The sequence below is a fragment of the Nonomuraea sp. CA-143628 genome, assembly GCF_050942315.1.
GTDB lineage: Bacteria > Actinomycetota > Actinomycetes > Streptosporangiales > Streptosporangiaceae > Nonomuraea.
The window spans coordinates 57407-166419 of sequence record NZ_CP192072.1; the positions used below are offsets into that span (position 1 = coordinate 57407).

The 109013-nt window shown below is 68.4% G+C and carries 119 protein-coding genes, 2 tRNA genes, 1 pseudogene and 1 riboswitch (2 of these 123 running past the window's edge); of the genes and pseudogenes, 60 read left to right on the forward strand and 62 right to left on the reverse strand.

Annotated elements, in window-relative coordinates; genetic code table 11:
* Positions 1-285 carry the 3' end of a hypothetical protein gene (locus tag ACQP2T_RS00260; protein ID WP_433514182.1) on the forward strand. Its footprint begins 444 nt before the window's first position, so the window shows 285 of its 729 coding nt (coding positions 445-729); its start codon lies beyond the left edge, outside the window; its stop codon occupies positions 283-285.
* A 90-nt stretch (positions 286-375) separates the two neighbouring features.
* Here the strand turns inward: ACQP2T_RS00260 and ACQP2T_RS00265 are convergent, their stop codons facing one another.
* The 3 genes from ACQP2T_RS00265 to ACQP2T_RS00275 are packed head-to-tail and all read right to left on the reverse strand — an operon-like array spanning position 376 to position 6517.
* Positions 376-2967 carry a LuxR C-terminal-related transcriptional regulator gene (locus ACQP2T_RS00265; protein ID WP_433514183.1) on the reverse strand — a complete coding sequence of 864 codons (2592 nt, stop codon included), beginning with the start codon at positions 2965-2967 and terminating at the stop codon, positions 376-378.
* 48 nt (positions 2968-3015) lie between these two features.
* The gene (locus ACQP2T_RS00270) at positions 3016-3177 is read right to left on the reverse strand and encodes a hypothetical protein (RefSeq protein ID WP_358430534.1); all 162 of its coding nucleotides are present in this window, start codon (positions 3175-3177) and stop codon (positions 3016-3018) included.
* Positions 3178-3223: 46 nt separating this feature from the next.
* A complete protein-coding gene (locus tag ACQP2T_RS00275) occupies positions 3224-6517 on the reverse strand; it encodes a BTAD domain-containing putative transcriptional regulator (protein ID WP_433514184.1) in 3294 nt (1097 codons plus the stop codon).
* Positions 6518-6630: 113 nt separating this feature from the next.
* Between ACQP2T_RS00275 and ACQP2T_RS00280 the strand changes: the two genes are divergently transcribed.
* Entirely contained in the window at positions 6631-7149 is a 519-nt protein-coding gene (locus ACQP2T_RS00280; RefSeq protein WP_358534255.1) for a universal stress protein, read from the forward strand.
* A 303-nt stretch (positions 7150-7452) separates the two neighbouring features.
* Here ACQP2T_RS00280 and ACQP2T_RS00285 read toward each other — a convergent pair whose 3' ends face one another.
* Positions 7453-8823: a PLP-dependent aminotransferase family protein gene (locus ACQP2T_RS00285; protein ID WP_433514185.1), complete on the reverse strand. Its 1371-nt coding sequence runs from the start codon at positions 8821-8823 to the stop codon at positions 7453-7455.
* Positions 8824-8890: 67 nt separating this feature from the next.
* Here ACQP2T_RS00285 and ACQP2T_RS00290 point away from each other — a divergent pair, with 67 nt between their 5' ends.
* From ACQP2T_RS00290 to ACQP2T_RS00310, 5 genes are all read left to right on the forward strand, one after another.
* Entirely contained in the window at positions 8891-9340 is a 450-nt protein-coding gene (locus tag ACQP2T_RS00290; RefSeq protein ID WP_433514186.1) for a carboxymuconolactone decarboxylase family protein, read from the forward strand.
* Positions 9341-9378: 38 nt separating this feature from the next.
* The gene (locus tag ACQP2T_RS00295) at positions 9379-10632 is read left to right on the forward strand and encodes an MFS transporter (protein ID WP_433514187.1); all 1254 of its coding nucleotides are present in this window, start codon (positions 9379-9381) and stop codon (positions 10630-10632) included.
* Positions 10633-10818: 186 nt separating this feature from the next.
* Positions 10819-10938: a DLW-39 family protein gene (locus ACQP2T_RS00300; RefSeq protein WP_214635294.1), complete on the forward strand. Its 120-nt coding sequence runs from the start codon at positions 10819-10821 to the stop codon at positions 10936-10938.
* Between the two features lie 16 nt (positions 10939-10954).
* Positions 10955-11683, forward strand: coding sequence for an HAD-IA family hydrolase (locus ACQP2T_RS00305; RefSeq protein ID WP_433514188.1), 729 nt, complete (start codon positions 10955-10957; stop codon positions 11681-11683).
* A 19-nt stretch (positions 11684-11702) separates the two neighbouring features.
* Positions 11703-11778, forward strand: a tRNA-Ala gene (locus ACQP2T_RS00310).
* A 423-nt stretch (positions 11779-12201) separates the two neighbouring features.
* Here ACQP2T_RS00310 and ACQP2T_RS00315 read toward each other — a convergent pair.
* The 5 genes from ACQP2T_RS00315 to ACQP2T_RS00335 form a co-directional block, all read right to left on the reverse strand.
* Positions 12202-12465, reverse strand: coding sequence for a hypothetical protein (locus ACQP2T_RS00315; protein WP_433514189.1), 264 nt, complete (start codon positions 12463-12465; stop codon positions 12202-12204).
* Positions 12458-12811: a DUF6247 family protein gene (locus ACQP2T_RS00320; RefSeq protein ID WP_433514190.1), complete on the reverse strand. Its 354-nt coding sequence runs from the start codon at positions 12809-12811 to the stop codon at positions 12458-12460. The genes ACQP2T_RS00315 and ACQP2T_RS00320 overlap by 8 nt, the downstream gene beginning before the upstream one ends.
* 426 nt (positions 12812-13237) lie before the next feature.
* Positions 13238-13423, reverse strand: coding sequence for a hypothetical protein (locus ACQP2T_RS00325; protein ID WP_433514191.1), 186 nt, complete (start codon positions 13421-13423; stop codon positions 13238-13240).
* A 52-nt stretch (positions 13424-13475) separates the two neighbouring features.
* Positions 13476-13931 (reverse strand): hypothetical protein, encoded by a 456-nt coding sequence (locus ACQP2T_RS00330; protein ID WP_433514192.1) that lies wholly within the window; start codon positions 13929-13931, stop codon positions 13476-13478.
* Between the two features lie 616 nt (positions 13932-14547).
* A complete protein-coding gene (locus ACQP2T_RS00335) occupies positions 14548-15387 on the reverse strand; it encodes a S1 RNA-binding domain-containing protein (protein WP_433514193.1) in 840 nt (279 codons plus the stop codon).
* A gap of 62 nt (positions 15388-15449) precedes the next feature.
* On the opposite strand from ACQP2T_RS00335, the gene ACQP2T_RS00340 reads away from it, so the two are divergent.
* Positions 15450-15755, forward strand: coding sequence for a hypothetical protein (locus ACQP2T_RS00340; RefSeq protein WP_433514194.1), 306 nt, complete (start codon positions 15450-15452; stop codon positions 15753-15755).
* A gap of 73 nt (positions 15756-15828) precedes the next feature.
* Positions 15829-16125 carry a nucleotidyltransferase family protein gene (locus tag ACQP2T_RS00345; protein ID WP_093889710.1) on the forward strand — a complete coding sequence of 99 codons (297 nt, stop codon included), beginning with the start codon at positions 15829-15831 and terminating at the stop codon, positions 16123-16125.
* A 59-nt stretch (positions 16126-16184) separates the two neighbouring features.
* Here the strand turns inward: ACQP2T_RS00345 and ACQP2T_RS00350 are convergent, their stop codons facing one another.
* The 9 genes from ACQP2T_RS00350 to ACQP2T_RS00390 all read right to left on the reverse strand — a co-directional run bounded on the left by ACQP2T_RS00350 (position 16185) and on the right by ACQP2T_RS00390 (position 24232).
* A complete protein-coding gene (locus tag ACQP2T_RS00350; protein ID WP_433514195.1) occupies positions 16185-17024 on the reverse strand; it encodes a sigma factor-like helix-turn-helix DNA-binding protein in 840 nt (279 codons plus the stop codon).
* Between the two features lie 146 nt (positions 17025-17170).
* The gene (locus ACQP2T_RS00355) at positions 17171-17407 is read right to left on the reverse strand and encodes a hypothetical protein (RefSeq protein WP_433514196.1); all 237 of its coding nucleotides are present in this window, start codon (positions 17405-17407) and stop codon (positions 17171-17173) included.
* Positions 17408-17454: 47 nt separating this feature from the next.
* Positions 17455-17664: a hypothetical protein gene (locus ACQP2T_RS00360; protein ID WP_433514197.1), complete on the reverse strand. Its 210-nt coding sequence runs from the start codon at positions 17662-17664 to the stop codon at positions 17455-17457.
* 152 nt (positions 17665-17816) lie between these two features.
* The gene (locus ACQP2T_RS00365) at positions 17817-19640 is read right to left on the reverse strand and encodes a reverse transcriptase domain-containing protein (RefSeq protein ID WP_433508695.1); all 1824 of its coding nucleotides are present in this window, start codon (positions 19638-19640) and stop codon (positions 17817-17819) included.
* A gap of 765 nt (positions 19641-20405) precedes the next feature.
* Positions 20406-21218, reverse strand: a complete 813-nt coding sequence (locus ACQP2T_RS00370) for a helix-turn-helix domain-containing protein (RefSeq protein WP_433514198.1) — start codon at positions 21216-21218, stop codon at positions 20406-20408.
* 87 nt (positions 21219-21305) lie between these two features.
* Positions 21306-21554 (reverse strand): hypothetical protein, encoded by a 249-nt coding sequence (locus tag ACQP2T_RS00375; RefSeq protein ID WP_433514199.1) that lies wholly within the window; start codon positions 21552-21554, stop codon positions 21306-21308.
* A 153-nt stretch (positions 21555-21707) separates the two neighbouring features.
* Positions 21708-22301, reverse strand: coding sequence for a hypothetical protein (locus ACQP2T_RS00380; protein ID WP_433514200.1), 594 nt, complete (start codon positions 22299-22301; stop codon positions 21708-21710).
* Between the two features lie 278 nt (positions 22302-22579).
* The gene (locus tag ACQP2T_RS00385) at positions 22580-22831 is read right to left on the reverse strand and encodes a hypothetical protein (RefSeq protein ID WP_433514201.1); all 252 of its coding nucleotides are present in this window, start codon (positions 22829-22831) and stop codon (positions 22580-22582) included.
* Between the two features lie 627 nt (positions 22832-23458).
* Positions 23459-24232: a GntR family transcriptional regulator gene (locus ACQP2T_RS00390; RefSeq protein ID WP_433514202.1), complete on the reverse strand. Its 774-nt coding sequence runs from the start codon at positions 24230-24232 to the stop codon at positions 23459-23461.
* A gap of 124 nt (positions 24233-24356) precedes the next feature.
* Between ACQP2T_RS00390 and deoC the strand changes: the two genes are divergently transcribed.
* On the forward strand, positions 24357-25115 hold the full coding sequence (gene deoC, locus ACQP2T_RS00395; protein WP_433514203.1) for a deoxyribose-phosphate aldolase: 759 nt from the start codon (positions 24357-24359) through the stop codon (positions 25113-25115).
* A gap of 134 nt (positions 25116-25249) precedes the next feature.
* Positions 25250-25771: a hypothetical protein gene (locus tag ACQP2T_RS00400; protein WP_433514204.1), complete on the forward strand. Its 522-nt coding sequence runs from the start codon at positions 25250-25252 to the stop codon at positions 25769-25771.
* Positions 25772-25865: 94 nt separating this feature from the next.
* Here ACQP2T_RS00400 and ACQP2T_RS00405 read toward each other — a convergent pair whose 3' ends face one another.
* Together ACQP2T_RS00405 and ACQP2T_RS00410 are read right to left on the reverse strand one after the other, a co-directional pair.
* Positions 25866-26180: a type II toxin-antitoxin system Phd/YefM family antitoxin gene (locus ACQP2T_RS00405; RefSeq protein WP_433514205.1), complete on the reverse strand. Its 315-nt coding sequence runs from the start codon at positions 26178-26180 to the stop codon at positions 25866-25868.
* A gap of 190 nt (positions 26181-26370) precedes the next feature.
* On the reverse strand, positions 26371-26550 hold the full coding sequence (locus tag ACQP2T_RS00410; protein ID WP_433514206.1) for a hypothetical protein: 180 nt from the start codon (positions 26548-26550) through the stop codon (positions 26371-26373).
* A gap of 179 nt (positions 26551-26729) precedes the next feature.
* Here ACQP2T_RS00410 and ACQP2T_RS00415 point away from each other — a divergent pair, with 179 nt between their 5' ends.
* Positions 26730-27704 carry a DUF6924 domain-containing protein gene (locus ACQP2T_RS00415; protein WP_433514207.1) on the forward strand — a complete coding sequence of 325 codons (975 nt, stop codon included), beginning with the start codon at positions 26730-26732 and terminating at the stop codon, positions 27702-27704.
* A 337-nt stretch (positions 27705-28041) separates the two neighbouring features.
* A pseudogene (locus tag ACQP2T_RS00420) lies at positions 28042-29262 on the forward strand (ATP-binding protein); the annotation flags it as partial.
* Positions 29263-30999: 1737 nt separating this feature from the next.
* Here the strand turns inward: ACQP2T_RS00420 and ACQP2T_RS00425 are convergent.
* Both ACQP2T_RS00425 and ACQP2T_RS00430 read right to left on the reverse strand, forming a co-directional pair.
* A complete protein-coding gene (locus ACQP2T_RS00425) occupies positions 31000-31836 on the reverse strand; it encodes an ABC transporter permease (RefSeq protein WP_433514208.1) in 837 nt (278 codons plus the stop codon).
* On the reverse strand, positions 31833-32888 hold the full coding sequence (locus tag ACQP2T_RS00430; protein ID WP_433514209.1) for an ATP-binding cassette domain-containing protein: 1056 nt from the start codon (positions 32886-32888) through the stop codon (positions 31833-31835). The genes ACQP2T_RS00425 and ACQP2T_RS00430 overlap by 4 nt, the downstream gene beginning before the upstream one ends.
* A gap of 413 nt (positions 32889-33301) precedes the next feature.
* Between ACQP2T_RS00430 and ACQP2T_RS00435 the strand changes: the two genes are divergently transcribed.
* Positions 33302-33640 carry a MiAMP1 family antimicrobial peptide gene (locus ACQP2T_RS00435; protein ID WP_433514210.1) on the forward strand — a complete coding sequence of 113 codons (339 nt, stop codon included), beginning with the start codon at positions 33302-33304 and terminating at the stop codon, positions 33638-33640.
* 81 nt (positions 33641-33721) lie between these two features.
* Here ACQP2T_RS00435 and ACQP2T_RS00440 read toward each other — a convergent pair whose 3' ends face one another.
* Positions 33722-34255, reverse strand: a complete 534-nt coding sequence (locus ACQP2T_RS00440; RefSeq protein WP_433514211.1) for an RICIN domain-containing protein — start codon at positions 34253-34255, stop codon at positions 33722-33724.
* Between the two features lie 146 nt (positions 34256-34401).
* Positions 34402-35097, reverse strand: a complete 696-nt coding sequence (locus ACQP2T_RS00445; RefSeq protein ID WP_433514212.1) for a helix-turn-helix transcriptional regulator — start codon at positions 35095-35097, stop codon at positions 34402-34404.
* A 49-nt stretch (positions 35098-35146) separates the two neighbouring features.
* On the opposite strand from ACQP2T_RS00445, the gene ACQP2T_RS00450 reads away from it, so the two are divergent.
* The gene (locus ACQP2T_RS00450; RefSeq protein ID WP_433514213.1) at positions 35147-35839 is read left to right on the forward strand and encodes an alpha/beta fold hydrolase; all 693 of its coding nucleotides are present in this window, start codon (positions 35147-35149) and stop codon (positions 35837-35839) included.
* Between the two features lie 95 nt (positions 35840-35934).
* Here the strand turns inward: ACQP2T_RS00450 and ACQP2T_RS00455 are convergent, their stop codons facing one another.
* Positions 35935-36432: a hypothetical protein gene (locus ACQP2T_RS00455; protein WP_433514214.1), complete on the reverse strand. Its 498-nt coding sequence runs from the start codon at positions 36430-36432 to the stop codon at positions 35935-35937.
* A 274-nt stretch (positions 36433-36706) separates the two neighbouring features.
* Positions 36707-37690, reverse strand: coding sequence for a prolipoprotein diacylglyceryl transferase (gene lgt / locus ACQP2T_RS00460; RefSeq protein WP_433514215.1), 984 nt, complete (start codon positions 37688-37690; stop codon positions 36707-36709).
* Positions 37691-37926: 236 nt separating this feature from the next.
* On the opposite strand from lgt, the gene ACQP2T_RS00465 reads away from it, so the two are divergent.
* Positions 37927-38754, forward strand: coding sequence for a hypothetical protein (locus ACQP2T_RS00465; RefSeq protein WP_433514216.1), 828 nt, complete (start codon positions 37927-37929; stop codon positions 38752-38754).
* 13 nt (positions 38755-38767) lie between these two features.
* Here ACQP2T_RS00465 and ACQP2T_RS00470 read toward each other — a convergent pair whose 3' ends face one another.
* The 4 genes from ACQP2T_RS00470 to ACQP2T_RS00485 form a co-directional block, all read right to left on the reverse strand.
* A complete protein-coding gene (locus tag ACQP2T_RS00470) occupies positions 38768-39526 on the reverse strand; it encodes a class I SAM-dependent methyltransferase (protein ID WP_433514217.1) in 759 nt (252 codons plus the stop codon).
* A gap of 141 nt (positions 39527-39667) precedes the next feature.
* Positions 39668-40855 carry an RNA polymerase sigma factor gene (locus ACQP2T_RS00475; RefSeq protein ID WP_433514218.1) on the reverse strand — a complete coding sequence of 396 codons (1188 nt, stop codon included), beginning with the start codon at positions 40853-40855 and terminating at the stop codon, positions 39668-39670.
* 37 nt (positions 40856-40892) lie between these two features.
* Entirely contained in the window at positions 40893-41255 is a 363-nt protein-coding gene (locus tag ACQP2T_RS00480; RefSeq protein WP_433514219.1) for a YciI family protein, read from the reverse strand.
* Between the two features lie 97 nt (positions 41256-41352).
* Positions 41353-42297 carry an NmrA family NAD(P)-binding protein gene (locus tag ACQP2T_RS00485; RefSeq protein WP_433514220.1) on the reverse strand — a complete coding sequence of 315 codons (945 nt, stop codon included), beginning with the start codon at positions 42295-42297 and terminating at the stop codon, positions 41353-41355.
* A 50-nt stretch (positions 42298-42347) separates the two neighbouring features.
* On the opposite strand from ACQP2T_RS00485, the gene ACQP2T_RS00490 reads away from it, so the two are divergent.
* A complete protein-coding gene (locus tag ACQP2T_RS00490) occupies positions 42348-43148 on the forward strand; it encodes a TetR/AcrR family transcriptional regulator (protein WP_433514221.1) in 801 nt (266 codons plus the stop codon).
* A 6-nt stretch (positions 43149-43154) separates the two neighbouring features.
* On the opposite strand, the gene ACQP2T_RS00495 is transcribed toward ACQP2T_RS00490, so the two are convergent.
* On the reverse strand, positions 43155-44003 hold the full coding sequence (locus ACQP2T_RS00495) for an isocitrate lyase/PEP mutase family protein (RefSeq protein WP_433514222.1): 849 nt from the start codon (positions 44001-44003) through the stop codon (positions 43155-43157).
* Positions 44004-44125: 122 nt separating this feature from the next.
* Between ACQP2T_RS00495 and ACQP2T_RS00500 the strand changes: the two genes are divergently transcribed.
* Positions 44126-45115: a DUF5937 family protein gene (locus ACQP2T_RS00500; RefSeq protein WP_433514223.1), complete on the forward strand. Its 990-nt coding sequence runs from the start codon at positions 44126-44128 to the stop codon at positions 45113-45115.
* A 22-nt stretch (positions 45116-45137) separates the two neighbouring features.
* Here ACQP2T_RS00500 and ACQP2T_RS00505 read toward each other — a convergent pair whose 3' ends face one another.
* Positions 45138-45773, reverse strand: a complete 636-nt coding sequence (locus ACQP2T_RS00505; RefSeq protein ID WP_433514224.1) for a TetR/AcrR family transcriptional regulator — start codon at positions 45771-45773, stop codon at positions 45138-45140.
* A 114-nt stretch (positions 45774-45887) separates the two neighbouring features.
* Here ACQP2T_RS00505 and ACQP2T_RS00510 point away from each other — a divergent pair, with 114 nt between their 5' ends.
* The 4 genes from ACQP2T_RS00510 (at position 45888) to ACQP2T_RS00525 (ending at position 48553) form a co-directional block, all read left to right on the forward strand.
* A complete protein-coding gene (locus ACQP2T_RS00510) occupies positions 45888-46691 on the forward strand; it encodes an alpha/beta fold hydrolase (RefSeq protein ID WP_433514225.1) in 804 nt (267 codons plus the stop codon).
* Positions 46692-46824: 133 nt separating this feature from the next.
* Positions 46825-47085: a hypothetical protein gene (locus ACQP2T_RS00515; RefSeq protein ID WP_433514226.1), complete on the forward strand. Its 261-nt coding sequence runs from the start codon at positions 46825-46827 to the stop codon at positions 47083-47085.
* A gap of 29 nt (positions 47086-47114) precedes the next feature.
* Positions 47115-47654 carry a hypothetical protein gene (locus ACQP2T_RS00520; RefSeq protein ID WP_433514227.1) on the forward strand — a complete coding sequence of 180 codons (540 nt, stop codon included), beginning with the start codon at positions 47115-47117 and terminating at the stop codon, positions 47652-47654.
* Positions 47655-47701: 47 nt separating this feature from the next.
* Positions 47702-48553 carry an oxidoreductase gene (locus ACQP2T_RS00525; protein ID WP_433520009.1) on the forward strand — a complete coding sequence of 284 codons (852 nt, stop codon included), beginning with the start codon at positions 47702-47704 and terminating at the stop codon, positions 48551-48553.
* Between the two features lie 26 nt (positions 48554-48579).
* Here the strand turns inward: ACQP2T_RS00525 and ACQP2T_RS00530 are convergent, their stop codons facing one another.
* The 4 genes from ACQP2T_RS00530 to ACQP2T_RS00545 all read right to left on the reverse strand — a co-directional run bounded on the left by ACQP2T_RS00530 (position 48580) and on the right by ACQP2T_RS00545 (position 52110).
* Positions 48580-49401 carry an integrase gene (locus tag ACQP2T_RS00530; protein ID WP_433514228.1) on the reverse strand — a complete coding sequence of 274 codons (822 nt, stop codon included), beginning with the start codon at positions 49399-49401 and terminating at the stop codon, positions 48580-48582.
* A 177-nt stretch (positions 49402-49578) separates the two neighbouring features.
* Positions 49579-50439, reverse strand: a complete 861-nt coding sequence (locus tag ACQP2T_RS00535) for a hypothetical protein (RefSeq protein ID WP_433514229.1) — start codon at positions 50437-50439, stop codon at positions 49579-49581.
* Positions 50440-50516: 77 nt separating this feature from the next.
* The gene (locus ACQP2T_RS00540; RefSeq protein WP_433514230.1) at positions 50517-51551 is read right to left on the reverse strand and encodes a CU044_5270 family protein; all 1035 of its coding nucleotides are present in this window, start codon (positions 51549-51551) and stop codon (positions 50517-50519) included.
* On the reverse strand, positions 51544-52110 hold the full coding sequence (locus ACQP2T_RS00545; RefSeq protein ID WP_433514231.1) for an RNA polymerase sigma factor: 567 nt from the start codon (positions 52108-52110) through the stop codon (positions 51544-51546). The genes ACQP2T_RS00540 and ACQP2T_RS00545 overlap by 8 nt, the downstream gene beginning before the upstream one ends.
* Positions 52111-52421: 311 nt before the next feature.
* On the opposite strand from ACQP2T_RS00545, the gene ACQP2T_RS00550 reads away from it, so the two are divergent.
* A complete protein-coding gene (locus tag ACQP2T_RS00550) occupies positions 52422-52742 on the forward strand; it encodes a hypothetical protein (protein WP_433514232.1) in 321 nt (106 codons plus the stop codon).
* 165 nt (positions 52743-52907) lie between these two features.
* Here the strand turns inward: ACQP2T_RS00550 and ACQP2T_RS00555 are convergent, their stop codons facing one another.
* The gene (locus ACQP2T_RS00555) at positions 52908-54104 is read right to left on the reverse strand and encodes a beta-propeller fold lactonase family protein (protein ID WP_433514233.1); all 1197 of its coding nucleotides are present in this window, start codon (positions 54102-54104) and stop codon (positions 52908-52910) included.
* A gap of 766 nt (positions 54105-54870) precedes the next feature.
* Here ACQP2T_RS00555 and ACQP2T_RS00560 point away from each other — a divergent pair.
* Entirely contained in the window at positions 54871-55602 is a 732-nt protein-coding gene (locus ACQP2T_RS00560) for a dienelactone hydrolase family protein (protein WP_433514234.1), read from the forward strand.
* A gap of 278 nt (positions 55603-55880) precedes the next feature.
* On the opposite strand, the gene ACQP2T_RS00565 is transcribed toward ACQP2T_RS00560, so the two are convergent.
* Positions 55881-56786 carry a M23 family metallopeptidase gene (locus ACQP2T_RS00565; protein WP_433514235.1) on the reverse strand — a complete coding sequence of 302 codons (906 nt, stop codon included), beginning with the start codon at positions 56784-56786 and terminating at the stop codon, positions 55881-55883.
* Positions 56787-57007: 221 nt separating this feature from the next.
* On the opposite strand from ACQP2T_RS00565, the gene ACQP2T_RS00570 reads away from it, so the two are divergent.
* Together ACQP2T_RS00570 and ACQP2T_RS00575 are read left to right on the forward strand one after the other, a co-directional pair.
* The gene (locus ACQP2T_RS00570) at positions 57008-57865 is read left to right on the forward strand and encodes a DUF72 domain-containing protein (protein ID WP_433514236.1); all 858 of its coding nucleotides are present in this window, start codon (positions 57008-57010) and stop codon (positions 57863-57865) included.
* A gap of 96 nt (positions 57866-57961) precedes the next feature.
* On the forward strand, positions 57962-58648 hold the full coding sequence (locus ACQP2T_RS00575; protein WP_433514237.1) for a C39 family peptidase: 687 nt from the start codon (positions 57962-57964) through the stop codon (positions 58646-58648).
* Between the two features lie 33 nt (positions 58649-58681).
* Here ACQP2T_RS00575 and ACQP2T_RS00580 read toward each other — a convergent pair whose 3' ends face one another.
* Positions 58682-58936, reverse strand: a complete 255-nt coding sequence (locus ACQP2T_RS00580; RefSeq protein WP_357938325.1) for a hypothetical protein — start codon at positions 58934-58936, stop codon at positions 58682-58684.
* 272 nt (positions 58937-59208) lie between these two features.
* On the opposite strand from ACQP2T_RS00580, the gene ACQP2T_RS00585 reads away from it, so the two are divergent.
* Positions 59209-59937, forward strand: a complete 729-nt coding sequence (locus ACQP2T_RS00585) for a GNAT family N-acetyltransferase (protein ID WP_433514238.1) — start codon at positions 59209-59211, stop codon at positions 59935-59937.
* Positions 59934-60926, forward strand: a complete 993-nt coding sequence (locus ACQP2T_RS00590; RefSeq protein ID WP_433514239.1) for a lysophospholipid acyltransferase family protein — start codon at positions 59934-59936, stop codon at positions 60924-60926. The genes ACQP2T_RS00585 and ACQP2T_RS00590 overlap by 4 nt, the downstream gene beginning before the upstream one ends.
* An 81-nt stretch (positions 60927-61007) precedes the next feature.
* Here ACQP2T_RS00590 and ACQP2T_RS00595 read toward each other — a convergent pair whose 3' ends face one another.
* Positions 61008-61859 (reverse strand): glycerophosphodiester phosphodiesterase, encoded by an 852-nt coding sequence (locus ACQP2T_RS00595; RefSeq protein WP_433514240.1) that lies wholly within the window; start codon positions 61857-61859, stop codon positions 61008-61010.
* Between the two features lie 359 nt (positions 61860-62218).
* Between ACQP2T_RS00595 and ACQP2T_RS00600 the strand changes: the two genes are divergently transcribed.
* The 4 genes from ACQP2T_RS00600 to ACQP2T_RS00615 all read left to right on the forward strand — a co-directional run bounded on the left by ACQP2T_RS00600 (position 62219) and on the right by ACQP2T_RS00615 (position 64575).
* The gene (locus ACQP2T_RS00600) at positions 62219-63025 is read left to right on the forward strand and encodes an MBL fold metallo-hydrolase (RefSeq protein WP_433514241.1); all 807 of its coding nucleotides are present in this window, start codon (positions 62219-62221) and stop codon (positions 63023-63025) included.
* Positions 63026-63097: 72 nt separating this feature from the next.
* A complete protein-coding gene (locus ACQP2T_RS00605; RefSeq protein ID WP_433514242.1) occupies positions 63098-63697 on the forward strand; it encodes a PadR family transcriptional regulator in 600 nt (199 codons plus the stop codon).
* A 111-nt stretch (positions 63698-63808) separates the two neighbouring features.
* Entirely contained in the window at positions 63809-64186 is a 378-nt protein-coding gene (locus tag ACQP2T_RS00610) for an SgcJ/EcaC family oxidoreductase (RefSeq protein ID WP_433514243.1), read from the forward strand.
* Positions 64183-64575, forward strand: a complete 393-nt coding sequence (locus ACQP2T_RS00615; protein ID WP_433514244.1) for a hypothetical protein — start codon at positions 64183-64185, stop codon at positions 64573-64575. Before ACQP2T_RS00610 ends, ACQP2T_RS00615 begins: the two co-directional genes overlap by 4 nt.
* A 111-nt stretch (positions 64576-64686) precedes the next feature.
* Here ACQP2T_RS00615 and ACQP2T_RS00620 read toward each other — a convergent pair whose 3' ends face one another.
* Genes ACQP2T_RS00620 through ACQP2T_RS00630 form a run of 3 tightly spaced genes read right to left on the reverse strand, consistent with a single transcriptional unit; the run spans position 64687 to position 67290 of the window.
* Positions 64687-65076, reverse strand: a complete 390-nt coding sequence (locus ACQP2T_RS00620) for a Rieske (2Fe-2S) protein (RefSeq protein ID WP_433514245.1) — start codon at positions 65074-65076, stop codon at positions 64687-64689.
* 37 nt (positions 65077-65113) lie between these two features.
* Positions 65114-66622, reverse strand: coding sequence for a sensor histidine kinase (locus ACQP2T_RS00625; RefSeq protein ID WP_433514246.1), 1509 nt, complete (start codon positions 66620-66622; stop codon positions 65114-65116).
* A complete protein-coding gene (locus ACQP2T_RS00630; protein WP_357938343.1) occupies positions 66619-67290 on the reverse strand; it encodes a response regulator transcription factor in 672 nt (223 codons plus the stop codon). The genes ACQP2T_RS00625 and ACQP2T_RS00630 overlap by 4 nt, the downstream gene beginning before the upstream one ends.
* A gap of 123 nt (positions 67291-67413) precedes the next feature.
* Here ACQP2T_RS00630 and ACQP2T_RS00635 point away from each other — a divergent pair, with 123 nt between their 5' ends.
* The gene (locus ACQP2T_RS00635; RefSeq protein ID WP_433514247.1) at positions 67414-67869 is read left to right on the forward strand and encodes a hypothetical protein; all 456 of its coding nucleotides are present in this window, start codon (positions 67414-67416) and stop codon (positions 67867-67869) included.
* A gap of 86 nt (positions 67870-67955) precedes the next feature.
* On the opposite strand, the gene ACQP2T_RS00640 is transcribed toward ACQP2T_RS00635, so the two are convergent.
* Both ACQP2T_RS00640 and ACQP2T_RS00645 read right to left on the reverse strand, forming a co-directional pair.
* Positions 67956-69032 carry a hypothetical protein gene (locus ACQP2T_RS00640; protein WP_433514248.1) on the reverse strand — a complete coding sequence of 359 codons (1077 nt, stop codon included), beginning with the start codon at positions 69030-69032 and terminating at the stop codon, positions 67956-67958.
* A 201-nt stretch (positions 69033-69233) separates the two neighbouring features.
* Positions 69234-69650 (reverse strand): YtxH domain-containing protein, encoded by a 417-nt coding sequence (locus ACQP2T_RS00645; RefSeq protein ID WP_433514249.1) that lies wholly within the window; start codon positions 69648-69650, stop codon positions 69234-69236.
* A 263-nt stretch (positions 69651-69913) separates the two neighbouring features.
* Here ACQP2T_RS00645 and ACQP2T_RS00650 point away from each other — a divergent pair, with 263 nt between their 5' ends.
* Both ACQP2T_RS00650 and ACQP2T_RS00655 read left to right on the forward strand, forming a co-directional pair.
* A complete protein-coding gene (locus tag ACQP2T_RS00650) occupies positions 69914-70450 on the forward strand; it encodes a peptidylprolyl isomerase (RefSeq protein WP_433514250.1) in 537 nt (178 codons plus the stop codon).
* A gap of 150 nt (positions 70451-70600) precedes the next feature.
* Positions 70601-71470: a rhomboid family intramembrane serine protease gene (locus ACQP2T_RS00655; RefSeq protein ID WP_433514251.1), complete on the forward strand. Its 870-nt coding sequence runs from the start codon at positions 70601-70603 to the stop codon at positions 71468-71470.
* Between the two features lie 33 nt (positions 71471-71503).
* On the opposite strand, the gene ACQP2T_RS00660 is transcribed toward ACQP2T_RS00655, so the two are convergent.
* Positions 71504-71749 (reverse strand): cell division protein CrgA, encoded by a 246-nt coding sequence (locus ACQP2T_RS00660; RefSeq protein WP_357938355.1) that lies wholly within the window; start codon positions 71747-71749, stop codon positions 71504-71506.
* A 175-nt stretch (positions 71750-71924) separates the two neighbouring features.
* Here ACQP2T_RS00660 and ACQP2T_RS00665 point away from each other — a divergent pair, with 175 nt between their 5' ends.
* Genes ACQP2T_RS00665 through ACQP2T_RS00675 form a run of 3 tightly spaced genes read left to right on the forward strand, consistent with a single transcriptional unit; the run spans position 71925 to position 73277 of the window.
* Positions 71925-72548 (forward strand): class E sortase, encoded by a 624-nt coding sequence (locus ACQP2T_RS00665; protein ID WP_433514252.1) that lies wholly within the window; start codon positions 71925-71927, stop codon positions 72546-72548.
* Position 72549: 1 nt separating this feature from the next.
* On the forward strand, positions 72550-72708 hold the full coding sequence (locus tag ACQP2T_RS00670) for a hypothetical protein (RefSeq protein WP_358176611.1): 159 nt from the start codon (positions 72550-72552) through the stop codon (positions 72706-72708).
* On the forward strand, positions 72705-73277 hold the full coding sequence (locus ACQP2T_RS00675) for an anthranilate synthase component II (RefSeq protein ID WP_358534086.1): 573 nt from the start codon (positions 72705-72707) through the stop codon (positions 73275-73277). The genes ACQP2T_RS00670 and ACQP2T_RS00675 overlap by 4 nt, the downstream gene beginning before the upstream one ends.
* A gap of 190 nt (positions 73278-73467) precedes the next feature.
* On the opposite strand, the gene pknB is transcribed toward ACQP2T_RS00675, so the two are convergent.
* The 7 genes from pknB to ACQP2T_RS00710 form a co-directional block, all read right to left on the reverse strand.
* Positions 73468-75327 (reverse strand): Stk1 family PASTA domain-containing Ser/Thr kinase, encoded by a 1860-nt coding sequence (pknB, locus tag ACQP2T_RS00680; protein ID WP_433514253.1) that lies wholly within the window; start codon positions 75325-75327, stop codon positions 73468-73470.
* Between the two features lie 82 nt (positions 75328-75409).
* Entirely contained in the window at positions 75410-76882 is a 1473-nt protein-coding gene (locus tag ACQP2T_RS00685; RefSeq protein WP_433514254.1) for a serine/threonine-protein kinase, read from the reverse strand.
* Between the two features lie 21 nt (positions 76883-76903).
* A complete protein-coding gene (locus ACQP2T_RS00690; protein ID WP_433514255.1) occupies positions 76904-78367 on the reverse strand; it encodes a peptidoglycan D,D-transpeptidase FtsI family protein in 1464 nt (487 codons plus the stop codon).
* Positions 78364-79752, reverse strand: a complete 1389-nt coding sequence (locus tag ACQP2T_RS00695) for an FtsW/RodA/SpoVE family cell cycle protein (RefSeq protein WP_433514256.1) — start codon at positions 79750-79752, stop codon at positions 78364-78366. The genes ACQP2T_RS00690 and ACQP2T_RS00695 overlap by 4 nt, the downstream gene beginning before the upstream one ends.
* The gene (locus ACQP2T_RS00700; protein ID WP_433514257.1) at positions 79753-81051 is read right to left on the reverse strand and encodes a Stp1/IreP family PP2C-type Ser/Thr phosphatase; all 1299 of its coding nucleotides are present in this window, start codon (positions 81049-81051) and stop codon (positions 79753-79755) included.
* Positions 81048-81518 (reverse strand): FHA domain-containing protein FhaB/FipA, encoded by a 471-nt coding sequence (locus ACQP2T_RS00705; RefSeq protein WP_214635377.1) that lies wholly within the window; start codon positions 81516-81518, stop codon positions 81048-81050. Before ACQP2T_RS00705 ends, ACQP2T_RS00700 begins: the two co-directional genes overlap by 4 nt.
* A 17-nt stretch (positions 81519-81535) precedes the next feature.
* The gene (locus ACQP2T_RS00710; protein WP_433514258.1) at positions 81536-82276 is read right to left on the reverse strand and encodes an FhaA domain-containing protein; all 741 of its coding nucleotides are present in this window, start codon (positions 82274-82276) and stop codon (positions 81536-81538) included.
* A gap of 201 nt (positions 82277-82477) precedes the next feature.
* Between ACQP2T_RS00710 and ACQP2T_RS00715 the strand changes: the two genes are divergently transcribed.
* Positions 82478-82560, forward strand: a tRNA-Leu gene (locus tag ACQP2T_RS00715).
* Positions 82561-83056: 496 nt separating this feature from the next.
* Here the strand turns inward: ACQP2T_RS00715 and ACQP2T_RS00720 are convergent.
* Together ACQP2T_RS00720 and ACQP2T_RS00725 are read right to left on the reverse strand one after the other, a co-directional pair.
* Positions 83057-84073 (reverse strand): hemolysin family protein, encoded by a 1017-nt coding sequence (locus tag ACQP2T_RS00720; RefSeq protein WP_433514259.1) that lies wholly within the window; start codon positions 84071-84073, stop codon positions 83057-83059.
* Complete coding sequence (locus tag ACQP2T_RS00725; protein WP_433514260.1) at positions 84070-85416, reverse strand: hemolysin family protein; 1347 nt, start codon at positions 85414-85416, stop codon at positions 84070-84072. Before ACQP2T_RS00725 ends, ACQP2T_RS00720 begins: the two co-directional genes overlap by 4 nt.
* A gap of 260 nt (positions 85417-85676) precedes the next feature.
* On the opposite strand from ACQP2T_RS00725, the gene ACQP2T_RS00730 reads away from it, so the two are divergent.
* Positions 85677-86927: an LCP family protein gene (locus ACQP2T_RS00730; RefSeq protein WP_433514261.1), complete on the forward strand. Its 1251-nt coding sequence runs from the start codon at positions 85677-85679 to the stop codon at positions 86925-86927.
* A 30-nt stretch (positions 86928-86957) separates the two neighbouring features.
* Here ACQP2T_RS00730 and ACQP2T_RS00735 read toward each other — a convergent pair whose 3' ends face one another.
* Entirely contained in the window at positions 86958-87620 is a 663-nt protein-coding gene (locus ACQP2T_RS00735) for a GOLPH3/VPS74 family protein (protein ID WP_433514262.1), read from the reverse strand.
* 374 nt (positions 87621-87994) lie between these two features.
* Here ACQP2T_RS00735 and ACQP2T_RS00740 point away from each other — a divergent pair, with 374 nt between their 5' ends.
* The gene (locus tag ACQP2T_RS00740) at positions 87995-88594 is read left to right on the forward strand and encodes a TenA family protein (RefSeq protein WP_433514263.1); all 600 of its coding nucleotides are present in this window, start codon (positions 87995-87997) and stop codon (positions 88592-88594) included.
* 43 nt (positions 88595-88637) lie between these two features.
* The gene (locus ACQP2T_RS00745) at positions 88638-89516 is read left to right on the forward strand and encodes an Fpg/Nei family DNA glycosylase (RefSeq protein WP_358176594.1); all 879 of its coding nucleotides are present in this window, start codon (positions 88638-88640) and stop codon (positions 89514-89516) included.
* A 17-nt stretch (positions 89517-89533) separates the two neighbouring features.
* Here ACQP2T_RS00745 and ACQP2T_RS00750 read toward each other — a convergent pair whose 3' ends face one another.
* The gene (locus ACQP2T_RS00750; RefSeq protein ID WP_433514264.1) at positions 89534-90955 is read right to left on the reverse strand and encodes an MFS transporter; all 1422 of its coding nucleotides are present in this window, start codon (positions 90953-90955) and stop codon (positions 89534-89536) included.
* A 75-nt stretch (positions 90956-91030) separates the two neighbouring features.
* On the opposite strand from ACQP2T_RS00750, the gene ACQP2T_RS00755 reads away from it, so the two are divergent.
* The 3 genes from ACQP2T_RS00755 (at position 91031) to ACQP2T_RS00765 (ending at position 93257) form a co-directional block, all read left to right on the forward strand.
* A complete protein-coding gene (locus ACQP2T_RS00755; protein WP_433514265.1) occupies positions 91031-91465 on the forward strand; it encodes a winged helix-turn-helix transcriptional regulator in 435 nt (144 codons plus the stop codon).
* Complete coding sequence (locus ACQP2T_RS00760; RefSeq protein ID WP_433514266.1) at positions 91462-91785, forward strand: rhodanese-like domain-containing protein; 324 nt, start codon at positions 91462-91464, stop codon at positions 91783-91785. Before ACQP2T_RS00755 ends, ACQP2T_RS00760 begins: the two co-directional genes overlap by 4 nt.
* A 25-nt stretch (positions 91786-91810) precedes the next feature.
* Positions 91811-91923: riboswitch (TPP riboswitch) on the forward strand.
* Positions 91914-93257 carry a purine-cytosine permease family protein gene (locus ACQP2T_RS00765; RefSeq protein ID WP_433514267.1) on the forward strand — a complete coding sequence of 448 codons (1344 nt, stop codon included), beginning with the start codon at positions 91914-91916 and terminating at the stop codon, positions 93255-93257. (Overlaps the previous riboswitch by 10 nt.)
* Before the next feature lie 9 nt (positions 93258-93266).
* On the opposite strand, the gene ACQP2T_RS00770 is transcribed toward ACQP2T_RS00765, so the two are convergent.
* Entirely contained in the window at positions 93267-93833 is a 567-nt protein-coding gene (locus ACQP2T_RS00770) for a methylated-DNA--[protein]-cysteine S-methyltransferase (protein ID WP_433514268.1), read from the reverse strand.
* 96 nt (positions 93834-93929) lie between these two features.
* Here ACQP2T_RS00770 and ACQP2T_RS00775 point away from each other — a divergent pair, with 96 nt between their 5' ends.
* Together ACQP2T_RS00775 and ACQP2T_RS00780 are read left to right on the forward strand one after the other, a co-directional pair.
* On the forward strand, positions 93930-95798 hold the full coding sequence (locus tag ACQP2T_RS00775) for a PAS domain S-box protein (protein WP_433514269.1): 1869 nt from the start codon (positions 93930-93932) through the stop codon (positions 95796-95798).
* A gap of 142 nt (positions 95799-95940) precedes the next feature.
* Positions 95941-96372 carry an ATP-binding protein gene (locus tag ACQP2T_RS00780; RefSeq protein ID WP_357938397.1) on the forward strand — a complete coding sequence of 144 codons (432 nt, stop codon included), beginning with the start codon at positions 95941-95943 and terminating at the stop codon, positions 96370-96372.
* A 3-nt stretch (positions 96373-96375) separates the two neighbouring features.
* Here ACQP2T_RS00780 and ACQP2T_RS00785 read toward each other — a convergent pair whose 3' ends face one another.
* The 3 genes from ACQP2T_RS00785 to ACQP2T_RS00795 are packed head-to-tail and all read right to left on the reverse strand — an operon-like array spanning position 96376 to position 97473.
* Positions 96376-97029 (reverse strand): YidC/Oxa1 family membrane protein insertase, encoded by a 654-nt coding sequence (locus ACQP2T_RS00785; protein WP_433514270.1) that lies wholly within the window; start codon positions 97027-97029, stop codon positions 96376-96378.
* Positions 97030-97081: 52 nt separating this feature from the next.
* Entirely contained in the window at positions 97082-97303 is a 222-nt protein-coding gene (locus ACQP2T_RS00790; RefSeq protein ID WP_357938401.1) for a DUF6412 domain-containing protein, read from the reverse strand.
* On the reverse strand, positions 97300-97473 hold the full coding sequence (locus tag ACQP2T_RS00795) for a hypothetical protein (protein ID WP_358430709.1): 174 nt from the start codon (positions 97471-97473) through the stop codon (positions 97300-97302). Before ACQP2T_RS00795 ends, ACQP2T_RS00790 begins: the two co-directional genes overlap by 4 nt.
* A 94-nt stretch (positions 97474-97567) precedes the next feature.
* On the opposite strand from ACQP2T_RS00795, the gene ACQP2T_RS00800 reads away from it, so the two are divergent.
* Both ACQP2T_RS00800 and ACQP2T_RS00805 read left to right on the forward strand, forming a co-directional pair.
* Positions 97568-98278, forward strand: a complete 711-nt coding sequence (locus ACQP2T_RS00800; protein WP_433514271.1) for a response regulator transcription factor — start codon at positions 97568-97570, stop codon at positions 98276-98278.
* A complete protein-coding gene (locus tag ACQP2T_RS00805; protein ID WP_433514272.1) occupies positions 98275-99387 on the forward strand; it encodes a sensor histidine kinase in 1113 nt (370 codons plus the stop codon). Before ACQP2T_RS00800 ends, ACQP2T_RS00805 begins: the two co-directional genes overlap by 4 nt.
* 22 nt (positions 99388-99409) lie before the next feature.
* Here the strand turns inward: ACQP2T_RS00805 and ACQP2T_RS00810 are convergent, their stop codons facing one another.
* The gene (locus ACQP2T_RS00810) at positions 99410-99811 is read right to left on the reverse strand and encodes a hypothetical protein (RefSeq protein WP_357938409.1); all 402 of its coding nucleotides are present in this window, start codon (positions 99809-99811) and stop codon (positions 99410-99412) included.
* Between the two features lie 223 nt (positions 99812-100034).
* Between ACQP2T_RS00810 and ACQP2T_RS00815 the strand changes: the two genes are divergently transcribed.
* The 11 genes from ACQP2T_RS00815 to ACQP2T_RS00865 all read left to right on the forward strand — a co-directional run.
* The gene (locus ACQP2T_RS00815; protein ID WP_214635395.1) at positions 100035-100382 is read left to right on the forward strand and encodes an STAS domain-containing protein; all 348 of its coding nucleotides are present in this window, start codon (positions 100035-100037) and stop codon (positions 100380-100382) included.
* Positions 100379-101116, forward strand: a complete 738-nt coding sequence (locus ACQP2T_RS00820; RefSeq protein WP_433514273.1) for a glycosyltransferase family 2 protein — start codon at positions 100379-100381, stop codon at positions 101114-101116. Before ACQP2T_RS00815 ends, ACQP2T_RS00820 begins: the two co-directional genes overlap by 4 nt.
* Before the next feature lie 374 nt (positions 101117-101490).
* Positions 101491-101931 (forward strand): PaaI family thioesterase, encoded by a 441-nt coding sequence (locus tag ACQP2T_RS00825; protein WP_433514274.1) that lies wholly within the window; start codon positions 101491-101493, stop codon positions 101929-101931.
* 422 nt (positions 101932-102353) lie between these two features.
* Positions 102354-103169, forward strand: a complete 816-nt coding sequence (locus ACQP2T_RS00830; protein ID WP_433514275.1) for an SAM-dependent methyltransferase — start codon at positions 102354-102356, stop codon at positions 103167-103169.
* A 78-nt stretch (positions 103170-103247) separates the two neighbouring features.
* Positions 103248-103970, forward strand: a complete 723-nt coding sequence (sigK, locus tag ACQP2T_RS00835) for an ECF RNA polymerase sigma factor SigK (RefSeq protein ID WP_433514276.1) — start codon at positions 103248-103250, stop codon at positions 103968-103970.
* A complete protein-coding gene (locus tag ACQP2T_RS00840) occupies positions 103967-104791 on the forward strand; it encodes an anti-sigma factor (RefSeq protein WP_433514277.1) in 825 nt (274 codons plus the stop codon). Before sigK ends, ACQP2T_RS00840 begins: the two co-directional genes overlap by 4 nt.
* A gap of 175 nt (positions 104792-104966) precedes the next feature.
* Complete coding sequence (locus ACQP2T_RS00845) at positions 104967-105488, forward strand: DUF305 domain-containing protein (RefSeq protein ID WP_433514278.1); 522 nt, start codon at positions 104967-104969, stop codon at positions 105486-105488.
* 2 nt (positions 105489-105490) lie between these two features.
* Positions 105491-106069, forward strand: coding sequence for an MFS transporter (locus ACQP2T_RS00850; RefSeq protein ID WP_433514279.1), 579 nt, complete (start codon positions 105491-105493; stop codon positions 106067-106069).
* Between the two features lie 67 nt (positions 106070-106136).
* Positions 106137-106871, forward strand: a complete 735-nt coding sequence (locus ACQP2T_RS00855; protein ID WP_433514280.1) for a YcnI family copper-binding membrane protein — start codon at positions 106137-106139, stop codon at positions 106869-106871.
* Positions 106872-107008: 137 nt separating this feature from the next.
* Positions 107009-108106, forward strand: a complete 1098-nt coding sequence (locus tag ACQP2T_RS00860; RefSeq protein WP_433514281.1) for a serine hydrolase domain-containing protein — start codon at positions 107009-107011, stop codon at positions 108104-108106.
* A 7-nt stretch (positions 108107-108113) separates the two neighbouring features.
* Positions 108114-109013, forward strand: partial view of a polysaccharide lyase 8 family protein gene (locus ACQP2T_RS00865; protein WP_433514282.1) — the 5' portion only. It continues 1341 nt past the right edge of the window; the window shows 900 of its 2241 coding nt (coding positions 1-900); it begins with the start codon at positions 108114-108116; the stop codon falls past the right edge of the window.

Below are 109013 nucleotides of genomic sequence, written 5' to 3' on the forward strand. Positions count from 1 at the left end.
CCGGGCGCCTTCGCCGCGATGGCACCGCCGTACGAACCGGCGGGCACACCGGCGGGTGTGCTGCTGTTCAACCGGCTGGCCGCGCTGCGTTACCACCGCGCCGACTCGCACGCCGCCGCCTGGCGGGCCGCCGGCCTCACCGCCGCCGAGATCGTCGTGCTCGGGCCGGGGCCGCTGCGCGACCGGATCGAACGGGAGACCAACCGGCGGGCCGCCGAGCCGTACGGCGCGATCACCGAGCATGAGCGCGCGCTGTTCCACGACGGCCTGCTGGCACTGGTCTAGCGAGTCCCGGCCCGCTCAGAGCGAGCCGGGCAACGCCCGCTCAGAGAGAGGCGAGTAGCGCTCGCTCAGAGCGAGCCGGGCAACGCTAGCTCAGAGGGAGGCGAGTAACCGGCCCACCTCCGCACGGTCGTTGACGCCGAGCTTCTCGTACACGGCCTGCAGGTGGTTCGCGGCCGTCCGGGTGGAGACCGTGAGCCGGGCGGCGATCTGCCGGTTCGTCAGGCCGGCCGCCGCGAGCTGGACGATCTCCCGCTGGCGCGGCGTCAGCTCGGGCGTGGCCAGCTCGACCAGCGCGGGCGTCGACACCCCCGGGCAGCGCCTGGCCAGCGACCACGCCCTGGTCTGCGCCCCCTTGGCCAGAGCGCCCCTGCCCATCGCGCGGTAGGCGGCGGACTCCTGGGCGGTGGCCTCGGCGGCGTACAGGATCATCCCGAGCCGCTCGAACCCGGCCGCCACCGCACGCAGCTCGTCGGGGTCGCCGGTGGCCCGCGCGTGCCGGGCCAGGAGCCCGGCCAGGCGCCCGTCCACCCGTTCGGCCAGCGCGGACAGGCGATCGGCGGCCAGCGCGGGAACCCCAAGCCGCACCAGATCGTGCAGCGCGAACATCAGATGCCCGGACTGCTCCTGCTTCTCCGCGGCGTCGGCCGCCGACAGGCACAGGCGTACCGCCTCGTCCAGGTCCCCGCTGCCCGCCGCCACCCACACCGCGGCCTGCAGCGTCGGATAGCGGGTGAACGCCCATCGGGAGGCGAGCTCCTCTGCCTCGGCCTGTAGGTCGCGCGCTTCCGCCGTCCTGCCCAGCAGCGCCAAAGCGTGCGCCTGCTCGGCCAGGCATCGCCCCCGGTACGGCGAGCGCTCGTACAGCCCGGCGGCATCGTCGCGGCTCCAGCGCACGGCGCCCTCGGCGTCGCCCCGCAGCCTGCTGACCAGCGCGCGGAACGCCCCGAACCCGGAGACCGACAGCTCGGCGGCGGCCAGCTCCATGCCGTAATCGGCGGTGCGTTCCGCCGCGTCCAGCCGCCCGGCGAACGTCTCGGCCGCGCAGCGCGCGTCGAGCATCGTCGGCAGCGCGTGCGGCGTCTCGTCCCCCCAGCCTTCCACTTCGGCCAGGGCCTGCTCGACGACCGCGATGGTGTGCTCGGTCCGTCCCGAGTAGGCGCTGGTCCACGAGTCGAGCGCGGCCAGGTGCGCCGCGCCGCGCACGGTGATCGGCGTGCACGCGCGGGCCCGTTCGAGCGACTCGACGGCTCGGGTGGTGCGCCCCGCCCAGAACTCGGCCACGCCGAGGTAGATGTGCGCCTCCTGCTGCCAGGCCGGGTCGGTGAGCGTACGAGCCGCCTCGCCGAGCACTCGGCACGCCTCGGTGAGCGAGCCCGCCCAGGCGTGGTTGAGGCCCAGGCTGATGGCGTGCTGCGCGCGCTCGCTCTCGGTGACCACCGCCGGTGCCGTCTGCCGCAGCGCCGTCAGCGCGGTGTCGGCGTCACCGAGCACCATGAGCGCCTCGCCGAGCAGCGCGACCGCGGCCACGCTCGGTCCCGCGTCCATCGCCGCCCTGGCCAGCCGCGCGGCCAGGCGGGGATCCTGCCTGGCCCAGGCCAGCCGAGCGGCGACGAGCAGCATGTCCGGATCGGTGGTCGAGCCGCTGTCGAGCCGCCACACGGCCGCGCGCAGCACGTCCTCGCGCCGCCGCAGCCCGCTCGCCTCCAGCGCCTCGGCGAGCATCCGCAGCCGCCGCCGGGTCCGCAGCGTGCCGCAGGCGCCGCGTACCACCTCGCCATAGAGGGGGTGGCCGAGCCGCAGGTGCTCTCGCTGCACGTCGCGTACGGCCACGATCAGCCCGCGGTCCTCGACTCGCTCCACCGCGATCGGCGAGGTGAGCGAGACCAGCAGATCGGTGCCGAGCGGCTCGCCGAACGCCACCAGCTCCAGCACCTCCCGCTCCTCCTGGTCGAGGTGCCCGATCCTGGCGTCGACCAGCTCGCGCAGCCGGGTGGTCATCGACAGCTCGCCCTGCCAGCGCCACTGCCCGTCGGTCTCGGTCAGACATCCCGAGGTACGGCCGGCGTGCAGGACCTCGCGCAGGTAGAGCACGTTCCCCTCGCTGACCCTGGCCAGGTGCCTGACGGTCTGTCCGGCCACCTCCCCGCCGAGCGCCCCCTCCAGCACCTGCCCGACCTCGGCCACGGTCAGGGGCGGCAGTTCGACCCGGCGGAGCAGCTCGTCCTTCCACAGCGCGGCGACCGGCGCGGGCAGCGGCTCACCGCTGCGCACCGTGACCAATAACCTCGCGGCGCCGCTCTCCGCCAGGTGGTGTACCAGCGCGGCCGAGGCCGCGTCGAGCCGGTGCGCGTCGTCCACGCTCACCAGCAGTTCGTCCCGCCCCGCGCTGATGCCTAAGTGCCGTGCGGCCCAGCGCAGCAGGTTCTCCCCGCTGCTGGGCGGTTCGGTCAGCGCGTGGGCGAACGCGCCGAACGGGATCGCCGCCGCCGTCTCCGTACCCAGCGCCCGAACCACCCCGTACCCCTCCAGGCCGGACAGCGCCTGCGCCGCCAGCCTGCTCTTGCCCACCCCCGCGTCTCCGGCGATCATCACGCCCGCCCGCGACCGCAGTGCCTCCCGTACGGTCGCCAGCTGGCCCCCTCGCCCGACGAACGGCCATCTGCTCCCCAGCTGCTCGCTCATCGTGCCTCCTCTCACCCTCGATGATGGTGAGCGAGGTTCGCGGGAGGTTCAAGGCTGATCTCGGGTCAACCCGGCGGCGGAGAGCAGCAGGTCGACGATCGCCTCGCTCCCGCTGAACGGCACCGGTTCGCCACCGACTTCTTCGAGCAGCCCGCGGAGCTGGCCGCCGGACTGCTCAGGCTCGACCAGCCGTACGATGACCGTCCTCATTTCGGCACCATCTCCCCGACCGGTTCAGGCCAGGTTCAGGTGGAGCTCAGGTGGGGTAGGGCGCGGGCTCGACCTCCAGCTCGCGCATCCGCTCGGCGTACAGGGCATAGCGCCGCCGCGCGTCGCCGCGCCGGCCCGCCGAGTCCAGCACCCGCACCAGGCCGAGGTGGGCGCGCTCGTCGTAGCGGTCGCGTTCGAGCAGGCGCAGCCAGTAGCGAGCCGCCTCGTCGTGCCGTCCCTCGCCCGCCCGCGCCGTCGCGAGCCTGGCGGCCGCCCGCACGTACGCCAGCCGCGCCTCCTCCCGCAGCCCCACGGCCCAGTCGGCGTACGGGTCCTCCTCGCAGAAGTCGCCCCCATAGGACGCCTCGGCCTCCGCCCATGTCGCCAGCGCCTCCGCCGCCCGCCCCGCCTGATCCAGTTGCCCGGCCGAGCCCACCAGATCGAGGAAACCCTCCACGTCGACGTCCACGTTCGCCAGATCAAGCCGCAGCGCGCCCTCGTCGGAGACGACGAACTCGTCCGCCGGACGTACATGAGCCGGATCGAGCACCGCCCGCAGCGTCGACACCATCACGTTCAGCCGCTTCAGCCCGACCGCGTCGCCCTGCTGCTCCGGCCAGAGGATCTCCACCAGCCGCTCCCTGCCGATCGCCGCGCCCCGGCGGCTGACCAGGATCTTCAGCAGGTCGCGGGCCTTGCGCGACTGCCAGGCGGTACGCGCGACGGGCACCGCGCCGCGCAGGACTCGGAACGTTCCCATGGTCTCGACCCGCACGCGCGCCTCCGCCACCGGCGTGAACCGGCCGACCAGCGCGTCGATCCTGGCATCGAGCGCCCGGCAGCCGATCGCGTGCATACGGCTTCTGACCTGATGCGCGATCTCCCTGCCGGGCACCGCCTCGCCCAGCGCGGCCCTGACCAGCTCGGCCCTGGCCCGGCCGATCGGATCGCCGAGCGCCGACCACTGCCGTACGGCCTCGTCGGCCAGCCGGGAGTCGCCGTCGAGCTCGGCGCGCAGCTCCACCATCGCGGCCCGCGCCGCGTGGTCCCTGCGGCGCACGGCGGCGGACTCGGCCTCGGCCAGCAGCCCCCTGGCCTCGTCGTACCGTCCGGCGGCCAGCGCGACGCGCGCCGCGACCAGCCTGGCGTCCACCCCGGCGATGCCCTCCGCGTGCTTCAGCGCCCGCGCGGCCACGCGGGCCGCCTCGTCGGGATCGTCGTCCGTGAGCAGGACGGCCAGCTTGTTCAGGGCGTTGGACAGCTCCTGGACCTCGCCGGACCCGCCGGCGTCGGCGATGATCCGCCGATAGATGGCCATCGCCGACCTGCGGTCGCCGCGCAGCACCTGGATGTCGGCCAGCCGGATCAGCCCATAGCCGACGAACCGCGACCCCATCGCCTCCCACCTGGCCGCCGCGTCCGCGGCGTCGATCGCCGCCTCCTCCAGCCGGCCGAGCCCGATCAGCGCCTTGGCCCGGTTGGCGATGTTGAGTGCGGCGTACGGGGCGAACGACACCAGATCCGACAGCCTGGCCGCGATCTCGACCTCCGCCAGCGCCCTGGTGTAGGCGGCCTCGTCGAGGTGACAGGAGGCGCGATTGGCCCGGATGCGGATGAGCTGGACGACGTCCCCGGCCCGCTCGGCGTACTCCAGCGCGCGCAGGTAATAGGCGTCGTTGGCCCGCCGGTCGCCGTCGAGCGAGGCGAGCATGGCCTGCACGGTGTTGGCCGCGGCCAGGGCGCCCGGATCGCCCAGAGCGCTGGCCAGCTCCAGCGCCCGATCCGCCAGCTCGGCGCAGCCCGCCCGGTCGCCCTTCAGCCAGAGCACCGACGCGGTGGAGGCCGCGCACATCGCCGCGTCGGCCGGCGGCAGCCCGTACTCGAAGCCCTTGGTGTAGATGGCGATGGCCGAGTCGAGATCGCCGCGCAGATGGTCGATGAGGCCGAGCCTGCGGGCCAGGAACGCGTCGAACACCGAGGTCGCGGCCGCGCGGGCGAGCAGGTCGCGCGCCCGGGTCCAGTCGCCGCGGTTCTGCTCCGCGATGCCCGCCAGCCGCTGCATCGCCGGTGCCTGCCTGACCGGCTCGGGCAGCAGGGCGAGCGCCGCCACCACGTCGTCGCCGCGCTCGGCCAGGCGCAGGCCGTGCGTGCCGAGCAGCGAGGTGACGAGCGTGCTGTGCCGGGTGGCGACCGCGGCGCGCAGGGCCAGCTCGGGCTGGTCGTGCTCGACGTACCACCGGGCGGCGACGGCGGCCGTGTCGTGGGCCTCGTGCCGGTCGAGCGGCGCGTGCGCGGCCAGTACGTGGGCGCTGGTGGCGGTCAGCCGGTATCCGCTGGGCAGCCTGTGTCCGTCGGCTGTGGGGTGGGCGCTCGGCCCGTGTCCGTCGGTTGTGCGCTGAGTGCCCGTCGAGGTGGCCCGGTGTCCGTCGTGACCGGCCTCCAGGAACAGGCCCCGGCTGGTCAGCGAGGCCAGCGTGTCGGGCGGGGCGCCGAGTGCGGCGGCGAGGTCGTCGGTGAGCACGGGCAGCACGGTCGCCGCCCGCAGCAGCTCGCGCATCGTCGCGGGCAGGTCGTCGAACGCCGACAGCGTGAGCCGCTCCAGCGTGGCGGAGGTGGCGGCCAGGCCCGCGGCCGTACCCGGCCAGGCGGCCGGATCGGTGCGGGCGAGCGCGTCGAGCGCGGCCCGCACCGCGGCCGGCCAGCCGCCGCAGGCATCGTGCAGTGTGGCGGCGATCGCCGTCCCCGGCTCGCCCAGCCGCTCGCGCGCCCAGGCCGTGGTCTCGCCGATCGTGAGCGCGAGGTCGGTCGCGTCGAGGTCGAGCACCTCATGGTCCTGGCGGAGGCGGGCGGTGGGGAACGGCAGCGGCGCCCGCGAGGCGGTGACCACGTGCAGGTGGCGCGGGGCCGCTCGGACCAGCGTCTCGACATAGCGTACGGAGCCGGCCGCGCCGACGATCGTCTCGATGCCGTCGAAGACCAAGGCGAGTCCCCGGCGCAGCCGCCCCGACAGCGCCTCGGCCAGCGCGCCCGCCAGCGCCGCCGCCCTGGACAGCTCGTCGGCGTCCGGCCCGAGCGGGGACTCGGCGGCGGCGGCGAGCTCGACGGGCAGGTCCGGAACCACCTCCGCGAGGGCCGCGACCAGCGCGCCGGCCAGCGTGGTGAGGTCGCGATCGGCGGGCCCCAGCCGGTGGAGCACCGCGCCGACCGCCTCACTCCAACTCGTCAGAGCGATCGACTTGCCGTAGCCCGTGGTGGCCACCAAAGTGGTGAGCCTGTGCGTCAGCGCCCCGTCGAGCCGCCGGTCGAGGGCGGGACGGGGTTGCACCCACCCACGTTCCACCCACGCATGCTACGCCGGGGATCGCGAACGACTCCAGAGTTCGCAAAGTGCCACCTCCCGGTAACCGGGCCGGAGGCGCACTATGGTCGAGTACCTCTTCGAGGAGGGTCGCGGTGGATCAGGACCTGCCCGGCGGAGCGAGGCTGATCGTGGGGGTGGACGAGTCCCCGGCCTCGCGCTGGGCACTGGCGTGGGCCATCGGGGCCGCGCGGCTGCATCGGATGGCGCTGATCGCCGTCCACGTCAGCCGGGCCCCGGTACACCCCTTCCCCGAGGCGCTGCCCGTGCAGCACGCCATGAAGGCGGGGGAGGAGGCGCGGTGCAACGAGGTGATCGCGGGCGTGTTCGACGACGTGGCCGGTGGGCTGCCCGCCGACCTCACCACAGCGGTGGTCGGCCGGGTCGGTGATCCCGGCTATCACCTCGTCGACCTGGCCCGTGAGGGTGATCTGCTGGTGCTGGGGCGGGGCAAGCGGGGGATGATCAGCCGGTTGTTCCTGCCTTCTACGAGCATGTACTGCGCTCGGCACGCCAAGACTACGGTGGTGATCGTTCGGCAGCCGACACCGCCGGACGAGCCGCATCTGCCGGGGGAGCGTACGCGACGGTTCTGGAGCCGCAAGCACATCTAGTGGGGTCGGGCGTCCGTTCTTCCTCTCCCTAGGACCCCCGGATCTCTGGACTCCCGGACCTCCCGGATCCCCGATCCTTCGGGTCTTCGCCCCCCGGGTCTTCGTCTCTCGCTCCCCGGATCCCCCGGATGCCGGGTCCCCGGACCTCCCGGACCTCCCCGACCCCCCGGGGCTCTCGACCCACCCGGATCCCGGTCCTCGCCCCCGAGTCCTTGACCCCCCGGGTCCCTCGATCCCCCGAAGGGGGTATCTCCCAATAAGGACCCCAGCTACCACAGACCGTCACAGGGATCGAGACGGTCGTTAGACCAGGGCTTCCTTCAGGACGTTCAAGCCCCCGGGGATCTCGGTTTGCCGGATCGCGCCGTACCCCAGAACCAGGCCCTGCTGGGCGGGCCTCTCACCGCAGTAGGCGTCGAGCCGTTCCAGCGCGAGCCGAGGCGCCGGACGTACGGACACCCCGGGGGAGAAGCGAGCGCACAGGTGCAGCCCCGCGACCGAGGGGACCAGACGCAGGCGGTCGTCACCGGAGAGGGCGTCGACGACGAGGGCGTGCCGGGCGGCGTACTCGCGGGTGGCCTTCCTGATGTGCCTGGCCAGCAGGCCCTCGTCGATGAAGCGGGCCAGCGCGGCCTGCGTGGACAGCTCGCCGTGGCAGTCGCTCAGCTGCCTGGCGGCGCGCAGCGCGGGCATGAGCGAAGCGGGGGCCACCAGGAAGCCGAGGCGCAGCATGGGCAGCAGCGTCTTGGAGAACGAGCCGACATAGATGACCCGCCCCGCCCGGTCGAGGCTCTGGAGCGGCTCCAGCGGCCGGTCGCCGAAGCGGAACTCACTGTCGTAGTCGTCCTCGACGATCACGCCGCGCCGCCGCTCCGCCCAGGCCAGCAGCGCGGCGCGGCGAGCCAGCGACATCGGGGTGCCGAGCGGGAACTGGTGGGACGGGGTGACGTACACCAGCCCGACGGTTTTGGGGATGGCGGTGACGTCGATGCCCTCGCCGTCCACCGGGATTCCGACCACGCGGGCGCCCAGTGAGCGGAACAGCCGGCGCGCGGGCGGGTAGCCCGGCTCCTCGACCGCCACGCAGGCGCCGGGGTCGATGAGCACCCGGCCGATGAGGTCGAGCGCCTGCTGGGCGCCGTTGGTGATCAGGACGTCGTCGGCGCCGGCTCGTACGGAGCGGCTGATCCCTATATGTCGCGCGATGGCGTCCCTTAGGGCTTCATGGCCGGAAGGGTCGGCATATCCGGCGAGGCTGGTACGGAGCTCACGAGCCACCAGCCTGCGCCACGTCTCCATCGGGAACAGCCGGGGATCGGGCACGCCCACGCGGAAGTCGTACTCGTGGGTGGAAGCCGGCGCGTCGGCGGCCACGGACCGCCAGATGGCGCGGGGCCGTACGACGCCCTGGGGCGCCGACCTGGTGGCGCGTACCCGCTCCGCCGAGACGAACGTGCCCGCGCCCGCCCGGCCGACAAGGAAGCCGTCGGCCACCAGCCGGTCGTAGGCGACCGCGACCGTGTTCCGGGAGATCTCCAGCCGTCTGGCCAGCTCGCGGGTCGGCGGCAGGCGTTCGCCCGATCTGAGCCGGCCGTCGAGGATCGCGTCCAGCAGCTGCCGGTAGACCTGTGCGGCCAGGTCACCCCGACCATGAAGGCTTACATGGACATCCATCTTGGCCCAATCATTTGCCCAAAAATTGGATCTTATATCGGGACAAGGTGGGGCTTAAGTTGGGCCCATGACACAGCGCATGAATCTCGGCGAACTAGCCGGAGAAGCCTACAAAGCCATGGCCGGCCTCGACCGGTACGTCCGGCACAGCACCCTGCCCGCACCCCTGCTGGAGCTGGTACGCCTGCGCGCCAGCCAGATCAACGGCTGCGTCTACTGCGTGGACATGCACAGCGGCGACGCCAAGCAGGCGGGCGAGAGCGACGCCAGGCTGCACGCCGTGGCCGTTTGGCAGGAGGCCCCCTTCTTCACCGACCAGGAACGCGCCGCCCTGGCCTTCACCGAGGCCGCCACCAGGCTCTCGACCGACGACATCACCGACGAGATCTGGCAGCGGGCCGCCGAACACTTCGACGACCAGGAACTCGCCGCCCTGGTGGTGGCCGTCGCCACGATCAACGCCTGGAACCGGATGGGCGTGGCCACCCGCATGACCCCCGAGTCGTACAAGGGCTGACCGCCGGTGCCACTCCTACCGCGACGGGACCTGCGACGATGACTACTCCGGAACCCACTCCGGAACCCACTCCGGGACCCATAACGGCAAGCAGGCGGTCGAGCTGGGGGTCGAGCAGAGGGCTCCTCGTACAGGCGCAGCTGGCGAACTCGATCGGCGACGGCGCCTACCTGGTCACCTCGGCGCTCTATTTCGCCAGGATCGTCGGCCTGTCGGCGACGGAGATCGGCTTAGGGCTCACGCTGGGCTGGGCCGTCGGCACCGTCGCGGGCGTTCCCCTCGGCCACCTCGCCGACCGTCGCGGGCCGCGCGGAGTGGCCGTCCTCCTGGCCCTGACGACCGCTGCCGCGGTCATGTCGTTCCTGTTCGTGCGGTCGTTCGCGCTGTTCGTCCTGGCCGCCTGCCTGTACGGCACCGCGCAGACCGGCCTGTCCGCGGCCCGCCAGGCGCTGCTGGCCGGACTGATCGAACCGGACAAGCGCACCGAGGTCCGGGCCGTACTCCAGTCCACGATCAACGGCGGCCTCGCGGTGGGCGCCGCTCTGGGTGGGTTCGCGCTGCATGTGGACACTCGGGAGGCGTACCTGGCCGTGTTCGCGGTGGACGCCGTCAGCTTCCTGATCGCCGCCCTCCTGCTGCTCCGGCTGCCCGCTCTCGCCCCGGTCCCCGCTGCCGCCGGGCCGAAACTGGCCGTGCTCAGGGACCGGCCGTACGCGGTGATCACGCTGATCAACGCGGTCATGCTCTTCTACATGCCGCTGCTCAGCCTGATCGTCCCCCTCTGGATCGTCCAGCGCACCACGGCACCGACCTGGCTGGTCTCGGCCCTGCTCCTGGTCAACACGATGAGCGTGCTGCTCTTCCAGGTACGGATCGCGCGGCGGGTCAGGGGCCTCGCCGACGCCTCCCGATCGGTGCGGTACGCGGGCCTGGTCATGCTGGCGGCCTGCGCGGTGTTCGCGATGTCGGCCATCGGCTCGTCGGCCTGGCTCGCCGGGCTGATCCTGCTCGCCGCGGCCGGGCTCCAGGCGTACGGCGAGATGCTGCTCGGGGCGGGCGCCTGGGAGATCGGCTTCGCCCTGGCTCCGGCGGACAAGCAGGGCCAGTACCAGGGCTTCTTCGGGACCGGGATGGCGGTGGCCAGGATGCTCGGCCCGGTCGTCCTCACCACCCTCGTCATCGGCGGAGGCACGCTGGGGTGGCTGCTGGTCGGCGGCCTGTTCGTGGCGGCCGGCGCCGCGATGGGCCCGGCCGTGAGCTGGGCCACCCGCAACCGCTACGGTTTGACATGATCTACCTGGTGTCCGAGATGGGACGGGATAACCGGCCCCACCTGGGGTTGTTCATTCGTTCTTTGCACATCCGGTACATCTGGTTCGTGCACAACACAAGGACCGCAGCCATCCCTTGCTAGGCTGCATGTCAACCGTTGGGTCTCACCCCGGCAGGTGAGGCCGTCGAAGAAGTGGGGTCACACCGTGAAGAAGCTTGTCGTTCTGGCGCTGATCGCCCTTGGGGGGCTGCTGGTCTGGCGCAAGGTGCAGGCCGACCGCGCCGAGCTCGATCTCTGGACCGAGGCCACCGGCAGCGAGAACTAACCGACCTGGCGAGGCGATGAATGACGTCGTCCAGATAAAGCTGGCGTGCCTGGACCTGGCCGGCACAACAGTCGGTGACATCGCCATGGTCGAGCGGGCTTTCGCCGAGGCGATAGCCACTCAGGGCATCGTCCCCGGGACCGGCGCGTACGCGCGTGCCATGGTGCACGTGCACCGGTCCCGGGGCTGCCCGAAGATCGATGTCTTCCGAGGGATCTTCCCCGGCAACGAGGCCCAGGCTCAGGCGGCGAACCTGACGTTCGAGCGCTCATACGAGGGTGCGCTCGACCGAGCAGGTCTCGTTCCCATGCCCGGAGTCATCGAGGTCCTCGACAAGCTCCGCGGCTCCGGCCTGAAACTGGCCCTGATCACCGGCTTCAGCCGCGTCACCCTGAGCCGCGTCCTCAGCGTCCTCGGCTGGCACGACAAGATCGACCTCGCCATCTGCCCCGAAGACGTCGGCGGCCGCGGCCGCCCCTGGCCCGACATGGTCCTGCACGCCATCCTCCGCCTCGGCATCGAGGACGTACGACAGGTGGCGGTCATCGGCGACTCGGAAAGCGACATGCTCTGCGGCCGCCGAGCCGGCGCCTCGATCGTGGCCGGCGTGATGACCGGCGTCCACAGCCGGGAGCGACTCCTCAAGGGCGGCGCCACCCACATCCTGGACTCGATCGCCGACTTCCCTGGCTTGATCTTGAGCGAAGACCCGAGTAGGCAGCAGATGGGTGTCGGAGGCCGGTAAGCTATCTTCGTCACGTCGAGGGGCCTTAGCTCAGTTGGCAGAGCGCCTGCTTTGCAAGCAGGAAGTCAGGAGTTCGAATCTCCTAGGCTCCACCATTTCCTTCGGGTAGGTGGGCTGGGTGACACCCACCCGTTGCCCATCTGGGTGGTTGGCCGTGGGAGCCCGCCCCGAGCGGTCCTCGCTATCGCTCGGGCTGTTCTTCCTGGGGCGCCTTCGGCGCACAACGGGCTTCGCAAGGGGGCGCTTCGCGCTGGGGGTTCAGGCGCTGCTTCCAGTCGGGCCGGAGCCCCGACCCCTGGAGGACTTCGCTCCGCTCAGACGCCTTATTTTCTTGACACGCAGGCTCCGCCTGCGCGTTCAACGTGGCCGTTCATATGGAGTGAGCTGGAAGGTGCCTCCTGGCGCTGCGGTCCCAGTTCCAGGAAAGCCAAACTTGGTAGGTCAAGTGACTAGATGACAGTGGTCTAAAAACTGACTGACAGACGCTGCCACTCGTCATCATTTGCCACAATCACGCGTCACTCTATCCAGGTAACGCGAACGATCAGCGCAAGGCGCAGATGCTCCGCGACGATGAAGTGGAGGAATCCGCGGCCGCCGAACAGATCGAGCGTTCGAAGACCTCCCCCAAGCAACGGGCCTCTACCGGCGCGGACCGCATCCCTCCCGAGAACTGCGAGTTGGTCAGCAAGCCGCTCAACCTCAAGGATGACTGTCGGCGGGAGCCCGGCAATGACATGCTCGGCGTCGGGGTTGTACTCCCAGGTCCAGGCGTCACTCACCGACGACCTCTCGGCGCGCGGATGCCGTGATCTCATTGATTTCGGCCAAGGCTGAGTCCAGCTTGACTCTGTCGGTCGCGGTGGCGACCTCTGTCTCCAACGCGTGCAGGCGGGCCGCTCGGGCGGGATAGCGCTGAATCGCCACGAACTCACCCCATTGCTGCAAGAAGTTCTGCAGAGGTGCCACCGTGCTCTGTCGCGCCGCCTGCTCTGTCGCCTGGTCGAGGTGGTCGACAAACTGGCTGAGGTAGGCCGGAGCGATCTGAGCAACTGCTGCCCTGAGGGCGGCGGTGGTCAGTGGCGGCTGAGGGATCAGCGACTCGTTGTCTTGATGCGGGGTGGACATCGTTGACCTCCAAGCTGTTACACCTCCACGCTACCGATACAACTGAACCCTTATCCACCTTGGAAGCGCAGGTCAAAAGCCCTGTGTCGGGCGGCTGGCGTCCTCGTGTCGCTGGCGGCGTATTCCGGAGCGCGTAATCGTCAGGATAGACCTCTGCTGGATGTCGAGTCCGGTCTTCGGCTCAGGCGTCACCACTGTGCCGCCGGACGATCGGCGCCCGGAAGTCATGACTTGTCGTCCGTTCGTACGGTGGGGCGCTCCGTCTGGGACCTGTAGCCCTGGCTCGCTCTCCATGCGGATGGGTCGATGGCAGATGGGATGATCAGGCGGGCGGGTGCACGCCTCGCATGGAAGCGACCAGGTAACAGACATGAACGTCGTGCCATTAGTGTGCCATTAAGGGCGGCCAACAGTGGTCAGTCACGGTCACTCGCGCCGCGCCGCCGTACAGCGGCCAGTCGCTTGCCTGCCGCCCGGGCGTGCGGCCTGGAGGCCGGTCCCGGGGCGGCGGCAGGCGCACGACTTGGCCCGCTGCTGGAGCGTCTTCTTGAACTCCTCCGCGATCCGTGGGACGCGGTCGCGGAGCGTCCCGGTCAGTCCGCGGTGAGACACGCAGGGCCTCGACCAGGCGGGCCGTGTGCTCTCCGCGGACCTGGTCGTCCGATCAGTCGTGCAGTTTCTCCACCGGCACCGTCTCATCGGCTGGCGGCGGCTTGACGCGCGCCTTCATCCCCCAGTTAGACAGGCGGAGGTCATCCACGAAGGCGTAATACCGGTCGTCGCCGGCGGATCTGTCGAGGCTGTCGTTCGGCTCGCGCCAGGAACTCCACACTCTACGGACGAGTTGGTCGCCACCGATCCACAACCGCCAGGACACCTTCCAGGTGCCGTACTTGCCAGTGGGCTTGCTTCGGAAGCCGATGCGCAGGCCGGGTTTCGCCTTGTCCAGCTGCGCGAAGGTGATGCTGCCCTGGTAGAGGGTGGTGCGCACCCCGTCGTACACGCCTGCGGGTCGCCTGCCCGTTGTCGTGGCCAGCACCGCTCTGAGCGTGGCCTGGTCGGCGAGGTCTACGAAGCCGGACTTCAGCACGAGCCGGCATGGCGGCCAGTCGTAGGACACCCAGGTCTTCCCCGGCGGCAGGGGGTCTTCAGGGTCACGCTTGACGTACGACTCGTAGCCGCGCTTCCCGACGCAGATGTTGCGAGTACCGCGAAGACCCAGGTTGGGTTCTTCATGTCCGTCGCCACGATCTTGCCCTTGCCGAACCCCACGATGCCGCGCACCGGCTTGACGGAAGGCCAACTGCCGAACGAGAGCATCCGGGAATGCTCGACGACCTTCACCCCATGGCCGGGGACGAGCTGGCGCTGGATGGCGCCGGCCGGATCCATCTCGGCGTCGGCATGCACGGCCTGACCTGCGGTCACCGTGGCTACTGACACCAGGAGAACCGTCGCAACCATCCGTTGCTTCTTCACGTACGGATCGTCGCAGCGGCAGATCTCATCATGATCACACGTGCCGGACCGTTGGAGCGCCGTCAGAAACGGCAGTAGAGCGTGGTGGAATCGTCGAAGGCGCCGCATAGTGTCGGGAGTGATCGAAGCTCCAGGCTTCGTCCCTCAGCCCTGGCTCACCAGATAGCGGACTCCTGTTTGTGCGTACTCCACGTGTTCGATGAGGTCGGCGCGCTCGCATCGGTCCCGGAGCGTGCTGCCCCCGGGGCCAGGTGCCATCAAGGCGTCAGAGGATCAGCCTCAGCCTTCTTTCGGGAGAGGAGCAATCGGCGGGCGTCGCGATCCAAGCTGATGATGGTCACCTTGAGGCGGTCGCCAACCTCAACGACCTGCTCGGGAGCCTCGACAGGCATAGAGACGAGCTCGTCCAAGGGCACCAGGCCCTCGATGCCTTCTACGAGTCTGACGAAGACTCCGAACGGGACGAGCTTGGTCACGGTTCCGCAGAACTCCTGTCCCTCGCGAGCCCCATCGGCGAACTCCTGGAAAGGATCAGGCTGAAGTGCGCGAAGGGAGAGCCTGGCTTCGCCCTCTACGGTATCGAAGCAGAGAACGGAACAGGTGACTCGCTGCCCTACCTCGATGACCGCAGAGAGCTCATCGAAATGGCGCCAGGACAGCTCGGGGATCGTGATGAAACCTACTCCTGGATAGACGGGATGCGGCGGCCCATCATCCAGCGCCACGAACACACCGAACCGCTGCACGTCTGCCACTTCGCCGCTGAGCACCTCGCCAGGGCGGAGTCCTTTCAAAAATGCCCAGAGTACGGGATTCTCGGTCGCGGCCAGGGAAAGATCGATCATTCCCTGTTCCTCATCGACGGCGACCACTTCGGCGGTGACGCGCTGGCCGACCTGTCTGGCCTCATCCGACCGGTGACGCCAGGAGAAGTCCAAAGGCCCGATGTTCGCCGATGCCAGACCCAGACGTCCGTCGAGCCTTACCGCAGCCCCGTGAGGACGTCCCACATGTGTGATCGTCCCCGAGACGATGTCGCCGACCTGAACCACCCTCAAGATTTCAACTATGTCTTGATCGCCCGTCGGCCTGTCCACACTGCTCACCCTGTCATAACGGGCCCGGTCCCTGTGGATCACTTCATGAGGTAATGGATCACATGAGTTACTTCATGTACGACTTGATGGGCGAGACGCACGACGAGCCTGATGCGGAGGCGATGCGGCGGGTTCTGGATGGTCTGGCCGAGGCGGACGACGAGCATCCTGATGTGTCGTTGTCGCATGAGAGCGGGTGGTGTCTCAGCGCGTTCACCGGCGGCCTGCTGGTGTGGGAGAACACTGACAATGGCTCGCCGGCCCCCGGGAAGATGCACAAGGTCAGCCGCGAGGAGGTGCTGCGACTCTTCGGCCTACTCGCGGCGGGCGACATCACTACGGTCGAGGAGCAGCCCTGGCAAAGGTAGCCGGCCGAACTCGCTTGGGGCCGAATCGTGCGGCGTCGCAGTTGAGGTGGCATCTTGGGAACCAGGAGGTGCCATGAGTGTTGACTTCACGACCGTTTACGCGCAGTTGGTCAAGCTGTGCGAGAGATACGGGATTGCCGAGTTGGCTGTTTTCGGCTCGGTTGCTCGTGGCGAGGACGGAGACGGCAGTGACATCGACCTCCTCTATGTTCTGAAGCCTGACAGCAACATCGGGCTTGAGTTCTTCGCGTTCCAGGAGGAACTGGAAGATCTGCTGGGCCGTAAGGTCGATGTGGTCTCCAAGGAAGGTCTCCACTGGGTCATCCGTGACCAGGTTCTTACCGACGCCCGGGTGCTGTATGCAGCGTGAGGGCCTGTATCTGGTGTCGCGGCCCGGGGCTGTTTCGGTGGCGAAGGCGACGCGCACGTCTACCCTTCTTCGTGGCGATACAGCGGGCTAGCCAGCTCGGACCTGACAGGTTCCCCGGTTGCGAGGTCATAGTCGACCCGCACCACTGTGGAAAAGCGCTTGTCGCCGGCCTGTCCCCACAAGGCCGCGATCTCAGTTTGCAGGAGCTGGACCACGCCGAGGCTGCCTTGCGGGTGAATGCCCGTGAAGACGAGAACGTTGCCCTTGCCGTCGGGACGGGCCAGGCGTCCGAGGTAGGCGTAGTCCACGTTGCTTGCCGGTTCGCTGTCGGAACCCGAGCGGTAGACCTCGTCGGTACGCCGGTCGCGCAGCGTCCAAGCGCTGTCCTTGACCCACTCCAGTACCGGATCAGACTCAAACAGAGCACCTATCGCGGGCGAGAGCATGGGGCCGCAGATGACGATCAGGTTCGGGCGGTTGAGGTTGATCTCGCCACCGATAGCGACATGTTCGAGCTCTAGCGCCAGGTCGAAGCCGCGGGCGAGGTCTTCCAGCCGTTTGGCGGCCGTGACATCCTCCATGGCCACCACGGGCCGGGCGTTGGCCGCCTCCTGCTTGAGAGGGCTAGCCAGGGTGATCGTCCCCGTGCCGAGGAACGTCCCTTCGGGGGAAGGTCCGGTGTGGCGGATCTGATGGATGCGTCCGCGTGTCAGCCCTGCTTCTTTGGCGATCTGGGCGTACGACATACCCCGGGCGTGGAGATCTTGGATGACTCTGCGTCGCAGCCGGGACAACTCGGTGACCTCTTGCTGAGCCGCGTTGAGGCGTTCGGTCGCGACTCGGAGCAGTTGATACGGGTCGTCGATCGCGGCGATGCGCGCCACGTCGTTCGGTGGCATGGTTTCCCCTCTGCGGTAAACCACAGAGGCTAGGGCTCTAGACAGTTTGTCGTCTATTCCCCTTGACGGCAGGGATTTTCAGAGGCTGCCCGTTATGGGATGCGTTGCACGGATGGACGAGCGCCGATCGGGAACGCCACGCGGGCTCATCGCAGGCATCCATTCAACAGCAATGCCCACATCTGGAGAGCTTCGATGCGCGGTACTCGATGCGACTCCTCGACGCTGATAGACGCACCGCTGGTGATGCGACGGAGGAAGGCAAGGCCGCCCGACTCGCACAGCTCGTAGACGGTCTCGCTTTCGCGGCAGGCGCAGGTCCACGCGATCACCCGGCAGCGCTCGTTGGGGGACCGCCCCGGTTGCTGCCAATCCACGTCCACGCTGGCCGTCCTTTGCCGGGGGACATGCGGAGACAGGCAGTTGTTGTTCACTGGATGCCGCCAACCGGCGTGGGAAGGATGGCCCATACGGTGCGACCGTCGTCGTCTCCGGAGACGCCCCACGCGACGGACAGGCGGGACACGATGAGCAGGCCCCGCCCTCCTGGCTCGTCCAAGCGCGACACGAGAAGCTCAGGAGTGCCGTTCCCTCCCTCGTCCATGACGCCCAGCCAGAGCTGGCTGGGCTGTGCGTGCACGCCGACGACGAAGCGGCCCCCGAACCGCCCGCTTGCCGTGTGACGTAGTACCGGTAGGCCACTGGCGAGGTGTCTGCTGGTGCAGGTCCTTTTCCAGTGGCCCCCGGCCCGAACCCGCCGTGCACCTTTCGATGCAGCGGGCTCTCCAGTGACTACTGCGTGTTTGTCGCGGTGGGTTGCCCGGCGTGGATGGTCTCGTGGCAGGCGGCGCAGACGATCAGGGTTTTGCGTCGCATTCTGGTCATGAGTTCCGCCCACGGGGGCGGTGGTTGTCCCGCTTTGGCGAGATCTGCGAGTGCGCGGATGTGGTGTGTTTGCACCGTGGCCGGTCTGTTGCAGAGCTCGCATCGCCCGGCTTGGAGGCGTTCGATCAGTTGCTTGCCTCGTTTGCGGGTGAGCGGGGCCGATGGATGGTCGTCCAGGACGGCCTTCCGCTGCCGTTTGAGGGGAATGCCACCGAACCGTGCGACCAGTGGTTTCCTGCCTGCTCGTTCGACACGGGCTTCGAAGCATCTGCGTCGCCCGTGCGGTGTGATGATGGTGGTCTTGGTTCGCTTTGCCATCGTGGTCACCGTTGAGCGGTGCTTGGCCGCCAGTGTCTTGAGCATCGCGGTCAGCATGGTCCAGCGGAGCCTGTCCAGTTTCCAGACGTCGCCGGCCAGCAGGTAGTACTGGACGATGCCCCGGTATTCGGCCCCGAACCTGCTGATGATGTCGTAGTCGGTCAGGTTCGTCAGGTGGGGCTGGTGCTCGGGTTTGCCGTGCTTGAGATACGGGGCGCATTTGGCCTTGATCACCGGTGGCGGTACCTTCAGGCGGATCTTCCCGTTGGTGGCGCGCATGCCTTTGGTGAGCCGCTCGCCTCGGGAGATCTTGTTGTTGGCGTGCTGGACGGTGATGTCGTAGCCGAGGAATCGGGCCGCGCCTGTGCGGGCGTGGGTGATCAGTGTTTTGTCCTCGTTGGGTTCCAGTTTGAGGTCGTCACGTAGGAACGTCGCGAGGCGTTGCTTGATCTCCTCGGCTTCGGCTTTCGGTCCGATGAACCCGAGTAGGTGATCATCTGCGTAGCGGACGTAGCGCAGGCGCCGGTAGCCGGGATCGCTGGGATCTCCGACTGGGAGGCGGCGTAGTTGCTTGCGTAGCTCTCGCATTTCCGGGGTTTCGGTTTTCTCCTTTCTGCGGGACTGTTTCCTCCGGATGTAGTTGATCGCGTTCTCCACCTTGTGGTAGGCGGGATTGCTTTTCCTTGTCTGTCCTCGGGTGTATTCCGGGATGAGTATTGTTTCGACGAATGTGTCCAGCCGATCCAGATAAATGTTGGATAAGATTGGTGAGGCGACGCCGCCTTGCGGGGTTCCCGATAGGGTGGCGTGCCAGATCCAGTCTTCGAGGTATCCGGCCTGGAGCATCTGTTTGATGAGGCGCAGGAACCGGTTGTCGTGGATGTTCTCCGCCAGGATCGAGAGCATGACCTGATGGTCGAGTGTCCCGAAGCAGTCGGAGATGTCTCCTTCGATGAACCAGGTTGTCCCCGTCCAGTTGTGTGCCACCTCGGATAGTGCGGTGTGGCAGCCTTTTTGGGGACGGAAACCGTGTGAGCGGCCGGAGAATCGCGGTTCGTGGTAGGCCTCGATCAGGAGGCGGATCACTTCGCCGACGAGTTTGTCCGACCAGGACGGCAGGCCGAGCGGTCTTCTGGTCCCGTTCTGTTTCGGGATGTAGGTCCGCCGGACGGGCTGGAACCGGTAGCGCTCGTGGCGCAGCGCGTCGATGACGCGCTCGATCTTTGCCTCCGACATGCCGTCAGCGGTTTCCCCGCAGGCTCCGGGTGTCATCGCTCCGTGGTTGGAGTAGATACGCCCGTAGGCCATGAGATACAGGTGCGGGTTGAACAGTTGCCGATACAGTTCCTCACATGGCAGGCCACGCCTGCCGCGTTCACGCAGGACATTCAGCACTGTTTCGGCGCTCTGCATTGCGCATACCTCCCAGTTCTTGAATATCCGATCACCTGGCCCCCTTCGCCCTGTGGACGGCTTTCCCGCCCGCCTTGGCAGGTCGTGACTCCTGCGACTACTACGGGGCCTCCGTCGCCTTAGAACTCGCGTTCCTTAGGCGATCCCACGTTCGTCTCTGTCATACGTTCTAGCGCGACTTAGGCGCCCCACTCATCTCCTTGAATCCCCTCGCTGGGGATCGTCCTCACTCCTGAAGGTTGTGTCATAATGCACTCAATCCGACACAGGGAGCGGCGCCGGTGCCAGGCATGGATTTCCGGCGGATGCCTTCCTTTCATCGACTGGAGATTGGGGTTCAGCCAATCCAGGTTTCGCCATATCGCACGGGCCCCTCAACGCATCGCTTCCATGCCTGAACACGACCGTTGATTTCCTGGCATGCTACGGTCCCCTTCACCTTTCAGATCCGGGTAAGCCATCAGGCCCAGGAACCTCCCTTCAGTTCCTCCCGGCTCAACCGGGGATACAACAGAGCGCCTCGTGGCGCACTCGCGTTGGTGGCCAGCTCGCTCACGATGAGCTCCGCTTCCTCGACCACCGGCCAATCCTTCAGAAGGTAGGAGACGAATCGGCGGGCCTCGGTGATGGAGGCTCGGGAGCCGAGGAAGTGGCGAGACATACGCCATGGCATGGCAAGCTCCGATGTCTAGGGGGCTATACATCCATGCCATCAGCGTATGAGCGATTCTAGGGAAGGCTCAAGCTATTCCACGCATAAATGCGTCACGATGTGTAGCGGGACATCAAGCTTCGAAAGTCGCCGGCGAGGTCGGCGAGCAGGCTCCGCAACGCCTCCCCGTACACAGCAACCGACCCGAAAGCCTCAAAGGTCTCCACATGCATCCCGATCTCCTCGGGATCGGTCAGCGTGAGATCACCCGTGAGACTGTCCACGATGCTCGTGGAACCGTCGAAGATCGTGAAGCCATGCAGGGGGAAGCAGGGTGCCTCCACCGTCCACGGCACCACACCGAGCCTGACGTGAGCCAAGGTGGCCACCTGGGCGAGCCGGTCAAGCTGGGCAATCATCAAGGTGGGGGAGCCGGGCCAGGTACGTACCGCTCCTTCTGTGAGGATGAAGGAGAACTCGCGCTCAGAGTCGAACAACACGGCCTGCGCTTCCAACCGGACCGCCGCAGCCTTGGCCGCATCCCCTTCATCGACGTCACGGCCGAGAGCCAGAGCCAGCCGGGCATACTCCGCCGTCTGCAACAACGCGGGGATCATCGCTGACTGAAACGCAACCACCCGACGAGCTGAACGGAGACGAGTCGCGTTCGCTGCCTCACGTCCTGCGAGTCCACCCTTGAGCCGGGAGACCTCATCGCGCAGCCGTACGAGGAGGACGTCCAACTCTGCACGCCCGGACTCGTCAAGCTCCAGCGCAGCAGAGAGACGTTCCACTGTGTCGGGCGTCGGAAGGAGCTGACCCGTCTCTATCCGCGAGATCGTCGGCTGGGCAACCTGAGCACGCGCCGCAAGCTCCTTACCGGTCAGCCCGGAATCCCTGCGCAGCCGTCGCAGCAGCTCACCCAACGCCCTCAGCCGATCCCGCCGATCCTCCATAGAGGCCGTTCTACCACCGGCCATACACCGATCACTGGCGAATTGTTCTTATGAGGATCAAGCGGCGGCGCGGCGCGCCGCCGTACGCCCCGCGCCGCCGTCCCGCGCTGCGCGTGCGGTCTGGGGGCCGTTCTCGCGCGAGCGCCACGCGGAGCATCCCCGTACGGCCACCCCGCCGTGCACCCCGAACCCGCCGACCAAGCGCCGCGCCGCCGCACAGAACCAGCCACCGCGTCGCTGGCCGAACTCACTCAGGTTCGCCTTTCGGGTGCCTACTGCATTCGGCAGGCCATGCCGTTCCGTCATCACGGTCGTTCTTCCAGTGGGGAGCTCCACCTTCGCCCCTGCCCCCTGGTCTGCTTCCCCTGACGGGTGGGACGACGGCGACGGGAAGATCAGGCGTACGTCGTGCAGGCTGGCGCAGCGTGCGAGAGACTACAGGATGCGCTTGGCTCACAGCTATTCATGGGTTGGCCATTCAGGAGATGGCCTACCCATTGCTGCAGCGATCAGAGCCTCATCCATCACGGAGAACCATCCCCACCAGTAAGTAACTTCATTATAGTACCTACTAAGTGAAACAGCTCCTAGAGGATACTCATTTAGGCCGTCAGGGTGGACATCTACTTTAGCTAGATATATGAGGCCTTCGTCCATGCTTTCCAGCCATTCGGCGATGTCGTTGTCGACAATAAGGGCTTGCGGCATGTTCTTCTCACGCCACTCTTCCCGCTCGCTGTGAGTCCACAGCTTGGATTGATGGCGGGAAACTTGCTCGATCGCCTGCACTGCATCAAGTCTTTGGTCTACCAGAGTTCCCCAGATGCAATCTACTGCACGCCTGATTGGCTTAAGTTCTCTAACCAACTCCGTGGCTGCAGAATAGATAAGTTCCTGGCGCTTGAGTTGCTGCGTTGCTTCGAGTTGCAATTTCGCGATGCGCTCTTGGTGAGACTGGGACTTGTGCATCTGCCAATATGTCGTCCCGCCTCCAAGAACACCGCCGACAACGGTCGGGAGTACAGCGGTCAGCGCGGTATCTAACCATGACATGCTTGCAATCTTGCCTCCTCCGGTGCCCCATCGGAGGCCTATGCTGGCAATCGCCTGATGTTTGAGGGCTACCATCTGTCGACCGTGCCCGTCGCGTGCCCGATGGGAGGGGGAATGAGGGGGAACAGCAGGGAGCCGCCGGGCATATAGCCAGCGTCATGACCTGCATCGGGGCAGGTCACTCAAGATCGTCGTACGTGTTTGCAAGCAAGATGTCGGTAGCTTGTGTCAAAGTACGGTGGACGCGCTTGACGTCCAGGTTGTCGTGCCTGGCAGCCTCAGATGGACTTTACCCAGGAGCGGGCCTTCATCGCCGACATCCCCAGTTCATGCTGAACGAGTTGGATTGCTTGTTCCTCGTGTCCACGAACCTTGAGTTGGCGAACGCGTCCGGTGAGCTCCTCAGCTCTGATCCGGTCTGTGTATCGAAGCACGCGACGCTGCCTGAACGTCCGAAACATGCCCACCACCCACAAGGCGACGAAGCAGATCATGACTCCGATGAAGGCTAAAGGCACGAGGTCAACCATGAAATGATCATAGGTCGGGCCGCCCTTCCGATGAAGGCACCGACCTAAGTCTGGTCCGCACAGGTAGCAGTTTGGGTTGCAATTCCGCGCCGTACCACCCCGTTCCAGCAAGACCGCTGAGCCGCAACGGTCCACATGGGATTGCCTCGATCGATCAGGCATCGAGCTGCTAATGTGATTGGCCCGTTTGGGACGCACAGATGCTGCCCTCACGATCGCCTGTCTGTGGCCGGTCGCTCTACGTGGCTCGGGGCGATCGACGGCCCAGGGCTTCGTTCCTCAGCCCAGGCCCACCGATACCGAGGGACAGCGCTGTGCGGGGAGATGCCGAGACGTGACCGCCGTGCCATTAGCGTGCCATTAAGGGCGGTCAACAGCGGTCAGTCACGGTCACTCGCGGACCATCGACGGCCCAGGTCGAGGCCGTTCCGCCTGGAGATTAGGCCGATTTGCAAGCAGGAAGTCAGGAGTTCGAATCTCCTAGACTCCGCCATTTCCTTCGGGTAGGTGGGCCGGGTGACACCCGCCCGTTGCCCATCTGGGTGGTTGGTCGTGGAAGCCCGCCCCGAGCGGTCCTCGCTGTCGCTCGGGCCGTTCTTCCTGCCTGCTTGGAGGTCGAGTGAGGCGTCAGGCTGGGCGCCCCACCGCGTCGCCGCCGCTGTCGCCCCGGTGTGAGGGGTGGCCGGGAGCGGAGACGGAGAAGTCGACCTTGAGCGCGTAGCGGTGCGCCACGTAGGAGCTGATCGTGTATTCGAGAGGGTTCCCATGCTGGTCGATGATGGAGCGCGTCTCGACGAGCATCGGCGTGGTGGGGTCAACGTCGAGTTCGGGTGCATCGTCGTCGGCTGTGCGTGCCGTGAGGACGGAGGAGCCGAGAGTCGGGTGCAGTCCTGTGCGGCGGAGGGTCTGGTGCAGTGATCCGGTCTCCAGGTCTGCGGTGAGCAGCGCGTCGAGGGTGGCGGGGAACGTGGCGTGTTCGATGGCCACGGGCAGGTCGTCGAAGAGCCGGACGCGGCTGATGGCGACCACGGACGCGGGTTGCGTGGTGAGGGCCGGGTAGAGGGCGGCCGTCTCCTGGGGGGAGGCAGGGCGCACGGCGGCCTCCAGGACCCGGGAACGTGGTGTCTTGCCAAGGGCGAGGGCCTGGTCGTGGAAGCTCAGCAGGGTGCCGACCGGCCGGGCGGCGGCGGCCTGGCGCACGAAGCTGCCCCGCCCGGGTACCCGCTCCAGCAGGCCGTCGCGTTCCAGCCGGACCAGAGCGGCGCGCGCCGTCATCCGGGAGACGCCGAACTCCTGCGCCAGCCGCGATTCGGAGGGGAACGGATCGCCGACGGCGGCGCCTTCGAGACGCCGGCGCAACTGCTTCTCGATGCGCTCGTACAGCGGTTGCGACGCGGCCATGGCGGGTGTGTTCCTCCTCAGTCGGATGGTGTCGGCTCCCAGTGTGACGCCAGTCGACACCATCATCCATATCTGTATAGGCTGTATATACAGCATATCCGAGGCGACCCGAAAGGAGAGCATCATGTCCGTGGCCTGGATCGACGTCCCGCGTTGGGACGGCCCCCTGCCCTCACGCGAGGAGCTGGCGAAGATGATCGACCACTCGCTGCTGCGCCCCGAACTTACTCCGGCCGAGGTCGAGGACGGCCTGGCGACTGCCCTGAAGTACCGCACGGCGTCGGTGTGCGTACGGCCCGCCGACGTGGCGGCTGCGGCCGCCGCGCTGCGCGGCAGCCAGGTTCGCGTTGGCACGGTCGTCGGCTTCCCGCACGGCAGCAGCACCACGCAGTCGAAGGTCTTCGAGACCACCGAGCTGATCTCTCTGGGGGCGGAAGAGATCGACATGGTGATCAACATCGGTCGCCTGCGTGGCGGCGACGTGGCGTTCGTCCAGAACGAGATCGCCGCCGTCGTCCAGGCCGCCGAAGGACGCCCCGTAAAAGTGATCTTCGAGAACGCCTACCTGACCGACCAGGACAAGACCGCCGGTTACCAGGCCGCCGAGACCGCGGGCGCGGCCTTCATCAAGACCAGCACCGGGTTCGCCCCTGGCGGGGCGACGGCCGCCGACATCGCCCTGATGCGCCGCAGCGTGTCCTCCCACGTGCAGGTCAAGGCCGCCGGAGGCGTTCGCACCCTGGACGCACTCCTGCACCTGCATCAGCTCGGCGCCACCCGCTTCGGAGCCACGGCCACCGCGGTGATCCTCGACGACCTCGAAAGCCGCCGCAACGGCAACCCGCCCACCGCGAGCGCCGCCGAACTGACGCCGGGCTACTGAGTGGGAAGCACCGTGGAGGGCGTAGCGCCTCCACAACCCGCTTGGTCAGGCGGCTGCGAGGTCGAGGCGGGATGTTCATGAGCTGTCGCCAGCTGGGGTAGCACAGCAACCGACCAGTCCACGATCATGTGTACGTGGCGATGCTCCGGTTATTGGCGATCGGCCTTCTCAGCGGTGTCATAGCGGTGCCGTTCTGTTCGGTGCCACGTGGCGACGGTTTCGAACACGCGCGGTTCGCCGTGCTCACGGCCCTGGTCATTGGCCAATTCCTAACGGTTCCCGTCGGGTTGGCGGTCGGGTTCGTGCCGACCGTCATGGGCTCGTGGACGCGCCCTCCTGGTTATGTCTTGGGTGCGATCACGGCTGCGTTCGGAGCGATCGTCGCCACCCAGGCATGGCCCACGATGAGCTGGATCGACGGACGACCGTCCGGGCTCGGCGATCCAGACGGCGAGTCTGTCATAGCGTTTCTGGCCTTCGCTTCTGGTGCGGTCACCATCCTCGTCGGTCTCTCCATCGTCTTGGTTCGATGGTCTGGCTACGATCCGCAAGCCGCCCCGATGCGTCAACGGGGTCCACGTAGATACGGCAGGAAGAGACGATCCGGCAGGATGAGTCGTCGGCTTTTGCCCCACGCCGAAGGCCGTTCCCCGTGATCGAGGGAATGCCCTCGCTGACCTTCCTGAGGTGATGACCGCCGTCCACAACCGGCCGTACTCGCGGGCTGCGGTGTCGTCGAAGAGGAGTGGGTCATCCCTCGTCCTTTGCGAATTCCTGTCCGCCGTATGCGCGATCGTAAGGGTCGTAGAGATCGTCGTTGGCGTGGCGGTCCATGTCCTCGCGATATTTGGAGTCGTCCAGTCGTGGCATGCCACACGACACAGCGGCGAACTCGGCGCGTGACACGGCCCGGCGCCGGAGAGGGACCAGATCGCCGATGTGATGGCCATTACGGATAACGGCGTATCGCTCCCCACGTTCCAGGCCATCCATGATCTCCGCTGACCGATTGCGCAGGTCGCGTTGAGAGATCTCATGGGAGTGGTCAGGCCCAAGAGTACTCACATCCGGAGCCTACGGTGGTGTGCTATCCGGTGCTACAAAGTGGCCACGCCAAGATGCGTATCAAGCCCGAAGGAGCGATCGCTTACGCCCGCCCGGTCGGGCTACGAGGAAGCCGTTCAGGACGCTCTCCAGAACCGTACGGAGATGTTCACTCGCTACACCCCGCCGGAGTGGGAAGGCCGGGCGCGAGTTACAAGTTCGACGGTTCCACGGACGCGCCCTCTGCGAGCTGAATGGTCTTCCCGAGGAGGTCCGCGACGGCCCACTGCTGGAGCGTCTTCTTGAACTCCTCCGCGACCCCTGGGACGCGGTCACGGAGCGTCCCGGCCAGTCCGCACTGAGGCACGCCTTCTTCGGAGATAACGGCCAAGGGATGATGACGTTCATTCTCGATGAGGAGACCCGGGCCTCGCGCATCATCGACCTCCTCTGGGCCGGCTGACCAGGAGTTGGAGCCCAGTCGAGCGCCTTGCCGTACGTCTCCTGTAGTGGCCTGCGTCCTCCTCCACGGTAGTGTCCTGATCTTCGCGCCGTTCCTTCGGAGGAGTCATGTCCCGTCCCGAGCTTCCCCAGCCGACGCCCGGTGATGTGCTGTTGGTCGCCACGTGCTACGAGCACGGCAATGCCTTGTGGGGTGGGCTGCTCAACGAGATCGGGGGCCATCAAGAAGGCGACGTGCGCGTCCTCGGAGGCAGCGGGGTGCGGCTCCGCCTGGTCGTGGATCCTGAGTGGGATTACCTGCACGGCGGTAACGTTCCGGCGCTCATCCTGGACGGCGGCCCCGTGCCGCCGGTCGTCGTTTTGGCGGACATCCCGGTGGTGTCCGGCGGGGATGGGCCACTGCTGGTGGACTTGGCGGCGGTACCCGGGCGCGGCGTACGTGTTCCGCCGGCCCGGCTTGGCGAGATCCTGGCCGCCCTGCTGGGCGGCGCGCTCGCGTTCGACGACTTGGTGCGCGACATGGACAGGTGCGGAATGTACCAAGGGGACAGCGGCCGGTTGGCCTTCCCCGTGCTGACGGTGCCGCCGTACAGGTCCTTCCCCGCACTGCCCTCCACCGGCGCGGCCATGCTGGTCCGCACCTCCTTCGACGACGAGGAGGGCTGGCGCGCTCTGCTGGACGAATTGGGCGGGCCGGACGAGGACGGCTGGCTCGGCGCGGACCTGGACGCGGATGAGACGGATGAGACGGATGAGACGGATGAGGTCGTCGACGCGGATCACTACCCGTGGGAGGCGCTGGTCGTCGACGACCGGACCTTCGAGGGACTTCAGCCCGGCCAGGTCCCGGCGCTGGTGCCGCCCGAGAAGAATCCCACGCTGATCGCGCTCGCCGACGCCCGGACCTTCGCCGAGTCCGGCCGACCGCTGACCGTCGTCGACCTGTACGACACCCCAGGGCAACCTGCCGTCGTCCCTTGCCGCATGGTCGGGTCGATCGCGTGCAACCTGGAGATCGCCAACATGGACTTCTTCGATTTCGTTGCCGAGGAGGGCGTGGAGCCGTGGTGGGAGGGCTCATGAAAGACATCCAGGAGTTTGACGGGTAGCACGCGGCCTTGAGTGCAGGACGTGGAGATGCTCGCGGTCACGCCGCTCACGTCTGACTCGTCCGTAAGCTGATGTTGTGTCCCCTGCTCTGATCCTGCTCGACGGCGTCCGCTGGCGGGGTGTGCGCGTAGTCGGCGATCGTGCGCAGACCCTGCTGTCCATGCTCGCCATGCACGGGCGTGCAGGGGTCAGTGACGAACGCTTGGTCGAGGAGCTGTGGCCCGGCGAGGTGCCGGCCAATCCGACGAAGGCGCTGCAGGTAGTCGTCTCGCGGACCAGGGCGGCGACCCGTGCCGATGTCGTGGTGCGGATGTCGCGTGGTTACCGGCTTGGGCTGGCCGCCGATCAGGTGGACGCGCTGCTGGTCGGCGCGCTGGTGAAGGAGGCGCGGGCCGCGCTGGGCGAGGACGACGTGGCGCGCGCGCGTCGCCGAGCCGAAGAGGCCATGGCTCTCGTGGCCGGCGGCTCGGATGGCGCCGCGGGCGCGCTCGCTGGGCTGAGGGGCTCGGATGGTGCGACGGGCGCGCTCGCTGAGCTGAGAAGCATGGTGGCGAAGTGGGTGGCCGAGGCGCGGCGGGTGGTGGCGATCGCGCGGAGCCGCGCCGGCGCTCACGAGGCCGCGCTGCCGTTGCTGGAGGAGGCCGCGGCCGATCAGCCACACGACGAGGAGCTGCTCGCCTGCCTGCTGCGCAGCGAGGCCGCCGTACGAGGTGCCGCCGCCGCTCTGGAGCGTTACGAGCGGTACCGCGCGGGCCTGGTCGCGCGGCTCGGCACCGGACCAGGACCTGAGCTCGCCCGCGTGTACGCCGAACTCCTCGTCGCCGATCGGCCGGTACGCGAGGGCATCCTGTTCGACGGTTCCTCGCTGCTCGGCCGCGACGGTGACATCCGTGCGCTGCACGCCCTGTTGCAGACCAACCGGGTGGTCTCCATCATCGGTCCTGGTGGACTGGGCAAGACGCGGCTGGCACATGTCGTCGGCAGGGACGCCACGCAGCCCATCGCTCACTTCGTCGAGCTCGTCGGCGTGTCCTCGCCCGAGGGCGTGGTGGGCGAGGTGGGCTCGGCGCTCGGGGTTCGGGACTCGGTCAGTGGGCGTCGTGTCCTGACCGCCGAGCAGCGCTCCGACGTACGCGCCCGGATCGCCCAGCATCTCGACCAGGCTCCGGCTCTGCTGATCCTCGACAACTGCGAGCACGTGATCGAGGCCGTCGCCGAACTGGTGGCGTTCCTGACCGTGACGACCCGCGACCTGCGGGTGCTCACGACCTCGCGCGCCCCTTTGTCGATCCCCGCCGAACGCGTCTACTCGCTCGGCGAGCTGCCCACGGGCGACGCGGTGGAGTTGTTCCGCCAGCGCGCCACGGCCGCCCGCCCGGGTGTGCGGATCGACGAGGGAGTGGTCGAGGAGGTCGTCGCCCGCCTTGACGGGCTGCCGCTCGCGATCGAGCTGGCCGCGGCCAAAGTGCGGGTGATGTCGGTGGAGGAGATCGCACGGCGCCTGGCGGACCGGTTCGCCCTGCTGCGCGGCGGGAACCGCACGGCCCCCGACCGGCACCAGACGCTGCTCGCGGTCATCGACTGGTCGTGGAATCTGCTGGAGGAGCCGGAACGGCGGGCGTTGCGGTGGTTGTCGCTGTTCGGCGACGGTTTCACGCTGGCGACGGCCGAGCACGTACTCGGCCCGGATGCCCTGCGCGCCGTGGACGTGCTGACCGAGCAGTCGATGCTGAGCGTCCGCGAGACGACGTACGGCCTCCGCTACCGGATGCTGGAGACCGTCAGGGAGTTCGGGCGGATGCGGCTGAAGGAGGTCGGCGAGGAGGCGTCGGCCCGGGTGGCGCAGCGGGACTGGGCGACGGCGTACGCCCTCGAACACGCCTTCGCGCTGTTCAGCCCGGCGCAGTTCGCGGCGGCCGACGCGTTGCACGCCGAGGAGGGCAACCTCGCCGAACTGCTCCGGCAGGCTCTCGGCGAGCTCGATCCCGGCATGATGGTCCAGTTGCTGGTCGGCGTCGGCGGGCTGTGGTCGATCCGTGGTGACCACTCCCGGGTGTTCGTTCACCGGGACGCGATCGCCCGGGTGGTCACCGGCTGGGTGCCGCCGCCGTACCTCGTCGAGGTGACCAGGGGCGCCATGCTGATCACGCTCGCGAACATCATGATCGTCACCGACCGCAGCGGCGATCCGCTGCGCGCTCTCCTCCGCACGCTGCCCACCAGTGACACGACGGATCGGCGCTTGGCGGCGATGGCCACGGTCGTGCTCGCGTGCGACGCGCCCGATGGCGCTGACGTGCGCCGCCGGCTGGCGGAGTTGTGCCGGAGCGACGACCGTGACGTGGTCTTGGCGGCGATGCAGACAAGCGTCCACGTCTTGGAGAACTCGGGAGACGTGACCGGGGCGATCGAGGCCGCCGAGCGAATCCTGACGATGCTCCGCGAGGACGAGGGGCCGTGGTACGCCGCGATCATGCACGCCCTGCTGGCCCACCTGGTCATGCAGCTCGGCGATCGCGGGCGGGCGGTCGGACACGCGCGGATCGCCATCCCGGTGCTGAGCCGGCTCGGCGCCACAGACGATGAAAGCCAGCTCCGCTCGCTGCTGCTGGTGTCCGCGCTCGCCGACGGCGACCTCGACACCGCGGCGGTCGAGCTCGCCGAGCTCACCCGGATCAACGACACTGAGGCAGTGCTCGGCGGGGTGGAGATCGTCTCGTTGTGCGCGGCCGAGCTCGCCCTCGCCCGCGGCGAGACGGCCGCCGCGCTCGCGGAATACCGCCTGGCCGTCCAGCGGGCGCGCGACCTGCGCCTGCCCGGTGTGCCGCACACCGAATTCATGCCGTGGACGATGATGGCGGAGTCGGTCACCCTGACGGCGTACGCGTACCACGCCTCGCCGGAGGACGTTCAGTACGGCGAGGACCTGTTCTCCACCGCTCGGGGCTACGACCTGCTGACCGCGGAGAACCCCATCCTCGACTACCCGATGTGCGGCTCGATGCTCTTCGGGCTCGGCGCCTGGGGGCTGCTGCGGGGAGCCATGGCCCCTCGCGACGCGATCAGGTTGCTGGTGCTGGCCGAGCGGTTCGCGTACAGCGGCAACATGCCCAGCATGACCTTCGAGCGGATCGAACCGCACGCGGAGCGGGCCGAGCCCGGAATGCTCGCAGGCGTGCGGGCCGAGTACGGCGATCGACGCGGCCCCGACCTGCTCGACGAGGCGCGCGGTCTCTTGGAGCAGGTCTCCGGCCGTAACGGGCGCGGGTCACATGTGCCGCTTGTAACTGCGTACCGACAGCGGCGCGAAGATCGCGATGACGATCAGGCACGCCAGGAGCGTCCAGGCCACCTCTGTGCTGACGAGGGCACTGTTGGCGAGGTCGCGCGCGGCCGTGACCAGGTGTGAGACCGGGTTGAACCGGACGAACGCGGCCAGCCAGCCGGGCAGGGTCTCGACGGGGACGAACGCGTTCGACAGGAACGTCAGCGGGAACAAGATCATCATGGAGATGCTCTGGACGGCCTGGGCGCTCCGGGCGATCGTGCCGACCCACGTGAAGACCCAGGCCATCGACCAGCCCGTGATGATCGCCAGGAGGATCGCGGCGAGGACGCCGCCCGCTCCGCCGCCTGGGCGGTAGCCCATCACCAGGCCCATGCCAAAGGTCAGAGTGGCCGCGATCGTGTAGCGCAGCAGGTCGGCCACCATTGGGCCGGCGAGCGGCGCGATCCGGGCGATCGGCAACGACTTGAACCGGTCGAAGACGCCCTTCTCCATGTCCTCGCGGAGTTGCGTGCCCGTGGCCATGCACGTCGTCAGTACGGTCTGGGCGAGGATGCCGGGGATCATCAGGGGGAGATAGCTCTCCACGTCGCCGGCGATGGCGCCACCGAAGATGGTCGCGAACATCGCGGTGAACAGGATGGGCTGCAGCGCGACGTCGAAGAACTGCTCCGGGTTGCGGCGCATCTTCTTGAGGGCCCGCCACGCCATCGTCAGGGTCTGGACGATCGTCTCCCCTGTGGAGACGCGCCGCCGGGCGGCCGCCACGCGGTCGGCGGCCCGGACCGCCTCGCGGGCGGGTGCGGTCATGGTGCTCATCGGTTCTCCTTCGTGCCGGTCTCGTCCGTTCCTGTCTGGTCCGTTCCGGTCCGGTCGTCTCTGTCCGTCTCGTGGCCGGTGAGGGCGAGGAACACCTCGTCCAGGCTGGGCTTGGCCACACTCACCGAGGAGATCGACACCCCGGCGGTACGCAGTGCGATCAGTACGTCCGCGGCCAGGTCGGCCTGGTCGAGGGCGACGTTGAGGCGGCCCTGCTCCGGGCTGAGCACCGGGTCGGAGCCGAGGACGCGCCGTACGACCTCGACAGCCGCGGGCACCTCGCCCGGCTCGGCGAGCAGCAACTGGAGTGTGGAGTTGCCGACCGCGGCCTTCAGCTCGTCGGGGGCGCCCTCGGCGACTTTGCGGCCGTGGTCGATGACGGCGACGCGATCGGCGAGCTGATCGGCCTCGTCCAGATATTGCGTGGTCAGCAGTACGGTGCAGCCCTCAGCGACCAGACCGCGGATGGTGTCCCACATCTGGCCGCGAGTGCGCGGATCGAGACCGGTGGTCGGCTCGTCGAGGAAGATCAGCGGTGGCCTGGTGATGAGGCTGGCCGCCAGGTCGAGGCGCCTGCGCATGCCACCGGAGAACTGCGCGATCGGTCTGTCGGCGGCCTCCTCCAGGCCGAACTGGCCCAGCAGCTCGACGGCGACGCGCCGGGCACGCGGCGCGGCGATGCCCTGCAGGCGACTGAAGAGCCAGAGGTTCTCGCGGGCGGTCAGGTTCTCGTCGACCGACGCGTACTGTCCGGTGACGCCGACCAGCTGGCGGATCATGTGCGGGTTGCCGGCCACGTCGACCCCGAAGATCTCGGCACGGCCCGCGTCGATCTCCAACAGGGTGGCCAGCATGCGCAGCATGGTGGTCTTGCCGGCGCCGTTCGGGCCGAGGACGCCGAAGATCTCACCGGGGCGTACGTTCAGGTCGATCCCGTCGACGGCGCGGTGCTCGCCGAACGTTTTCACCAGCCCTTGCGCACGTACGGCCGGATCGGCGCCTCCGCCGAGGGCGGGGCCGCCTTCGGTACGTCCGAGTTCTGTGATGCTCATGGCTTCACTGTCGGCGGTGCCGGTTTCACGGCACCCTCGACCGGGTTTCACCGGTCGCCGACCGCAAGCCGGCCGTCGTCCAACCCGCGCAGGCACTCACACCGGCAACGGTCTTCTCCTGACCGCATCCGAGGCGGCGCCGTGCATGAGACAGCTGACTTTACGGCCAGTTGACGCGTGTGGTGTAGGTGGGGTGCAAGTGACGATCAAGCGTTGATCCATATGTTCTTCTCGTCAGGAAAACCTATGAAAAGGACGGTCCCTTGCCCCGCTCCTACGGCGAGTCCAAGCTCGTCGTCCGCTCCCCAGCCGGTCTACGGCTGCGGCGTTCGGGCTCTCTGCCCGCGCGAGTGGTGAGTGTCATGGGACTTCTCTCCTCAGGCAATCAGTCGAGACGCATCCGGAGGACCGCTGTGAAGAGCATCAAGAAAATCGCCCTCGTCTCCGCCATCTCTGCCTCCCTGATCGCAGTCATGGGCGGTGCCGCCAACGCCTCGACGTCCGCGGACACCGGCTCGACGTACGTGGCCTACGAAGGGCCGGGCTTCACCGGCCAGACACAGGTAATCGACAGGTGCGGCACGACCAACCTCCGTTACCGCGGGTCGTACAAGTGGTTCGGCTCCGGCCAGTCCGGCCGGATGCACAACGAGATCAACAACAGAGGGCCGGTGCACTTCACGCTGCCCACCAACGGCAACGTGAAGCAGGGGACGGGCGTCGGCTGGAAGAGCATCTTCGTGGTGTGCTGACGCCCACCGCCATAAGGGATCAGGACGCCCAGAGATCAGGACGCCCAGAGATTAGGACGTTCAGGATCGGGACGTTCAGGATCAGGACAAGGTGTCCTTGACCGCGATCTGGCCATCCGAGACGACGAACTTCTGGTTGGTGTTGTAGGGGTCGCACTGCCACAGGTACACCTGGATGCCGTTGCCGCGGCCGTTGGTGGCGTCCAGGCATAGGCGGTTGCCCGAGTTGAGGGTGGACTTGAGGATGATCTGGCCGCGCTGGATGACCCAGAGCTGGTTAGCGTTACCCAGGCACTGCCACTGGTAGACCCGGGTGCCGTTGGTTCGGCCGTTGGAGGAGTCCAGGCACATCGTCTGGCTCGTGCCGATGGTGTCTTCCACCTTGATGAGGCCGTCCTCGACGACGAACTTCTGGTTGGTGTTGTTGGGGTCGCACTGCCACTGGTACATCAGGACGCCGTTGCCGCGGTAGTTGCTGACGTCGACGCACATTGCGGTCCCGATCGGGACGGTGCGGTTGGCGGGCTCTTGACCAGCGGCCATCGCGGGCGGAGCGGTGACCGCGCCCATGATGGCGGAGATGACGGCGGCGGCCAGCAGATGGCGAGCGAGCATGGGTGCCTCCAGAAGAGTTGATCAAGACTTCAGCACCATGACACAACCGAACGTAGTTGATCAATCACCGTCCGCACAAAGCTTCGTGCGTCGCGACGTGATCCGGTTCGCAGCAGGAAGTCAGGAGTGACAGCGCCCCGCCGGGATCACACCCGGACTGAGGCCGCCGTCGAGGGAGGCGTCCCTAGCTCTTCGACGGGTACGTCGATGGCGCGCTGAGTGGTGAGACTCGCGCGTTCGATCCGATCGAGGCGGAACCATCGGATGGCCTGGCGGTGCCGACAGTGCGCAACGAGGAACCAGTGCCCGGCCGTGAACGCGAGCAGCTGAGGGTCCACCCGGCGCGTGGTCGGCGTACCGTGACGATCGCGGTAGTGCAGCGAGAGGACCTTGCGTTCCTGAAGAGCCTGTTCGATCGCGTCGCGTCGGCGCGGATCGGCTGCCTCGGTGGTGCTGTGGTCGATCCAGATGCGCTCGGTCAAGTCGTCCGCGTGCCGCCGCGCCTGCGGGTCCATCACCGCCAGCACTTTCACCAGGGCGGCTCGGGCCTGCCGGTCGAATGGTTGTCCACGGTGTGCCGCGATCGCCGCGGCGAGCGCGCCGGCTTCGGTGGCGGTGAAGTTCACCGGCGGCAGGGTGGCGGCGCGATCGACGACGTATCCGCCAAGTCGGCCCGGGCGTGCCCAGACTGGGAACCCGCCCTGTTGTAGCGCGGAGATGTCGCGCTTGACGGTACGGACACTGATCTCGAACGCGGTGGCGAGCTGTTGGGCGGTGCGGCCTCGGGGACCCGCACGGCGGAGATCTTCGCGGATCGCGTAGAGCCGGTCGGTGCGGTTCATCCATGAATGGTGCCATAACGGTGACATCCAGCACCTCCAGCATTGGAACATGACAGAGTCGCTAGAACCCATCCTGTTGCTGAGCGGTGCCGGTCTTCCCGTCTGGATCTGGGATCAGGTGCGCGAAGAACTGGCCGCATCGCACCAGACGGTGGTCGCCGAGCGACCACGTCATGATCGCGCTTCGCTCACGGAGTACGCCGCCGCGGCACTGGATTCGGCACCGTGGGAGCGATTCGCGGTCGTCGCGCACTCCAGTGGCGGGACTGTCGCGGCGGAAATCATGACCCTCGCGCCTGACCGGGTGAGCGCGTTCCTGGCGGTCACGGCCGTCGTGCCGAAGCCGGGACGCAGCTTCGTCGCGTCGATGCCGTTGCCGAACCGGCTCGTGCTGAGCCTGGCGATGCGGCTGGCCGGCACCCGACCACCCGATGCCGCCATCCGGCGCGGCGTGGCCGGCCGGGTCGACACGAAGACGGCCGATCGCATCGTGGCGGAGTTCCACCCCGAGTCTGCGCGTCTCTACCGGGACACGCCGCAAAGCGGCGGTTTTCCCGAACGTCGAGGCTACCTCTCCACCAGCCAAGACGCTGAGCTCCCGATCGGACTGCAACAGCGATTCGCGCGCAACCTCGGCACGAGCTGGAATGAATCCCTCGACAGCGGACACCTGCCGATGCTCGAAGCGCCCGACGCTCTCGCCCGGAGAATCGAGAACTTCCTCGCCGACAGTCCCAGTTGACTGAGAGGCGGACGAAGGCCACCCCCATAGGCGGGAGTGGCCTTTCTGGCTCAGCTCCTATGAAGCGAATGCGTACGCCGGGCGGCGGTGACGGCTCAGTTGTAGGGGTTGTCGTAGGTCACGGATTTGGTGCGACTGTTGTAAGTGTTGCCGGGATAGAACCAGCCGCCCGTCACGTACAAGGTGACATTCGTGAGGGTAGTGGAGTGGGTGTATTCACCGTCGTAGAGGTACAGGTACAACTGGCAGCCGGGGGGAGCAGCCGCCGTGCCCGTCTGGCTCGGATAGAAAATGGTGCTGCCGTTGACGGAGACGTAGAAGTTCGGCATGGGGTAGGAGCCGCTCCCCCAGCACAGCCGGAGCGAATACCTGAACTTCGTGTTCCCGTCGTCGAATGCCAGCGTGCCGGTCAGCTGGGCGAGCATGATCGACGGGCCGGCGTTCGAGGTCACCGTGATGGACACGGCCTGGTCAGGACCGTAGGCGGCGTGCGCGGGAGTGACGGGCACCAGGATTGCCGCGAGGGTTGCGATGGCGACGGCGACAGAGCCGGCCGCACGACGTACTTTGGAGCGTGTCAATTCCAACCTCATCTCTCGCATGATGTCGGCGGAGCGCGCACGGAGACTATTTTCGGGGTCTCCAGGTGTCCAGAGAGACGAGCGAGAGCCATTGATTCGGCCGGCATTAACTTGCGCCCTGGCGGCTCTCGCGAGGGTGAACCAGGCGTGCCACCAGGTCGGGGATCAGCCTGCGGAGCCGTAATACCGACGTGACGGGTGAAAGTTTCATTTCACCGGACACCTGCGGTGGCGATGGAGCGCCGGTACACGCCGCAGGAGCAGCGATGAAGCAGGCTCCGCGCCGTCAAGAACTTCCTGGAACTCGGCGAGTGTCCGCCGCCGCGTCGTCCTGGTCGGTCGGGTGCGCCGGCTCGGCGGCCTCCCCGCCGTCCTGCTCGTACGAACTGTCCTGCTCGTACGAACCGTCCTGCTCGTACGAACCGTCCTGCTTGTACGAGCCCGTCACCACGATCTCTTCGGCGTCCTTGTTACGAGTCACCCAGAGATAGACCAGTGCGCCGAGGAACAGCACGATCGACGTCCACTGGTTGATCCGCAGCCCCAGGAACGTCACCGCGTGGTCCACCCCGCCAACCGGGTCGATCCGCAGCCCTTCAATCCAGAACCGCCCCAACGTGTAGCCGGCGACATAGAGGGCGAACAGCCGGCCATGGCGGAGTGTGAACCGCCTGCCGACAAGGATCAGCCCGAAGCCGAGGGCCACGTTCCACAGCGACTCGTACAGGAATGTCGGATGGTAGAGCACGCCCGGCTGGCCGCCGTGCGCCTGGTCGATCTCCAGGCCCCACGGCAACGTGGTCGGACTGCCGTACAGCTCCTGGTTGAACCAGTTGCCCCAGCGGGCGATCGCCTGCCCGAACGCGATGCTGGGCGCGATCGTGTCGCCCACGGCGCCGAGGGACAGCCCTCGGCGGCGGCAGGCCAGCCACACGCCCACGCCTCCCAGTGCGACCGCGCCCCAGATGCTGAGGCCGCCTTCCCAGATGAACAGGGCCTCGTAGGGCTTCTTGATCGCGCGGTCGCCGAAGTAGATCTGCCAGTCGGTGATGACGTGGTAGAGGCGAGCGCCGATCAGGCCGAAGATCACCCCAGGAACCGCGATGTCGCTGATCGTGCCTTTCTCGCCGCCCCGGGCGCGCCAGCGGCGCTCACTCAGCCAGACGCCGAAGGCGATTCCGACAATGAAGCACAATGCGTAGGCCCGGATCGGAATGATGCCAAGATGCCAGACACCTTGGGAAGGACTGGGAATCAAGGCGAGAGGCATGTCAGTGACGCTAGCGGATTTGAGCTCGCTTGGCCGCATGCGTGACCTGATTGTGCATTTCTACGGCATGAGCGCTTCGCGCTCGCTCGGCCATCGCGGGGCCTCACCAGCGCCCTGGATGTCTCGCCGCAGCGTGCAGAACAGGTCTACACAGGATCGTTATGGGAAATCCCTTATCTCGCCAACACCACCCTCTTACTCTTTCCCCTGCTATATACCCTCAAGCAAGGACACTGATGAAGCTCTTATTCGCAGGCCTCGTAGCAACGGCCGCGGCCGTATCCGTGGTGGCCGTACCCGCTCAGGCGGCATCCGTAGCATCCGTGCAGGCCGCTCCAGTGGACCCGGTGAAAGCCCTGAAAGCCCAGCTGACCCCGGGCAAGGGCGTGAAAATCACCGAATCAAGCAGCATCACCCTCGATTTCACCACCGGCGACCAAGCTATGCAGGTACAGGTGAACACCCGCACGGCCGGCACCCTGGCTTTCGGCAAGGGCAATGTAGCGGCTGCCGACCTCCGTGTCCGCATGTCCTCACGCCAGCAAGGGCCCAAACCTCCCTACCGGGTCATCGCCGAGGGCAGAAACGCCTACGTGACCAACGCCGGCATCGCCAAGGCGCTGCCTTCCGGTCGTTCCTGGATCCAGTCGAAGGCTGATGGGCGGGAAAATTCCGTCCTCGGCATGGGCGTCACTTCAGCTGAACTGCAGTTCATGGTGAAAAACGCATCAGAAGTGGCGACCGGCGAATATCAGGGCACCGCCAAGCTCACTGACTTCCGGCACGACAAGTCCGCCGGGGAAGGCAACGTCGAGTTCCACCTGTACTTCGATCAACACAACCTGCTCACCCGCACGGTCGTCGACACGACGGCCTACCCGGACGGCGACAGCACGGCCTATGACCAGATGGTCTTCCACACCGATACCAAGTATTCGGGCTGGGGCGCCAAGGTGAAGATCGCCGCACCGGCGGCCGGCAAGGTCATCAGCGAGAAGAAGCTCAACGCGAAGACCCGCAAGGCCGCCATAAAGGCTGGCTATCCGGAGAGCGGCCCCTTCTAAACCGGCGCCGTATCTAGCGCCGTTCGAGCGTGAGCAGCGGCTCAGCGAACACCGGCGCCGGTGCGTCGGGATCCGCGGCAACCGCCTCCTCCAGGCGGCGGAAACCGGCCTCCAGCTCGTCGGGACTGAGCTGAGCGAAGAACGAAAGGGTGCGCAGGCGCAGCCGTTGGAGCATGTCAGCGTGGGTGCCGACGGACGGCTCGGTAACCGTGCCGAAGCCGGCAACGCGCCAGCCGTCCGACGTGAACATCTCGATGACCTCGTGCAGCGGCTGGAACAGCGCGGCGTCCGCCGCGAAGCCACGGGGGAAGTGCTCCAGCCACCACGGCCTGGGATGGTGGTCGCTGAAATTCGCGCGCAGTAGCAGCCGCCCGGCGGGCCTGAGCACCCTGGCCAGCTCCCGTACTGCCCGCGGTTTGTCCTGGACGTGGTGCCAGGACAAGAACATGAGAGCGTAGTCGGCGCTCGCGGACGGCACCGGCATGTCCTCGGCGGAGCCCGCCAGATATCGCACATCGGGATGCTGGGACCGCGCCTGCGCTGTCTCGCGCATACGGACCGACGGCTCGACGCCGGTGACCGGCCCGAACGCTCGCGCCAGCGCGGGGGTGAACCTGCCGGTCCCCGCGCCGACGTCCAGCCCCACCAGCGGACGCCCCTCGGGCAGCACCGCTGCGAAGGCGCTGATCCATGTCTGCTGCTGCCGCTCGGTAAGCGCGCGGCCACGCGCGTAGTCCTGGTGCTGCTCCGTGTCGTAGTCGATCCGCCTCATCGCCGCTCCCGGGTCAGCCGGGCCACGGCGCACCATCGACCCGATATATCGAATGGATACATCGGCACGATATGCGGCGTCCCGTCATGCCACAAGTGGGGCCACGACGGTCAGGAACGCAGGCTTCGCCGGACCCAGGGGCTAATCCGAGCCTGTCCTGCCTGCCAGTTCCGTGAGCCGGCGTTCGAGGAAGCGCCGTTCGGCGCCGTCGTCGGTGAGTTGCCTCGCACGTCGATAGGCGTCACGCGCCTCGTCGGTACGCCCGAGGCGTCGCAAGAGTTCGGCCCTGGTCGAGTGCAGGTAGCGGAAGTCGTCGAGACCGAGTTCGTCGACGACGCGCAGACCGGCCTCGGGGCCTTCGGTCTCGGCGACGGCGATGGCGCGGTTGAGCTCCACGATGGGCGAGCCGGTCAGGCGGGCGAGCCGGCCGTACAGGGCCGCGATCTGCGCCCAGTCGCACGGCGTCTCGGCGTGCAACGAGGCGATGGCGGCCTGCAGGACATAGGGTCCGCGGCCGCGCAGGGCGAGCGCCCGGTCGAGCTCGGCGCGGCCTGCGGCGAGCTGCTCGGTGTTCCACAGGGACCGGTTCTGATCGCCGAGCAGTACGAGCTCGCCGTCGCGGAACCGTGCCTCGCGACGGGAGTCGTGCAAGAGCATCATCGCCAGCAGCCCGTGAACCTCGGGGTCGTCCGGAAGCAGTTCGGCGAGCGCGCGCCCCAACCAGATCGCCTCCGCCGCGAGCTCGTCGCGGCCGCCGTAGCCCTCGTTGAAGATCAGGTAGACGACGGCGAGAACGGCGTCGAGACGCTCGCGGAGCAGGTGAACCGGTGGCACGCGAAACGGGATCCCCGCTGCTTTGATCTTGCGCTTGGCCCGCACCAGCCGCTGCGCCATGGTGCGCTCCGGCACCAGGAAGGCGCGGGCGATCTCGTCGGTGGTGAGCCCGCCGAGAGTGCGCAGGGTGAGCGCCACCTGCGCCTCGATGGCGAGCGCCGGGTGACAGCAGGTGAAGATGAGTTCCAGGCGCTCGTCGGGAAACGTCGTGGCGTCCATCGGCACCTCCGCACGCTCGTCGGCGACGAGCAGGCCGAATTTGGTGGCGAGGGCCCGGTCGCGGCGGATGCGGTCCGTCGCTCGGTTCCGAGCCGTCGTCATCAGCCAGGCGCGCGGGTTGCTGGGGACGCCGTCGCGTGGCCACCGGTCGGCGGCGATGGCGAACGCCTCCTGCGCGGCCTCCTCGGCGATGTCGAAGTCGCCGAGGAAGCCGATCAAGGTGGCCAGGACGCGGCCCCATTCCGCGCGGAAGACCTGTTCGAGCGTCGCTACCAAAACTCCTCCGGCATCCCGACGAACGGGTCCTCCATGGTCAGGGGGCCACCTTCGACCAATACACCTCCGAGGGGCGGATCTCGATGGCGCCACCGTAGCGTGCCGCAGGGTGTCGGGCGGCCACCTCGATGGCCGCGTCGAGGTTGTCGGCCTCCAGGATGAACCAGCCGCCAAGGGCCTCCTTCATCCCGACGAACGGGCCGTCCGTTGTCAGGGCCTTGCTGCCCTCGACCCGCACGGTGGTCGCGTTCTCGGGCAGGCCCATCGGCACCCCGGGGGTGACGCCTGGCGTCCGGTTGAACGCTTGGTAGTCGGCGTAGACCTGCTTCTGCTCCTCCTCGGACAACGCGGCCTGTCCCTCAAGCGCGGTGCCCTGAAAGATCAGCATGACGTACTTCATTGTTTCCTCCTCGTCGCTACCAGATTGGTCGCGCAGTAAGACGAACGGCGAGTCGCGAAATCGACAGGTCAGCACTGGAAATCTGACGCGACCATGATCAGGGAGCGGTGAGGTTGGCGCGGACGGCGGCGGCGCCGGATTCGGTGAGCCAGTCGGTGAGTGTACGCAGTCCGGGGTGGATGACGCGCAGCGACTCGATGTCGGCGTGCCATTGGTGACCGGTGTGCCAGTGTTTCCTGATCTCGGCGACCTCTGAGCTGATGGCGGCGGCCTCTTCATCGGTGACCTGCTCGTACCGGACCGGAATGCCAGTGGCCTCGGTGATCGCGGCGGCGGCCTCGACCGGGGTCGGTTCGTCGCCGGCCAGTTCCAGGGTTCGTCCGGCGAACCGGGTCGGCTCCGCGAAGGCGAGCGCGGCGAATTCGGCGATGTCCTCCAGCGCGATGATCTGCATGGGCTCGTGCGGGGGAAACACATGGCGGTGTACGCCGTTGGAAATGCCGTCGATGCCGATCGCCCCGTCGCTGAGATAGTTCGTCATGAACCGCACTGGACGCAGCACGGTAGGCAGCGCGATGTGATCGTGCAGGTACTGTTCGATCAGCGCTTTCCCCGCTGAACCTGCCACTTCTGTCGATGTCGCGGCGAGGGTGCTGAATACCACCTGCTTGATTCCCGCCGCGGCCGCCGCGTCGATCAGCGCCCGGCCACGGGCCACCTCAAGGTCTGTTGTGAAGGACACGGGTGGTATGCCGAACAGGCCAGCGGCGCCATCGAGCGCCGGCGGCAGACTGGTCAGATCGTCGAAGTCGCCGCGTACGAGCTGGGCACCCGCGGCGGCCAGTGCGGCGGCGGCGGGTGCGGTCAGGTCGCGCACCAGGGCTCGCACCGGCCACCCTCCGGCAAGCAGCCGCCGGGCGGTGGCGCCGCCCTGCTTGCCGGTGGCGCCGGTGACGAGGATGGGGGAGTCGGTGGTCATGGCGTCCTCTTTGGAGACGACGGATTCGGAGGTGACGGATTCGGAGGTGGTGGATACTGACACGAACCGGAATGCTCCACCCCCTTCCACGCCACAGACAAGGATTACGTGACATGACCGCAGCACCGGATGCGGCCCTTGCCGGGCGCGCCGATGCCCGCCGCAACCGAGAGATCGTGCTGCGTACCGCGATGCGCGTGTTCGCCGAGGAAGGGCTGGAGGTGTCGCTCGGCCGGATCGCGCATCGCGCCGGGGTCGGCGCCGGGACCGTCTACCGGCACTTCCCGAGCAAGGAGATCCTGGTCGAGGCGGTGCTCGCCGAACACGTCCAGGGATTCGTGGTCTCCGCGGGTGAGTGGGCGGGCCGCGCGGCGCCCGGCGACGCGCTGTTCGGGTTCCTGCTCGAAGTGATCGAGAAGTTGGTAGGCCGCAAGCACGTCTGCGACGCGCTCACCGCTGACAAGGGCTGGCCGCGCGCCGTCCTGGCCGCCGCGGCGCAGCGGTTCCACAAGGCGCTGGCTCGCTTGCTGCGCGACGCGAAACAGGCTGGTGCGATACGCGCCGACGTGCGGGTCGACGATCTGGCCGCGCTGGCCGTCGGCGGCGCCGCACTGCGTTCGGCACACCGGGACCTGGCACGCGGTACGCGGCTGGTGCGGCTGCTGCTGGACGGATTGCGTACCCCTGCTGTCACGAAAGCCAGTGGATTACGTGACGCACCTTCCCTTCAGCGTCACGAAACCGCCGCCCCCAGGGAGAGGCACTGCGAGGAATGCGGCGCCCGGCTGCGTGTCCGGGCCACCGGGCGGCCACCCCGCTACTGCGGCCCGACCTGCCGCCAGCGCGCCCGCCGCCGCCGCGTCGACGGCGAGGGTGGTCGAATTCTCGGCCACCTGGACGAGCCGTCCTCCTGACCTTGATCAGTGACGGAACAGGACGTCGAGTTCGCTGAAGTCCAGTGAGCCGTCCAGTGCCGTGAGACCTCCCGTGCCGAGCAGTTCCGCGGCGGCTCTGCGGGCCGCGGTGTAGGCGGCCTGGGCCAGCCCGGTGCCCACGCTGATCCTGCGTACCCCGGCCTGAGCGAGCTCGGTGACACTCGGTCCACCAGCGGCAGCCATCGCGTTGACCGGCAGCGGCGACTCGGCGCAGAGAGTGCTCAGCATCTCCAGATCGAGCAGGCCGGGAACGAAGATGCCGTCGGCGCCCGCCTCGGCGTATGCCGCCGCGCGCGCCAGCACCTCGCCCAGTCGGCCATCGGACGCACCGATCGCGAACAGGAAGACGTCGGTTCGCGCGTTGATGAACAGTTCCGGCAGGCCGGCCGCGGCTGCGGCTTCCCTGGCGGCAAGCAGCCTGGCGCTCTGCTCGGGGATGTCGAACAGAGGACCGCCGACGGCCGTGGAGTCCTCCAGATTGACCCCCACCGCACCGGCCTCGACCACCGCACGCACGGTCGCGGCGACATCCGCCGGAGCCGGCCCGTACCCTCTCTCCACGTCGACCGTCACCGGCAAGTCGACGGAGTCCACGATGCGCCGCGCGGCCTCCACCATCTCGCCCCGGCTGAGCCGTTGCCCGTCCCCACGGCCGAGGGACCACGACACACCACCGCTGGTCGTGGCGATCGCCGTGGCTCCGGCCGCGGCGATCACCGCCGCACTGGCGGCGTCCCAGGCGTTCGGCAGCACCAGCACGGACTCGGTGCTCAGAGCGCGGAACCGCCGGGCCTTCCCCTCGGTCGCGGCATCAGTGGAGTTGTCAACAGACATGTGCGTGACCGCCTTAGCGTTGTTCTGGTTTCCGAGGCACCTGCTCCCGGGATGCTGCCGGGCGGGGGAACGAGCGTCCACTGATTAAGCTCAGACCGAATCATGGGAGTAATGGAGGCGGCATGAAGGCGCGGCTGTCCTTTTCGGTGAACGATCTGGCCGAGACCCGGTTCGCCGTCTCGCCCATGTGGGAAGTCGTCACCAGCTTCAGAGCGCTGGCCGCCGCCGCGGTGCCGGACCCGCACCGCGGCTGGGCCGACCAGGTACGCCTTCGGCTCGCGGCGGCAGGTCTCGATCGCGGTTGGCTGGCCGACATGATTCCGCCCATCGGTCACCTCCCCGACTTTCTCAACCCGGCGCCGGCGACCGCGTCCCCCGATCTGCCCGAAGAGTTGGCCGCCATCGAGGTCACCGAACCCGAGCAGGTACGGCGGGACCTCGACTGCCTGGCCGCTGAGCGCGACGGCCGGTTGCCCGCGCGGCTGCGGAGCCTTCACCGGGACCCTCGGACTTACCTGCCTCAGATCGTCGCGGAGATCGAGGTCTACTGGGGGCTCGCGATAGCGCCATACTGGGCCAGGATTCGTACGGTGCTGGAGGCGGACGTCTTCCACCGGGCCCGCCAGGTGGCCGAGCAGGGCACGGCCCAGGCACTCGACGAGTTGCACCACACGGTGCGTTGGGCAGACGGCGGCCTCCACCTCGTGCAACGGCACTGCGCCGTCACCAGGATCGAGACCGGAGCCGGCCTGCTCCTGGTGCCGTCGGTCTTCGCCTGGCCGCGGGTGCTGACCCGGTCAGTCGCGTCCGAACCACCTCAGCTGGCCTACCCGGCTCGCGGGATCGGCACGTTGTGGGAGCGCCGGACATATGACCGCATGGAGGCTCTCGCGGCCGTGATCGGCCGATCCCGAGCGCTCATCCTGGCCGAACTGGACTCACCCGCCTCGACCACCGAACTTGCCCACCGGTCGGGCATTTCCGCGGCGGGCGTGTCCCAGCACCTCACCGCACTGCGAGCCGCCGGTCTGACCAGCGCCCACCGAGCGGGCCGCTCGGTGCTCTACGCCCGCACCAGCCTCGCCGATGCCCTGCTCACCGCGCAGATGTGAAAATCGGCTTGGTGCTGCGGCTTCATTGGGCCCCGGCCGTGCGATAGGCGGCGAGAAAGACCCTGACGGCGGCATCGGCGTAGTGATCGAGCTCGGATGAGGCGAAGCGGATGTCGTCGCCGCAGAGCATGACCTTGTTGACCGGGATCGAGGAGACGAGCCAGGTGAAGTGGTTGGCAGCGAGGACGGGATCGTCGATACGCAGCAGTCCGCGGCCGGTCAGCTGCTCGAAGCAGGACGCCAGCGCGGCGTGCACACGCTCGGGGCCGGCCTCGAAGTAGGCGTGGCCCAGTTTCGGGAAACGGCCGGCTTCGGCGATGACGAGGCGGCGTACACGCAGGTGCGAAGGCTGCGTGAGGGCGTGGACGAACTGGCGTGCGACCGCCCGCAGGGTGGTCTCGACATCATCCGTGGCCGCCAGGTCGCCCATGGCGTTGCGGAAGATCTGATCGATGCCGACGAGGCGGTCGAGCACGATCTGCTCGAACAGGCTCTCCTTCGGCCCGAAGTGCTTGTAGATCGTCTGCTTTGACGCGCCCGCGGCAGAGGCGATCTCGTCGGTCTTGGCACCGACGTAGCCGTCACGAAGGAACACCTCCAGCGCCGCATCCATGATCCGGCGCCGTGTCTGCGCGTGCGTGTCTGCGGCTTGCGGCATTTGGGCCCTCCAGGGTTCGCGCTGAGGCGAACGTTGACAGCCTCTGGAGTGTACCGTACGGTACTGTTCACCGTTTCGGTACAGTACCGTACGGTACGACTTGGAGGAGCCAAGGTGGGCACTGTCCAGTCCAAGGACGGCACTGAGATCGCCTTCGACGTCTGGGGCGACGGCCAGCCATTGATCATGATCGACGGGGCCACCGCCCATCGAATGGTCAACCCGACCAACGGTGAGGTGGGGCAGCTGCTGAGCGAGGAGTTCCGGGTCTACGCCTACGACCGCCGTGGTCGCGGCGAGAGCACCGACACCGCGCCGTACGCGGTGGAGCGCGAGTTCGAGGACCTTGCCGCCCTGATCGACCACGCCGGCGGGTCGGCCATGGTGTTCGGCTGGTCCTCAGGGGCCGTGCTGGCCCTGCACGCCGCCGCCGCCGGCCTGCCGATCACTCGGCTTGCGCTGTTCGAGCCGCCGTTCGTCGTCGACGACAGCCGCCCACCGCTGCCGTCCGACTACGTCGAGCGGCTCGACGCCTGCGTCGCCGACGGCCGTCCGGGCGACGCGGTGGAGCTGTTCATGACTGCGGCGGCGGGCGTCCCCGCCGAGGCCGTCGCCGGTATGCGACAGGCCCCGTTCTGGCCCGCCGTGGAAGAGGTGGCGCACACCATCGCCTACGACGGGCGGATCATGGGCACCACCATGTCCGGCGCTCCATTGCCCCGCGACCGCTGGGCCGCGGTGACCGTATCCGTCCTGGTCATGCACGGCACCGGTACCATGCCGTGGCTGATCACCGGGGCCCAGGCGCTGGCCGATCTCCTTCCCACCGCGACTCTGCGGGCCGTACCGGGCGAGAATCATGGCACCACGGCCGACGTGCTCGCTCCCGCGCTGCGGCAGTTCGCCCAAGGTCGCTAGGAAACGTCGGCGCTGGCCGTTGTCGCGCCCACGGGTGAGGCTCGCGGGGGCGGCAGGCCGCAGCTGCCGCCTGTGCGTCCGCGTTCACGCTTGATCGATCCGGTGGCAGGCGAGGGTTCTACACTCGCTCTCCATGACCCGATTAATCGATCGTCTCGGTCCTGTCTCCCTGATCCTCGCGCTGCTCGCCGTCCTCGTCGGCTCCCGGCTGACCCAGGGCTGGGTGATGCCGGGGCTCGGGGTCATCGCGGCGGCGCTGGCCTGGCCTGGGCTGCGGAAGCAAGCCACGATAGCGACGGTGTACAACCGCAGTACATCGGTGGCGGGGATGTCGGTGGGGGCGGTGGCGATCGGTCTTGGCGCGGCGAAGCTGGCGTCCACCGCTCTCTTTTAGTCGTGACAGCAAGGGTGGAGAGACGTCATATGATCGCGGCCGCCCGGCGGGGACCGATTCTGATGGTGTCGGGGCTTGTGCTTTCAGCGGTTTACGCGGTCGGCCTCCATGCGGCGATTCAGTACACCGTCGATACGACCATCGGGCACAACGTGGAGATGAACATCAGGTCTGGAGCGGACGAGCCCATGGATCTCAAGGGCCTGGCAGAGGATCTGGTCGGGATCCGAAGTACCGTGCGCAGACTGGCGTTTCCGGTAGGTGCTGTCACAGTCCTCCTCAGCGTCTTCTCCCTCCTGCTGCCCCGGTTACGGGGGCGGATCAAGCTCGGTGTGCTGGCAATGTCGGGCGGTTTGTGGGTGATGTATCCGTACACCGTGCTGCTCACCCTGGGCAGGTGGGGGTCGATCATGGTCGGTGACGGTGGTGCCACCGGAGCCCCCCATTGGTTCGCCGGCTTGCTTCCGCTCGGAGCGCTTGTCTTGTGCGTTGCCGCGACGCTGCAAGCTATCGGCCTCGTCCTGCTGGCCCGCCGAAGTACGACCGATTCCCACGCACCCGCCGCGTAGACAAGCGGGCGATTACGACAGCGGCCTTTAAAGTGTCGATCGTGACAATGAACCCATGGCCGTTGGGCGGCGACCTCAGCGTCGCGCGGATCGGTTACGGAGCGATGAAGCTGACCGGCTGGCCGCAGGGTGGTCGGCCCAGCCGGGAGACGGCTCTGGCGATCCTGCGCCGGGCGGTGGAGCTCGGCGTGAATCACATCGACACCTCGCACTACTACGCGCGTGACGGAGTGGCGGCCAATGAGCTGATCCGGGAGGCGCTGTCTCCCTACCCGGCGGACCTGGTGATCGTGACCAAGGTGGGCGCGCTGGTCGAGGGCTCCGATGTCGCCTTGCCGGCGGCCGAGATGACCGGCCTGACACCGGACGGCCTGCGCCGCGGCGTGGAGGCGAACCTGCGCTCGCTCGGGGTCGACCGCCTGGACGTGGTGAATCTGCGGATGGGTGGCCACGACCGCTCCGAGACGTCTCTGGCCGCGCCCCTGACAACGCTGCTCGAGCTGCGCGAGGAAGGCTTGATCCGCCACCTGGGCGTATCGAACGTCACCGCTGACGAATTCGCCCAGGCCCGCGCGATCGCGCCCATCGCCTGCGTCCAGAACCTCTACAACCTGTCCAAGCGCGATGACGACCCACTGGTCGACGCCTGCGCGGACGCGGGCATCGCCTATGTCCCCTACTTCCCTGTCGGCGGGTTCCAGCCGATCAAGGCCGGGCATCTGGACGCCATCGCCGCCCGCCACGGTGCGACGGTGCCGCAGGTGGCCCTGGCCTGGTTGCTGGCCCGATCCCCCAACATCCTGGCGATCCCCGGCACCGGCTCACCGGCGCACCTGGAGGAGAACATCGCCGCCGGCACACTGAAGCTGAGCGAAGAAGACCTCGCTCAACTGGGGTAGGCGCACGCGGCCCTCTCGTCCAGGCGTCAGAGCCGCCAGTAGACGGCGGTGGCGTCGTCGTGTGCCTTGCCGCGTGGCCAGCGGGCGCCGTGGGGGTCGGTGTGCTCGGCCGTACGGACCTGGTTGATGAGTTCGGCGGGACCGTCGGCTTCCAGGACGTTCAGGAGGCCTCGCCAGCTCGCGAGCTCGAAGCAGTCGACCAGGCGCGATGCCCCATCGCTGAGCAGCGCGGCAGCTCGTACCGCGGCCGTGGGAACGCTGCCGGTGAGAGAGTGTTCGGCGGCGAGGGGGTCGGTGGAGGCGACCCAGTAGCCTCCGTCACGGTTGCGGTGCTGGAGCTGGGCTTCCACGGAACCAAGGCGTTCCTGCTCGTGCTCCTTGGAGCCGGTGGGCAGGGTGTCCAGGTGCGTTCGCAGACTCGCCGTGACATCAGCCAGGCGATCATCGCTGACCACCATGGGTTCCGTGGCGGAGTTCAGGTCCAGGACGAGGATGGAGTCCGCCAGTACGAGCCAGTCCAGGGAGTTCGTTGTCCGGCGGAGTAAGAGCACGGTTGCCGCGGGTGATCCGGGATGGGCGAGGTCGCAGGTCGAGGAGTGCAGCGCGGAGACGGTCTCGATGCCCTCGGCCAACACGTCGGTCAACGGGAGGTCGTCGGCCGTCAGCGTGGAGACCAAGGACGAGCCGAGCATGCGCGTGTACCAGGCCACGGTGTGGACGCATCCGGTCTGCAGGCGTGCGGGATAGCCGGCGCCGTCGAGAACGACCACCGCGTCAGGGGTCGCGCCGACGAAGTCCTCGTTCTCACGGTTGAGACCACCCACCTCAGTGGCGAAGGCCAGGCTCACGCTGGTCAGCTCTCCTCACGTCGGTACGGCGGACTTGCCGACTCAGCGTACGGCGACGACAGCAGGTGCCGCTCGCGTGTCACAAGCGGCACCTGCTCCGTTACGGCTTGCTCAGACGGCTATGGCCTGCTTCAGACGGCGCGGCCCCCGCCCGGAAGCGCCGTCAAGAGCTCCCCGTCAGACGGTCCCCTCCCGGCCGGTCCCCTCCCGGCCGAACTCCAGAGTGACCCGTGAGTTGATCTCCTGGGCCTTGGGGGAGTAGGCGGGGTAGAACTCCTTTCCGCACTCCAGGTCCTTCAGCGCCGCCTTGATCTCCTTGTCCAGGTACGGCTTGGCCTCCTCCGGCTTGAGCTTCGGCTTCAGGACGAGGGTCTTGCCCTTGGGCACCTTGGGCAGCTCGCCCTTCCACGTCTTCTTGGCGACCTCCGTGACCTGCTGCCAGTACGTCCTGCGGCCCAGACCGTTCAGTGCGGTCGGCCTGGTCTCGCTGACTCCCAGGCACTTGGCGAACTGCTTGCCCAGCTGCGCGAGCTGCTTGTCCTTGTCGAGGACACTCAGCTCCTTCTTCAGCGCGGCTTCGAGCTGATCCCAGTAGTCGTCCTGGGAGGTGACGGTCTTGCCCAGCACCTCCTTGGCCGCTTCGGAGAAGCAGGCGTCATCGGCGGCGCGCCACTTCTTCAGCTTGTCGGCCGAGAGCGACATCATCGTCTTGTTGTTCGGGTTGTCGGGGAAGGTGGGGTTGACCACCTCGTCCTTCGGGAAGGCGTTCTCGGCCCAGACGCCGAAGCCGTACTTGGCCCGATACGCCCGCAGCGCCTTGAGGTCACCCTGAAGCCGATCCCACTCCCCGGGCTGCCAATTGTGCTTGGGCATCGGGGTGGCCACGTAGTCGAGGCCCTTCTCCGTCATGCAGGCGACACGCTTCGCCTCCAGTTTGGTCTGCAGCTCGTACGCGGCGTCGCCCCCCGGAGGCGATGAGGTGAGAGCGCCGAACGAGCCGACGAGCACGGTGGCCGCGATGGCCTTGGCGATGAGCATGGGTTGTTCTCCTTCTGGTATGCGGACATGCGAAACAGAACTCACGGCCGAAAGGCCGGATCAGGTGGGGGAAAGTCTCAGCAGGGGATCTTCATGTGGGACGCCTTCGGCGCCACCTCGGGCAGCCCGGTTACGAGATCGGCGTCGAGCACGGCGGTGCCTTGCGTCGCGCCCTTCCTTTCGGTGATCGCCTGGGCGGACATCTTCACCTTCCTGTCCCTGGTGTTGATCGTGCGTTCGCCCAGGTAGCGGTAGGTTTTCCGGTCGAAGATCAGCTCGGATCGGGTGCCGTCGCCCTCGTCCATGGCGACGGCCAGGCCGGGGCGGCCGGCGGCGTCCACGGAGTCGCCGATGAGCACGATGCCGTCCAGCCCGGCGGCGACCTGGTACAGCGCGGCGCCCAGGCTGGGCCGTACCACGGACTCGCGGACCAGGCTCTGGAGGGAGCGCCAGATGCGCAGCGGCTCCTCGCCCGTGTCGGCCACGATCTTCGCGCGTACCTGGGCGGGGTCCGTCGGCCAGGCGCCCAGCCGGGCGTACGCCGGCAGGCCGGGACAGGCCCCCGACTCGTAGACGATGTCCTCGACGCCGCGGTCCCAGTAGGTGCGGGGCGCCGGTCCCGTGGCCGACAGGCCCTGCGTGCGGCTCAGCCAGGGCTTGCCCACGTCGGCCGCCTCCCAGCGCTCCTCGTTGACCAGCACCTTGGTGTACTGCGTCTTCCCCGACCGGTCCTTGGTGTACAGGCTGCGCTGGGCCAGCATCTTGGTGTGGACGTACTGGCCGCGGGGCGGCACCACGTCAGGCTGGTCGGCGGCGGCCCGCGCGGCCAGGCCGAGCAGCGCCTTGGCGTCGGCCGGAGGCGCCGCGACCAGGTAGCCGGGGGTGTGCGGAGCAGAGCCGCCCAGACCCACCTCGGTGACCAGGATGCCGGCGGTGAGCGTCACCGCCATCGCGCCGACCAGCGCGACGCGCCGGACCGGCAGCACGGCAGGCCACCCGCGGCGCGGCCGGTCGAACCGGGACACCAGGGCGGCCCGCGAGCCCGCCAGTTCGCGCTCGGTCGCCTCGGGCATCTCGGCCCACACCCGGCCGAGCTGCTCCATCTCATCCATGATCTGCTCCTTCCAGCGCCTGGCGAACCTTCTTGCGCGCCCGGTTGAGCCGGGATCGCACCGTCCCGACCGGGACGTTCAGCGCCTCGGCCACCTCCTCGTACGTCAGCTCCGCCCACGCCACCAGCAGCAGTGCGTTCCGGTCCCCGGCGCGTAACCCGGCCAGCGCCGCCACCAGCGGCCGGTTGACCGCGAGCGTGCCCACTCCGTCCTCCACCGGCCCGCCGGTGATCTCCGCCGGGTCCACCCCGCCCCGCACGTACGCCCGGTAGCGGGCCACCTCACGCCGCCGCCGTTTGCCGATCACGTTCGAGGCGATGCCGTACAACCAGGGCCGGGCGCTGACCTGGCCGTACTGGTAGCGGCCCCGATGCTCGAACGCCGCCAGGAACGTCTCCGACACCACGTCCTCGGCCGAGTCGTGACCGAGCCTGCGAGCCGCGAAGCGGTGCAGGGCGGGCGCGTGCCGGTCGAACACCATGGCGAACGCCTCCGGCTCCCGCAACGATCGGCGGATCAGATCGGTGTCGGCGGCCTCGGCTATCGCCGGTTCGGCCATGAACTGGTCAGCTCCTTCACGCGGTGCCTGGTGCGGCAAGTGGGCAGATTCGCATGTACTTACCGCTGCTCCGCCGAAGAGTTCACGCCGGCCCGATATTTCTCCGCTCCCGTAGAAAGGGCCTCCGCTTCGCTCCGGACGTTCACTCAGGCGGGCTACCGCCCCCCTGGAGGGCCTCGCTTCGCTCGGACGCCCTTCCTGAGCGCAGGCTTCGCCTGCGCACCCCTGACCGGTGTCGACGCGATGGGGACTTCCCTCGGCCGACATACAAGCTTGCTCCCACCGATGGGCGGTGGGAGCATCCAGTCACTATGATCGCCGACTCCGCAGAACCGGACCAGCTCAGCTACCGGCCCGCCGCTGCTGCCGTCCTTCTCCTGAGCGCGGCCCTCATGATCATGCCGGTTCGCCGCGTCGTGATCGAGGTGAACGAGTACGGCCTCCAGGAATTGCGCGTTCCGGCGCTGATCCTGGTCGGGCTCCCTGTGTTCGGGGCGCTTATGGGCGCCTTCCTGAGATTCCGGGGATCAGGCGGTAGATTCTTCGGAATCGCCTTGGGGATCCTTATCGCCAGCGTGATCCTGATGGCGCTCCTCGCCTGCTGGTACTACTACTCGATCACTCACTTCTGAGCTTGTTCTTCAAGGTCTGAGATCGCGCCGGTTGTGGGAGCCGCGCGGCCGTCCGGGGCCAGGTTCGCTGGGGCTTCAGACCTTCCGGTGCAGCAAAGCGTTGTCACCGGAAGGTCGCTATGCGCTGTGTGAATTTCGGGCGTACCCGCGAAGGGCACTGGGTCCTTACTGCGCAGTGGTAGGCGCGGGGACCGGGCGTACAGCGATGGACTGGCTCAGCGGCCGCTCCCCACCTGTGAGGAACGGCGATCCCGTGGCCTCCTTCAACGTGCCGCCGGATCCGATCTGGAACGCGGCCAGCTGGTTCGTGTCCCGGATGGCGGCGAAGACGTCCCGGCCGTCCGGCGTGATCGCGACCGCCGCCACCTCGGCGTGATCAGGGGTGTGGACGGGGGAGTCGGCGGTCGGCTTGAGCGAGCCGTCCGCGAGGATCGTGAAGCCGAGCAGGCCACCGGCAGCCGTGTCGACGTCGGGGTCGTTGCTGGCGACGTACAGGTGCTGACCGTCGGGCGTGACCTTGAGACCGACCGGGCCGGTGGGCGCGGGGAACGGCGATCCGGGCACGGGCGTCAGCGCGCCGTCCGCGCCGCGCCGGAACCCCCACACGTTCTGCCCGACCAACGAGGTCACGTACACCAAGCCGCCGTCCGGGCTGATCGCGATCCCGAAGTCGGCCTGCCCGACCTTCGCCACGTCCTGCGCGGGTCCGAGCGTGCCGTCGAAGCGCACGGCGAATCGGGTGATGACTCGTGGCGGGCTGTCGGCGGTCTCGTCCACATCGGCGTACGAGAGGTAGAGGAAGCGCCCGTCGGGGGACAGCACCGTCTGCTTGGGGTTGTCGGAGGTGGCGCGGAAGTCGCCGAGCTTGCTGGGGTTGCCGTCGAGGCCGATCCGGTACGCCGAGATCGTCCTGTCGGCGGTGTTGGTCACGTACAGGGTGCGCCCGTTCGGGGAGACGGTCGCCCCCCACGGCTCGTCGCCGGTCTGGACGATCCGCGGATCCGGCTGGAGCGCGCCCTGCGCCCCCACGCGGAACACCGAGAGCGTGTCGGAGTCGCTGTTGACGACGTACGCGGTGGCTCCGTTGGGGGTGAGGGCGATGCCCCGGGGGAACTTGCCGAGGGTGGACACGGGCTTCCCAAGCGGTTTGAGGACCGCCCCCGGGCCGATCGCCAGGGAGGAAACATCACCGGAGCGGGCATTCGTGACGTAGACCACGCCGCCTGACGGCGGCAGGACCGGCCTCGTGGTGGCCTGGGCCAGGGTGGGAGAGGAGACGGAGAGCAGCGCGGCCGCGGCCAGGACGGCACCGCCCGCTCGCGTGGACGACCAGATGGACAGGGATGACTTCTTGTGCTTCATGGATTTCCCCGTGGTTCGACAGATGGGCCTACACCCTTTTGGGCGTGCCATCCCGTTCCATCTGGCCCTGGAGCGTCGCGCTCCATGCTCGCCTCTACATGGTCCGGTTCCCACGCAGGCGCCGTCGTTCCCACCATGCCCAATCGGAATCGGGGGACGTAGGCGGAGCTGGAGAGGTTCGACGGAGGTAATACTGGTCGACGGGGAGCACCAAGGCGTACAGAGACGGTCTGGCCCACGGGGGTAAGGCGACAAGAGCCTGGTGAAGTCGCCAGCGGGGTATGTCTCCTGTGCAGTGATCGCACAAGCACCTCGCGAATACGCGGTCAGCGGTCCCGACGAGGGCTGCCTCCTGCCAAGCCACCAAGGCCGCCGCTATCGCACCAGGTCGCATCCAGGTGTGCTCAAGGGCGATCACCGCCGCCATGGGGCGACGGCCGAGCCCGGGAACCTGATGGATCAGAGCTCTGTGGGTTCCGCATGCCGATCCTCGCGTACGGACCTCAGAAGGGCGCCTACGCGGCATGGCCCTTTCTGGTCGATGTCATGAGCCTGATGATCGCACACCGATGTGCCGGCCGTTACGGGTGACGGCGTATCGCTCTCCGCGCTGAGGAGGGCCGGCGAACGTCAGGCGGAGGAAGGGGGATCATGACGGGATACATGCGGTGGTGGGACATGCGTACCGAGCACATCGAATGCGCCGGTGGCGAGACACCGACATACGTACCAGCGACTCCATCGTGGCGCTCTCCAAGGAGTACAGATGAGACAAAACGTGCGCATTCCGTTGCCCGACGGCGATTCACTGGCGGCGACGGTGGCGCTGCCCGAGGGGACCGCGCCCGTGGCCGGATGGCCGGGCGTGGTGGTCGTGCACGAAATCTACGGCGTCGAACCGGACATGCTTGATGTGATGGATCTGTTCGCCGAGCATGGGTACGCGGCGGTCCTGCCTGATTTGTACAGCCACGGGACCAGGGTCGGGTGCCTGGCGCGGGCCATGCACCAGCTCGCGACCGGTAAGCCGGGTCGGCCGACGGCTGACATTGACGCGACCCGGCGGTGGCTGGCCGGTCGTGAGGACGTCGACGGTGGTCGGCTGGGTGTGATCGGGTTCTGCATGGGTGGGGGGTTCGCCCTGGCGTATGCGGCGGGCGCGCCGCCCGGTGTGCGAGCCGCATCGGTGAATTATGGGGTGGTTCCCCGGCATCAGGAGGAGCTGCGGTCGGTGTGTCCGGTCGTGGCGTCCTACGGTGGCCGCGACCAGGGATTTCGGTCGCACGGCAGGCGGCTGCGGGAGCACATGGCGGCGCTCGGCATCGAGCACGACGTCGAGATCTATCCGGCCGCCGGGCATTCCTTCATGACCGACGGCCATCATCCCGTCGCGAAACTCGCGCTGTTTCCGCTGCGTCACGGTCTCGTCCGTTCAGCGGCGGACGACGCGTGGCAGCGTACGTTCGGCTTCTTCGACCAGCACGTGGCCGGCGAATAGCTGGAAATCGCTAAAGGGTTCAGTACAGACGGGCGATACTTCGGCTGATAGCCTAATTAGCCATGAGGAAAGCTATCGTCGCGTTAGTGATCGCCGCTGCCACGCTCTTCTCGCTGTCCGCGTTCTTCGCGTCGCCTGCCTCGGCGACCGACGGGACGATCATCTCAGAGAATTGAAATAGGCTTTCTCTCCGATTTCGGTCCCGTCAATAGCAGAAGGCCACTACCCATGATTGGGCAGTGGCCTTCGACAGAACGTTTCAGCGACCGGCCATCAGGTCAGTCACAGTGTTCGAAGCCGCTGGTGTACGAGCTGCTGCCGACCGAGCCGCCCCACTTGACGCACTTTCCGGGCGCGCTGCGCTTGACCGGTCCCGCGTAATAGTCGTAGCTGCCCGAGTCGGTCGTCCGGTTTTCCCCTTCCGGTTCCAGGAAGGCCGACACCGCCGACGCTGTGCCGAGGCTCGTCGTCTTCAACGTCGCGACGCAGTTGTAGCCATTACCCGAGTTGTAGAGCAGGTAAGTGCGACCGCCGGTGAGAGCGGCTGAGTCGATGACGGAATAGCCGCTGCCGCAGACCTCCTCGGGGGTGTAGGGGTTGCCACCGCAGGCGTTGGTGCTCGTGACGGCCTTCTTCTGGCCCAAGGACACGGTGACGCCGTCCACGGTCGGGCTGGTGTCCATCGCGCCACTGGAGGTTCGCTGTTCGTAGTGCAGGTGGGGAGCGTTGGCGCCGCCCGTCGAGCCGACGGTCCCGATCGTGGTGCCCTGGCTGACGGTCATGGAGCTGCCGGCCGCCTTCACCTGGGTCGCGAGGTGGGCGTACCGGGTTCTGGTGCCGTCACTGTGCTGGATCTCTATCCACTTGCCATAGCTCGTGCTTCCCGCGTCGTAGAAGTACGCGGTGCCCGCAGCGGTGGCGCGGACGGTCTCACCGTTGATGTCATCGCCGCCGTAGTCCTGCCAGTCGATGGAGCCCGATGGGTTGTGGGCGGGGGTCCCGGTCCAGTTGTTGGCGTAGAAGGTCTTCCCACAGTTGAACGGGCTCTTGTGGGACACGGCCATGAGGCTGCTGTCCTGCGCTGAGGCGGCTTGGGGGATCAGTGCCGTCGCGAGAGTGAGCGTCAGGGCGGTGATCGTGGTTCTGAGGGTCTTGGGCCAGGTCGGCTTGCCAGTTGTGGGCATGCTTGCCTCTCTGAACGAGTCGTATGGGGGGATACGGTGGCGCCCAGGTCCTGATGTCGGTGAGCCTCGTGGTGACAGAGCTGCGTCGGGAGGGTCGATCATGAAGATAACTCTGAAAGTTCTTTTCATCAATCTCTCCGACATGAAATTTTGCGGCTGTTCCGCTTGCGGTGGCGCATTCGATTTAGGCGTCGCAGCCGCCCCCGGGTAGCGTCGAGGCCATGCGGCTTCATGTGGGATGCGCGATGTGGACGCACGTGCCTTGGCAGGGACGCTTCCTGCCTCATCCGCTTCCTCCCGCCGAACGCCTGCGGGCCTATGCCACCTGGTGCAACGCGGTGGAGGGCAACACGACGTTCTACGCGACACCGGCGCGCGACACCGTGGAGTCATGGGCCCGCCAGACCGACCCCGGCTTCCGCTTCGTGGTCAAGCTGCCCAAGTCGATCACGCATGAGCGCCGCCTTACCGGTGCGGGCGCCGACGAGGAGTTGCGCGCCTTTCTGTCCGCGATCGAGCCGCTCGAATCGCGGGCCCACGCCCTCTGGGTGCAATTGCCGGGGTCATTCGCGCCCACCGACCTCGGCACCCTCGCGGGCTTTCTCCGCGGCCTGCCTCCTTCGTACAGATACGCCGTCGAAGTGCGTCACCGGGCGTTCTTCGACGACGCGCGGTCAGTACGGCTGCTCGAAGGCGTGCTCGCCCGTGCCGGTGCCGAATGGGTCCCGTTCGACACCACCACCCTTTTCCAGAGCCCTCCGACCAGCGACGCCGAACGAGACGCGTGGACGAAGAAGCCGCGCGTGCCGCGCCGGTCGACGGCTCTCACCGACCGTCCGATCGTGCGCTACCTCGGCCGGGACGCCACGGAACGTACGGTCGAGGGCTGGCAGGAGTGGGTCGCCACGGTCGCTGAATGGCTGCGGGAAGGCCGCTCGCCGACGGTGTTCGTCCACACCCCCGACAACGCCGACGCGCTGAGCCTCGCCCGCCGGTTTCACGACGAGGTACGGGTCCGGGTGCCCGAGGTCGAGCCCCTGCCCGAACCCATGCCGAGCGAGCCACTGACCCTGTTCTGAGCGCGACACCATCCGTCCCGATGGCAAATTGCGCACCATTGGGGCAATCAACTACGGTCCTTGACCACTGTCAGCAGTCATGTGCGGAGTGATCAAGTGAAGAAGTGTAAGACGGGATTCGGCATCGCCCTCACCACGGCAGCGACGGTGGGCGCTCTGCAGTTGACCGCTCTGACACCGGCCTACGCGTCCCCCACCACCCCGGCGACCCCGACACCGTCCCCGAGCCCGACCGCCAGCGCGAAGCCGATGGGGATCTTCACACCCCTCAGCTACACGCTCCCGCTCAAGGGACAGCGGCAGCAGACGAACTACTACTGCGTGCCCGCCTCGTCGTCCATGAGCCTGTCGAGCTTCGGCGTGAACGTCAGCCAGGCCACCCTCGCCAAGAAGATGAAGACCACGACCTCCGGCACCAAGGGCGCGAACGCCGTACCGGTCATCAACGCGTACGTGAAGTCGCGCGGCTACAAGTACACGATCCCTACCGACGCGGACGGCAACCCCAGTGTGCTCATGAGCCGGGTGTCGCAGAACATCGGCGACCTGCGCCGCGCGCCGGTGATCGCCGTGTGGATGGAGCAGCTGCCCTGGAACAAGGGCAAGGTCAAGGGCACCAAGATCGGCCACGCGATCGTCGCCTACGGTTACAACAAGACCAAGGGCACGATCACCGTGTACGACCCGTGGAAGCCGACGGGCGGCTCCCACACCCTCAGCGCCTCGACCCTGGCCAAGGTCATCCAGCCGGGCGGCAACATGTACTACGTCTCCAAGCTCTGAGGTGACGCCGGGCAGGGGCCACGCGCCCCTGCCCTATATGGATTTCACCCAGGAACGAGCCTTGGCCATGGGCATCGCAAGCTCGTCCTGCACGAGCCGTACGGCTTCGTCCTCGTCGCCGCGCACCTTGAGCTGGCGCACGCGACCAGTGATGTCCATGGCCCTCATCGGGTCTGTGTACTTGTGTATGCGCCGCTGCCGCATGACCTTGACCAGCTGCATGACCCAATAGATGAGGAAGCTGAGAAAGAGTCCGGCGAAGATGAGAGAAATCACCGTTTCTAGCACGGATTGATCTTAGGATGCGGCCGCCGCCTCCCACGGGCTCCACACGGGGGATTCGCCCAGCTCGCACGTAAGCTTTGCCTTTCGACGGGGCAGCACAGCGGGCGGCCGACCTGCCGATTCCCTGCTCTCGACCGCCGGAGTCCTGACCCCTCGGCCGTGGTCGTCTACGAGGTTCACCACGCGGACGCCTCGCTGCCCCCGATGGGAGACGTATCCGTCATTTCGGCATGTCGACATGGTCGCGAGACGCTTTCAGGGAAGGACGCCCGCCCATGACGATCTCTCTCACCGGCCGCCCCGCAACCGGCCGCTACACAGTCGGCATGGCCACGAGCGCCGCCGACGTACAGGCCGCGCAACGGCTTCGCCACGAGGTCTTCGTCGAGGAGATGGGGGCACGGCTCGACAGCCCGATCTCCGGTCTCGACGCGGACAGGTTCGACGCGTACTGCGACCACCTCCTTGTTCGCTACGACGACAAAGTGGTCGGCACCTACCGGTTGCTCCCTCCGGGGCGTACGGACCGGCTGTACTCCGACGCCGAATTCGAGCTCCGCAACCTGGCCGTCCTCAGGAAGGACCTGGTCGAGGCGGGCCGCACCTGCGTACATCCCGATCACCGCGCCGGCACGGTGGTCGGCCTGATGTGGGCGGGCATCGCGCGCTACATGGTGAACGGCGGCCACAAGTGGCTGGCGGGTTGCTGCTCGGTACCCCTCGACGACGGGGGCGCGGTCGCGGCCGGGGTCGTCGATCGGGTGCCGCTGGGCCCGGCGGAGTACCGCGTGACGCCGCGCGACCCGTGGCGGATCAAGGGCGCCGCCCGTTCCGACCGGTTCGTACCGCCTGCGCTGCTCCGCGGCTACCTGCGGCTGGGCTCCTGGGTGTGCGGGGCGCCCGCGCATGACCGTGACTTCGGCACCGCCGACTTCTTCGTCCTGCTCTCGATGGCCAACGTCAACGCCCGCTACTTGCGGCACTTCCTGGGAGAACCGCGGTGACCGGCACCGCGGCCGGCCCGGTGGAGATCAACCCCTGGCTCCGCATGGGACCGTGCACTCCCGACGACTGTGTGGAGCCCCCCGCCGCCCTCGCCGGTCCCCTCCACCGGGTGGCGCGGCTCCTCGCGGCCGTCCTCGTGCTGCTCGCGGGCCTCTCGATCGCCCTGGCGACTCGCCGAGCCGGTACGGCCTGGCGAGCGGAGATCACGAGGACGTGGGCACGGCTGCTGCTGCGCGCCCTCGGCATCAGAGTCAGAACCACGGCCGACGTCGCTTTCTACACCGAACCACAGCCCGCGCCGACCGCGCCAAACGCACGAAGCGCGCCGACCGCCCCGGGACAGGGAGGCGCGCTTCTCGTGGCCAACCATGTCTCCTGGCTCGACCCGCTGGTCATGGCGGCCACGGTCCCGTCACGGCCGCTGGCGAAGCGGGAGATCGGCGAGTGGCCGCTCATCCGTACGCTGGCCGCGGGCTCGGGCGTGCTGTTCATCGACAGGGAACGACTCTCCGCCCTGCCGTTGGCCGTCGCCACGGTCACGAACGCCCTCAAAGCGGGCGACACCGTGATCGCGTTCCCCGAGGGTACGACGTGGTGCGGGCGTGGGATGGGGGAGTTCCGGCCGGCCGTGTTCCAGGCGGCGATCGACGCGGGCGCCGCCGTACGCCCGGCCACACTGCGCTACCGCGAGGGAGACTCGACGTCGACCCGCTGCTGCTTTGTCGGAGACGACTCGCTTCTCGCCTCCCTCCTGCGGGTGACGGCGACCCGCCACCTGGTCGCCGAGGTCACCCTCTTCGCTCCCGTACGGCTCGCGCCCACCGGACAGCGGCGGCACGAGGCACGCGCCACGCTGGCCAGGATCGCCGAGGCCCAGGTACGCGCCGGCGTCGTCGAGCACCACGAGGAACGCGCAGAGCAGCGCGAGGAACGCGCCGACGCGTGCGTTCCTGGGCGGCGCCGTGAGATGGCGCCACTGTCGCCATGACATGCGCCTGATACCGCTGCGAAGTGGGCACCGACCCCAGAGTTGCCCGTCGTCACAGGACGACGGGCAACCAGGGGCGTCCTATCGAGCCAGGGACGCGAGGGTGTCCGGCTTGTTGGTGATGATGCCGTCCACCTCATAGCCGATCAGCCGACGCATGACGTCGGGGTCGTCCACCGTCCAGGCGAAGACCGCCATCCCCAGGCTGTGGACGCGCCGCACGTACTGCTCGGTGATGTTGCCGTACGGCGGGTTGATGTGGGTGGCGTAGGCCGCCACCCTCGGCAGGTCCGCCATGGCCGGCGTGCCGAGCAGGCCGATGGGCACCTGGGGCATGGCGCGGTGGAACGTACGCATCGAGGCCCAGCTGAACGACTGCACGACCAGCCGGCCGGAGCTCAGCCATGAGGCGTTCTTCCGCAGCTCGTCGGCGACCCGATTCTCGATGCCCGGGTAGAGCTCCGGTGCCTTGATCTCCAGGAGCAGGCTGAGGCCGCTGCCGTCCATCTCGCTCAGAGTCTCTCCGAGGGTCGGTACGGGCTCGCCGTCGTACTTGGCGGCGAACCACGAGCCCGCGTCCAGCCGCTTGATCTCCGCGAGCGTGAAGTCGCCGACCCGCCAGGGCGCCCGGTCGGGGAAGACCTTCTCGACGTCCGTGGTGCGGGACAGTGTCGTGTCGTGCATCAGGATGAGCTTGTGGTCCTTGGTCTCCTGAACGTCGAGCTCGAACGCGTCTGCGCCCAGCTTGTCGGCCAGCTGGAACGCGGTGATGGTGTTCTCGGGCGCGTCCGCGGAGGCTCCGCGATGCGCGACGACCGTGGCCTGGGGGGCTTCGAAGTAGATCGCCGATGACGGGGTGGCGGTCGCTGTGGGGGCTACGGTGGCGAGGGCGGCGAGGGACGTGGCGATGATGGCTCCGAGTCGGGGGAACATGGGGGCTCCTCTGGCTTGGGAAGGCAGCCGACAAACCGAACTTGACAACCACGTGTGACGCGGAGTTGAGGGGAGAGCAACCCACTGATGCCAGGCAGATGAGCATTGAGGACATTGGCTGTCCGGGTCAGCCGCCCCCGCCCACGACGCGCTCCTGACGCTCCACTGATTGCCCTATGTCATCGGTCGAGCACGTGTCGTAACGAAGCCTTCCCCGTTCGACGGCCCGCCACGCGCGGCCGTCCTGTCCCCGAGCCGGTACGGATCTTCGGTGTAGATCACGACCTGAAACGCATATGGCCTGTTGCGATCGTAAGTAGAGTTCTGGCAGGGTCCCACGGGAGATTCAGGATCGAGCGATGAACGAGCAGTGGCGGGAAATCGGCGACCGGGTCTATGTCCGGCGCCATGAGTCCTTCGACATGAACGTCGGTCTGATCGTCGGTGACGACCACTGCCTGGTGCTGGACACCCGCGTGTCCCACCGGGAGGCCGCCGACCTGATCGAGGCGATCAAACGGGTCACCACCAGCCCGTGGACGGTCGTCAACACCCACTCCCACTTCGACCACTACTTCGGCAACGCGATGTTCCTGCCGGGCGAGATCTGGAGTCACTCCAGGTGCGCCGAGGAGATCGAGCTGTACGGCGAGGAGCAGCGGGCCAAGTGGATCGAGCGCCTGCCCGAAGACCGGCGGGCGGAGCTGGAAGAGGTGGAGATCGTCGCGCCCGACCACACGTTCACCTCGACGGCCACGCTCGACATCGGCGGCCGGATCGTGCACCTGCGTCATTTCGGCCTGGGCCACAGCAGCAACGACATCGTGGCGCACGTACCCGACGCCGGGGTGGTGTTCGCCGGTGACCTGATCGAAGAGGGCGCCCCGCCGGCCTTCGGCGACTCCTACCCGCTCGACTGGCCCGCCACGGTGGCCGCGATGCTGACCGAGCTGCCCGAGCGGGTGATCGTGCCGGGGCACGGCGCGGTGGTCGACCGCGCCTTCGCCGTCGCCCAGCAGGCCGAGCTGGTCGCCGTGGCGGAGCTCGCCACGCGGGCGCACGTGGAGGGGCTGCGTGACCTGATCACCCGGTTCCCCTATCCCGAGGACGTCGCCAGGCAGGCCATCGAACGGGCCTTCCTGCAGCTCGACAGCCAACTGGCCTGACCGTCGCGCACCAGGCTGGACAGCCGTACCGTCGTTTTCTATAGTGCATATTGCAATATAGAAGGAGGCATCATGGCACGACGCCACGACCTGGTAGGGCTGACCGTGCTCGCCATGCTCTCGGTACGTGCCAGCCACCCCTATGAGCTGCACCGCTTCATCGTCGACACGCACAAGGACTACGTGACCGGGCTGCCGCGCAGCCTCTACCACGCGGTCGAGCGGCTGGCGAAGGACGAGTTGATCGTGCCGACGAAGACCGACCGCGAAGGCCGCCGGCCCGAGCGGACTGTCTACGAGATCACCGAGGAGGGCCGCCAAGAGCTGGCGACGAGGCTGCGCAGGATGCTGGAGCAGCCGGATGCCGACCGGCGCACGCTGGTGGCCGCCGTCTCCCTGATCGGCGCGCTGCAGGTGCCCGACGCCAAGCGGGCGCTGCGCACGCGTACGGCCTCCATCGAGGGGACGATCAGCGGCATCGAGGCGCACCGGCGGGCGATGGCGGAGAACGGCCTGCCGGAGATCCTCATGCTCGAGATGGAGTGTGAGCAGGCCCTCTACACGGCCGAGCTGGCCTGGTTGCGCAGTGTGCTCGACCGGCTGGACAAGGGCGAGCTCGACTGGTCGGGCACGGTCAAGCAGTCGCTGATGGAGCAAGTGCTGGAAAGTTGAGTGGCCGCCGGGGTGCGCCAACACCCCAGCGGCCGGAAATCCGAACAAGGCGCCTGCCCTGTCCAGGACTCGCAGTCTCAGGATAGGCGCCGCGACAACAGGAGCAGTGCCATGTCCACTGAGATCAGAGACCTCCTCGCCAGGCTCGCCGAAGCCTGGAACGCCGGCGACGCGGCGGCCTACGCCGCGCTGTTCACCGAGGACGCCGACTACATCACCTTCTTCGGCCTGCACCTCCAGGGCCGGGAGGCCATCGAGGTCGCCCACCGGCAGCTCTTCCAGAATCCGATCAAGCTGACCGGAGGCGGCGGCGAGCCCATCGTCAAGCCGCTGGGAGACGGCGTCGCGCTGGTGATCTCCGGTGGCGGCTCGACCGTCGACGGGCGCCCCGACCCGAGCCGCGACTCGATCGTCACCTTCACCGCCGTCAGCACGCCCGGCGGCTGGCGCTTCGCCTCGTTCCAGAACACCCGGGTGCGCACGCCATGAGGAAGTCCCTGCTCGTCGAGGTGTCGGGGGTGGTCGAGGCGCCACCTGAGCGGGTACTCGAGGCGCTGGTCAACCGTGATCCGCTGGTCAAAGGCGAGGGCCGGTTCACCGTCGAAGACTTACCGGGTCACACCCTGACCGTCGAGGTCACCGACCGTTCGATCGCCTACCAGGGCGGCTGGTGGTACCGGGGCGAATGGTCGCTGGACGGGCACCCGCAGGGCACGCTCGTCGTCCATCGGGTGTACAACGTCGCGGAGTGGCTGCGGTGGGCGGTACCGCTGGCGAACCGGTTCTTCATCGGCTTCGACCAGGCGACACGCGAGGGGTTCACCGAGCGGCTCGCTCAGTTAGGAGGAGACTTGGGGTGCTCCGCGCACCTCACTTAGGCCGCTGATCATCGCTGAGCGTAGACGCCGGCAACCCCACGGGAGCCGTCGGCGTCTACGCCCGAGCCGGTTTCGAGATCTATCAGCGCGTCACGATGTACGCGCCGCCGATCACGCCAGCCTGATCTTGCCCTTCACCAGCTTGATCTTCTTCTTGGCGAGCGGCCGCTTGGCCGGACCTTGTACCACCGCACCCGTCAGGGCGCTGAACTGGCTGCCGTGGCACGGACAGTGGATCTTGCCTCCACTCACGCTCGCCACCGTGCAGCCCTGATGGGTGCAGATGGCGCTGAAGCACTTGAAGACGCCCTTCGACGGATGGGTGATCACGTACTTGCCACTGACGATCTTGCCTTTGCCGACCGGGATGCTCTTGGCGCTGGCCAGGACCGGACCGGCGGCCTCCTCTTCGGCCTCGGCGGGTCGCGCCCACAGGAAAACGGCTCCTGCTGCGCCTGCGGCGGCGCCACCTCGGGTGATCAGTGCACGGCGTGTGAGCATGATTGCCTCCTTCAACTAACCACACGATGAGAAGTGGCTAGTGGTTCAGGGGAAATCTTGCGATAAATCCACCTTCTTCGGCGAGCAGTGTTCCGCCGTGCAGCAGCGCGATGTCCCGCGCGATCGGCAACCCGAGCCCGGCCCCGCCGACATCCCTGGCCCGCGCCTCGTCCAGCCTGGTGAACCGGTCGAACACCGCCTCACGCTGCCCCACCGGAATCCCCGGCCCGTCGTCGAGCACCTGGAGCACGGCCTGGCCGTCCTCCTGGCGTACCCGCACTCGTACGACCGCCGCGGCGTGCCGTACCGCGTTGTCGACCAGGTTGGTCACCAGGCGGGCCAGGTGCGCCCGCGAGCCCTGGAAGACGACGTCAGGCTCGACGTCCAGCTCCATCCGCAGCTCGGGCCGCCGCTTGATACGCAGCGACTCCTCCGCCGCCACCTGGCCGAGGTCGAGGTCGCTCGTACGCAGCGGCTCACCCGCGTCGAGCTTGGCCAGCAGGAGCAGGTCGGCCGCGAGCGACTGGAGGCGCTCCACGTCGGCGAGCGCCTCGGCGGTCAGCTCGCTCTGCTCGGCCAGCTCCAGCCGGGCCCGCAAGGTGGCGATGGGGCTGCGCAGTTCGTGCGCCGCGTCCGCGACGAACCGTTTGTGCGTCTCGACGGCCGTCTCCAGCCGGTCGAGCGTGCCGTTCACGGTGGTCGCCAGGGCGGCGATCTCGTCGCCCGAGCTGGGCACGGGCACCCGCTGGTGCAGGTCGCGGGCCGTGATGTCGGCCACCTTGGCCCTGATGGCCGCGACCGGGGCGAGCGTACGGCCGACCGAGAACCAGGTCATGCCCGCCACCACGAGCAGCAGCGCGGGCACTCCCGGCAGGAGGGCGCCGTTGAGCGTCTCCAGCGCCTGGTCGGCACCGTAGAGCGAGGCCCTGGCCAAGATCATCCCCGATCCACCGGCCGTCGACACGGGCATGCGCGCGACCGCGAACCCGCTGTCCTGCGCCCAGTCGGTCGCCGCCGGGGTCCCCACTGTCGTGAGCATGATGTCCGGATCGGCGACCCGCAGCGCGAGCGCCGGCTGAACCGCCGACCCGGCCACCAGGTCATCGGAGAGGCGCGCCTGCCCGCCTGCGGTCGGCCCCGCCGTCGGCGCGTCGCTGGAGGTGCGCGCCCATTCGCCCGCGGTCAGCCCTCTTGCCGGCGTGCATCCGGTTGCGGTCGGCCCTCCTGCCGGCGCGTCGCTGGACGGGCGTGCCCGTCCGGCTGTGGCCGGCGTCCCGGAGGCGGGCGTCTGGACGGCTGTGGGCCGGCTGAGTGTGGCGGTCAGGTCGACGGTCTCCGCGTACGGAGCCGCGGCCACGGCCTTCCTGGCCGCCTCCGCGCCCGCGCTGCTCTGCAGGCTGCCCCGCAGCGCCAGCACCAGCACGACCGCCGCCAGCCCCAGCGCCACGGCCACCACCAGCGTCGCCGCCGCGGTCGCGCGCAGCCGTACGGACGCCATCCCCACGGGCAGCCGTCGCAAGGTCAGGGGTCCGCGCCACCAGGTCATGCCGCCTCCAGTCGGTACCCGGCGCCACGCACCGTCACCAAGGTCGTCCTGCCGAACGGTTGGTCGATCTTGCGGCGCAGCGCGCTGATGTACACCTCGACGATGTTCGGATCCCCGTCGTAGGAGAAGTCCCAGGCCTGCGCCAGCAGCTCGCTCTTGGAGACCACCTCGCCGGCCCGCCGCGCCAGCCCGTGGAGCACCGCGAACTCCTTCGGCGTCAGCGCGATCTGCACCTCCCCCCGGCGGCAGCGCAGCCCGGCCGGATCCACGACCAGGTCCCCGACCGTGATCGTCACCGGCCGTTCATGCCCGCCTCTCCGTACGAGAGCCCGCAGCCTGGCCAGCAGCACCACGTACGAGAACGGCTTGGCCAGATAGTCGTCGGCGCCCGTGTCGAGCGCCTCGGCCTCGTCGTAGATGCCGTCCTTGGCGGTGAGCATCATGATCGGCGTCCAGTTGCCGGCCTCGCGCAGCCGTGAGCACACGGTGTAGCCGTTCAGCCTGGGCAGCATCACGTCGAGCACGATCACGTCGTACGTGTTCTCCGAGGCCATCCAGAGCCCGTCGCGCCCGTCATAGGCCACGTCGACGGCGAACCCCTCACCCGCCAGGCCGCCCTTGACCAGATCGGCCAGCCGCTGCTCGTCCTCCACCAGTAGCACTCGCACACCGAACAGGGTCCCGCACCCAACCTAAAGCCAACCTGAAGATCATTTAGGGCGCCTTCAGGATCACTTCAGGTACGGCGGGCCAGGCTCGGGGCATCCGATCGTTTCCAGCAAGGAGATTCCATGTTCAAGCGACGTCTCGCGGTCCTCGGCGCGGTGGGCGTGCTCGTGCTCACAGGCCTGGGCGGATCCGCGATGGCCGACGAGGCTCCGTCGTCCGTCCCGGGTGTCAAGGTGACGTGTACGACGAGCGACGGCAAGACCATCGCGTTCGCCGAGCGGGCGCGCCCCACCAAGGACTTCGTCGCCAAGCCGGGCGAGAAGGCGCCTGAGGGCGGCGTGGCCCTGCGCCTCCGGGACGACCAGACGATCGAGATCGAGTCGCTCCCGGAGGGGGCGATCCCCGAGGGGGCGGTCACGAAGGCGCTCCCGGCCAAGCCCGCTGAGGGGTTCACCGCCGAAGGCGGCGAGCCGGCCGAGGCTGGGAAGACGGGCATCGCCCAGCCGACGGAGGACGGCAGCCTACCGACCAAGACCTTCGCCAAGACGGTCGCCGTCAAGTGCGAGCCGATTAAGTGAGGGCAGCGCCCGCCGTAGCACCGGGGGTGTACGGCGGGCGCGCTCACTCGGACCTGGCGGGTGCGCATCGACGGGGGCGCGCTCACTCACTCCGGGAGCGACGGGTGCGGCCCCAGGGCCCAGTACTCGAACAGGCCGTGACCCACGAGCCCGTCGTACTCGAAGCGCCCCACGGCGTCGACCATCCCCCACATTTTGGACGCGTCGTCGGGCAGCGTGTACGTCACGCCTTGCACGACCGGCTCCGCGCCCTGGTACATCCCATGCTTCCAGTCCGGCTCCAGGCCGTAACCGGTGCCGACCATGAGGTGGACCGGCAGCACAGGGGTGCACCGCACGTCGAACGCCTTGCCGCCGGGAGGCGAGAACGTGATCGTGGCCTCGACGACGTCCCGGGTCCCGGGCGCGTAGACAGGGTGGTACTCGGGCCGGCCCAGATACTCCTCCTCGCGCCCGTCGGACCAGACCCTGGTGGCCTCCTCCAGGACGCGGCGGCCCTTCTCGTCCTCCTGGATGATGCAGAGGATCGCGTGGTCGTCGAACCGCATGGGCGTGTACAACCAGTAGAAGCTGCCCGCGTTCTTCGCCTGGATGCCCGGCGGCTCGGGCTCGCCGACGGGCCTGATGCCCCAGGACCGGTCGCGGGTGCCCTGCCATCGGTCAGGGGTGACGGATATCTCGTCGTCCCCGATGCGGATGTGGCCGGACCAGAGCCCGGTCTGCGCCAGCCGTACGGAGTCGAAGATGACCCGCTCCTGCCAGCGGACGAAGTGCCGTGGCTCGAGCGTCGCCGGGATCGTGCCCTCCCAGGTGAGGTCGAAGGACAGGCCATGCTCGTTGGGCTCCAGGATGATCTGGAGCCGTTTGAGCCCTTCGATGACCTTCACCTGGAACGGGCCGATCTCGGTGTTCATCCGGTCGGTGCCGAGCTCGCGTGAGGCGCGGACGACCCGGTGCAGGTTGTCGTAGCGGACGCAGGCGAAGGCGTCGGTGACGCCCAGGTTGGGGTACTGGCCGGCGCCGACGATCAGCATGAGCTCGTCGGTGCCGGCGTGGCAGTTGAAGTAGTAGCGGTCGTAGAAGTTGCGGTCCGAGGTCGCCACGTGCCGCATGACCTGAGCCGCCTGGTGGATGGGGTAGTCGTCGAGCGGGGACAGCGCCATGCCGCCGGTTGTAGCAAGCGCTTGGTATGGACGTCAACGCCTACGGGCGGAAACACGCCCCCGAACACGCAACCGCCGAACGGCGCCCTCCAGAGACCGCGAAGGGCATCAACGCGAAGCGCGCCCCCAGAGACTCGCGAAGGCCCTCAATGCGAAGCGCGCCCCCCGCTCGATCGAGCGGGGGGCGCGCTTTCGCGCGGATCACGTCATCTTGCGCGATGCCTCATCCGCTTTGTCGGACATCTCGGACGCCATCCTCTCGGTGGCGTCCGCGGTCTTGTCCGCCTTGCCGCTGGCCCACTGCGACGCGTCCGAGGCTGAGTCCTTCATGTGCTCGGTCCACCGCTGGGCGTTGCGCCGGTAGAACAGATAACCGATCGCGCCCACAGCGATACCGGTCAGAAGGATCATCACCGGCATCCCCCGCGACCTGCGCGGGGTCGGGTCGATCCGCTCGGCGGCGTTGACCAGCATGGCGCTGACCTTGGGGGCGAGCTCATCCTCGACCCGATGCGCGACCTCTTCCAGCCTCGGGGCCGCCCAGTAGCGGGCGTCCTCGATGCGATGAGCGGCGACCACCTTGGCCTGGTCCGCCATCACCTTGGCCTGATCCGTCATCGGCGCCATTTGCCGGCCAGTTCTCATGGCCCGGGCCTTCATACGGCCCATCCACGTGGTTGGGACTACGATGACCACGCGGCGATTTTTCAGTGTCAGGGACACAACAACCTCCCCTGCTTGATGGGGCCCCGAGCCTGACCTTCCCGTAGCGAAGCGGCTCAATCATGGCCGTCCGTGGCAGGATGGCTTTTGCGGCCTAACGACCGTGGTCATCAAAATCCACAAAACCAACCTTGTACATAGAGGGGGGCAGCTGTCTCGTGGCCGAGAAGCTGATCGCAAACCTGCAGACAAATCGCGGAAATATCAAGATAGAACTCTTCCCCAACAAGGCGCCCAAGACGGTCCGCAACTTCGTCGAGCTCGCCGAAGGCGGCCGTGAGTGGACCCACCCGGGCACCGGGGAGACGAGCACCGGCCGTTACTACGACGGCACGATCTTCCACCGGGTGATCCCCGGCTTCATGATCCAGGGCGGTGACCCGCTGGGCGAGGGCATCGGCGGCCCGGGCTACGACTTCGACGACGAGATCCACCCGGATCTCTACTTCAACCGCCCTTACCTCCTGGCCATGGCCAACGCCGGCATCCGGTTCGGCAAGGGCACCAACGGCTCGCAGTTCTTCGTCACGGTCGTGCCCACGCCGCATCTCAACGGCAAGCACACCATCTTCGGCGAGGTGATCGAGGGCCAGGACGTCGTCGACGCGATCGCCAAGACGCCGACCGGCCAGCGCGACAAGCCGATCGACGAGGTGGTCCTGGAGTCGGTCACGATCGACCGCGTCCAGAGCTGACCAGACGCATCGTCCGGGGCTGACCTATGTGAGCTGACCAGACGTACCATCCAGGGTTGACCCAGGCGAACCGTCCTGGGCCGCCCAAGGCGCACGGGGCGGGCTGAACACGCCAGCGCGGCACTGCCGCGCAGGCCATAGGCTGCGGTCATGACCAGCCAGCCGCCCAGCCCGCCCCCGCAGCCAGAGCAGCCCGCGGAGGCCGTGCCGACGTGCTACCGGCACCCCGACAAAGAGACCTGGGTCCGCTGCCAGCGTTGTGAGCGCCCCATCTGCCCCGACTGCATGCGCGACGCCGCCGTGGGCTTCCAGTGCCCCGAGTGCGTGAGCGAGGGCAATCGAGGGGTACGCCAGGCGCGGTCGGCGTTCGGCGGCGCCGTGGTCACCACGCCATACGTCACCTGGGTGACCCTGGCGCTCAACGTGCTCGTCTTCGGCGCCCAATATCTGACGAGCAACGCGGTCACGGCAGAGCTGGCCATGCGGCCGTACAACGTCGTCGCCGGGCATGAGTATTACCGGCTGCTCACGTCGGCGTTCGTGCACGACGGGCCGTTCCACATCCTGTTCAACTGCTGGGCGCTCTACGTCGTCGGCCCCTACCTGGAGCGGGCCTTCGGGCACACCCGCTACCTGGCCGTCTACCTGGTCAGCGCGCTGGGCGGCTCGGTGCTCGGCTACTGGCTCGACCCGCTCGGCCAGTACACGGTCGGGGCGTCAGGAGCCATCTTCGGCCTGTTCGGCGCCGTGTTCGTGGTGGGGCGCAAGCTGAACATGGACGTACGCGGCATCGCCGTGCTGATCGCGATCAACTTGGCGATAACCTTCCTGGTCTCCGGCATCAGCTGGACCGGCCACATCGGCGGCCTGATCACGGGATCGGCCCTTGCCGGGGCCCTGGCCTACGCTCCCAAGAGCAACAGGACCCTCTGGCAAGTGCTGACGGTCGTGGGAGCGCTGGCCATCCTGGTCGTGCTCGTGGCCGTCAGATCCTCGGCCCTCCTGGGCGGCGTGGGCTGACTTCCCCAGGGTGTGGAAAAACTGTGGAAAAAACTAGCGCCAGCGGGTGGAGAGCACGACCCCGAAGATGATGAAGACGAACCCGATCAGCAGATTCCAGTTGTGGAGATCGCCGATGAAGGGTGCGCTGGGCGCCACGTAGTAGACGGCGATCCACAGGATGCCGAGGATCCACGACACCACCATCGTGGGAGCCAGCCAGCGCGGGCTGACCGTGACCTGCTGGGACTTCTGCGGCGGCGTGTAGACCGCCTTCTTGCGAGCCTTGGACTTGGGCACTGGAAACTCCTGCTGGGCGCCTGGGCATCCGGATCGTCCACAGGCTATTCGTTTTGAGAGGTAACCGTTTTGAGCGTAATAGTTTTGAGCGTAGTGGAAGCGTGCCCAGGATAGTCGCCACGCGCATGAGATGGCGATCCCCGGCGTCCGGATGGGCCGCGCTTACGCTGAGTGAGTGAGGGCCGTGCTGCGGGCCGCGGGGGAATCGAGCATCACCGCGGGCCTGATCCTGTTGTTGTTCTGCGCCTACCTGCTGTGGGGGACGGGCGTCTATACCCAGCGCATGCAGGTGCAACTGCAGCAGGAGCTGGTGGAGGAACACTCGCGCCCGGAGCCGGCCAAGCTCCGGAAGATCGAGCTGGGCCGGGCCGTGGCCATGCTGCGCATCCCGAGACTCGGGCGCGACTACCACTACGCCGTGGTCGAGGGCGTGGACGCGGAGCACCTGAAGAAGGGCCCGGGCCACTACCCCGGCACCGCCCTCCCCGGACAGATCGGAAATTTCGTCATATCGGGTCACCGGACCACGTACCTGGCGCCGTTCAACCGGATCGACGAGCTCCAGCGCGGGGACGAGATCATCGTCGACTCCCCCGAGGCCCGCTACACCTACCGGGTGACCTCGCAGGACGTCGTCTACCCCGACGAGGTCGACGTGATCGCCCCGGTGCCCGGCAAGCCCGACACCAAGCCCATCAGGGCCTACATCACGCTGTCGACCTGCCATCCCGAATACTCCGCCGCCCAGCGGCTCATCGTGTTCGGCGTGCTGAAGAAGACCGAGCTCAGGATGGAATGACATGTACGGATGGCTCTGGGACAGGCTGCCGGGCGGCACGGGCACCAAGCTGCTGGCGGCCACCGTGCTGGTCGCCGTGGCGGGCGTCGTACTCTGGTATGCCGTGTTCCCGCTTCTCGAACCCGCGGTGACGCTCGACGAGGTGACCGTACGGAAATGACCCGCGTGCTGGTCGTGGACAACCACGACAGCTTTGTCCACACCATCGTCCAATATCTGCGTGAGCTGGGCGCCACGTGTGACGTGCGCCCGCGCGACGACGTCCGCGTGAGCGACGCCGACGGCTTCGACGGCGTTCTGGTGAGCCCGGGGCCCGGCACGCCGGAGGCGGCGGGCGTGAGCGTCCCCCTGGTGCGCCACGCGGCCCTGCGCGGCCTGCCGCTGCTCGGCGTCTGCCTCGGGCACCAGGCGATCGGCCTGGCCTACGGTGCCACCGTGTCGCGGGCGCCCGAGCTCGTACACGGGCGGACCAGCGCGGTGTCGCACGACGGGCTCGGGGTGTTCGCCGGGATCCCCTCGCCGGTGCGGATGACCCGCTACCACTCGCTGGCCGTACGGCCCGACACGGTGCCCGCCGAGCTCGACGTGACCGCCCGTACCGAGGACGGCGTCATCATGGGGCTGCGGCACCGCACGGCGCCTGTCGAGGGCATCCAGTTCCATCCCGAGTCCGTGCTGTCGGAGCACGGGCACCGGCTGCTCGGCAACTGGCTGCGCGGGATCGTGTAACACTCGGCCGCCGCCGGACGACAGACAGATGAGCGTCCCCGCCGTTGCCCCCGAGCGGCGGGGGCGCTCTTTACGTGTTCGACGTGCCAGGGCCGCCCCCGGAGTGGGAAAGCGGCCCTCTTTTACCTGCCTGACATGCCAGAGCCGCACTCCCGGTGCGGGAGGGCGGCTCTGGCGGGCGGTATGGGGATCAGCCCAGATTGCCGTCGTCGATCGGTGAGTCGTCGGTCGGCTGGTCGTCCGTCGGCTGATCGGTCGGTTGGTCGTCCGTCGGCTGGTCGGTCGGCTGCGGCTGGTCCGTCGGCTGGTCGGTCGGCTGCTCCTCCGGGCCTGTGGAGACCACGATCGTTATGGTGGTGCCGGGGTTGACCTTCGTGCCCTCACCGGGAACCTGCTGGACGACCGTGCCCTGAGGCTGCTCATTCGCCTGCGGGACCGCCTTGACCTTGAAGCCTGACGCCCTGAGCATCTTCGTGGCGTCCTGCTGGGTCAGGCCGATCACGCTCGGGACGGCGGCCTGGTCCTTGGGCACGTAAAGGATGACGGTGCCGTCCTTATCGACCTCCTCGCCGGCCTTGGGATCGGTCTCGATGACCTTGCCCTGCGGCTTGCTGGAGATCTTGGTCTTGATCGTGCCGGTCAGGCCGGCATCCTCAAGGAGCTTGTTGGCCTCCTCGGTTGTGGCACCGACGAGCCCATCGGGGACCTTCACCTTCGGCGGCCCCTTGGACACGATCAGCTTGACCGTGGAGTCCTTCGGGACTTCGGTGCCTTCGACCGGATCGGTCTTGATCACCGTGCCCTTGTCGAACTCGGCGTTGGCCTCCTGCACTATCTCGGACTTCAGACTCAGAGCGGTGAGTTGGTCCTGGGCGGCCTTCGCCTTCTGTGTGGCGAGCGCGGGGATCTTGATCTGCCCGGTCGTCTTGGTGCCGCCGCTGCTGAACACCGCGTAACCGATGCCGATGAACGCGCCGATGATCAGGAGCGGGATGACGATCCAGGCCGCGGTCTTGAGCGCGGTGTTGCCGCCGCCGCTGTTGGCGCGCCGCCGGCCGCCCCGGCCGCCGTGCCCGCCTTCGTCGTACTCGTAGGGGGGCACCGCGCGGGTGCCCTGAGTGGCCGGGCCGGTGGCGGACTGGGTAGCCGTCATCATGCGGGTGCCCGCGCCGTAGTTGCTGGTCATCGCCATCGTCTGGGCGTCGACCGGCATGCCGGACATCGCCCGCTGGATGTCGGCCCGCATCTCGCCCGCGTTCTGGTAGCGATGCGCGGGGTCCTTGGCCATGGCCTTCAGCACGATCGCGTCGCACCACGCGGGGATCTCGGGGTCGATCTGCGACGGCGGGATGGGCTCCTCGCGTACGTGCTGGTAGGCGATCGCCACGGGGGAGTCGCCGGTGAACGGCGGCTGGCCGGTGAGCAGCTCGTAGAAGACGCACCCGGTGGAGTAGATGTCGCTGCGGGCGTCGACGCGCTCACCGCGCGCCTGCTCGGGCGACAGGTATTGGGCGGTCCCTATCACCTGCGCCGTCTGCGTCATCGTCGCGGCCGAGTCGGCCATCGCGCGAGCGATGCCGAAGTCCATCACCTTGACGTCGCCGTTGCGGGTGATCATGACGTTGGCCGGTTTGATGTCGCGGTGGACGATGCCGCCGCGGTGGCTGTAGTCCAGCGCCCGCAGGATGCCGTCGACCAGCTCGGCCGCCCGCTCCGGCAACAGCCGCCGGTCGGCCCGCAGCAGGTCGCGCAGCGTCCTGCCGTCGACGTACTCCATCACGATGTAGGGCACCGGGGCGCCCTCGCTGACGTCTTCGCCGGTGTCGTAGACCGCGACGACCGCCGGGTGGTTCAGCGAAGCCGCGGACTGCGCCTCACGGCGGAAACGCGCCTGGAAGGTGTGATCGCGCGCCAAGTCAGAGCGGAGGGTCTTGATCGCGACTACGCGGTCCAGCCGGATGTCTCGGGCGCGATAGACCTCGGCCATGCCGCCGCGCCCGACGACGCCGTCGAGCTCGTAACGACCTCCGAGTCGCCGAGGCTGAGTCATTTCCTGCACTGTCCCTTACCGTTCATCTTGGGTACCGGCCTGCTCGCGGGCCGCCGGTGTCCATCATCGACCCCGTGGCGCATCACGTCTCCTCCTTCGGCGGGTTTGTGACACCCGGGTCAGGCGAAGCACTTGGTGTCGGAGTTGTCGGTGTAGTGGTGGGCCTGGGCGTCGGTGTGGGAGTCGGGGTACGGGTTGTCGGGGTGGACTTGGGGGTTGGCTTCCTGGATGGTGTTGCCGTCACGCTTACCGTAGCCGAACGTGAGGGTACCGGCCTCTTCGACTTCACCGTAACGACGGGAGGTCGTCGAGTGTGAGTCTTGGTCCTGGACGGCTTCCACACCGGAGTCACGCTCACCGACTCCGACGGGTCGGCGATGCTGGGCGGACTGGGCACCGCGTCGCGGTCCATGAAAGTGAAGGCGCTGAGCCCGACGGCGGCGGCGCAGCCCGCGCTGGCGAACAGCGCCAGCGTCAGCCTGCCCCTGCGGCGCCGGGGCAGGGCGGGCGCCGCGCCGGGCCGCCCGGTGATCGAGCCGGGGGACGGTGAGCGCAGCGTCGTGGCCGTCGGCGCGGCGAGGTCGTCGGTGATAGACCCCTCTGCCTGCCGCCGCCACTCCTGGAAGCCCTCCTGCCGCTGCCGTGTCCGGGCGCCCTCCTGCTGTCGCGTCCGGACGCCCTCCTCCTGCTGGCGTACGCGGAAGCCCGCCGGATCGGTGAGCATGCTGAGCTCGGCGCCCGACTTGTTGGCGGCCAGCGACTGGCGCAGCCGCTGGGAGCGGTCGGCGACCTCCATGGCCGACGCGGGCCGCTGCCGCGGATCCTTGGACAGCAGCACCATGACCAGCTCGCGCACCGCCGCGGGCACGTCGACGCCGAGCGGTGGCGGCGGATCGTTGAGGTGCATGAGCGCGATGGCCACCGGCCCCTCGGCCAGGAACGGCGTGCGCCCCGACAGGCACTCGTAGGCCACCACGCCCAGCGAGTAGAGGTCGGTAGACGGGGTGAGAGGCAGACCCTGCGCCTGCTCCGGACTGACGTATTGGGCCGTGCCGAGCACGGTGCCCGTCAGCGTCACCGGAGCCGACTCCATGGCGCGGGCGATGCCGAAGTCGGTCACCTTGATGACGCCCTCGGGCGTGACGAGCAGGTTGCCCGGCTTGATGTCGCGGTGGATGACCCCCGCCGAGTGGGCGGCGTGCAGCGCCTTGGCCGTCTGGTGCACGACGTCGAGTGTCACTTCGGGCATGAGCGAGCCGTTGCGGGTCAGGATGGCGGACAGCGGCTCGCCGTGCACCAGCTCCATCACCAGGTAGGCCAGGTCGCGCTGCTCGCCGTAGTCGAAGATCTGCGCGATGCCGGGGTCGGCCAGGGCGGCCGTGATCCTGGCCTCGTTGCGGAAGCGGCCGCGGAAGGACTGGTCGTCCTGGATGTGGCTGCGCAGCACCTTGACCGCGACCTCACGTCCGAGCAGCTCGTCACGAGCACGCCAGACATCCCCCATACCGCCCGAGGCGATGCGGGAGAGCAAGAGGTAGCGGTTACCGAGCCGCATGGTCCAGCAGAGTAGCGGTCATCACTTGTTCAGCACCGCCTCCATCACGGCTTTGCCGATCGGCGCGGCGGTGTGGCCGCCCGTCGCCTCGGCGCCGACGTTGGCCGCGCCCGACTCGACGATGATCGCGACCGCGACCTTCGGGTCGTTGGCCGGCGCGAAGCTGATGAACCAGGCGTGCGGCGGCTGACCGTTGGACGTCTCGGCGGTGCCGGTCTTGCCCGCCACGTCGACGCCGGGGATCTGCGCCAGGTTGGCGGTGCCGTTGTTGACGACGCTGACCATCATCTCGCGCAGCTTGCCCGCCGTCTCGGAGCTGACCGCCTCCGTCAGCTCCTCCGGCTTGGCGTCCTCGACCGAGTCGCCCTTCGCGTCAGTGATCTTGTTGACCAGGTACGGCTTCATGACCTTGCCGTCGTTGGCGATGCCCGCGGCGATCATGGCCATCTGCAGCGGCGTCATCTGGTTGCTGCGCTGGCCGATGGAGGACATGGCGACGGCCGCCTTGTCCTCCTTGGGGCCGAAGGAGCTCTGGGCCACCGACATCGGAATGCCGATCTGTGTTCCCATGCCGAACTTCTCCGCCTGCTCCTTCATCTTGTCGTAGCCGAGGTCCATTCCGATCTGGCCGAACGGCGTGTTGCAGGACTTCTCCAGCGCGTAGACCAGCGGGACCTTCCCGGCTCCGCAGGCCGCGCCGCCGTAGTTGGGCAGGCTGATGGTGGTGCCGGGCAGCTGGAGCCGCTGCGGGGCGTCCACGATCGTCTGGGGGCCGCGGCTGGAGTCGTCCTCGAGGTAGGCCGCCGCGGTCACCACCTTGAACGTGGAGCCGGGCGGGTAGGTGCGGTCGATGTTGCGGTTGAGCAGCGGCTGGCCCTTGTCCTTGGCCAACTCCTCGTAGCGGGGGAACACCTCGCCTTTGTTGGTGCCCGAGAGCTCGGCCGGGTCGTAGGTGGGCAGCGACACCATCGCCAGGATCGCCCCGGTCTTGGGGTCGAGCGCGACGACCGCGCCGCGCTTGCCGCTCTCGCGCAGCGCGTCGTAGGCCGCCCTCTGAGCCTTGGGGTTGATCGTCACGTCGACGTTGGCGCCCCTGGTGGGCTCACCGGTGAACAGGTCGATGCTCCGGCGCAGCAGCAGGTCGGAGCTGGAGCCGTCGAGCAGTTTGTTCTCGGACCGCTCGATGTTGGACTCGCTCTCCGGCGAGAAGAAGCCGGTGACGTGCGCGTAGAGCTTGCCGTCGGGGTATTCCCTGAGGAAGCGGAAGTCGCCGTCCTTCTTCTCCACCGACTGCGCCAGGATCACCTTGCCGCCGGCGGTGATGCGGCCGCGCTCCACGGCGTAGCGCGCGTAGTAGTTGCGCTGGTTACGGGGGTCTTTGCTGTATTGCTCCACCCGTACGGCCTGCACAACGTTCACGTTGATCATCAGAAGCGCGAACATGACCAGACAGGCCACGGCCGCACGCTTCAGAGTGCCGTTCATCGCTGGAACACCTGCGTCATTCCCTCGTTCTGGATCGCCTGGGGCGGAGGTCGCCGTGCCGAGTCTGACATGCGTACCAATAGCGCGATAAGGATCCAGTTAGCGAGCAATGCCGAGCCACCCTGGGACATGAACGGGGTGACCAGGCCGGTCAGGGGGATGAGGTTCGTCACGCCGCCGACGATGATGAAGACCTGCCAGGCCAGGATAAACGACAGGCCGCCGGCCAGCAGCTTGGAGTAGGGGTCGCGGGCCGCGAGCGCGGTGCGCAGCCCTCGCTGCACGATCAGCGCGTAGACCATGAGCAGCGCCATCAGGCCGGTCAGACCGAGTTCCTCGCCGGTCGCGGTGAAGATGAAGTCGGAGAACGACAGCGGGATGAGGTACGGGTGGCCCTGGCCGAGGCCGGTGCCGAGGATGCCGCCCGCGCCCATCGCGAACAGGCCCTGCATGAGCTGCGCGCTGCCGCCGAGCTCGCGGTTGAAGAACTCGGCGTTTCCGGGGTCGAGCCAGACCTCGATGCGGGCGTGCACGTGGTCGAAGATCTGGCTGGCGAGGAACGCGCCGCCGACGAACAGCAGGATGCCGATCAGCACCCAGGAGGTGCGCTGGGTGGCGATGTACAGCATCACGATGAAGGTGCCGAACAGCAGCAGTGAGGAGCCCAGGTCCTTTTGCAGCACGAGCACGCCCAGGCTGACCGCCCAGGTGATGAGCACCGGTCCGAGGTCGCGGGCGCGGGGCAGGTCGATGAAGAGCAACCGGCGTCCGGCCAGGGCCAGCACGTCGCGCTTGGCCACGAGGTAGCCGGCGAAGAAGATGACCAGAGCGATCTTGGCCAGCTCCGCGGGCTGGATGATGGCGGGGCCGAAACCGATCCAGATGGTGGCGCCGTTGACGCTCTTGCCCAGCCCGGGAATCAGCGGGGAGATCAGCAGGAACAGCCCGGCGAAGCCCGCGGTGTAGGTCAGGCGCTGCAGCGTGCGGTGGTCGCGCAGCACGACCAGCGTGATGGCGAACAGGACCACGCCCGCGCCGGTCATGATCAGCTGGTTGGTGGCGGACGCGCCGCCGGTGCCTCTCGCGCCCGAGGCCTCGATCCGGTAGATCATCACCAGGCCGATGCCGTTGACCACCGTGACCAGCGGGAGGATCAAGGGGTCGGCCCATGGCGCGAACTTGGCGAGCACCAGATAGGCGGCCAGCATGAACCCGCCCAGCCCCAGGCCGTACGTCAGCATGCCCGAGGGGATCGCGCCGTCGAGAGCCAGGCCGACGTTGGCATAGGCGCCCATGACGATCACGACCGCGAATCCGAGCATGGCCAGCTGGGCCCCACGCCGCTTGGCCGGCATGAGGACGGGGGCTTCCGCCACTTCACTCATCTACTGAGGCTTCGCCTTCGTCTTCGTCGGGCTCGCGGTGGGCGAGGAACTCGTGCTCGGGGTGGTCTTCGGCTCAGTCGGCTCCGCCGTGGTCTTGAAACCGTTGATCCTGGTCACGCCTTCCGCCAAGGTCTTGACCTCGATGCCGCCTTTGATCAGCGCCTGGTCGGGCTCGGAGAGCTGGGACAGCGGCTTGCCGGTGTGCTGGGCCACCGAGAAGAACTGGAACGGCCCCACCTCCTGACGGATGCCACGGAACACGACCACCTCGTCGCCCTTGGCCCCGACGAAGAACTGGTCCTGGCTCCACTGCCAGCCGAAATAGCCGCCGGCGCCAATGGCGACGACGGCCACACCCAGGACCGAGACCAGCATGGGCCAGGCCCGGCGCCGCTTGACCGGCCGCCGGGCCGCCTGCGGGCCCGGCTCGTCGAAGTCGTCGTCGGTGAGCACCGGCTGGGGCGCGGTCACCGCGCCCGGCCGACCCGGCGAGGTGTCGTGCGCCTCGAGCCGAAGGCGCGTCATGCCCGCCGCCCCGACGGTCGCCGACTCGGTGGTGGGCGCCTGCTGCCCCTCGGCGAGCTCCAGGACGTCGGCCAGGACGCAGGTGATGTTGTCGGGCCCACCACCCCGGTTGGCCAGGTCGATCAGCTGGCGCACGACCTCTTCCGGGTCGTCGATGTTGGTCAGCGTGGCATGCAGGGTCTCCGCGCTCACCACTCCGGACAGACCATCGGAGCAGAGGAGATAACGGTCGCCCACCTGCGCCTCGCGCAACGTGAGGTCGGGATCGACCTCGCCGCTCCCGTCGAGTGCCCGCAGCAGGATCGAGCGCTGCGGGTGCGTCGCGGCCTCCTCCGGCGTGATGCGCCCGTCGTCGACCAACTGCTGCACCAGCGTGTGGTCGTGGGTGATCTGGTAGAGCTCCCCGCGTCTGAGCAGGTAGGCGCGCGAGTCGCCGACGTGCACCAGGGCCACCGAGGTGCCGTTCCAGAGCATGGCGGTCAGCGTGGTGCCCATGCCCTTGAGGCTGGGATCCCGGCCCACCATCTCGTGCAGCTTGCGATTGGCGTCGCGTACCGCTGCCTCGATGGCGTTGAGCAGGTCACCACCCTGTTGGGCCTCGTCTAGCGAGGCCATTGCGGCGATGGCGACAGAACTCGCCACCTCACCGTGTGCGTGTCCGCCCATACCGTCTGCGACGGCTAGCAGACGGCCGCTTGCGTACGCCGAGTCCTCGTTTCCTTCGCGGAGGAGGCCGACGTCCGAGCGGGCGGCGTAGCGGAGTGCGATGGTCATTTTCGCAATTCAATGACTGTCTTGCCGACGCGGATCGGAACACCGAGCGGCACCGGGGTCGGGCGGGTGACTTTTGAGCGGTCGAGATATGTGCCGTTGGTCGAACCGAGATCTTCCACGATCCACTGACCGTCCTGAGGGAAGAGCCGGGCATGCCGGCTGGAAGCGTAGTCGTCGGTGACTACCAGCGTGGCGTCGTTCGCCCGGCCAATGGTGATGGGCGTCTCCGTGAGATTAATGGTGGTGCCTTGCAGCGGGCCACCCGTCACAACGAGCTGGCGTGGCTCGCCCTTCTTATTCTTCGGCTTGGCCGCCGGTTTGGTGGGCTTGATGCCCTTGCGTGGACCCGCGGGGGCCGTACGTGATCCGAACAAGTCTGTCCGGATCACGCCGACTGCGGCAATGACGAAGAACCACAGCACAGCCAGGAAGGCGAGCCGGATCAGCAGCAGCGTGAGCTCGGACATGGACCGTCTGTCTACCCCTAATCGCGCCGGAACACCAGTGTCGTACGCCCCAAGGTCACTCGCGTGCCGTTCTGGAGCTCGACTCTGCGTACCGGCTGGCCATTGACGAACGTGCCGTTCGTCGATCCGAGATCGACTAGGGCGACTTGCTGACCCTCGACGCGAATCTCCGCATGGTGGCGAGAGACGCCGGGGTCCACGAGACGAAGATCGCAGTCGGTGCCCCTGCCCAGCAAGGTCACCGGAGTGGTGAGCTCGTAGGAGCGGTCGCCCTGCGGATCGTCCTGAGTGGACACGAGCAGCCGGGGCCGCCCGCTGAACGCGTTGGGCCTGGATGGTGGCAGATCACTCGCCGGCTGGCGAATCTCGTCCTGCTCCACCGTCGCGCCGCGGATGACTCCCGACCTGATGCGGAACAACCCCACTGCCAGGTCGGCGGCGGTTTCGAAACGAACCCGGACCGGTCCCACGAAGGAGTAGCCCTGTTCTTTGGCGTACTCCCTGGCGAGGTTGGCCAGCTCGTGGCTGATGCTGTCGGCATAGACCTCAAGCCGCTCGCTGTCGGTCGTGGACAGTTCAACCACGAAGTCGTTGGGCACGAGCGTCCGACCTTGAGCGACGATCGCCGCACGCTCATCCATCTCCCGCTGAACCGCGCTGGCGACCTCGACCGGCTGAAGGTCAGATTTGAACGCCCGCGCAAAGGCCCCCTCAACCAAGCCTTCGAGCCTTCGCTCGAAGCGCTGAAGGACTCCCACCGGGTACCTCCCTTCCTCCGTGCATATGATCGCGGCCGCCGGACGCGCTCACCGCGCCTGGCCTCCGCTCGTTCCACGTCGCGGGTGGTCCCGGCGCTCGTCAGCTGTCGCGCCCAGCTCCTCCGCTCCCGTGTCTTATGCGATCGTATCCGGGTTCAGTACCAGCGGCTGTTCCGTGCTACTGTTTCTCCGCACCCACAAGGGCGGGTGGCGGAACGGCAGACGCGCACGGTTCAGGTCCGTGTGTCCGAAAGGACGTGAGGGTTCAAATCCCTCCTCGCCCACTCGTTGACGGGGACCCTATGGTCGCCAGCCCCCCTCCGGGGGGCTTGCTTCCCTCGGGTCCCCTCGTCGTTTACACCGGGGGGCGACCCCCGGACCCCCAGCAGGAAACCCGCTGGTGGTTGCTCACCGCCGGACCCCCAGTAGGAAACCCGCTGGTGGTTGCTCGCCGGTTGAGATCCTTGCGTTAACCCAACCCGCCCGTGGTGCTCTTTGGGCGGGGTCTCGCCTTAAACCGTCCGTGGTGCTCTTCGGGTGGTTCCTTGCGTTAATGCCTGTAGTGCTACTCATCGGCCAGTTGCTGGCTTGAATACTTGTGTGTGCGGCAGACCCACACTGGCGAAAGAGGACCCGGATCGCAAGGGGCGGGGCCTCCTGTTTTTGGGAACCCTTGTGGGCGGCGTTGGGAACGGTACGCCCGGCCGGTTGCAGATCGCTTTCGGATGGCTTTCCGGCCGGGCGTGTGTTATTGCCCACACTTGTGGGGTTCTCGTGGGGTTAGGCGGCCATTGCTCGGGTGTCGAGGAGTTCGCCCAGTAGGTCGGTCAGGCTGACCATTCCGATGACCGTGCCGGCCTGGTCCGTGACCAGGGCCACGTGGGCGTGAGCCTCCTGGAGCGCTGTCACCGCCTCCGGGACTTGAGTGACGCAGGGCAGTTTGGGTACCGGGCGGGCCAGGTCGGCCGCTGTGCGGCTGGGATTGATCAGGGCGTCTCTGGCATGCAGCACGCCCTGTACGTCCTCTGGAGCGCCCACCAGGAGGCGTAGGTGGCCGCTCTCCGCCGCGGCCTGCTTGATGCGCGCGGCGTCGGCCGACGACGGGACGGTGACCACCTGGTCGATGGGGACCATGAGGCGCTCGATGCCTTCCGCCTGGAGGCGGAGGGCTCTGGTGAGCAGGTCATGCTCCTCTCTGTCCAGGAGGCCCATGCGGCCCGACTCGCCTACGAGCATGGCGAGCTGGCGCGGGGTTCTGGTGGTGGCCAGTTCGTCACGTGGGACCACGCCGAACAGGCGCAGGATCACGTTGGTCAGGCCGTTGAGCGCCGACAGAAGGGGGCTCATCAGCGACGTGAAGCCGCGGAAGGGCAGCGTCAGCAGCAGGGCGGCCCGCTCGGGGTGGGTCAGTGCCCAGGACTTGGGCGCCATCTCGCCCACCACCATGTGCAGGAACGTCACCAAGGCCAGCGCGATGGTCAGTGCGATCGGCATCCGCATCGACTCGGGCACGCCGACGGCGGCGAAGACCGGCTCCAGGTAGTGCTCGATCGCGGGCTCGGTGACCTGGCCCAGGCCCAGCGTGCAGAGCGTGATGCCGAGCTGGGCGCCGGCCAGCATCAGGGACAGTCGCCGGCCACCGCCCACCGCCGATTTCGCGGTGATCCGCACCAGGCGGCTGCCGTTGGCGGCCATCTCCTCCAGGCGGTGCCGCTTGGCGGAGACAAAGGCGAACTCGGCCGCCACGAACAGCGCGTTCAGCAGCAGTAGGGCCAGGCTGATCAGGATCATCGTCATCGGACGGCCTCCGCGTGCTGGACCGGTGCCAGCCGTACCCATGCGGGGACGCGGCGGTCGAGGGACAGGACGGTGAGTACGGCCTGGTGCTCCTGTTCGTCCTCGGCGAACGGGTCAGTCTCCGGAATGACGGGCACAGTCACGGTGTCACCGGGCTCCGGCATGCGCCCCAGCCTGGCGAGGACCAGCCCGGCGAGCGTGTCGTAGTCGTCGCTCTCGGGCAGCGAGACGCCGGTGGCCCGCTCGACCTCGTCGAGCCTGAACCGGCCCGGCACCTCCCAGACGCCGTCCGGCTGCGCGACCGCGCCGTCCGGCTCCGGGTCGTTCTCGTCGATGAGCTCGCCGACCAGCTCCTCCGCCAGGTCCTCGACGGTGATGACGCCGGCGAGGTCGCCGTACTCGTCGATCACGCATACCAGGTCGTCCTTGGCCGAGCGCATCTGGTTCAGTACGGCCGGCAGCGGCAGCGAGTCGGGCACCAGCACCGCGGGGCGGGTGATGCCGATGATCGGGCCGTCTTCGAGGCCGGAGGTGATCAGCTCACGTACGCCCGTTACGCCCACCACGTCGCCGTCGGCGCCGAGCACCGGGTAGCGGGAGTGGCCGCACTCGCGTATGACCTCCACGAGGTCGGAGATCGGCTGGGAGTCGCGGAGCACGACCACGCGCGGGCGCGGGACCATGATCTCCTCCGCGTTGCGGTCACCGAACTCCAGCGCCCGCTCCAGCAGCTCCGACAGTCGCGGCGGCAGTTCGCCCGCCTGGGTGGACTCGGCGATGATCCGCGAGAGCTCCTCGGGGGTCGCGCCGTGCTCCACCTCCTCGACGGGCTCGATGCCGATGCGCCTGAGCAGTCCCGTGGCCGCCGAGTCGAACAGGCGGATCACCGGGCCGACCACGGCCAGATAGACGAGCGTCGATCCGGCGAGGAACTTGGCGACGGGCTCCGGCCTGGCGATGCCGAGATTCTTGGGCGCCAACTCGCCGAGGACCATCTGCACGACGGTCGCGACGAACACCCCGATGGCCACGGACAGGCCGGTGATGACACCGCCGGGCATGCCGGTGTCCGTCAACCACGGACGGACGATCGTCGCAATGGCGGGTTCGGCCAGGAAGCCGACCAGCAGCGCGGTGACGGTGATGCCGAGCTGCGCGCCGGAGAGCATGAAGGACAGGCGGGAGGTCACCTGGAGGGCCTTCTCCGCGCCCTGGTCGCCGGCGGCGGCCTGCTCACGCAGGAGGCCCCGGTCGGCGGCCACGAAGGCGAACTCCTGCGCGACGAAGTAACCTGTCGCGGCGGTGAGCAGGAAGAGGGCGATCAGCCCGAGGTACGCGCTCACCGTGTCGAGCTCCGAAGAGGTGAGCGATCAGGGGATCCCGTGCGTCCGCACGGGCGAATATTCCAAGGGTCCGGGGCGGACACGATCATCCTTTCGATGGCGGAAGTCCATAAACCGTAACGATGCAGATCGCAGCAATGTTTCCGACGTGACGCTCCGCTAGTTCTGCGTACTTTTCCGTGGGAAAACCTTGGCGAGACGTCTTCACTGGTGGGGGGTTGGACGTAGCGTCTATGACAACCGAAGGAGAAAGAGGCCAAGTGTCTGAGGAAGACCGGACGAGAGCCATGCGCTCGCCGGGCGATGGCCGCCCGCTGCCCGGCAGGAACGGTGACGGTCAGCGGTCGGGCGGTGCCCCCGCGCATCGGATTCCGTCGACGCAGCAGGTCCCTCCGCCGGCTCAACAGGCGCCGCCGACGAACGAGTCGCCCTCCGACGCGCCGCGCGCCGGCAGTTCGCGCGTGTACGGCCGCGAGCGCAAGGGCGACAGCCCGATGAGGCCGTTCACGCCCAAGGCGGAGCCGACCCCGTCGGGGCCGAAGCCGCCGCGCAGGCGGATCAAGGGCCGGACCATCCTGAAGATCGTCGCCGCCGTGGTGGCGCTGCTGCTCGTGGTGGCCGTGGGACTGTTCTTCTGGATCGACTCGCGGCTGACCGGGATTCCCGGCGTGCTCGACGACTACCAGGGCCGTCCCGACGACACCCCGGGCACCAACTGGCTGCTCGTCGGCTCCGACAGCCGCAAGGGCCTGTCGGCGGCCGACCGCAAGAAGCTCGCCACCGGCAAGGCGGCCGGTCAACGCACCGACTCGATGATGCTGCTGCACATCCCGGCGGGCAGCGACAAGCCGACCCTCGTCAGCCTGCCGCGCGACTCGGCGGTCACCATCCCCGGCAAGGGCCGCAACAAGCTCAACGCCGCGTACGCCATCGGCGGCCCCAAGCTGCTCGCCCAGACGATCGAGACCGTCACCGGGGTGCGCGTCGACAACTACATGGAGATCGGCTTCGCCGGGTTCGTGGACATCGTCGACGCGGTCGGCGGCGTCGAGATCAACGTCCGCGCCGCGGTCGACGACCCCAAGGCGGGGCTGAAGCTCAAGAAGGGCGTCCAGACGCTGACCGGCGCCCAGGCGCTCGGCTACGTCCGTACCCGCAAGGGCGGCGCGCTGCCCGACTTCGAGCGGACCAAGCGCCAGCGCCAGTTCCTCGGCGCGGTCGTGAAGAAGGCGGCCAGCCCCGGCACGCTGATCAATCCGTTCACCTCGATCCCGCTGGCCATGAGCGCCACCGACGCGGTGGCCGTCGATTCGAGCACGGGCGCGTTCGACATGCTCTCGCTGGGCCTGGCCATGGGCGACAGCCCGGTGACCACGGTCGTGCCGTTCGGCGGCAACGAGATCGCGGGCGGCGGCAGCGCGGTCAAGTGGGACAGGGAGAAGGCCACCGCCCTGTTCAACGCGATCAAGGAGGACAAGCCGGTGCCGAAGGAGATCCTCGACGCCGGCTGATCCCATCCTCTGGCCGACCCTTGGGGGTGCCTAGCTTCCTGCGGTGGCGCCGGTGCTGGCGCCGATGGCGGCGGTGGTGGCGGCGATCACCATGACCGAGTTGATCGCGGCGATCGTCTTGGCCACCGCGTCGCCCGCCCAGTCGCCCTCGGAGATCTCCTTGATGCGGGCCTTGTTCGCGCCGGGGAACGCCTTGCGGTCGAGCTTGGCGGCGTGCATGACGGCGATGAGCACCGCCGTGCGCCCGTCGGGCTCGGCGCCCGCCAGGACGCCGCTCACGCGCTGCCTGACCTCCGCCTCGACGCTGCCGTCGGCCTCCGGCCAGCGGGTGGTGGGGAAGATGCCGAGCACCTTGCCGCGCTCCTCGGCCAGCACGCCCGTCTCGGCGAGCCGGACGAGCAGGCGCCGGCGCAGCTTGGTGGAGTGGAACCGCTGGACCCACCAGTCGGGCTTGCGCTCCTTGCCCTCATCCGCGATGCGGGCCAGCGCGGCGTCGAGTTCGTCGTCGCCCAGCGGCGTGGCGTCCTCGAGGGACACCTTCTTGCCGGTCAGGGCCACTCGCTCGTTGATCGCCAGCTCGGCGAGGATCGCGCCGCCGAGCGCCGGATCCAGTTGGGTGGCGCTGATGAGCTGCTTGCCCTCCTTCTCGCTGTAGGCGAGCAAGAGGAGTTCTTCCGCGATCGTCACACTCATTCCCTGACACTAGCGTCTTCGGTTCTCTGTGTTTACCTAGGTAAAGCGGGCATTGGCGTAGTCTCGTCGCACCCGGCCGAGGTCGGGTAGTGATCCGGTGGAAGCCGAAGCCGCGTCCGTCCGGCAAGCCGGGCGGACCGTGGTTTGAGAACCGCTTTGTCGGGGCCTGACTGCGCACTCCTGGCGGGAGTGCGCCTCTTGGGCCACCGCCCCGCCGGACGCTTTCCCGTTGATGCGGACACCAACGGGGGCGGGGACCGAGCGCTCAGTCAGGCACCCGGCTGTGACAGAAAATTACATCACGATTACCATCCGTAGCAACCGGTCGACGGCTCGCATAGCGAATGCCAGCAACAGTTCATACCCTGCCGCTCATGGGTATCTCCGAGAAGTTGCACGCGGCCGGGCGCCCCCTCCTCGACGCGCAGCTCGCGCATCCCACGGTTGTCGGCATCGGGCGCGGTGATCTGGCGGAGCCGGTGTTCCGGTCGTGGTTGGAGCAGGATTATCTGTTTCTGCTGGACTATGTGCGGGTGTTCGCGCGGCTGGCCTGGCAGGCGCCGGCCGCGCATCTGGGCGATCTGGTGGACCTGGCGCACACGACCTTCCATGACGAGCTGAGCCTGCACCGGGAGCTGTCGGCCTCGTTCGGGGCGGATCTGGAAAGTGCGCGGAAGGGGCCGGCGTGCGCGGCCTACACGGCGTTCCTGCTGGAGTCGGCTGCTGATTATGGCGAAGGGCTGGCCGCGCTTTATCCCTGTATGTGGGGATATTCGCAGCTTGGTCAGCGGTTGGAGTTGCCCGCCGAGCCGCGCTACCGGAGATGGGTGGAGACGTACGCCGATCCCGGCTTCGCGGCGCTGACCGTGCGGATCGCCGAGATGATCGACCAGGCCGACCCCGAGCCTGCGCGGGCGGAGGCGTTGTTCCGTGAGGGGATGGCGCACGAGCTGGCGTTCTGGGATGTCCCATAGTTATCCACAGGCTGTGGACGACGGTGCGTCGTACCCTGGTGGCATGCCTGAACTCCCCGAAGTGGAATCGCTCGCCGGTTTCCTGCGCGAGCGGGCGGTCGGTCGCACGCTCCTGGGCGTCGACGTGGTCGCCTTCTCGGCGCTCAAGACGTTCGACCCGCCGGTCACCGCGCTCGGCGGGCTGACCATCACGGGCGTGGCCAGGCACGGCAAGTTCCTCGACTTCGACTGCGACGGTCTGCACCTGGTCATCCACCTGGCCCGCGCGGGGTGGCTGCGCTGGCGCGAGGACCTCTCGGGCGCGAAGCCGGTCCGTCCGGGCAAGGGCCCGCTGGCGGTACGGGTACGCCTGGCGCCCGACGACGAGGGCCTGGCGCCCGGGTTCGAGCTGACCGAGGCGGGGACGCAGAAGCGCCTAGCCGTCTATGTCACGAAAAATCCGGATGACGTGCCGGGTGTCGCCGCCCTCGGCCCCGACCCCCTCGACGACGCCTTCACCGTGGCCACGCTCAAGGCCATCCTGAACGGCAGCCGCACCCAGGTGAAGGGCCTGCTGCGCGACCAGAAGGTGATCGCGGGCATCGGCAACGCCTACTCCGACGAGGTGCTGCACGCGGCCAAGATGTCCCCGTTCAAGATCGCCTCGACCCTCACCGACGCCCAGATCGCCGACCTGCACGAGGCCATCGTCACCACGCTGCGCGAGGCGGTCGAGCGGGCGCACGGCCTGGCCGCCAAGGACCTCAAGGCGGAGAAGAAGTCCGGCCTTCGTGTCCACAACCGCGCCGGTCAGCCATGCGATGTGTGCGGTGACACCATTCGCGAGGTGTCCTTCGCGGATTCCTCGCTGCAGTACTGCCCCACCTGCCAGACAGGCGGTAAGCCGCTCGCCGACCGCCGCCTGTCCCGCCTACTGAAGTAACACCTCCGTGCTGCGGGTCACGCTCTGACTATGACGGGCTTCTCGGGCTCTCCGGACTCGTGTGCGGGGGTGGGCGGGCGTCGGCGTAGGCCGGTGGCCATGATGAGGGCGGCGACGGCCGTGGCGGTCAGCGGCACCAGCAGCGCCGTCCTGATGGCCGCCAGCCCGGCCTCGGCGGAGGTCGCGTCGCCCAGTGCCGCCACGCTGACCGCCGTCACCATGGACAGCCCGAGCGCCGCGCCGAACTGGAAGGCCGAGTTCAGCAGTCCACCGGCCAAGCCCTGCTCGTCCTCCGCGATGCCCTCCGTGGCGACGATCGTGAGCGGGCCGTACACGAAGGCGAACATCAGGCCGATCAGCAGCATCGACGGCAGCATGGCCGCGTACGACCAGTCCATCCCGACCCCCACGAACAGGCCGTAGGCCGCGAGCCCGGACAGCAGGCCGCCGAAGATCACCCGGGCGTTGCCGTACCTCTGGACCAGCCAGGGGGTCAGCGTGGGCGCGAGCACCACGTCGGCGGCGGCGGCGAGCAGGGCCAGGCCGGTCTGGACGGTGGACCAGCCGCGCAACTCCTGCAGGTACAGCGTGACCAGGAACTGGAAGCCGAAGAACGACGCGGTGAGCAGCAGCGCCGTCAGGTTGGCGCGCACCAGTGGCGCGGAGCGCAGGATGCCCAGGCGGACGAGCGGGGTGGCCGACCGCCGCTCGATCGCCACGAAGGCCGCCAGCAGCGCCGCTCCGCCCGCGAATGCGCCGATGGTCCAGGCCGGGCCGTCGGCGGGGTGCTCCAGTCGTACCAGGCCGTAGACCAGCAGGGTCATCGCGCCGGTGATGGTCGCGGCTCCGGCCAGGTCGACGCCGCCGGTGGGCCGGGGCGTCGGCTGCTCCTTCAGCAGTGGGACGGCGGCGATCAGGATCGCCAGCGAGAAGAGGACGGGCGCGAAGAAGACCCAGCGCCAGCCGATCGAGCTCAGCAGACCACCGATCACCAGCCCGAGCGCGAACCCGGCGGCCCCCGTCCCCGCGTACACCAGCAGCGCGCGGTTGCGCTGCCTGCCCTCGGGGAAGCTCGTGGTGATCAGCGACAGCCCGGCGGGCATCATGAAGGCGGCCGCGACCCCGGTGAGGAACCTGGCGACCAGCAGCACCCACCCCTCGGTCGCGAACCCGCCCAGCCCGGAGAACACCACGAACACGCCGAGCCAGAGCAGGAACATCCTGCGCCTGCCCAGCAGGTCGGCCGCCCGGCCGCCGAGCAGGATGAAACCGCCACAGCCCAGGACGTAGGCGCTCACCACCCCGCTCAGCATGCCCGTGGACAGCCCCAGATCGGCCCTGATCGACGGCAGGGCCACGTTCAGCATGGCCACGTCGGTGCCCTCGATGAAGATGGCCCCGCACAGCACGATCAACATGCCCCAAGCGCGTTTGGACATGGTCGACTCCCGGTTACTTATCGGCATTCGGTTATCTCTGGTAACCGTCCAAATCATCCGGCAGTATGAAATGTCATGGAAGACGGCACTTCTAAGTCACCCGGTTACTGCGAGAGCACCGTGGACGACGACTACGACGTGTGGCAGTGGGACACCAGGGAGGACTGCGAGGTCCGGCAGATACTCGACCGCGTCGCCGACAAGTGGTCGCTGCTGGTCATCGCGCTGCTCGACTGCCAGAGCCTGCGCTTCACCCAGCTGCGCCGCGAGATCGACGGGGTCAGCCAGCGGATGCTCAGCGTGACCCTGCGCCACCTGGAGCGCGACGGCCTGGTCAGCCGTACGGTCCACCCCGTCGTGCCGCCACGGGTCGACTACGCGCTCACGCCGCTCGGCCGGACGCTGCACCAGACGATCAAGAGCCTGGTCACCTGGACCGAGGAGCACCGGCAGGAGATCGCCACGGCCCGTGCCGCCTACGACCAGCGACGCGAGATGATGGAGGCATGACGGTTCCAGAGATCTCGGCCGGCGACGTTCCCGCCGACGCCTACCTGCTCGACGTGCGTGAACAGGACGAATGGATGGCCGGGCACGCCCCCGAGGCGGTGCACATCCCGATGACGCAGATCCAGGGGCGGGTCGAGGAGGTGCCGGGCGACCGGACCGTCTACGTGGTCTGCCGGGTCGGCGGCCGGTCGTTCCAGGTCGCGGCCTGGCTCAACCAGCTCGGGCGCGAGGCGGTCAACGTCGACGGCGGCATGCAGTCGTGGGCGGGCGCGCGCCGCCCGATGGTCAGCGAGACGGGGCGCCCGCCGTTCGTCGCCTGACGGATGGCATAATCCGCTCGACAACTACACAAACCGCGGGAGCTCGGGGTGCACCGGGCTGAGAGGGCGACTGACCTGTCGCCGACCGCATGAACCTGTCCGGGTAATGCCGGCGTAGGGAGTGTGAGATGACGCATGTCGTCGACGAAGTCCCGCTGACCCTCGAAGGGACGCCCCCCAAGACGCTCGGGCTGCTCGACCAGGGGGCCCTGTGGGCGAACCTGGCCGTCAGCCTGCTGGGGTTCAGCGGCGCGCTGTTCCTGCTCGACCCGCTCGGCGGCAGCCCGCTCAGCCTGACCGCCGCCCTGCTCGCCGCGCTCGTCGGCAGCCTGGTCGGCACGGCCATGGTGGGGCTGTCGGCCATCCCGGGCACGCAGACCGGGCGGCCGGCGATGGTGCTGCTGCGCGGGTTGTTCGGGGCGCGGCTGTCCTACATCCCGACCGTGCTCAACATCGTCCAGATGATCGGGTGGGGCGCCTTCGAGCTGTGGGTGATCGCCAAGGGCGCGATGGCCATCTTCGGCGCCGTGGTGCCGTACCAGGTGTGGGTGGTGGTGGCGGGGGCGCTGACCACGTCGCTGACCATCTGGCCGCTCGGGTCGGTCCGGCTGCTTCGGCGCTACGTCACCATCGGAGTGATCATCTCGCTGGTCTGGTTCGCGGTGGCGTTCCTGTCCAAGGCTCCGGCGCAGGGCGGCGGGTCGTGGACGGCGTTCGCGCCCGCGGTCGACTACGTCATCGCGCTGTCGGTCTCGTGGGTGCCGATCGCCGCCGACTTCGCCCGGCACTCCAGGTCGAGCCGGGCGGCCTTCGCGGGCGTGGTCGGCGGCTACACGCTGGCGCAGGTCGCCTGCCTGGGGCTGGGCGTCTACGCGGTGGCCATCGCCGGGTCCGCCGCGGTGGCCGCCGACGGCACGGCCGTGTTCGGGGCGTTCGTCGCGGTGCCGCTGGGCGCGCTGTTCTTCGCGATCCTGGTGTTGCGGGAGGCCGACCAGTCGTTCGCGAACGTCTACTCCACGACCATGTCCCTGCAGAACCTCATGCCGCGCGTCGACCGGCGGGTCTTCTCGATCGCCATCGGCGTGCTGACCACCGCCATCGCGCTGGTGGTCGACGTGAACTCCTACGGGGCGTTCCTGGGAGTGATCGGGGCGGTGTTCGTGCCGATGTTCGCGGTGCTGGCGGTCGACTACTTCCTGCTCGGCGGATCCTCGGGGTGGAACACCGACGAGGACGCGCCCGCCCGCTGGTCCATGCTGGTGCCCTGGGCGCTCGGCTTCGTGGCCTACTGGCTGACCACCTCCACGCCCACGGTCGCGCAGTGGGACGGCCTCTGGGCGGCCGTACGCGAGGCGATCGGGTTCACCAGGCAGCTGTGGATGAACGGGGCCCTGGGCGCGGCTCTGGTGGCGGCTCTGGTGACGCTGGCGATCGGCTGGGCGACCAGGCGCGCGTCGATCACGCGTCGCTGAGTACGTACCTCAGGCCCTTGAGCGCTTTTCGATGTTGAGGAGATGACGCTTGGCGGCCTGGCCGCCCGCGTAGTCGCCGAGCTCGCCGTCGCCCGGCACGATCCGGTGGCACGGCACGACCACGCAGACGGGGTTGGCGTTGAGCGCGTTGCCGACCGCGCGCAGTGCGCGCGGGCGGCCGATGCTCTCGCCGATCTCGTCGAGGGTCGCCGTCTCGCCGTAGGGCACGGCCATGGTCTTCTGCAGCACCGTACGGGCGAACGTCGTGGCGATGGACAGGTCCACCGGCGTGGCGAAGGCCCGCAGGCGCCCGGAGAAGTAGGCGTCGAGCTCCCTGCGCACCGGGTCGAGCCGCCCGGGGTCGGGCCCGACGAACGCGCCCACATGCCGGACGACCAACTCGAAGACGGTGTCCTTCGACTCGAAGCTGCACGCCACGATGCCTTTGCCGCTCACCGCCAGCACCAGCCGGCCGACCGCGCCGTCATAGGTGCCGAACGCCACATCGGGCGGCACCTCGCCGCGATAGGTGGCGGAAGTCACCCGCAGCAGGGCATCGAGGTCTCCACTGGACATACCCGCCACCCTCTTCCGCCGCCCTGAAAGGCCGTGCCCGCAGCGTATCGGACGGATCGCCCGACGAACGCCGCACGCCACAGGCACTATGGAGGTGTGGGTGACGACAGAGCAGGCAGTGACGATGAGATCGCTCGCGCGGTGCTCGCCAGCTCGCCCAACGCCGTGGTCGCGCTCGACAGGGACCAGACCGTACTCGTCTGGAACCGAGCGGCCGAGCGGCTCTTCGGCTGGTCGGCCGAGGAGATGCTGGGCCGCAGGGCGCCGATCGTGCCGGGGGAGCTGACAGCGGAGCACAACGCGGTGCTCGAACGGGTGCGTACGGGCGGCCAGGTGTCGCTGCGTACCAAGCGGTTGCGCAGGGACGGCACCGTGCTCGACCTGAGGGTCGACACGAGCGCGCTGCTCACGGGCAGCGCCGTGGCGGGCTACGTCTTCGTGCACCATCTGACCGAGGCCGACGAGGCCGCCAGGAACCGTATGGCGCGGCGGGCCAGGCTGGTGCGCCGGCTCACCGACGTGGTCGGCGACATCAACGCCGAGCTGGAGCTGTCCACGGTGCTCGACCGCATCGCGGCCAGCCTGACCGAGCTGACCGGGGCCGACGCGGGCGGCTTCGTGCTCATCGAGGGCGAGCGGCTGCGGCTGGTGAGCGCGCACCAGTTGCCCGACTCGCTCAAGGACGTGACGGCCGAGCTGCGCACCAGCCTGGTCGGCAAGCTTTTACGCACCGGGAAGACGGTGATGCTGGAGTCGCAGGGCCTCGGCGACCTGGTGTGGGCCGAGCTCGACGGGCTGCACACGATCGCGCTCGGCCTGGCCGCGGTCGGCGGCCGTCCCTACGGGGCGCTGTACGCGCTGTTCGCCGAGCGCAAGCCCGGCCACCTGGAGCTCGAACTCCTGGAGCTGCTGGCCGGGCACGCCGGCATCGCGGTCGGCAACGCGGTGGCCTATCAGGAGGCCGTACGCCAGCGGGCGCACGAGCGGGCGGTGTTCGACGCCAGCGCCGACGGCATCGCCGTGCTCGACCGCGCCGGGCGGGTCAGCCAGTGGAACCCGGCCGCGGCCGAGCTCACCGCGACGCCGGGAGAGGCCGTCATCGGCGGGCCGCTGCCCTTCCCGCTGCCCAGTCCGGGCGAGAAGCTCACCTACCAGCTGGAGAGCGGGCGCTGGCTGGACGTGGTCAGCGCCAAGATCGAGGAGACCGGAGAGGTGGTCGTCGACTTCCGCGACGTGACCACGGCCAAGGAGCTGGAGGAGGCCAAGGACCTGTTCCTGGCCACGACCAGCCATGAGCTGCGCACGCCCATCACGATCGTGCGCGGGTTCGCCAGCACGCTCGACGCGCGCTGGGACAAGCTGAACGACACCGAGCGGCGCTCCGCCGTCCACACGATCGCCGAGCGGGCCAGGTCGCTCGGGCAGCTCATGGACCACCTGCTGCTCGGCGCCCGGGCCGGCGCCGACGAGCCGCCGGTGCGCATCGAGGCGTTCGATCTGGCCGAGCGGATCCACGCGGCCACGCTCGGGTTGCCCGTGCTGTCCGACAGGCACCGGGTGGAGGTGGCCATCCCCGACGCGCTGCCGTACGTCAGAGGCGACGCGCTCGCCACCGACATCATCCTCGGCCAGCTGCTGGAGAACGCCTTCAAGTACTCTCCGACGGGCGGCCTGATCAGCGTGGGCGCCTGGCCCGAGGACGACGGCGTGGTCGTGGTGGTGGACGATGAGGGCGTCGGCATCGCCGCGCCGGACCGGGAGCGGGTCTTCGAGCGGTTCGTCCAGGTCGACAGCGGTGACCGCCGCAGGTTCGGCGGAGTCGGCCTCGGGCTCTACATTGTCCGGAGTCTGGCGAGGGCTCAGGGCGGCGATGTGAGTGCCCATCCGCGACCCGGTGGAGGCACTCGAATGCGGCTCGTGTTGGGCAACGCTTCCCCTATCCGATCCGACACACCGATGCGGTAACGAGGTGGTAACGGTTAAGCTGATCTATCGTCCGATGTGTACAAGCTGTGATCGAGATGCGGTTTCTGGGATCGAGTAACGGGGCATTTCGGTCGTACCGGGGAGTGTTCCCGTGGGGGGCACTGGGAGCGGGGAGGTGGGTGTGTCAAGCGTGGTGCTACTGCCGTACGCGCCGTCCAGTGTCGCCGTCGCCCGCCAGCGTCTGAGCACTGACCTGCAGGATCGCGGGGTTTTCGCCACCGCGATCGACGATGCCGTCCTCGTGGTGAGCGAGCTGCTGAGCAACGCGCTACGGCATGCGCATCCGCTGCCGTCGGGCATGGTCAGGGTGGCCTGGCTGCGAAGTGACGAACACATCGAGGTCGCTGTGAGCGATGGCGGCGCGGCCACCGAGCCCCGTGCCGGCCGGCCGACTCTGTCGTCGCTCGGGGGCAGGGGGCTCGGCATCGTCGAGTACGTCGCGGAGAGCTGGGGAGTCCGCCACGACGGTGACATCACCACGGTGTGGGCGATCTTGCACGCCCCCAACGGATTGATGAACGGGCAGGTCCACGCACTGCGAGAGGCCGGATAGCAGCTACGCGCTCAGCGGCCGGCCGGCCAGGATCGCGCGCTCCGCCACGGTCCACGCCGTGGAGATCAGCAGGTAGAGCGCCGCGGCCAGCGGCAGCACCGCGGCGGCCAGCACCGTGCCGAACGGCATCAGCGGCATGAACCTGCGTAGGTACGCGGGCTGCTCATCAGGCAGTGTGGCGCTGACTTTGCGGGCCGAAATCCACGCCACGACCGCGATCAGCGCGATGACCACGGCGAAGACCAAAAATGGCCCGCTAACCAGACCGTAATTGGTGACGATTCCCGCCACATGCTGCCCCAAAGGGGCGCCCAGCAGGTCATGGCCCAGGAAGGCGGTCGGGTGCGTGGCGACCCGATACATCACCCACATGAACGGAAGCTGCCCCAATCCCGGGAGGATCGTGGCGAAAGGCGAGGTGCCTTCCTTCGCGTACAGCTTGGTGGTCTCCTTGGCCAGCCGCTCGGGGTTGCGCGACCACCGCTTCCGCAGCTCGGCCAGCCTGGGCGCCAGGCGCTTCTGGACCTGTGCGGCGCGGGCCTGGCGGATGCTGAGCGGCAGCAGCAGGAGGCGTACGGCCACGGTGAACAGCACGATGGCCACGGCGGCGTTGTCGCCGGACACGGCCAGCAGAAATGACACGAAAGAGTCGAACATGAGCCCTTCAATCAAAGAGAGATGGATCAGGGCTCACTGAAGAGAGCCCCGCTCAGCCGGAAGCGGGGCGCGATGACGGAGCTCGTGGCCGTGGCCGGCCTGCCGCCGCGGGATGGCGCTGGCGCTGGAAGGCCGTGCGCCGGGCGTACATCAGCGGGAAGCCGGGCGCGTCGCCGCCGATGGCGGGCAGCAGCCGGGCGGCCCAGGTGGCGAGCAGCAGGATCGCCACCATGGTCACGCCGATGAGCCAGGGGTCGAACAGGAAAAGCGTCACCGTGACGAGGACGACTTCCCGACCAAGGTGACGGCGATGAACACCAGAAGGGCGACCACGCCGATGATGAGGGCGACCTTGAGCAGGCCCATGATCATGGGGATCACGAAATTGAACAGCACGAAGAGGGCCAGGAGGGCCCCCAGCACGAGCATGACGACGCGACTCATGCGCCCACCGTACGTCCTGCGAGCATGATCCGCGAGGCTTACGAAGCAATGACGTAAGTGTCGATTCGGCATGCTCCCGCCGTACGGTGAAAGGGTGAGCACGCGCATCCTGGTGGTCGACGACGACCCGACCGTGGCCGAAGTAGTGGCGCGATATCTGGAGCGCGACGGGCACGAGGTCGAGTGCGTGGGCGACGGTGCCGAGGCGCTGCGGCGGGCGCTGGCCAGCCCGCCGGATCTGATGGTGCTCGACCTGATGCTGCCGAAGATCGACGGGCTGCAGGTGTGCAGGAAGCTCAGGGAGCGCTGGCCGGTCCCGGTGATCATGCTGACCGCGCTCGGCGAGGAGATCGACCGGGTGGTCGGGCTCGAAACCGGCGCCGACGACTATGTGACCAAGCCCTTCAGCCCGCGTGAGCTGGCGCTGCGCGTCCAGTCGGTGCTGCGCCGCGCCCGGGGGGCCTCGGTCACGGGTGGCACGGGCGTGCTGCGTGACGGCGACCTGGTGGTCGACGTCGGGGCCCACGAGGTACGGCTGGGCGGGGCCGAGGTGCTGCTCACCGCCCGCGAGTTCGACCTGCTGGCCTACCTCGTGCGCAACCCTCGGCAGGCGTTCAGCCGGTCGGCACTGCTCAACCAGGTGTGGGGATGGTCGTTCGGAGACTCCTCCACGGTGACCGTGCACGTCCGGCGGCTACGGGAGAAGATCGAGCCGGATCCGACGGCGCCTCGGCGGATCGTCACGGTCTGGGGCGTGGGGTACCGGTACGAACCGCTCGAACCCGCCGGCGACGGTGCGCCATGACTCCCCATCCCGCGGTGATGAGCGATCTGGGGATGATCGTGGCGGTCACGGCCGGGCTGGGGCTGCTGGTGGGGATCCTGGGCGTGTCCGTCATGTGGTGGCTGCGTACCCGCTCGATCGGGGTCATGCTGGCCGTCGTCATGGTGGTCGCGATCGTGGCGACGCTGGCCGGCGTGGTGGCGATCACGCTCAAGATGATCATCGAGGGCGCGGTCAGGGACATCGTGCTCAGCGTGGTGGCCGTCGGCGGGCTGGTCGGGCTGGGGGTGGCGTTCGTGCTGGCCAGACGGGTCGTGGGCGAGAGCAGGCGGCTGGTGGCGGCCGTACGCGATCTGCCGTTCACCGCGCCCAAGGGGCTGCCGTCGGAACTGCAGACGATCGCGAACACGCTGGAGGAGGCGTACGAGCGGGAGCGCGCCCTGGAAGGGGCGCGGCGCGAGCTCGTCGCCTGGGTGAGTCACGACCTGCGTACCCCGCTCGCCGGGCTGCGGGCGATGGCCGAGGCGCTCGAAGACGGCGTGGTGTCCGACCGCGGGACCGTCGCGCGCTATCACGGCCAGATCAAGCTGGAGGTGGAGCGGCTGTCGGCGATGGTCGACGACCTGTTCGAGCTGTCACGGATCCACGCCGGGGCGCTGCGGCTCACCCCTGCCCGGATCGGGCTCGCCGACCTGGTCGCCGACACGCTCGCCGGGGCCGAGCCGCTGGCCCGCGCCAAGGGGGTGCGACTGACCGCCGAGGCCGCCGAGGCGGTCCCCGTGCGGGCGGACCCGAACGCGCTGAGCCGGGCGCTGGGCAATCTCGTCGTGAACGCGATCAGGCACACGCCGTCGGACCGCACGGTCGTGTTGCGGGCGGCCGTCGACTCGGGCATGGCGTGCCTGTCGGTCAGCGACTGCTGTGGGGGGATCCCCGACGAGGACCTGCACCGGGTGTTCGAGGTGGCCTTCAGAGGCGAGGCGGCCCGGACCCCGACCAAAGACGGCGGGGCCGGGCTCGGCCTGGCGATCGCGCAGGGCATCGTGGAGGCGCACGACGGGGTGATCGGCGTGGTCAACGACGGGCCGGGCTGCCGCTTCGAGATCCGGCTGCCGCTGGTCTCGGGATAGCGCGCCCGTCAGGTCGGGGACTTCAACCGGACTCCGGGAGGGCGCTGTCGTGACCGGCGCCGAACGACTCCGACATCGCGCGGAACGTCGGGCACGGCCAGCGCCACATGCAACTCCGGCACCGCAGGATGGGGTGCTCGGCGTCGCTCGTGATGCCGCCCGCGTCGCGCGGCTGGTGGAGGTCGAACAGCCGCAGCCCGAGCTCGGAGAATCTGAGCAGGTCGTCGCGGGCGTCGGCGAGGAAGTCGAGGTCCTCGCCGGCGAGTTTCGTGTGTACGGGGACGAAGCCTTCGTGGTTGATCAGGCTGCGCAGGCGCCCCACTCTGTCATGCCACGAGGTGGCCTTCTCTGTGCGGATGAGGATGGCTTCCAGTCGTTCGCGGAGCCGTCGTCGGTGCGGGTCTTCGGGTTTCTCTGTTCTCATGAATGCTCGGGCCCGTGGGTCTCGCCCGGCCCCTCCTTCTCAAGTGAAGTAGTGACCAGAAGCGAGGTGCCGGGCCGCCCCCCTCTCCGGCCATGCCGGTGTCACACAGTCAAGCTTCGCGTACTCTCTGTTTTCATGGAGTCCAAACGGAGGACAAAATCCTGAGGTTGCCCTATCGGCGTGACAACGTGACCGGAAGCCTCCGCGCCGCTAGCCTGCCCATGTGGAGCTCAAGGTCTCGACTCGATCACATGCCGGCCATGCGCTAGTCGCCATCACCGGTGAAATCGACCTCTATACGGCACCCCACCTGCAGGCGGAGTTCGCTCGGCTGCTGCAGGACGGGCCCAGCCGCGTGGTCATCGACATGTCCGGCGTGGATTTCTGCGACTCCACGGGGATGAACGTCTTGCTGTCCGCGCTGAAACGCGTCAAGGAGCAGGGCGGGGCGCTCGACGTCGCCGCCCCACGGCCGGCCGTACGCAAGATTCTGCAGGTCACCGGTCTCGATTCGGTCTTCACCGTGCATGACGAGGTGCCGCAGGAGTTCCTCATCTCCGAGGGGTCATGAAGGATACGACGGTCGCGGATGTGGCAGTCATCGTCCCGGCCAAGGACGAGGCCGACCGCATCGGTGCCACGGTCACCGCGGCCCTCGCGCTGCCCGGCGTCGATCTGGTCGTGGTCGTCGACGACGGCTCGACCGACCAGACCGGCCGGGTGGCGCGGGCGGCGGGGGCCAGGGTGGTCCGTCACAGCCGCAACCGCGGCAAGGCGGCGGCAATGGAGTCGGGCGCCGAAGCCGTGCGCCTGCTCGACGGTGAGACGCCGCACCACTTACTCTTCCTGGACGCCGACCTGGGCGACACCGCCCGGGCCGCCTCCCCGCTGATCGAGCCGGTGCGCGCCGGCACGGCCGACATGACCATCGCGGTCTTCGTCACCCGCGTCAAGCTGGGCGGCCACGGCCTGGTCGTCCGCCTGTCCAGGGACGGCATCCGCAGGGCCACCGGCTTCGAGCCTGCTCAGCCGCTCAACGGCCAGCGCTGCATCACCAGAGACGCCTTCGAGGCCGCCCGGCCGCTGGCGCACGGGTTCGGCGTGGAGACGGCGCTGACGATCGACCTGCTGCGCAAGGGCTATCGGGTGGAGGAGGTCGAGGTGGAGATGGCCCATCGGGCCTCCGGCACGGACTGGCGGGCCCAGGTGCATCGGGCCAAGCAGCTACGGGATGTGGCACGCGCGCTCGCCACTCGGGAGCCGCTAATCACCCAAAACCTCGACAAAATCCGCCCAAAGCGCTAACCCCCTCCGCGCCTTTGCCCGGCAAACTTCCCCAACTCTCCTGATCGGCTGGGAAATGGGCGGTTTTCCCGGGTTGTGGGCATCGGTGCTTGTGGGGCATCGGTTGCGGGCATCGGGCTTGCGCTGCGCCCGCTTCGCCGACGGCAGCACCGTGACCGGCGACGTGCTGGTGCCGACCGCGGCTATCAGCACAGTGACCGAGGGCAGCATTGCGACCGGTGACGTGCCGGTGGCTGCCGATGGCGTGATGTGCGCTGCCTTCGAGTTGCCGGACGGCTCGTTCGAGCTGTCGGATGGCTTGTTCGGGCTGCCGACCGCGGAAACTGTGGCAGAACAGTGGCGGAATTGTCGGTGCGGGTCTGTTCACTGTGTTCATGGACACCGAACCGCGGAGGCGCGGGCCGTTCTGGGACGTGCTGGCCGGGCGGGTCCCGCCGCCGGCCGCGGCCGAGACCCTGGGCTGGCGGCTGATCGAGGTGGATCCCGAGCGGGGCACCATCGAGGTGGCGTTCGATGCGAGCGAGCGGTTCGTCAATCCCGTCGGCGTGATCCAGGGCGGTTTCCTCGCCGCGATGCTCGACGACACACTGGGGCCGGCGCTGGTCGCGACGCTGCCGGAAGACCAGTTCGCGGTCACCCTCGACCTGCACGTCCAATACCTCCGCCCGGCGCGGCCGGGGCGGCTCACCGGCCGGGGGCGGGTGGTGCGGCGCGGCAGGGAGGTGTGCTTCCTGGCCGGCGAGCTCATCGCGCCCGACGGCAAGATTGTGGCCGTGGCGACCGCGACCGCCCACCTCCAGGCCCGCCGGGACTAAGCCGTGGCGACCGCGACCACCCCCTCCAGACCCGCCGGGACCGAGGGATGTGGACCTTGTGTGGTGAGCACGTGTGGCCGGGGGCGCGCCGCCTCGCGTTGCGCCTGCCCACGGGCATGTGATCGCTTGGCCGGTGCCGGTGCCGGTGCCGGTGCCGGTGCCGGTGCCGGTGCTGGTGCCGGGCGTGGGGTGCGGGGTGCCGGGTGGGCGGATTGGGCTCGTGTGGTTGGCGCGTGTAGATCGAACGCGCGTCCGGAGTGCGGCGTGTGGAGTGCGGCGTGTGGCGGTCGGAGTCCTGTGTGCGCGTAGTGGGCGGCGGTTGCTGGCCGAAATCTCGTACGCGTTATGCCCGAAGAGACCACTAAAGTGGCTCTTGGACGAGCGTGGCCGGGGGCCGCGGTCAACCTGAGGAATGGAGTGTCATGAGCGATGACAGCCCCACCGGCCAGTCCGCATGGGAACGCATTGACACGACCATCCCCCATTCAGCCCGCGTGTGGAACTATCTGCTGGGCGGCAAAGACCACTTCGCGCCCGACCGCGAGGCCGGTGAGCTGCTGCTTCGGACATTTCCTGACTTCGCCGAAGTTGCGCGACTGCAGCGGGAGTTCCTCATCCGCGCGGTCACGTACCTGGTGGAAGAGGCCGGAGTCAGGCAATTTCTGGACATTGGGACTGGCTTGCCGACGGCCAACAACATCCACGAGGTCGCCCAGCGCACCGCCCCCGAGACCCGGGTCGTCTACGTCGACAACGATCCCATCGTGCTCGTCCACGCCCGTGCCCTGCTGACCAGCACCGAGCCGGGCGTCACCGCGTACATCGACGCCGACGTACGCAACCCCGACGTCATCCTCCAAGGCGCGGCCAAGACGCTCGACTTCAGCCAGCCGATCGCCCTGGTGATGTTGAGCATCGCCGGGCAGGTGCCCGACGAGGACGACCCGTGGGGGATCGTCGACCGGCTGATGGCCGCGTTATCGCCGGGCAGCTACCTCGTGCTCAGCGACGGCACCAACACCAACCCGGCCCTGATGGAGGCCGTCAGCGCCTACAACAAGGCGGCCGCCAACTCCTATCACCTGCGCAGTCCCGCCCAGATGGGGACGTTCTTCGAGGGGCTTGAGCTTGTCGAGCCCGGCGTCGTACCCACTCCCCAGTGGCGGCGGCCCAGTGACGCGTGGGACGAGCCGTCCAAGCTGGTGAGCGCGGTGTGCGGGGTCGCGCGAAAGCCGTAGGGGCTCCAGGACATCCATCGCCCTCTCTGATCCGAACCACCTGTGGCCGGCGCCGCGCCGACCACGGCGGGAGGGTGCATGGAAGCGGGACGCGAACCGGGCCGCATCGAACCGGGACCCACGTCGGGCCGCATCGAACCGGGACCCACGTCGGGCCGCATCGAACCGGGACGTGCGCCGGGGGGTTTCGAAGCCCGGTACGGGCCGTCCAGCCGCGGCGAAGCAGGACGCGGGCCGGGCTGGGGAGGTGAGCGGGTCCCAGGGGTCGAGGAGTTGCTGGAGGACGTCGCGCGGGGGGACAGGGCGGCGTTCGAGCGGCTGTACGAGGTCGTGGCGCCACGCGTGTTCGGGCTCGTGCTGCGGGTGCTCCGGGATCGGGCCCAGAGCGAGGAGGTGGCTCAGGAGGTCCTGGTGGAGGTTTGGCGCAACGCCGCGCGCTTCCAGTCGGGCCGGGGCTCGGGGATGGCATGGGTGCTGACGATCGCGCATCGCCGGGCGATCGACCGGGTCCGTTCGGCTCAGGCGAGTATGGATCGCGAGGAGCGGGCGGCCCGGATGGACGTGCACCGGCCCTTCGACGAGGTCGCCGAATCCGTCGAAACCCGGCTCGAACGCGAGCGCCTGCGCCGCTGCCTGCAAGGCCTGACCGCGTTGCAGCGAGAGTCGGTCACCATCGCCTATTACGGCGGATATTCCTATCGTGAAGTCGCTGAGCTGGTCAAAGTCCCGCTCGCGACGGTGAAGACCAGGATGCGCGACGGGCTGATCCGGCTGCGCGACTGCCTGGGGGTGGAGCGATGAGAGGCATGGCCGGCGGGCCCGATCCGCACACGCTGGTCGGCGCGTACGCGCTGGACGCCGTCGACGACGAGCTGGAGCGGCGCCACTTCGAGGACCATCTGACCGGGTGCGCCGAGTGCGCGCTGGAGGTCGCCGCGTTCGCCGAGACGGCGGCCCGGCTGGGCTCCGCCGTGGCCGTCGAGCCGCCGCCCGGCCTCAAGGAGCGGGTATTCGCCCAGATCGACCAGGTCCGGCAGGTCCCGCCGACCGTCGCCGTACCCGCCCAGCAGGAAGCCAGCTGGGGGACACCGCGGCGCTCCGAGCATCGGGCCGGGCGGCGCCCCGAGGGGCGATCCCAGCGGTCCCGGCGGCCTCGGTGGCGGCCGCTGGTGGCGGCCGTGGGCGTCGCGGCCTGTCTGGCGGCGGCCGTCGTGTTCGGCGTCGGCGCCTTGCAGGCCCGTGATGAGCTGGACCAGGTACGGCGGATGAACCAGGAGGTCGCCGCGGTGCTGACCGCGCCGGACTCCCGCATCGCCACGGCCGCGGCCAAGCAGGGCGGTCGCGGCACGGTGGTCGTGTCGCGCTCGCGGGGCAAGATGGTGTTCCTGGCCGCCGGGCTGGCCGATCTGCCGGAAGGCCAGGTCTATCAGCTCTGGCAGCTGGCCCCTGGGCGGATCGGGTCGGCCGGGCTGCTCAACGCCGACGCCGCAGGCCGCACGCAGCCGGTGATCGCCGCGCCGGGACCCGGGGTGGCCAAGCTCGGCGTCACCGTCGAACCGGCCGGCGGCTCCGCGCAGCCGACCACCCGGCCGCTGTTCCTGGTGAACCTGCCCGCCACCTGACCCTCGACCGCCATCCATCCGGAGGTCGGCCGCGAATACCTGGTACGGCAGCGCCGGCGAGCGCGTCACTCGAGGCCATCTCGTGAGTGACGCGCCGACCGGCCCGTTGTTGAACTGTTATCCGGCGCACCGCGTATCTCCACGTGACCCATCCCCACACCCCCCAAGGGGAAGCATGCGTTGGACCACGATCGTCGGCGCCCTGCTCTGCGCGACACTGACCGGTGGGTGTGCCGCTTCGGCGGCGGGAGCGCCCGCCGCCGTGGCCGCCTACGACCAGCAGGACGTCACCTTCAGCCAGGAGATGATCACTCATCACCGGCAGACCATCCAACTGGCCGAGCTGGTCGCGAAGCGCACTGACACGCCGTACGTACGCGAACTGAGCCAGAAGCTGGAGACCAACGAGAAGGCCGACATCGAGAAGATGTCGTCGTGGCTGAAGTCCTGGCAGGTGGCCGTGCCCGCCGAGGAGACCAAGGGCGTCGCCGACCAGGTCGCCCAGCTGACCCCGAAGTCCGGTAAGGACTTCGACAAGCTCTGGCTGTCCCTGATCTCGCAGCACCTCGACCACGGCGTCATGATGGCCACGTCCGCCCAGAGCGGCGGGAAGCACGCTCCCACGATCGAGATGGCGACCCGGCTCGTCTCCGAGCAGACCGCCCAGATCGCGGAGATCAAGGAGCACCAGGCCTGATCGTGACCCGTACACAGGACTCGCGGCGGCAGGTGGGCGTGACGCGCGCCAGGCTGCCGATGCGTCTTGCGCGGTCGGCCTCGTTCACGGTCGTCTGCGTGGCCCTGTCCGCCATCGGGCACTGGCTGGCGGGCGGCAACGCCCCTGGGCCGGGCATGGTCGCGGGCGCGGGCGCCGTCGTGCTGGTCGCGGCCACCGCGATGGCCGGCAGGGAGCGATCCCAGCCGCTGATCGTCGGGCTGCTCGGCACGGCGCAGGTGGGCCTGCATGTGCTGTTCGCCTCGACGGGCGAGTCCCCGCACCTGACCGGTGTCCACGGCCAGAGCACCTGGCCCGGCATGTTCCTGTGTCACGCCGTCGCCACGCTGCTGACCGCGTGGTGGCTGGCCGGCGGTGAGGCCGCCCTCTGGTCGTTGCTGCGCCGTCTCGCCTCGCGCGCCGTACGGATCCTCACGCCTGTCTCCGGCCCTCTCTGGCCGCCCGCCGCCCCCGTGGCCGCGGATCTCGTTCCCGACCGGCCGCGCGAGCGCATGTTGCGGTACGCGGTCGTACGGCGCGGCCCACCACTTCGTTCTGCCTGACCCCCCGACGACGCGAGCAGTCGAGCGCGTCGTGTCCGGCATTTCCGAAAACGAAGTGGAGACTCCCATGCTTTACCGCCGAATCGGCACCGTAGCCGCGGCAGCCCTGGCCCTCACCGTGGGCCTCGCGATCCCCGCCCTCGCCCATGTCTCGATCAACCCCGGCACCGCGGAGAAGGGCGGCTGGACCAAGCTCGCCTTCCGGGTGCCCAACGAGCGTGACGACGCCTCGACCACCAAGCTCGTCGTCACCTTCCCCACCGACCACCCCCTGCCCTTCGTCTCGGTCAAGCCCGTGCCCGGCTGGAAGGCCGAGATGACCGAGGGCAAGCTGCCCCAGCCCGTGGTCTCCGACGACGGGGACAAGGTCACCGAATCCGTCCTGAAGATCACGTGGACCGGCGGCAAGATCGAGCCGGGACAGTTCCAGGAGTTCGAGGTGTCGGTCGGGCCCCTGCCCAAGGACGTGGACGAGATCGCCTTCCCGACCGAGCAGACATACACCGGCGGCGAGGTCGTCAAGTGGGCGGACGCGCCCAAGAGCGACGGCACGGAGGCGGAGCACCCGCTGCCCACGCTGAAGCTGGTGGCGGCGGCATCCGGCGGGGAGCACGCCGGGATGGCCATGACCAAGGCGGCTCCGCCCGCCGCGCAGCAGACGGTCGCCGTGATGAAGCAGTCCGCCTCGTCGCCGGCGTCCGACGGCACGGCCAGGGTCATGGGCGTCGCGGGCATCATCGTCGGGCTCCTGGGCGGCGGGTTGGGTCTGGCGAGCTTCAGACGCCGCTCCACAGCCGCCTGACGAGCCGATCCACGGCCGCTTGACGCGCCGCTCTCCGGCCGCCTGACAACCCGCTGTCACCCAGCTCCCGATGAGTTTCCGGCCGTTAGCCTGTCTACACCCGCGACAGCGGTAGCGGCAGGGGGAGGGGCGCGGTGATGAGCGACATCCAGCAGCAGGTCCAGCGGGCCATCGACCGGATGGTCGAGTCAGGGGCGGAGCGTGGCGTGCAGGTGGCCGGCTACCTGCACGGCGAGCAGCTGGTGGACGCGGTCGCCGGAGTGGCCGATCCGGCGACCGGGCGGCAGGTGACGCCGGGCACCGTGTTCTACAACTACTCGATCGGGAAGGCGGCGACCGCGACGGTGGCACACGTGCTCGCCGAGCGCGGCGCCTTCTCGTACGACACGCGCGTGGCCGAGCTGTGGCCGGAGTTCGCCGCGCACGGGAAGGGCGCGGTGACCGTCCGGCACGTGCTGACCCACGCGGCCGGTGTGCCGGGCCTGCCCGCGGACACCACGGTGGCGGACCTGTGCGACTGGGACAAGATGTGCGCGGTGCTCGCCGACGCCGAGCCGTGGTGGGAGCCGGGCACCGCGGTCGGTTATCACGGCTACACCTTCGGCTACCTGGTCGGTGAGATTGTTCGCCGGGCGACCGGCAAGCCCATCTCGCAGGTGCTGCGGGAGGAGGTCACCGGGCCGCTGGGCGTGGCCGACGAGCTCTACTTCGGCATGCCGGCAGCCGAACACGGCCGCCTGGCCCGGCTGGAGGACCAGGAGGGCGCCGCGGACATGATGGCGGGCATGCCGGCGGACTCGCCGATGTTCAGGGCGGGCCCGTCGGCCACGTTCCCGTCGGCCGCTCTGGGCAACCGGGCGGACATTCTGGCGGCCGACATCCCGGCGGGTGGCAAGACCTCGGCCCGCGCCATCGCGCGCGTGTACGCCGCGCTCATGGGCGATGTCCCCGGTGTGCGGCTGATCTCTCCGGAGCGGCTGCGCGAGGTCACGGCTGTCACCGCCGAGGGCGTCGACCAGGTCTTCGGCAATCCTTCCTCGTGGGGGCTGGGGTTCTCCATCGGCCTGCCGGGGGTCGAAGAGCCGGTCATGAGCGCGTTCGGGATGGGCGGTGCGGGCGGGAGCTTCGCGTACGGGGACACGGCCGGCGGCCTCGCGTTCGCGGTGACCAAGAACCGGCTGACCGCCGACTTCTCCGCCGCCACCCAGCTCATCCAGATCGTCTCCGGCCACTGATCCCTGCGTGAACGAGTACTCCAGGCGGTTGTTCCTCCGGCTCGGCGGTGCCGCCGTGGCCGGTGGGCTGGTCCCCGCCGCGCGGGGATCGGCCCACCCGGCGGACTTCGCCCTCCTACGCCGCCGGTGGCGCGACGTGACGGCGGGCGCGGGGTTCGACGCGACCGCGGAGCCGTACCGGACCAGGCTCGTACAGCTGGGCAGCACCGCGGCCGGCTACCGGGACACCATGGCGCCGACCGGCACGTCGCTCTGGCCCGGCCTGGCGTTCCCGTCCTTCGTCCAGACCCCGGTGCGGCTGCAGGCCATGGCCCGCGCGTACGCCTTACCCGGGACCGGCCTGACCGGCGACGCGAGCCTGGCCGCGGCCGTCGCCACCGGCCTCGACCACTACCGGCGGCAGGTGTACGCGGCGGGCGCCCGCCCGGTCGGCAACTGGTGGCCCTGGCAGATCGGCACCCCGAAGCGGCTCCTCGACGTGGCCCTGCTGATCGGCCCGCACCTGACGGACCAGCAGAGCCGGGCGCTGAGCGAGGCCGTGGACCACTTCGTACCCGAATGGCGCCTGGACGACTACAGCGGCAACAGCACCGGAGCCAACCGGGTGGACCTGTGCACGGTGACGCTGCTGCGGGCCATCCTCAGGTCCGACGCGGACAAGGCCGCGCGGGCCGTCTCGGCGCTGGACCCGGTCTTCCCGTACGTGACCGAGGGCGACGGCTTCTACCGGGACGGCTCGTTCATCCAGCACACCTCCATCCCCTACCAGGGCGGATACGGAATGGTGATGCTGTCCGGCCTCGCGACGCTGTTCGCGGTGCTGCGCGGCACTCCGTGGGAGATCGCCGCCCCGAACCTCTTCGACATGGTCGACCGGTCGTTCGCGCCGTTCGTCCACGACGGCTTC

Excerpts from the sequence above, each read along its gene's own strand:
- ACQP2T_RS00265 (WP_433514183.1), bottom strand. The coding sequence starts at position 2,967 with ATGAGCGAGCAGCTGGGGAGCAGATGGCCGTTCGTCGGGCGAGGGGGC.
- ACQP2T_RS00270 (WP_358430534.1), bottom strand. The coding sequence starts at position 3,177 with ATGAGGACGGTCATCGTACGGCTGGTCGAGCCTGAGCAGTCCGGCGGC.
- ACQP2T_RS00285 (WP_433514185.1), bottom strand. The coding sequence starts at position 8,823 with ATGGATGTCCATGTAAGCCTTCATGGTCGGGGTGACCTGGCCGCACAG.
- ACQP2T_RS00290 (WP_433514186.1), top strand. The coding sequence starts at position 8,891 with ATGACACAGCGCATGAATCTCGGCGAACTAGCCGGAGAAGCCTACAAA.
- ACQP2T_RS00295 (WP_433514187.1), top strand. The coding sequence starts at position 9,379 with ATGACTACTCCGGAACCCACTCCGGAACCCACTCCGGGACCCATAACG.
- ACQP2T_RS00305 (WP_433514188.1), top strand. The coding sequence starts at position 10,955 with ATGAATGACGTCGTCCAGATAAAGCTGGCGTGCCTGGACCTGGCCGGC.
- ACQP2T_RS00320 (WP_433514190.1), bottom strand. The coding sequence starts at position 12,811 with ATGTCCACCCCGCATCAAGACAACGAGTCGCTGATCCCTCAGCCGCCA.
- ACQP2T_RS00340 (WP_433514194.1), top strand. The coding sequence starts at position 15,450 with ATGAGTTACTTCATGTACGACTTGATGGGCGAGACGCACGACGAGCCT.
- ACQP2T_RS00345 (WP_093889710.1), top strand. The coding sequence starts at position 15,829 with ATGAGTGTTGACTTCACGACCGTTTACGCGCAGTTGGTCAAGCTGTGC.
- ACQP2T_RS00350 (WP_433514195.1), bottom strand. The coding sequence starts at position 17,024 with ATGCCACCGAACGACGTGGCGCGCATCGCCGCGATCGACGACCCGTAT.
- ACQP2T_RS00365 (WP_433508695.1), bottom strand. The coding sequence starts at position 19,640 with ATGCAGAGCGCCGAAACAGTGCTGAATGTCCTGCGTGAACGCGGCAGG.
- ACQP2T_RS00375 (WP_433514199.1), bottom strand. The coding sequence starts at position 21,554 with ATGACGGAACGGCATGGCCTGCCGAATGCAGTAGGCACCCGAAAGGCG.
- ACQP2T_RS00380 (WP_433514200.1), bottom strand. The coding sequence starts at position 22,301 with ATGTCATGGTTAGATACCGCGCTGACCGCTGTACTCCCGACCGTTGTC.
- ACQP2T_RS00385 (WP_433514201.1), bottom strand. The coding sequence starts at position 22,831 with ATGGTTGACCTCGTGCCTTTAGCCTTCATCGGAGTCATGATCTGCTTC.
- ACQP2T_RS00390 (WP_433514202.1), bottom strand. The coding sequence starts at position 24,232 with ATGGCCGCGTCGCAACCGCTGTACGAGCGCATCGAGAAGCAGTTGCGC.
- deoC (WP_433514203.1), top strand. The coding sequence starts at position 24,357 with ATGTCCGTGGCCTGGATCGACGTCCCGCGTTGGGACGGCCCCCTGCCC.
- ACQP2T_RS00415 (WP_433514207.1), top strand. The coding sequence starts at position 26,730 with ATGTCCCGTCCCGAGCTTCCCCAGCCGACGCCCGGTGATGTGCTGTTG.
- ACQP2T_RS00425 (WP_433514208.1), bottom strand. The coding sequence starts at position 31,836 with ATGAGCACCATGACCGCACCCGCCCGCGAGGCGGTCCGGGCCGCCGAC.
- ACQP2T_RS00430 (WP_433514209.1), bottom strand. The coding sequence starts at position 32,888 with ATGAGCATCACAGAACTCGGACGTACCGAAGGCGGCCCCGCCCTCGGC.
- ACQP2T_RS00440 (WP_433514211.1), bottom strand. The coding sequence starts at position 34,255 with ATGCTCGCTCGCCATCTGCTGGCCGCCGCCGTCATCTCCGCCATCATG.
- ACQP2T_RS00445 (WP_433514212.1), bottom strand. The coding sequence starts at position 35,097 with ATGAACCGCACCGACCGGCTCTACGCGATCCGCGAAGATCTCCGCCGT.
- ACQP2T_RS00450 (WP_433514213.1), top strand. The coding sequence starts at position 35,147 with ATGACAGAGTCGCTAGAACCCATCCTGTTGCTGAGCGGTGCCGGTCTT.
- ACQP2T_RS00455 (WP_433514214.1), bottom strand. The coding sequence starts at position 36,432 with ATGAGGTTGGAATTGACACGCTCCAAAGTACGTCGTGCGGCCGGCTCT.
- lgt (WP_433514215.1), bottom strand. The coding sequence starts at position 37,690 with ATGCCTCTCGCCTTGATTCCCAGTCCTTCCCAAGGTGTCTGGCATCTT.
- ACQP2T_RS00465 (WP_433514216.1), top strand. The coding sequence starts at position 37,927 with ATGAAGCTCTTATTCGCAGGCCTCGTAGCAACGGCCGCGGCCGTATCC.
- ACQP2T_RS00470 (WP_433514217.1), bottom strand. The coding sequence starts at position 39,526 with ATGAGGCGGATCGACTACGACACGGAGCAGCACCAGGACTACGCGCGT.
- ACQP2T_RS00480 (WP_433514219.1), bottom strand. The coding sequence starts at position 41,255 with ATGAAGTACGTCATGCTGATCTTTCAGGGCACCGCGCTTGAGGGACAG.
- ACQP2T_RS00490 (WP_433514221.1), top strand. The coding sequence starts at position 42,348 with ATGACCGCAGCACCGGATGCGGCCCTTGCCGGGCGCGCCGATGCCCGC.
- ACQP2T_RS00495 (WP_433514222.1), bottom strand. The coding sequence starts at position 44,003 with ATGTCTGTTGACAACTCCACTGATGCCGCGACCGAGGGGAAGGCCCGG.
- ACQP2T_RS00500 (WP_433514223.1), top strand. The coding sequence starts at position 44,126 with ATGAAGGCGCGGCTGTCCTTTTCGGTGAACGATCTGGCCGAGACCCGG.
- ACQP2T_RS00505 (WP_433514224.1), bottom strand. The coding sequence starts at position 45,773 with ATGCCGCAAGCCGCAGACACGCACGCGCAGACACGGCGCCGGATCATG.
- ACQP2T_RS00515 (WP_433514226.1), top strand. The coding sequence starts at position 46,825 with ATGACCCGATTAATCGATCGTCTCGGTCCTGTCTCCCTGATCCTCGCG.
- ACQP2T_RS00520 (WP_433514227.1), top strand. The coding sequence starts at position 47,115 with ATGATCGCGGCCGCCCGGCGGGGACCGATTCTGATGGTGTCGGGGCTT.
- ACQP2T_RS00525 (WP_433520009.1), top strand. The coding sequence starts at position 47,702 with ATGAACCCATGGCCGTTGGGCGGCGACCTCAGCGTCGCGCGGATCGGT.
- ACQP2T_RS00535 (WP_433514229.1), bottom strand. The coding sequence starts at position 50,439 with ATGCTCATCGCCAAGGCCATCGCGGCCACCGTGCTCGTCGGCTCGTTC.
- ACQP2T_RS00540 (WP_433514230.1), bottom strand. The coding sequence starts at position 51,551 with ATGGATGAGATGGAGCAGCTCGGCCGGGTGTGGGCCGAGATGCCCGAG.
- ACQP2T_RS00545 (WP_433514231.1), bottom strand. The coding sequence starts at position 52,110 with ATGGCCGAACCGGCGATAGCCGAGGCCGCCGACACCGATCTGATCCGC.
- ACQP2T_RS00550 (WP_433514232.1), top strand. The coding sequence starts at position 52,422 with ATGATCGCCGACTCCGCAGAACCGGACCAGCTCAGCTACCGGCCCGCC.
- ACQP2T_RS00555 (WP_433514233.1), bottom strand. The coding sequence starts at position 54,104 with ATGAAGCACAAGAAGTCATCCCTGTCCATCTGGTCGTCCACGCGAGCG.
- ACQP2T_RS00560 (WP_433514234.1), top strand. The coding sequence starts at position 54,871 with ATGAGACAAAACGTGCGCATTCCGTTGCCCGACGGCGATTCACTGGCG.
- ACQP2T_RS00565 (WP_433514235.1), bottom strand. The coding sequence starts at position 56,786 with ATGCCCACAACTGGCAAGCCGACCTGGCCCAAGACCCTCAGAACCACG.
- ACQP2T_RS00570 (WP_433514236.1), top strand. The coding sequence starts at position 57,008 with ATGCGGCTTCATGTGGGATGCGCGATGTGGACGCACGTGCCTTGGCAG.
- ACQP2T_RS00585 (WP_433514238.1), top strand. The coding sequence starts at position 59,209 with ATGACGATCTCTCTCACCGGCCGCCCCGCAACCGGCCGCTACACAGTC.
- ACQP2T_RS00595 (WP_433514240.1), bottom strand. The coding sequence starts at position 61,859 with ATGTTCCCCCGACTCGGAGCCATCATCGCCACGTCCCTCGCCGCCCTC.
- ACQP2T_RS00600 (WP_433514241.1), top strand. The coding sequence starts at position 62,219 with ATGAACGAGCAGTGGCGGGAAATCGGCGACCGGGTCTATGTCCGGCGC.
- ACQP2T_RS00605 (WP_433514242.1), top strand. The coding sequence starts at position 63,098 with ATGGCACGACGCCACGACCTGGTAGGGCTGACCGTGCTCGCCATGCTC.
- ACQP2T_RS00610 (WP_433514243.1), top strand. The coding sequence starts at position 63,809 with ATGTCCACTGAGATCAGAGACCTCCTCGCCAGGCTCGCCGAAGCCTGG.
- ACQP2T_RS00615 (WP_433514244.1), top strand. The coding sequence starts at position 64,183 with ATGAGGAAGTCCCTGCTCGTCGAGGTGTCGGGGGTGGTCGAGGCGCCA.
- ACQP2T_RS00620 (WP_433514245.1), bottom strand. The coding sequence starts at position 65,076 with ATGCTCACACGCCGTGCACTGATCACCCGAGGTGGCGCCGCCGCAGGC.
- ACQP2T_RS00625 (WP_433514246.1), bottom strand. The coding sequence starts at position 66,622 with ATGACCTGGTGGCGCGGACCCCTGACCTTGCGACGGCTGCCCGTGGGG.
- ACQP2T_RS00635 (WP_433514247.1), top strand. The coding sequence starts at position 67,414 with ATGTTCAAGCGACGTCTCGCGGTCCTCGGCGCGGTGGGCGTGCTCGTG.
- ACQP2T_RS00640 (WP_433514248.1), bottom strand. The coding sequence starts at position 69,032 with ATGGCGCTGTCCCCGCTCGACGACTACCCCATCCACCAGGCGGCTCAG.
- ACQP2T_RS00645 (WP_433514249.1), bottom strand. The coding sequence starts at position 69,650 with ATGACGGATCAGGCCAAGGTGATGGCGGACCAGGCCAAGGTGGTCGCC.
- ACQP2T_RS00655 (WP_433514251.1), top strand. The coding sequence starts at position 70,601 with ATGACCAGCCAGCCGCCCAGCCCGCCCCCGCAGCCAGAGCAGCCCGCG.
- ACQP2T_RS00670 (WP_358176611.1), top strand. The coding sequence starts at position 72,550 with ATGTACGGATGGCTCTGGGACAGGCTGCCGGGCGGCACGGGCACCAAG.
- ACQP2T_RS00675 (WP_358534086.1), top strand. The coding sequence starts at position 72,705 with ATGACCCGCGTGCTGGTCGTGGACAACCACGACAGCTTTGTCCACACC.
- pknB (WP_433514253.1), bottom strand. The coding sequence starts at position 75,327 with ATGACTCAGCCTCGGCGACTCGGAGGTCGTTACGAGCTCGACGGCGTC.
- ACQP2T_RS00685 (WP_433514254.1), bottom strand. The coding sequence starts at position 76,882 with ATGCGGCTCGGTAACCGCTACCTCTTGCTCTCCCGCATCGCCTCGGGC.
- ACQP2T_RS00690 (WP_433514255.1), bottom strand. The coding sequence starts at position 78,367 with ATGAACGGCACTCTGAAGCGTGCGGCCGTGGCCTGTCTGGTCATGTTC.
- ACQP2T_RS00695 (WP_433514256.1), bottom strand. The coding sequence starts at position 79,752 with ATGAGTGAAGTGGCGGAAGCCCCCGTCCTCATGCCGGCCAAGCGGCGT.
- ACQP2T_RS00700 (WP_433514257.1), bottom strand. The coding sequence starts at position 81,051 with ATGACCATCGCACTCCGCTACGCCGCCCGCTCGGACGTCGGCCTCCTC.
- ACQP2T_RS00705 (WP_214635377.1), bottom strand. The coding sequence starts at position 81,518 with ATGTCCGAGCTCACGCTGCTGCTGATCCGGCTCGCCTTCCTGGCTGTG.
- ACQP2T_RS00720 (WP_433514259.1), bottom strand. The coding sequence starts at position 84,073 with ATGACGATGATCCTGATCAGCCTGGCCCTACTGCTGCTGAACGCGCTG.
- ACQP2T_RS00735 (WP_433514262.1), bottom strand. The coding sequence starts at position 87,620 with ATGAGTGTGACGATCGCGGAAGAACTCCTCTTGCTCGCCTACAGCGAG.
- ACQP2T_RS00740 (WP_433514263.1), top strand. The coding sequence starts at position 87,995 with ATGGGTATCTCCGAGAAGTTGCACGCGGCCGGGCGCCCCCTCCTCGAC.
- ACQP2T_RS00745 (WP_358176594.1), top strand. The coding sequence starts at position 88,638 with ATGCCTGAACTCCCCGAAGTGGAATCGCTCGCCGGTTTCCTGCGCGAG.
- ACQP2T_RS00750 (WP_433514264.1), bottom strand. The coding sequence starts at position 90,955 with ATGTCCAAACGCGCTTGGGGCATGTTGATCGTGCTGTGCGGGGCCATC.
- ACQP2T_RS00755 (WP_433514265.1), top strand. The coding sequence starts at position 91,031 with ATGGAAGACGGCACTTCTAAGTCACCCGGTTACTGCGAGAGCACCGTG.
- ACQP2T_RS00760 (WP_433514266.1), top strand. The coding sequence starts at position 91,462 with ATGACGGTTCCAGAGATCTCGGCCGGCGACGTTCCCGCCGACGCCTAC.
- ACQP2T_RS00765 (WP_433514267.1), top strand. The coding sequence starts at position 91,914 with ATGACGCATGTCGTCGACGAAGTCCCGCTGACCCTCGAAGGGACGCCC.
- ACQP2T_RS00770 (WP_433514268.1), bottom strand. The coding sequence starts at position 93,833 with ATGTCCAGTGGAGACCTCGATGCCCTGCTGCGGGTGACTTCCGCCACC.
- ACQP2T_RS00785 (WP_433514270.1), bottom strand. The coding sequence starts at position 97,029 with ATGTTCGACTCTTTCGTGTCATTTCTGCTGGCCGTGTCCGGCGACAAC.
- ACQP2T_RS00795 (WP_358430709.1), bottom strand. The coding sequence starts at position 97,473 with ATGAGTCGCGTCGTCATGCTCGTGCTGGGGGCCCTCCTGGCCCTCTTC.
- ACQP2T_RS00805 (WP_433514272.1), top strand. The coding sequence starts at position 98,275 with ATGACTCCCCATCCCGCGGTGATGAGCGATCTGGGGATGATCGTGGCG.
- ACQP2T_RS00810 (WP_357938409.1), bottom strand. The coding sequence starts at position 99,811 with ATGAGAACAGAGAAACCCGAAGACCCGCACCGACGACGGCTCCGCGAA.
- ACQP2T_RS00820 (WP_433514273.1), top strand. The coding sequence starts at position 100,379 with ATGAAGGATACGACGGTCGCGGATGTGGCAGTCATCGTCCCGGCCAAG.
- ACQP2T_RS00825 (WP_433514274.1), top strand. The coding sequence starts at position 101,491 with ATGGACACCGAACCGCGGAGGCGCGGGCCGTTCTGGGACGTGCTGGCC.
- ACQP2T_RS00830 (WP_433514275.1), top strand. The coding sequence starts at position 102,354 with ATGAGCGATGACAGCCCCACCGGCCAGTCCGCATGGGAACGCATTGAC.
- sigK (WP_433514276.1), top strand. The coding sequence starts at position 103,248 with ATGGAAGCGGGACGCGAACCGGGCCGCATCGAACCGGGACCCACGTCG.
- ACQP2T_RS00840 (WP_433514277.1), top strand. The coding sequence starts at position 103,967 with ATGAGAGGCATGGCCGGCGGGCCCGATCCGCACACGCTGGTCGGCGCG.
- ACQP2T_RS00845 (WP_433514278.1), top strand. The coding sequence starts at position 104,967 with ATGCGTTGGACCACGATCGTCGGCGCCCTGCTCTGCGCGACACTGACC.
- ACQP2T_RS00855 (WP_433514280.1), top strand. The coding sequence starts at position 106,137 with ATGCTTTACCGCCGAATCGGCACCGTAGCCGCGGCAGCCCTGGCCCTC.
- ACQP2T_RS00860 (WP_433514281.1), top strand. The coding sequence starts at position 107,009 with ATGAGCGACATCCAGCAGCAGGTCCAGCGGGCCATCGACCGGATGGTC.